Genomic DNA, 115,343 nt, shown 5'->3' with positions numbered 1-115,343 from the left:
CGCCCTTTCGGCACATTCAACGGCACCGAAGCAATTAAACAATTTTGGCAAAACTTAATTGATGAGGGTTTTGCTGAAGTGGAATATGTTAATCCCGCGTTCAACGTCATCGACGAAAAATCGGTCATCGTTGAGTCTCACTGGAAAATGAATAAAGCCAGCGGCGTGATCCATAAGGAGCTTTGGGTAATGCAAGAAGATGGAAACTTTAAATTAGAAGAAGATGATTTTGAGGTGTTGGAGTCTGACGGGTAATCTTGCTTATGAACTTTAGCCTACAGTAGCGCATAATAAATTTCTTATCTAGCCGTCATATCAACTGAAGTGGAAATCATTATTTCAGTTGATATGACATACAAATACTTCAATACTAACCTCCGTAAAACAAGTCACAATACATGACTATAAAAACTCCAGAACCACTTATACGCAAAAGCGCCTACTAGAAAGCATAAATTCAAAAATAAAAATGTGTTTGCACAAAGATTCTCTCCAGATTCTGTTCTGGAAATTGTGGTGGTGCTTCACGCTCTCGATATCCAAACCGAAGTTGAATATTTGAGTAAGGCGTGTATTCGTAGACAACCGAGTTTCTAATTCTGTGATCTTCCTTAAAATCATCATCAGGATCATGGTATTCTGTGGTCACTTTAATATTATGGCCTTTGCTGGTTTCATAATTCAATTCAATCAGACCGATCAATTCCGTAATATCTTCACCATTTCCATTTGCAGTACCATTATTTTGGTTATTTACCGTATCGATTTCTCCCATAATGGTGAAATTATTCCAATGATACCCCGCAAACAAGGCTAATATTTTCTTATCAACCTCATCGCCTTGATTAATTACTGCAGCTCCCCCTATACGAAAGTCACCTAGAAAATACTCAGCGCGAGCCCCAAACTGAAACTTATTGTCGTCATTCGTTACTGAACTTGTTCCATTAGTAATGAAAAAGTTGTAAAAGGAAGAACCGCTGGTTAACCCATACTCAATACCATTATCACTATTGTCAAAATTAAACCCGGTCACTTGTCGAATAAAAGCCCCGTCATCTTCGATTCTCAATCCTAGAGAAGGCATCATTTTACCAACTTTCAAGTAATCACCATTGTCGAACTTTTTGATTAGCAAAGCCTCTCTACTCAAAGCTGTTCCTGGTGAAACTTGCTGATCAAGATAGAGTAATAAATCGTCTCTCCCAGCTTTAATTAAAGTGTAAATTTGCGCAGACTCCACTCCAAAGCCGCTAGCGGTTTTATCGGTAGCGTCGTCTTTTGATGCGTCGAAGTCATACCTTAAATTTCCGCCAAACTGAATAAATTCCGATACTTTAGCGAAGTCAAAATTGTTTGCATCGGAACTTTCTGCTGGCAACTCCATATAACCATAGACGTTTCCATAGCTTGTTCTCATTCCTCCTCCGCTCGGATTAACATGGCAGGCCGAACAAGGCTGGTTTGTCTTGATAGAAATATAGGGTTCCGCTTTAGCTTGATTTGCAGAGAAAACCGAAGCTGCAACAAAAATAAACTTAAGGAATAAATTCTTACTCATTACGCAATTCAAGGTGAAATTCATACCTTCCCCCTTCTTGATTATCATTGTCACCATCAAGAGTTTTATTATTCAAGTCAATTAGAGGAGAACCGTCAGGGTCATTCAAAACCAACGTCAATCCTTCTAACTCTCTGGTGCGTTGTTCAAGCACTATTTTAAATTGAAAACTATTAAGTGGTTTTATTTGATACTCACCTGGCGTTAACAGATATTTGTGCGAACCATTGAACTCGTATAAAAAAATGCTATCGTAAGAAAACGCTGCCGGAACTAACGGAGAACTAAAAGTGACGATATATGAATTTGAAAAACTACCTTTTGATTTCTCTCTAGTAATAGAAATTACTTTAGTCAAATTCGACTCAGGAATTGGCAACGCCCCCTCCCTTATCCATTCTTCTATCAACTGAATACTCTCATCACTAAGAGGCGCTAATCCGAGAGGCATTCTCTGTCCGGCACGAGGATCTCCTCGAACTTTTAACACAAGATAACTATTCTCGGGATCAAATGGTTTTACTAAATCAAAATCAGAGTTCCCGACAGCCGCGACATTGACCAGGGATTGAAAAGCAATTACCTCACTTTCTAGCCTCAATCCTTGCGGCGCTTGCGCGCCAATATGACATTGAATGCAGATGGGCGTAAACACAGTTTGTTGTATCTGGCTTAGCAATTCACTGGTTTGGGGAGGAGGCTCATTTCCAGAGTCGTCCTCAAAAAACTCTCCGGTTCCTGGTTCGCAACCTAAAAGCACTAACAGTAGGCAACCATAAATATATAGTTTCATGATATTTACTCGCTTCATTTGTGAAGCTAAAGAAATATTGGCAATACTGTCTCAAAACAAAGCAATAGCTCTCTGGCTCGTAATTATTACTTAAAAATCAACTTCTAAATTCACCTGATAATTTTTAATCATAGAATACAAATCAATATTGTTACAAAGTTCGCTTCAATTTAATTTGGCTTAACTAACTGCACTAATAAACATTAATTGAAGATATCTTACTTATTTTTTGCTCGTCGGAACTATCGCCAAAATAAACGACTTGATCAGCATTTCGAATGCTCGAATCTCTATGAGCAATAATTATTATCGTTAACTTCCCCTTTAAACGAGCTAGTGCGCTTTGAATTTTCTGTTCGTTAACTTTATCTAGCGCACTTGTCGCTTCATCCAACACAAGTAACTTTGGCTTTTTCAATAGTGCCCTGGCAAGCGCCAGTCTCTGCCGTTCCCCACCCGAAATTCGTACACCTTTATCGCCAATAATACTGTCTAGCCCATCAGGCAATCTCTCGACAAAATCTTTAGCGGACGCTTGCTCTAACGCGAGCCAAATTTCGTGCTCGGTTATTCCTTCACTTACCCAGTTAAGATTATCTCTGATAGATTGGTGAAACAGGTGGTTTTCTTGGGTGACATAAGCCACATTATGCCGCCATGACATTAGTAACTCAGGATTCAAATGCTGATTATTAATAACAACTTTGCCTGCTGTTGGCATTAACAATCCGACTAGTAAATCTGCTGTCGTTGTTTTGCCCGAGCCAGATGGCCCAAAAAATACGGTTGTTTGATTGATTGCAATTTTAAACGACAAATTGTCGATCGCATTTAAAGCTTTCCCTGGATAACGATAAACAACATTTTTAAATTCAATAACACCGTCATGTTCTGAACTATCAAACGCTTTCAGTTTTGAGGCTGAAAAATCAATTTGCTCATTCACCCTAAAGGTTTTTATTGTTTCTCTAACATCCTCAATAGACGGTAGCTCAAATAATAACAAGTGAAGCGTATTAATTAAGGTGGCGATACTCGGCAGCAATCGAGAAAAAATAAACAAAACAAGTAGCAGAGTCGAAACAGCTACTTCTAACCAGACTAAAGAAACATAAAAAATTGCGCTAATAAAAACAACAGAAGCAATAGTAAACATTAACTTGGATAGCGCATTAGCTGAGCTAGCAAGAACGACTTGCTTCTCTAGTTTCTGGTTTGCTACCTTTAGCTTTTTATGAAAAAAATACTCCGCATTAAAAGTTTTAATCGTTTTAATGCTGTCAAGTTGCTCACCAATAATTTGAAAAATATCACTAAAACCAAGTAGCCTTTTTTTTCCTGCTTGATGTATTTTATGGTTAAATGGAATAATCGGAAGAACAAGAGCTGCCGCAAAAAGTACGGCTAACAAGCTTATTTCCCAGGACAAAAGAATAGCCAATGTTACATACACAAAAATCATAAGCATCTGGCTTATCAGCAACAATAACTGCTGAAACACATTTCCCATTGACTGAATCTGCAATGTCAATGTATGCCCAAACTTAGATAATTTATTTTCGGTAATAAACTGCCAATTTGATTTTAAAAGAGCAAAGTGAAGCAGCTCGCGAAAGTAACAAATAATTCTTTGTTGGATTTTTGAAACTTGGACGGTTAACGAATATTGAACGAACGCTACCAATGACAATATCGATACATACACTACCAGAACAGTCATCAAACTCAAGTTAATGCCTAGAAATCCTAAAGCACTTTCAAGCGACTCTGTGAACTGGATATCAGGCATTGTTGAATCTTCCAGGCCAATAAATCCCAACATAGGTATTAGCAACAATATACCAATACCAGCTGTCGCTCCTTGCAACAGCATAAGCACCAGATTAACGATAACTCCCGATGGAGAAAACGAGTACAGGTAACGAAAAGCAGATACTAGAGATTTAATTTGACTAAGCATCGTAGTCATACTCTATTTCTTGCTTTATTTGTGTACTAATGGAAAGCACTACAACACCTCGCACACGCAGGAAATAGTCCTCCTGCCTTATCTAGATCCAACTGCAGCTTCCGCAACACTTGTGACTGCCAAATCGTCAGCAAGTCACTTTGATAAAGATTGCCAAGTTCAAGATTAAAACAGCGACCATGTGCTGGAATCACGCTCCCATCAGATTTGAGCATTATATTTCGATATATATCCAGGCATTTTCTTCCTATAAAAAGTTTCGGTTTATGGTAAAAAACATCCAACATTTCTCGAGTTTCTATTTCTGGAGAAAAACTGACCTTAAAATCAGTAGCCAGACTTTTAATTCGGCAAATATCGCTCCACAACAAGTCGAGGTTCATTTCGTCAATGTTAATCTCTTCAATATTCGAATGCGTAGCATGATAGTAATATCCATGGTGCATATTGTGCTCCTGCGCCATTTCGACTGTGGTAAAATTAGTATGCATAAACCCTAGCTGCTCAATGGGATATTGTGAGAAAAATTCTACAAGCTCACTAAGATTGCCTATATTCCACTCGGTGATCACACAAAAAATGGAAATCTTGGGCCTCTTAGCGTGCTTGATTAATTCTTCAATACCATCCAATGCTTTTTGAAAAGAGTACTTATTTCCGCGGATACTATTATGGATTTCCTCTGTTCCATCTAATGATAAAAAAATATTCTCGACGCCATATTCTAAAATTGCATTCGCTTTTTGTTTAAGCTTTAAACCATTAGTCGTAATCGCAACCTCTAATTCATTAACGCATGCAATCTCCAAACTCTCTTCTAGATACTTATAAATAAGTGGTTCGGTGAAAGCATACCCTAACTTGGCATTAGGAAAGTATGATTTCGCTTGCAGTGAAATCTCTCGAAACAGTTCTAAAGGCATATCAATAGGCCGGGCCCCAATCAAATTTTCAGAAAAATTGGTTTCCTTTGAGCCAGTTCCTACATCGCACATTTTGCAATGCAAGTTGCATATATTATTGACACCTAAAACTAACCATTTCAGTGTGTGCATATTCGGACTCTTGAGTAGATTAATGATATACCCATTTGTTGACTCTAAATGTTCTTCAGTTGTTTCCGAGACAAATTCATAAAACTAAAAGCCTGAAATTTCCGGTCTTTGATAACTCAACTTCTGCTGTAACCAGTTGAGCTCATAGGGCCTGAAATAAAAGTGTCCATGATAGCGAAAACCACTTACCAGTTTTAACAACCAATAACGCCACGAGCCAGGTTTAATATGCCGAGCCGTGGACGTAGGATAATAAGCATTCAGTACCGTTTGAAACTCAGCCAAGAAAATTTGCTCTTTTTCGGTTAACCATGGAACATCAGCGGTTGTTCTCTTCTGGATTTTCCTCCATTTGGGGTCAACCCACTCTTCCAAACTGGTTGGAAAACTAAAGCCCAATTTAGTAACCTGGTCAAACATTTCTCCGCCGACAGGCACGGGGTCATAACGATACATTATGATTTCTGCACTAGGATTTAACTTCTTAATTTTTCTTATAAACTTAATACTTTTTTTCATATCTTTAACTGGGTTTGGCGGATTACCTAAAATAAAACTCAGTTCGGGAATAATATCAAAATCCTTCATTTTCTTAACCAGCTTTAACACGCCGGACGCCGACTGTTTCCCGCCTTTATTCATACGCCTTAAAGTTTCATCATCACCGCTTTCCGCTCCAAGAAAAACCATTTTCAGTCCACAATCTCGCATTAGCCGCCATGTTTCATCTTTATATTTAAGCAATGTATCAGCGCGTCCTTCTCCCCACCAACTTATTTTTAGATTTCGACTGATAAGTTGATTGCAGAATTCTTTTACTCTTTTTTCCGCTGTAAAAAAATTATTATCGTGAAACTCCAATGCATTTATCTGCCACTTGTTCACCATATATTGAGCCAACTCTCCGAGACGCTCTCCAGTCTCACCTATCCATTTTCCGTCGGCCAATGAAACGACAGCACAAAAATTGCAAAAAAAAGGACACCCAAAACTACTATGGTGACTGAGTGTTCTGGACCCTAAAAAAGTGGGTAAGACGTAATCTTCAACGTTAATTCTGTGGTAGGGATATCGAGGCAAGTGGTTCGGATTCATAGGGTGACTGCGGTTAGTCGTAACTAATTCTCCATTTCGCTCAAAGGCGATACCTGAAACTGTTTCAGGTAAACTCCCAGTCTCCAATGCAACAATCAAATCCCGAAAACTTCGCTCTCCAGGCCCAACAATAACATAATCAATATCCCGGTCATTGGCGCAGACTTGATAATGATTTAACGGAAAATAACCACCAACTATTACAGTTAATTCAGGACAATGCTTTTTAATTATTCTCAAATCTTTTAAGGTTGAGACAAGTTGCGGCCCAGGCATAATACTAATCGCTAAATATTTAACACCTTTGTGGTGAACTTTATCGACAATTTGTTGTGCATGACTAACTTCACTACGCAAATTCCCATCGACGATCTCATAACTAAATCGACCTTCAATTAACGATGCGACTTGAAGAATGGCAGCAGGCATTCGCTGATAATTTGGTTTCGCACACTGAGGGTTATAAAATATTATTAATGTTTGTTCATCAACTTGCATAATAACCTTCTTATTTCAATACAGTTCTAACAGCTTCTTCCTATTACTAACACTTCTTAAAAACCAACACATAGTGATCAGATAAATGGCAAGCAATGTTACTCTGACAAACAAAAGTTTCCAGCTTGCTCATACTTCGATAGAATACAGGCCACTTTTCCACATGCTTGTTCGTATACGGTGGTGGCATAAAAGTTCCTAAAGCTTCTTGATAAACTAACTGAAAAGATTCTGCCTCAACTATTTTTTTGAATTCGCTAGCCTTAGGGTAGTAGATATCTTCGCCGCGCCAAGATGATTTTCCTTTAACTCTTCGGAATGCTTCAGCCAAATCTCTCTGCAACAAATACCAAAGCCATTCCCAGGGAACTATCGGTCCCATTATGCAGACAAACAAAATACCACCATCATTCATCAGGTTATAAGCATCTCGTGCGAATTTTCGCCAATTATTAATACAGTTAAGTCCACCGAAATTCGAAACGACTCCATCGAATTTCGACCCAGCCATTTGGTCTAAATCCTGTAAATCCAGTATTCTTGTAGAAACTTTACCTTCCAATTCTTTTCGCGCAACTTTATCATTAATCACATTTAGCATGGACGCAGAAAGATCCGTCGCTAGCACTTGACTTCCGGATTCAGCTAGATAAATCGCATCTTCACCAGTTCCAGAGTTGAGTTCCAAAATCCTCGAATCACCTGAATAATATTTATCAAAAACACGATGAGTTCTACTTCTGTAATAGCCACCTAAAAACGTTCGGCTAAATGTTTTATCATAGTCAACAGCACAGTCATCAAATAGCGATTGAATACTACTCATGGGCAGCTTTCTCCAATAGCTTCCTTGATTTTTCAGCATGTTTTAATTTCATTGATAACTTTGGCGAGCCACTATCTTTCAACCGATGAAACTCTACAGTATTCTTAAGGTAGCGATTCGCATATCGATAGTATCTCGCGCTACGCCTACCTGAGATTTGGTAATCTCTATCACTTCCATCTTCCCACTTGACTTGAATTGATATCTTCTCTTGATTCTCAGCAAAATATTCAGTGCCTTTAATTGGATAAGCAACTGTCGTTAAATAGATGTCAGGGTTTATCTTAGCAACTTGGCGCACCGTTTCGTCGATGTCATCAATATTTTCATCTGCATACCCCCACATGAGGAACATCCCAACTTCAATTCCTCGGCGCTGCGCAGACTTTGTGGCTTGATACACTTGCTCAATCGTCACCTTTCGTTTCATATGGTCAAGCAACCTTTGGCTGCCACTTTCTGCACCGATCCAAACCCGATAACACCCAAGTTCTTTGAGCGTATCTACCACTTTTTCATCCATCATTCGGTCGGCCCTTGAAATCGTTTCGAAAGGCACCTTGAGTTTTCTCTTTTTTAGTTCTTCTGCATATCGGAAAAGCCATCGGTGATTAATAGTGAAGACATCATCCGCATACCATACCTTGGTTGGATTGTAACGGTTAACAATATGTTCCAACTCATCAGCACACTCTGCGGGCTCTCGCCGACGGTGGCTAAAACCAAATACGGCATGAGAACACCATTTGCATTGGTAAGGACACCCTCTAGCGGTAATCATACTGACGCTAGACTCACCATGAAACTCCTGCCAAACGTCAAGGTATTTTTGTATATCGATTGCTTCTCTATCCGGCCATGGGTATTCGCTAATATTTCTCGGCATATTTCGCGCAGCGGTTCTTATCAATTTGCCCTGTTTATCGAAAAAAGCCAAACCAGCGATATTGCCGAGCTCGTTATTGTCTTTTAATGCTTGCACTAACTCCTTAGTCGTTTGTTCTCCCTCTCCTAATACGACAAAATCAGCTCCATTCAATAAATAATTCTCGATGTAGTTAGCCGATTCAGGACCACCTGTAATTACAGTCCAGTTATATTTTTTCGCAGCCTGAATAATTTTTACTACCGAAGGACGAGTCATCAGGTTAGTATAAATTCCAACGATGCCTCCTGGGTTGGCTTGAAAAAGAGCGATTAACTCACTTCGGCTTTTGAAAGTACTGTCAAAAATTTCAACCGAAATTTGATGATGCTTCAAATAGGAAGACAAATATAGCAACCCCAATGGAACGTACGGGCGCATAATCTCTTGTTCTTTTTCATCCTCAAAAAGAAAGTAACCGTGAGTCAGTAGGATATCAGGCATATCGTTAAGCCTCTAAAGTACTTGTAACTTAATTCGTTTGCCGCCCAATTTGCTGCTTCTTACCTTTAACGACTTAGCTACTCTCTTAGCATCTAATGATACCGAAGTTTTTGCAGAGCCAAAATTCGAGGCAAGACAGCCTGGCGCAAGAGTCGACTCTGGAACTTTATTACGATAACTTTCAGCCGTCTCCATTAATTGCCGCCACTGAGTATTCCAATATTTTCTTTCCTCCTCTTCACTTTGCAACTCTTGGTGTAAATGCTCTCTGATTCGACGATAAAATTCTGCGCTAAAAGTTGACTGAAAAACGGTATCGAGATCATTACTTTCTAACCAGTGGCTCTTCTCTGACATCTGGTCTCTAACCTTTTGATAAAATGGTGTACCGGGTAATGGATAACTCACGCTAACCCCAATTTTCTCCGGCTTTAGTTCCAACAGCATTTCTCGGGTACTATCGATATCAAGCAAGTCTTCCCCCAAGTAGCCCAATTGAATAAAAAAGCCAACATCAATGGAGCAGTCAGCCAAAAGTCGCCGTGCATTTTTTACCTGAGACAAGGTTATCCCTTTATCCATATCATCTAAAATTTTCTGACTTCCGCTTTCAACCCCCAACCAAACCTCAGAGCATCCTGCAACTTTCAATGACGCAGCAACGTCCTCGTTAATTAGATCGGCTCTTGATTGAATCATGAAGGGAATTTGAATTTTTAACTCATCAACTTTTTTAGAGAAACGCTCTATCCAACCTTTTTTTAACCCAAATATATCATCAGCAAACCAGATGTGTTCTGGCGCGGCATTTTTCACTAGCCATTCTAATTGCTCAGCGACATATTCGGGACTATGTGAACTGTATTGCTGCCCCCAAATAGGTTTTGCACACCAATTACACTTATATGGGCATCCCCTCGTGGTGACCATATTTATGCTAAAGAAACCATGCTTTTTTTTCCAAGCTTCTCGATATTGGTCAAACTCAACCAAGTCCCACGCTGGCTGTGGCAATTTGTCTAGCGCTCGTAGTGGTTTGCGTTCACTGGTCTTTTTGACTTTATCATTTGATAAATAGTAAATACCTTCAATATATTCCGGTTCCCTTACTTTTTCTTTAGAAAAGTACTCGGTAGCCTCCACTAAAGTTTGTTCACCTTCTCCATAAATAACTAAACGAGCACCTCTTAGCAAATAAATCTCTGGATTATCAGATGCATCCGAGCTATGAATAATAACTGGAATATTTAGCGCTTTCGCTGAATCGATCATACGCAAAGTTGTATCGCGAACATGCGAGAGACACATCTTGGTTAGAAAATTAAAATCGTCCTCGTAAACCACTAACATTGATGGTGGTTCGCTTTCTAAAATAGCAAAAAGTTCTTGAATACCTTCTGATAGGACAGCATCGAACAAATCTACGTCATAGCCACTCTCTCTTAATAGTGAGGCCGCATATAGCGCTGCTAACGGAGGGTAGGGTTTGAATTTATCTGAGTATTGCTTGCTGTCGTTGTTGAGAAAAAAGGCATGTGCAATGAGGATTTTATTATTGGATTGGTTCATCATAGCAATAGCTCCTACTTCCAATCTTGCTTGGGGCTCAGATCATGAGCAGCCATAATACTCCAGACTTCTCTCGGTTTTTTTTGGATTAGTCTATTAATAATCGTAAGCAATCTTGCCCCAGCCCAAGGGATCGAGGAAAGAGATTTCCCTTCCCGAACTTGAGTATTTTTCTTCCTGTTTTTAAAAGCAGCCAAAAGAGCAAAACCATCAACAAAGCTATGAACCCAGATAAATTGAGCAAATGGACTCACTGGCCACGGATTACAGCAAGACATTTCACTTAGCTGTAGATTGTTCACCAAAAGTTTATGTCTCCACCCGACTTCGGCGTAGAGTAATGCTTTCAATTGATGAAAACTGGAAAAATAGTGCTCACACAACGATAAAGAAATTAACAATAAATGTGCTACTCTCCATTCAACGGCTTTCTTTACAATCAATTGATAATCGAGTTTATGTTTTTTCTCGAAAAGATAGATATCGTATAAGTGTAGCCATCGTCCACCTCTGTTCATAAAATGTTTTGCCGCATGAACAAGCAAGTAAATAAAGTGTTCTGTGTCGGCTAGCTTTCCAGATTCTAACCTGGCGCTTTCAAATGCACAGGTCAAATCGCGAAGGGCTAATATCTTAATTTCAAAATGAACGTCAATACCAAACGGAGAGTTTTCATTTTCCCCTGCATACAATTCATTATTAATATCCATATTGGTTGGGTTAAGTCGAAACATATTTTTTTGTTTATCAATCCACTCTCCAGGATAATAGGTAGCGCCCGACTCGGTTATCGCTACGGGCGTAAATCCCCCTTCAGTCAAAATGTCATCAATTAGATCTTTGTCTTTGCTATCAAGATAAAGGTCAATATCAGCCATCGGTCGAGTGGCAGGATCGGGATACACGTTAAATGCAAGCTCAATACCTTTAAACGGAACGAAACGAGTTTTTTTTCTAGAGAGTCCCTGAGTTATTCTTTCATAACATTCGCGAATTTTTTGAATGCGTAACCCATTCTGATGATACTGTTGAATTAAATAGTCTCTAAACTCATCTGGTATTTCCTGACAACCCAAGCCTCGGGAGCATTCTTTTCCCCATAAGGGCCCCATACCATGTACAAAAACGATGGTTTTAGCGACTTCCCATTCTTTATCACTCCAATTTTTAATTTCTTCAGGAAAATAACTAGAATCGCCTCGGAGTAATGTGGCGAGCCAACCAAAAAGCGTTTCAGATATTTCTTTTATTGTGTGACGCATATTAATTCATCATGTACTTTTTCAATACTGTCAAAGAATTGGTTGAAATCGCCCGCAATATTTGCGCTAAAACAAGGACTCTTTTTCAACCATTGGACTGCCGGCAAACGCGCATTAGAAAATAATTCAAACCCCTCTTCTTTGGGGTATAGCAAGTCATTAAAATAACTGTTAGTCGAAATAGGCTCAAACTTCGCTGACTTTTGAGAGCGGTCTGAATTGATAAAGACGACAATCAACTCTGACGCACTGCCATTCGCCTTGCCTGTTGAGAATTGTTTAGAATCATTAGCAATAATATGCTTTAGTTTTCCGTTATGAGTCATTACCGCTTGAGCATTGATGTCATTGTTAAATAAACGATAGCTATCAGGAAAGAGATGAAACTCTCTGCAGTCAGCTCGCAGGCCGACAGACTTACTTACACCGACAAAACAAATATCTTCTGCAAGCACCACTAAATTTCGATGCTTAGCTGCCATCGCAAGTGTTGACTTGCCCGCACCGCTTGAGCCAATGCATAATACTAAAAGTTGGTTGAGCCGAAAGCTTGCAGCATGAACGGGTAAAAAATGATGGTGAGTCAACAGAAAATAGCAAAGGGTGTTTAGCACTTGATGACGTAATACATATTCGTTGTTAAGCATACGCTGACATACAAAAGCTTCGCCAATATTATTGAGTCTATCGGCCTTGAAACAGTTGTTTCCTGACTGACCAACCAATTTGTGCTCATTCAACTCAAATAAAGCAGGAAAATCTAAAGATTTAGAGTCGACCAAACTATGATTAATTGAGATTTGGTAATTAGCACTAACCACCTCTTTATGTTCTAGCGGAAAAATCTGAGAAATAATGCTATGAATTGACCTACTTTCACAAGAAAAGTGAATGGGTACACCTAATACTGTTCGTACACTAGAATAATTCATTGTTCTTTATGCACCTGTATTTTTATACTTTTATATTCAGCCGGATTCGCTTCTACTCTTTCCTACCTTATCACCACTAGTTCAGCATTTATCATTTTCTGTACTTCCGCGCTTTAAAGTCTACATAGTCTTCCAAAAGACCAAGCTTATTTTATTAACACGTTTAAATATTTCACTCGGTGAAGTCTTTAAACTGTTAAACTTCAGTTGTCCTTTATCAATTTGCTTTTCTTAAAATTCTAGTTAAAAAGCCCAGAAATGTAGCGCTTGTCAAAAAATGCTTTGCTTTACAACGCAATCGACTTCACGGTCAAAAAATGCTTACAATACGACATCGCCGCTCCTGCATAACCAACGGCGAAATTTGATTGGTTTTAAAAATCATATGTCAAATAACACAGTTAATACTACAGATTTGCGGTTCTCTTAAACACAGACAAATTCACAATAAGGAATATTTTCATTAATTGTAGTCTATTAAGAATAGAGTACGGGTATAGAACAAATGTTACAGTTTTTAATAAGTAAATATAAAAAATGTTGGACAATAATTATCGAAAGTCTTATCGCTATCAAATGAAGATATTGCTATCGCAAAATTTTACCACCCCAGAATAAGAAAAATAATGATGATAAAAAAGCTACTGAAAATCATACTTACCTATACTCTAAAGCCTTATATTAAGTTCATCTACCTTGCTTCGCCGAGGCAGTATTCCTATGACAATTTATCGCTGCAAGTTGATGTTGACGTGTTTCACCCGGGTTTGTTCTACAGTTCCAGGTTATTTGCCGATTTCATTAATGATTTACCTCTCAAAAATAAGACACTGCTCGATCTAGGATCGGGCTCTGGCATTTTGTCTTTAGTTGGCGCGAAAAAAGGCGCTAAGGTTACTGCAGTTGATATAAGCGAAGTTGCTGTCGTTAATACACGTAAAAACGCACACGAAAACAAGCTGAACATAACAAGCCTTCAATCTGATCTATTCAGCCAGGTTACGCAACGTTATGATTATATTGTGGTTAATCCGCCCTACTATCCTAAAACCCCAAAATCTAGTGCCGAACAAGCCTGGTATTGTGGTGCATCTCATGAATATTTTGAGCGTTTTTTTGGCGAGCTCTCCAATTATTGTGAAGTTAACGGTAAGGTCTACATGATTATGTCCGAGGAATGCGACTTAATCAGGATAAAAAAAATAGCGAGACTCCATGATTTTAGCCTGAATATCGTTTTAAAAAGAAAGTTTCTACTAGAAGACAATTTCATCTTTGAAATTTCAAAGTGTTCAGTCGACTAAACTCCAACTTCCTATGGGAAAATACTGTTATTAAACCGTTAAGCGTGCTCATATCGAGTTAATATTTCGTTGTAACTGTCAATGAATTTTTGTGCAGTTATGGTCACATCGTTCTTTTTTATCCATGACTGAGCTTTTAAAACGCGTTTTTGACGCTCTTCAGGAGCATTGGTTAAATGAACAATCTGGGTCGCGATCTTATCTGCTAGTATTTCTCTGGGAAAGTCTAAACCAAGTTGTAAATCACTTAGCCAACCGACACTGGTGCCTACCGGGCATACTCCCTGGCTACAAGCTTCAGCGAGAGCGATACCTTGAGACTCGTAATAGGAAGTTTGAATCACAAAATGTTGCTCCGCCATCATTTGTTTTAGTTCTTTTTGTTTTACAAAGTCATGAAAACTAATGAACTCCGTTAAGCCCATTTTTTCAGCTAGTTTTTGAATTTCTCCATTTAGCGTGTCCCCTCCAACCCAATTCAAATGGAATGGTAAACCCAATTGCTTTAGATGTTTAACTACCTCAAGCATCAACCAGGGATCTTTAACTCGGTTAATCGATGCCAATTGCAACAAATTCCACCGATTTTCAGCCTTATCTTCACATACTTTGAAAGGCCAAAACTCGCGGTCGATGCCCAGAGGAATTAATGACGCTCTGATGTTAACGGTATCGACTGCTATCGACTGCAAGTAATTAGAACCACAACTGCTAGCCTGCGCCATTTTAATGCTCTTTTTGATTAAGTAACGGCTTAGGAAACTTCTATAACCACCGTATCTAATTTTAGAGATATTCACTAACTCTCCACCAGCAATACTCGCTAAGAGTGGAACTTTTAGCTTCTTACAGAGCATTGCGGCGAATATCGTTGGAGACCCTAACCAAAAGCTATGAGTTACTTCAGGTTTGAATCTGTAATGATTCATGCGAGCGATAGCAATTCTGTAAGCACTAAAGATATTTCTGAATCGGACATTTGGTAAAGAAATCACCAGACAACCATGTAAGTAATATTCGGTTAATTCGCGGTGCTGATTCAGTGCGATGATACAAACCTCGTTCTCCACACTAAGTGTTTTCAATAATGATAACAATGCAGGTATTACCTTCACTTCTCCGCTGGGATGAACACCGCCCGGCACCACAATGAGAATTTTCATTGTGTTATCATTATCCATGGAAAAGGTGAGCATATCTCAGTCTGAACGGCTTTATTCTTTGAAGGTTGGTAAAAAATTTTAGCGTTATAACGTTCAATAAGTGTGCGACTGTGATGATGATAAAACGCAATCATTTTCTCCGTTTCTAACTGCTGATAATAAGCTTCTGTTCTAGATTTCGCCGCGGCTATTTTCTCCTGCTCATAAAATGGAGAATCGATAATATGAATTTCTCCCGAAGGTGCTAATAACGGCAAGCATTGTTCTAGTACCAAATCAGGATCTTGAAAATATTGGAAACTACTATTAAATATAATTAACGAAAACTGCCCTGGCTCAAGAACACCACTAAATAAATCTAAATAAGCAAAATAGAGGTTTTTTCGACTAAAAACCCTGGCGGCTTGCTCTAATTCCAACCTGTTAATGTCAACAGCCAATACATTAGCTTCAATATTCTCTGCTAGTAAATGACTAAACCAGCCATTACCACAACCGATATCCAAAACCCAATCCGAACAACTACAGTCAAATTTACGAAAATACTTCACAACATTTTGAGCTGAATGCTCTCGTATCTGCCATTCACGGTGGTGAGCGTTATCAGGTGAAACTCTCGGTAGTTCAGATACCTGCTCATCAGTTAAAATTCTCTCCTCCTTAATTCGCGTCTCTACATAAGCCTTTTCAAAAACATCGTCTATAGGTTCACTTAAATAGATTATCGCAGAATTTTCATTGACTAGTTTATTTAACTGTTTCATTGCTAAACCCGTTGAGTTATTGTGAAGTGTATTAAAATTCAACTCTATACACATAATAGTTACTATAATTAGCCTAACTTCAAATGTAAATTTAACTTTAATTTCACCTACCTTAATAGTTACACAAAATAAATGAAAGGTTTTGACCTTATTTGCATTTCTGCCATATTCTAATTAAGCTGCAGAGATCATTCGTCAGAAAATAAAGAAAGGAACGATAAATTCGGATGGGGGAATTTTGGCTGAAAGCAAAAAACACTTGATACTCGTTAACTACGCGTATCAGAGCGAAATTAATAACCCGAAAATACTTTTAGAAAATTATTTTATGCTCCCGGCCTGGGCAAACGCTTGTCGCAAAAAAGACGTAAAAGTTTCTGTATTTCAGCGTTTCAAAACAGATGAACAGCTCGAATCTAATGACGTTCAATATTTTTTTGTTAGTGACACCTTGCCGCCCAGACTATCTTTCTATCATTGCGCGTTGAGTTTCAATCGAAGAATTATTAACTATGCTAGACAAGTGTTATTTTCTGATACCCAACCACTTTCCGCACTGGAAGCAACTTCACCTGAGCACCAGGTCGCTATTCACATTAATGGGCTGATATTTCCGATGAGTGTGTTACATCTCACCCACTCACTCAATGAAGGTGTACGTTATTTTGTTCAACACCACGCAGAAAGACCTTTACAAAAACTGCCTCATCTATTTAACAGAACAGCCAACAGAAAGGTCACGCGTTTTTTCTTTACTACTAAGTCACACGCAGAACCCTGGATAAAAGTCAAAGCGATGAGCAGCTCAAAGATAACCGAGCTGATGGAGTGTTCTTCGACTCTAATACCAAGAGACAAAAATAAATCGAAGCATAAACTAGGTTTTGCTGGAAAACCGCTACTTTTATGGACCGGAAACCTCAATCACAATAAAGATCCCTTAACAATACTCGCTGGTTTCGAACAATTTCTAATTGACTTCCCCGATGCACAGCTCATGATGTTATTTCGTAGCAAAGAATTATTAACACAAGTGAAAAAGAAAATGGAAAGCAATTCGAAGCTCGAAAATGCAGTATCTCTAATCGGGCAAGTCCCCTACTCAGAAATTGCAGACTATTATAGTGCGGCAGACATCTTTGTTCAGGGTAGTGCTCGCGAGGGATCGGGGATTGCAGTGTTGGATGCGCTGGTTTGCGGCGCAGTTCCAGTAATAACCCAAATACCAAGCTTCAAAGTTTTGACACGGAATGGCACCGTAGGAACTTTATGGTCAAGAGGCTCTGAGGACGAATTTCTTCAATCCCTAAGGGCAGTAATGAGTAAAAACTTACCAGCCCAACAAATCGATTGCCAAAAATTATTTAAAAATAATTGGTCAATTGATGTTTTGGTCAGGCAGGCACTAGAACATTATTTTGGCACAATCGAAACCTTAAGAGAACAATAATTGGAGACGGGCTCTCCCCGCATAAAGATGCGAGGAGAGTTTCACCGAGAAAAGTTACTGCTGAATAGGTGCGGGGATGATCACTCTCGTTGTTGGTAACTTACGAAATGTTCTATGTTGCGTTAATCCGGCTACCGGAGAAGAAATAACAGTCGGCTCTGCCAAACCATCATTAACAAGTGTCACGGTATAATCTCCGACTTCCTCAGGATTAAATGATGAAACCCCTATCAGGTAATTGATATCGGGATCAGGAAAGAAAATAAGTTCGGCAGTTCCGCCGACAAATGGCGAAAAGAAAAAGTTGAGGACGCCACCGCCGCCATTTGCCTCTCTAACATCGCGATCATAAAGACCGATAAATCCGTCAAACCCCGTAGAGTCGACTCTGATCACAATCGCTTTTTCATTACTCAGATTTGCAATATCGAAATAGTCGATATAAAAAGGCGCAAATGGAAAGTCAGGGTCGGTTTCATCATCTGCAGTCAACTGACCAGTCGCACTCGTTTCAGGCGGCGTACCGACAATGATAGTACTATTCCGCGAAAAATTAGATTCGTTTAGCTCGGCAGTAAGGCTCGGCAAATAAACGCCATCTGTAAGAGGCGGTGCGACAATTTGATTTACCCCAACCACGCAATTCGAAGTAACCGGTCCTAATGGCCCCTGGCCATCAGCATCTGCACCACATTCAAATTCTCTCGCTCGCTTTGACTCATCCAGAATTCGATAATCAAAAATCAGGCCTTGGTCTGGGTCGTTAGTGATAGTTGAATTAACCAATTGCCATCTTGGTTTAATTGATTGAGTTGGCTCATAACGAGTTTCTTGATTGCCGAAAACAGCAATGTAACTTCTTCCATTTCGTACTGTAACTTGATGTACTCTTGACGGTTCAACGGCGACGCTTTTCGCCCAATCAGATAATTCCGAAACTCTTGCCCAAACCCCAGGATTTCCCGGAAGTGCACAACCATTTCCATAGCTGGTGATCCCCGCTAAACTCCATTTTTTCGATTTAAAGTCTCTGACTAAAAGTGGTCCGCCACTGTCGCCCTGACAAGCATCGATGCCACCTTCCGGCGTACCACCACAAATTTGCGTTTCAAAGTTGACCGCATTGAAATAAACATCATGACAACTTTGATCGTCGTAAACAGGTAAGTGCACGTCTTGTAGTAAGTTGCTGCTCAGGTTGCTAGTTCCCCAGCCAACAGCAGTCGCTAGTGTGTCAACTTTGGCAAGTTCTGCGTTTTCAGGTGAAAGCATCGCGATTGATTGTAGGCCACTTTTACGCAAGTCTACTGGCTCAGAAAGCTCCCATAAAGCAATGTCGTATCCAGCAACTGTTCCAAAGGGAGCACCAGGTTCACTTGGAAACGCGGCATAATCCGGGTGAACGTACACTTCTTTAACACTGAGTAATTCCCCGCTACCATCTTGAACATTATTAGTTCCTGCTACAACCGCAAGTTGTGCGGGATTGGCTCCCACAGAACAATGAGCCGCAGTAGCTACCCAACGATCAGTGATAAGCGTTCCGCCGCAAAAATGACGAAAACCCAAGGGACTCATGACCCCAACAGAAATCATAAAGGGATACTCTCCAATTTCTGTTTCGTCACCACCGATAATTCTTGGTGCTATAAGATCTTGTTGTTCGCTATTTACCGGGTTTGCAATCACTGTCGGCGACACTTCATTGCCTCGACCACCGGATACGTTTCGCCAACCAAATGCGACTTCTTGACGAATGTTATGATCGCCTTCTGGCAGATCGCCTAACGTGTATATTCCCAAACGATTGGTCATTGCATAAACTTCATCGGAGTCACGTATACCATTATCATTAGCGTCAACATAAACGATAACATTTTTAAGACCGCGTTCACCAAAATTACGTACGCCATTTCCATTTCGATCATTCCAAACATAGCCTAAAACAGAACCTGCCCAGGGTCTTTTTGGCGCATTAATTGTGCTATTTAACGTTTGCATTTTTGTAACGCTAGTTGCAAAACTTTGAGCAGAAAAAAACATAAGTGTTGTTGCTATAACAGCTAATAAATTATATTTTATTAAACATTTCATTCATTCTCTCCCTTAGTTAGAGATTTCAAAAAAGTGTCGTTCAAACGCTATATCGCGAGTTGAATCTTATGCGATCAATGCAGGCTTTATGAAGAACGTAAAATGCTAAATAACTTCAGTCTTCGTCGAAAAAACAACTTAAAATTAATTGAAGACCACTAGGAGTATATCGATCTTTTTGTTATTGCATTACATAACATATGAGATATTTTTTGAATTAATTGGAAGTGAGATAAACTTGGTAAAACTTTGCAAAAAAGCGTTAAAAAATCACAAAAAAACAGAGAAATAATCACAACAAATCTAAACATTTATCATTATAAAAAAATATTTTCAGCCTATTGAAAAACAGACCTTCCCCCATTGCAAGTCAATAGTACTTTATTACTCAAACACAAGGTTTAAAAAAACATCTTTTTCACGCTAACTTTCGGTGAAATTGATAGAAAATTTGAAAAACCGAATAAACGAACAGCCTCCTGGCGGTAGAAAACTCATTTATTCATTTCATCGCAGAAAATAAATTCGACTGGTTCTTTAAAAATTTCAATTTTGATTTTCAATCACTTGTTCAATTCACTTTTATATAATCAGTCGTATGCTGAAAAATAAGTATTTCAACGTTATCCTGAACTTCCCTTTTCACATGAATAATACCGCTGGGTTCAGCATTACCCGATACCAACAAAAGCTCGCTACGACTTTTATGGTTTGTCTCCAAATTAAAAGCGCCGATATATTTGCATCAGTTTTTAGCAACTCGCAGGCAGGATAGATAGGCATTTGTATTAGTAATACACACTAATATTTATTTCTGCAGGAAGGCTGACAATATACTCAGTCAGACTTCTTGTGCAAAACAGTCGTTGAGGCTTTTTTGGGGCCACAATTTATCCAAATTTGTAGCGTTTTTTCAATAGCGTTTCGAGCCCTGCTACTAATTATTAAGCATAACTTCAAGCAATGAAGTCGTTCCTGAAATACCTGCCTGAAATGCTCCCCCGATAAGATAAATTTGATCGTTAATTGTCACAGCGCCCAATCCATGACGAGTCGATGACATATCACCCGCTTTTTCCCATTTGTCTTTTTGCGGATCATACTGCCAAACGTCTGAATAGGTTATCCACTTAGAGCGACTGGTATTTCGGTTAATCCAACGCTCTCCCCCAAATACATAAATCTTGCCATTCGCGACAGCAGCAGAAATTCCAGCGGTGGCAAGCGGAATAGGGCTAACCTTCTCCCAAGCATCCATTTCAGGATCATACCGTTCCACCAGGGTTTGATTTTGGTGTTGTTTCGCATAAATTCGACCGCCGATGTAATAGATTTTTCCATTCAATGTCACCCCCGCAGCAGAGTTTCGTGCAACACTAATCGGGGCCGCCTCTTCCCAATATTTATCGTCAATGAGTTTCCAATGCCTGCTGCTATCTGTGCTTTTCTGTGTTTTCTTACCCGCTACTTCCCTCCCACCAATGACATGAATTGTGTTGCCAATGGTTGTATAGATCGACTCTGCTTGAGCGACAGGTAAAGAAGGAGCAACTTGCCAATAACTCTTATCTTTTGACAAACGAAAAACGGAATTGCTAAATTTCCAGGCATTTCCTGTTACGGCAGAAAAACCGCCTATTCCATAAAGGTATTTTTCGTTAGCAACCAACCCTAAATGGTGGCGCGCTTCAGGCAATGACGGTCCGATAGACCACTGATTAGTAACTGGATTATAAACGTATACTTTATTAGTTAGCGAAAGCTTTCCCATAACACCTTCTTGATTTGGAACCTCGGCTAATCCGCCACCGACATAAATCTTTCCCTTGAATACTGATGGATAGATCTCTTGTATTTTTACTGGAATTGAAGCAAGAGACTTCCAACACAAGTTCTTTTTGTTTGACCCAAAGAGTTTCGCAAATGACGGTTGAGAAAAAATTACCATTCCACTAGTCGCAGAGTATAAGAAATGTCTTCGATTCATCGTTTCTCCAATTTGGTGATTAACTACATCATGCAGTTAAAAGTCACTGAATGTTCAACTGGTTCTGATTGGCAGCCAGTTTTCGTCGCTCTCTGAAGTGACGAATAAAAGACCAGATAAGATGAAAAATTCTTTCACTAAGCTAAATAACAAAAAGAACTAAAGCCTATATCAGTACATCAATCTTACTTCTCATTCCCCCTTAAACTTTGAGCGACCAACCCCAACATACAGAACGCCTTAGCATCATTATTATTAAATCAGAGCAAATGGCTTAAATTTTCAATTTTGCTAAAAACCAATCTAATCAGGAATTTCCATTGAAAACCCAGCCCAGTTAATTATCAAATTTGACAATTAATAAAAGTGCCGGTATATTAATTATCAACTTTGATAATCTATGGAATCCAAATGGCACGCCCAAGTGTAAAAGAACAACGTCAGGCACAAATATTAGATGCCTATGAAGCTTGTGTTGCCCGCTACGGTATCGAAGGAGCTACGCTCGAACGTATTGCAGAACAGGCGGGACTGGCAAGAGCTTTAATCCGACATAATATAGGCAATAGAGACGAGTTAATTGATGCCCTGGTGGAACGTTTTATTAAACAAACTCGCCAGGAAATAGACGAGATGATGGACGAGCTCCCTAAACGCAACCGTCTAAAAGTATTGACTGAATGGCTTTTCGATCCAGCTCATTCCGATACGCAGTTCGTTCTGGTTTCTGATGCGCTTTTTATGGCCGCAATTAATGATCCCGTTTTGGCGGACAAAATGCGCAAGTGGACCATGGAGTTTATTCTGGCTATCGAAAAATTGATCACCGATGACTACCCTGATACCGATAAAAAACTAGTGTCCGCAGTTGCTGCAGGTATCGTGGGAATTTACTTCAATGTCGAATCCCTGACTCCCTTAGGCAAGCTAGACAAGCTAGCTAAAGATTCTAAACAAGCAGTGCTTCTATTGATTAACTTACTGAAATAAAAATGATGAGAGAAACCAACTCAATTATCGGTAACTCAGCTATCTAACACCCCGAGGGAAATATGACTGACAAATCAATTTCAAATGCCCAGTCGGCATTTGCGAACTCATCTGGCGTAGATAAACCTCGCAAACGCAGCGTTTGGATACTTGTTTCGCTGGGCGTTTTTATCGGTGTACTATTTTTTCTGATGGCAGTCGAAGATACTATCGACGTACAACAGACCAAAACTCCCCCCCTGCCACCATTAGTCTCAATTGAAACAATTCAGGTGAATCCCCAATCCGCAGAAATTAGCGCATTCGCAGAGGTAAAGCCACAATGGTCCGCAGAATTACGCGCTGCAGTTTCAGGCCGTATTACTGAGGTATTACCAAGCGCACTTGCAGGCGAACGCGTCCAGGCAGGCACTACGCTAATCACCATTGAAAATAGCCAATATGCGGCGCAGCTTAGTGCCGCTGAATTAACACTTAAGGAAACCAATCTTAACTTGCTGAAAGCAAAAAACGCTACGCTACTTGCTCGTAAAGAATTTAAACGCACCGGCAAAAAACCACCTAACGATTTGGCACTACACTTACCCCAACTGGAGATCGCAAAGACTTCCGTTGCATCAGCCGAAGCCAGAGTACTGGCAGCAAAACGACAATTAGAAGAAGCGACTATCGTCGCCCCCTTTTCTGCTTTCGTGACGGAGCGCTTTGTTAGTCCAGGGCAAACTGTCAACGTGGGCGATTCTTTAGTAAAGCTTGCTGACAATACCACTTTTGAATTGGTCGTCGAGCTTGGACGCAATGATTGGAGCTTGCTCAAAAAACCAATCATGGGATTAAGCGCGCAAGTGAATGATCAAAATGGCCAACTCATTGCCCAGGCCGAAATTCGCCAGGGTGGTGGCTTTTTAGACGAAACGACGCGTCAATATAAAGTCTACTTGGAAGTCAAAAAGCCAGGTGCCGAGCAATTGCTATCCGGTGATTTTGTGCGCGTACTTCTCCCCGGAGTGACAGTACAAAACGCATTAGATATTCCTGCCTCGTCGCTGACACAGGAAGGACACATCTGGTATCTTGACGCGCAAGATCGTCTGCAGCGATTAACGCCAACAGTCCTGTTTCGCCACGATGATCGAATTGTCATCAAAGCGCCTCAGTCTTCTGAAACGAAGAAAGAAACCTGGCGTGTTGCGACTACGCCCCTGGTGTCTTTTCTTCCGGGCCAAAAAGCTCGCCCGCAAAATGTGGAGGGCTAAGCGATGCATTTTCTAACCGGCTGGTTTATTCGCAATCCTGTCGCCGCAAATCTTTTGATGGGGCTTATTCTTTTTCTTGGCGTCATTACCGCAATGACTATTCGCATCGAAGGATTTCCTCGAGTTCCCCCTGAAAGTATCAGCATCAACACCACCTACCTGAACGCCTCTACAGCACAGGTTGATGAGTTAGTAACGCAAAAAATTGAAAAGGCGCTCGAAGGACTGCAAGGAGTTCGCAGTATCACATCACAATCTAATAATGATTTTTCTAGCGTGGTTGTTCGTCGCGCTGGCGGACAAGATTTACAAAAGCTGCTGGATAAAGTTCGGTTGAGAATTGACGGTGTTTCTGACTTACCATCTAGTGTTCAACGACCCATTATTCAAGACGGTGGTTTCGATTTTCCAGCTCTCTACCTGAACCTTCATGGTCACACCGATCCCGCAACACTACAAAAATTGGCAGAAAGACTCCGAGAAGAACTCTTGTCACAACCAGAATTGTCGCGAATGAATATTTGGGGCTTGCATGAGCGTGAAATGAAGATAGAAGTCGAACCGCAGATATTGCGTCGATTTAATTTGACTGTCGCCGATGTTGTAACTCAAATTCGAGCTAGCTCGTTAAACTTTCAGGCGGGAACCTTAAAAACAACTGGCGGTTTTATTTATTTAAGGGCGGATAACCGCGCGAAATTCTCTACTGAGTACGCACGAATTCCAATTATCGAACGCCCCGATGGCACCTCAGTATTGCTTGGTGAAATTGCTTCAGTAAAAGATACCTTTAAAGAAGGCGACTACCTATTTCGCTTTAATGGAGAGCCCACAACCGGCATGGAAGTTCTCATTGGCCAAAAAGAAAATCTTTTACGCGTATCAGAAGTTGTGCACGAGGTGGTTGCCTCGTTTGAGTCTCAATTACCACCCAACGTGAAAGTGACTATCTGGGGTAATTCAGCAAACTATATCGCAGATCGACTACAGCTATTAAGTAATAACGGCATTCAAGGATTGCTATTAGTCATTTTGGTTTTGTCGATGTTTTTGAATGTTAGACTCGCGTTCTGGGTTGCGATGGGCATACCGATATCAATAATGGGAGCACTCGCAGTTGCAGGATCAAATTGGGTGGACTACTCGCTAAATGACGTGACGACTTTCGGCCTTATCATCGTTCTGGGAATACTCGTTGATGATGCGGTGGTGGTGGGTGAAAGTGTTTTCGAAGAGCGTCGCACCAACCCAGATCCGATTCTGGGTACAGAAGCAGGAACACATAAAGTCGCGGTAGCTACTGTTTTTGGCGTGCTAACGACAATTGCCGCATTTTTTCCTATGCTACTACTTGATAATCCGCTCGGCAAAGTGCTTGCGGGTTTTTCTGGAATTGTAATTTTTGCCCTTATTTTCTCACTGATTGAAAGTAAATTTATTCTGCCTGCTCACCTTGCACACACTAAATTTGAGCAGCGTCCGCGCTTTTTGATTTCACGCTTTTGGGAAAAGGTCCAGCGGGCTTCGCAAAACGGTCTGAAATGGTTCAGAAATAACATTTATGCGCCACTACTTAAAAGCGCAATTCACCATCGCTATGCAACTCTAGTACTTTTTATTGCGGCAGGCACCCTCGGCCTCGGGTTAATTGGGCAAGGCAAAATCAAAACCGTCTTTTTCCCCGATGTACCTGGCCAAATCATCACGGTCAATCTTGAAATGGACGCGCGAGCTCCTTTTCAACTCACTCAAGCCAACGTAGAGCGCATTCGTAGTATTGGCATAAAACTAAATGAGGAAATCAAACAAAATAAATCTCTCGATAAGTCGCCTATTCACTCAATGTTTCTGCAAATTTCTGACGCCAGTTCCGCACAAATCTATGCCGAGTTAACCCCTACTGCTGATCGACCCGATGTTGGAATTCTCGACATAGTTAAACAGTGGCGCGAGCGAACCGGCCAGGTCGAAGGTGCTACTCAACTGCAATTCGTCGGTTCGGAAGAGCTGGCTGGTGGTTTCCAGTTACAACTTTTTTCAAAAGACCTCGAGTTACTCGAATTAGCGAGTAAGGATTTACGCGCATTCCTGGGTAAAATTGAGGGTGTTAACAACATTCGTGACACACTCACTACCGGCCAGCCTCAACTAGAGGTGCGAGTTAAACCAGAAGCGCGTAACCTTGGGTTTGATACAGAAACGCTAGCGGCACAAATCGGCAATTCCTTTGGTGGTGCAGAGGTCCAAAAAATTAGACGGGCAGGAACAGAACTCAGAGTCCTCGTTCAAAATGCAGATTTGGCGCGTGATACTATTGAAGATTTATTACAAACTCAGCTGCGCAGTAAAAGCGGAAAATGGATCCCGCTTCAATCAGTAGCAGAAATAAAAAGCGGTTATGTCTCAGGGACAATGCATCGCCAAAACGGCAAATTGGTGAACACTCTCGCGGCATCCATTGACCGAGCGACAGTTGCGCCTGAAGAAATCGGCCAGGCGGTATACCAACAATTTGTGCCAGACCTGGCAACGAAATATCCCAGTGTCAAAGTAAAACTGGCAGGTGAGCTAGAAGAGATTGGCGAAATTCAGGGTGGTATGAAAAAAGCGTTGCTGTTAGCAGCCGTACTCATTTACGTTTTGATGGCAGTACCGCTAAAATCTTACTGGCAACCATTTGTTATTCTCGCCATAGTTCCCTTCGGTTTTGTCGGTGCTGCTCTCGGTCATTTGATTATGGACTTGCCACTTTCAGTATTGTCATTTTTTGGCATGCTTGCGTTGACCGGCGTGGTAATTAACGACAGCCTGGTCCTGCTCACTCGATATAACCAGGCCAGGGAAGAAGGACTATCAGTTTCAGCAGCACTGCAAGAAGCAGGTGTGGGAAGGTTCCAGGCCATATTCCTAACAACGGCGACCACCGTGATCGGCCTGCTCCCATTACTTACCGAAACGTCTGAGCAAGCTCAGTACCTCATTCCTGCAGCAGTATCACTGGCGTTCGGCGAGCTATTTTCTACTGCACTGATGTTACTGTTAGTACCGGTTTTGATTGCAATTACAGAAGACGTAAAAACATTTTTCAGAAATACAATTTGGGAGACAAAAGTTAATGTTGAAGGATGAACCAATCAGCGTAAAAACACTCCTTAAAAAGTTCGTACGTCCCATCGGTTTGACCTGGGTACTAACGCTTTGCGAAACCGCACTGATGGCGCTAATTCCACTGTTTATTGGTTTCGCAATTGATGGGTTATTAAATGACAACACCGATTCGCTGTTACAGCTCAGCCTGATATTAGGTGGTCTGACTATAATCAGTGTGGTACGGCGAATTTACGATACGCGGGTTTATGGAACTATTCGCGTCGAAACAGGTAAGACGCTGGTTTCTCGCGCAGGCAATACGTCGGTTTCGGTCATCAATGCGAGACTGGGAATGAGCCATGAACTGGTAAGTTTTCTCGAACACGAAGTTCCAGAGCTAATGACCTCTACTGTCCAATTAGTGGTTTCGATTATTGTTCTTTTTTCTTTTCATCCAACCCTTTCTTATGCGGCCTTGGGCGCCGCAATTCTAATGCTTGGTCTTTATAGTTTATCCCACGGTCGTTTTTTCCGGTTGAATGCTAACTACAATCAGCAAAGCGAAAAGCAAGTGAGTGTTTTAGAAACCAGATCGCCCGAAAATATCTTGTCCCATCTAAATTTGTTACGTCGTAGCGAAATAAAAATTTCCGACACCGAAGCTTATGTTTATGGGGCAATATTTATCGTCATGCTCAGTTTTATTATTTTTAACTTATGGTTTTCAGCATCTAATATCGAAACAACTGTCGGCACTATTTTTTCAATCATCAGCTACTCCTGGGAGTTTGTTGAGTCAGCACTGGTACTTCCGACGACACTTCAAGGGTGGTCACGACTTTCGGAGATAACCAAAAGGATTAATTAATATTATCTGTGAATTTGTACCTTGAGTTACAAGGCACAGGGAATTACAATTCACCCTGAAATTTCTGTTAGATAACTTCAACATTATCTTTCGTTGTAGAAGTACCTCTCAGCAAATGTCTCAATATTTAACTCATCAATTTCTCCCCGGAGACAAATTAAATGAAAAATACACTCTGTGCAGTAGCACTTTTAGTAGGCGGAGTTACTTTTAATGCAAGTGCTTTCTCGACCAGTAGCGAAACAGCGCAATCCAAAAATGATAAATCGGTATGGATCTCAATTGGCTCAGATGCGGTCAATTTAATTAATCAAAAACATGCCACGGCTTTTAATTTACATCAGCCGGCAAAGGAGAAAATAAATGACAATGGAGTGACTGTTGTAAGTATTGAGGAATCACAACTAGACGCACTAAGTAAGTTTATGCACCAAAACTTTAAACGGTGCGGAGGCTACTTTTATCATGATAGTCTCGAAGAAGCGATGGCATACGCTAAATCGACTCCAATCGCCAAATCGAATGTGGCTTTTAATTACACCATTGATAATGAAGATACCGTCAATACACTACTCGGTCAGCTAACTCCTTCTAACATGACTGCAACAGTCACTAGTCTCGGAAACTACAACAATCGCTATTTTTCTCAAGCATCTGGCTTCGAAGCAGCCAGCTGGATTAAAAGCCACTGGGAAAGTATTGCTGGCGGTCGTTCGGATATCAAAGTAGAACTATATCAACATACCTGGGTACAACCTTCAGTCATCGTCACTATTCAAGGCACCGAAAATAGCGATGAAATAGTCGTTATCGGAGGTCATTTAGATTCGATCAACAATATTACCGGCCCAACAGGTCGAGCTCCTGGCTTCGATGACAATGCTTCTGGAATAGCAGTCATCACCGAAACGCTTAATACTATAGTTGCAACAGACTACAAGCCTTCACGAACATTACTATTAATGGGATATGCCGCCGAAGAAGTTGGGTTACGCGGTTCTAAAGAAATCGCTCAAGAATATCAAACCAATGGTAAAAACGTAGTCGGCGTCGCCCAGTTTGACATGACCGGTTATCATGGAACCGCCGATAAAAACATCGTGTTCATGAGTGATTTTACTAACAATGCGCAAAATCAATTTATGGCTCAGCTGATTGATAAATACCTGCCAAATGTTACTTACGGATTTGACCCCTGTGGTTATGCTTGCTCCGATCATGCATCGTGGCACAACGCCGGCTTTGCAGCTTCTTTTCCATTTGAGTCTAATTCAAGTGACTATAACTCAACGATTCATACTTCAAACGACAGTTCTTTTGATGTCGATCACGCGACTAACTTCCTTAAGCTTTCGGTAGCCTATGTTGGCGAGCTTGCCAAAGGAAGCACCGGTAACACTCAGCAAGTTGGCTCAATTCAGCTAACGACATCAAATCTTGAGATTGAAGAAGGGCAAACAGCGAGCGTAACAATTAATCGAGTCGCAGGCTCATCTAATGCAGTCACTATCGATTACGCAACTCAAGACGGAAGTGCAGTTGCCGGCACTGACTATGTCGCTGCTACAGGCACACTTAATTGGGCGGATCAAGATTCAAGTAGCAAAACTATTGATATTTCAACTTCGGAAGTGACTGAAGATAAAACCTTTAATCTCGTTTTAACAAATCCTCAAGGTGGTGCCGCACTGGGAACCCCAAGCAATTTGACTATCACGATCAAAAATAAATCAACGGTAGTGACTCCACCAACAGAAACACCTCAAACGAGTAGCGGTGGTGGTGGAACATTTGGATTTTATTGGGTAGCAATTTTTAGTCTGATTGCAATTTTCAGGCGACGTAAACAGTACTAGAAATAAAGTATTGCTAATGTCTGGGAAAAATAAGCAGCCAGAATAGAGGCTGCTTTTTTCCGCACTACCACTCTTCCGAAAACCTGAGCAACTGAATTAATTCATACGAGCTCGAAATTTTTTATCTCGGAACAAAATAGAAATTTGCCTTTCAACACAGTCTAGCTTACATTTTCCCGCGTACCCAACGAAAGCTTCCAGAACTCCAATTTATTCTGTTTCAAACTTCCAAATTATACCGAGTCAACATAAACAAAACGACAGACTCGATATCAAAGCGACTGTTCGACAAAGCAACTTTTTAATTCGTACGCGATAAGTACTCAAAAGAGAGTGAGAATAATGAACCAAGAATTATCGTATGACGCTCTGCGTGATCGTGTCTGCTTATTAGGTGATATGTTGGGAGAAAACATTCAGCCAGATTTAGATGATAATGGGCCAGATAGTTAGCCTATCAGACTCACTGTCGCACCTCGACTGTAGAGTGAACTGTAAAGTAAAAAATAGAACTCGCTATCGCCACTAAAAACAAAGTTATATTTGCTCAGCGTCGGTGAAATATTATTTTCAAACCAGCTGATAAATTTTTTATAGAAGTGGCACTCTTCTAGAATATTAAATGAGAGCACTTCAACCGAGTTATTTTGCTCAACTGAAACATAAACCCGAGAAAATTTCTCGGGCTCACTAAAAAAATATAAACTGACCTCTATTTTGTTCATATTATTCCTTTATAGTTATTTTTATAGTTATTATTCTGTTTCTCACATGGTGATTTAGAAACGCCGCCTGTACAAAAATACGAATACTACCAGTATCCAACCGATACTACCGCCACCAGAAGATGAGTTTTGTTCCTGTTCTTCTTGCAACGCTTCATCATTGTCATGAATAGTCACCGTCGCATCAGCTTCACCGGTAATCATAGTATTAACCGGGTTAGTCAACTCAATACTAAATGACTCGTCAATTTCATCCGCACTGTCGTCAACAATGGCAATTGACAGAGTCTGGGTCGTTTCACCATCAGCAAAATATAACGTACCGTTAGTCGCGTTATAGTCTTCACCATTCACTGCAGTATCGTCAATAACTTGATAGTCCACGTGAATGTCGCCATATATTCCGTCGACTCGCATGATTGTGACTAGCAATTCTGAATCAGATTCATTAACACTGTAACTATTTCCACTCAATCGAATATTGCCACTCGGTGGAACTGGATCATTTTCACCGATTGTAATCACTGCTTCTTTGTTACTTCCAAAGCTAGCGCCGCCGCCAAGGTTAACCAGACTTAAATTAAAGCTTTCATCACCTTCATACTCGCTGTCATCAAGGAGCAGGATAGAGATCGTTTGACTCACTTCACCATCGAAGAAAGTTAATTGACTGGTTGCCAATTGGTAGTCAACGCCATCGGTAGCTGTACCTCCATTAACTGACAAGTCCACTCTAACCTCGCCAAAGCTACCATTTGTGCGGATTACCGTTACCGTCAGGCTGCCACCACCCTCATCCGCGAAATAACTCGGTCCACTAAATTGAATAACGCCTGCAGGTGGTACTGCATCGTCTTCAATAATAGTTACAGTTGATACAGCTTGATTTCCTAATTCGGTACCAACAACATTAGTTAACTGTAAACTAAATGACTCGTTGCCTTCGTAGATAATATCGTCAATCAAACTAACTGTAATTGTTTTTGCGGTTTCACCATCAACAAAGGTTAAAGTTTGATTAACGTTACCAAAGTCCTCAGTCGCTGTCGCGGAATCATTTAGAGAAACAACATCGACACTAACTTCTCCAAAACTACCACCAGATCGAATGACTGTCACTTCAAGTAGTTCACCATTTTCATTCACCTGGTAACTGCCGTTTTCAATTTCTAAAACACCGGCTGCGGGAACTGGTTCATTATCTAAAATAGTTACTGTTGAATTCGAGGTACCTAAAGCTGCGTCTCCAGTTACATTTGACAATGCGATAATGAAACTCTCATCAGTCTCGTAAATATCATCGTCAATCAGTTGTATAGTGACCGACTTTTCCGTTTCACCATCAGCAAAAGTTACAGTTTGACTTAAGGCCGTAAAATCACTAGTCGCGACAGCACTATCATCTTGCGTGGCAACAGATACAGCAACCTCGCCATAACTACCGCTGGTTCGCTCTATGATGATATTTACAGCGCCATCATTTTCGTTAACTAACGCTGTATCTAACTCAAATCCGATTACGCCGGCAGGCGGAATCTCATCATCTTCTTCAATGGTAATTGTCGCCTCTGAAGAAGAACCTAAAGAAGACTCACCCATGCTTTGCAAATTACTTAAACTCACAGTAAAGAACTCATCACCTTCATAACTGCTATCGTCTACAATACTAACACTAACAGTTTGCTCTGTTTCTCCATCAGCAAAAGTTAAAGTTCCGGTAGCAAACTCGTAATCATTTGTCGCAGTGGCGCTACCGTCGCTAAATGAGTAATCAACCGTCAGTTCTCCATAATCACCATTAGTTCGAATAACGATTAGGTCAACACTAGCTTCATTTTCAGCGATAAAATATTCAGTAAACTCAAAGTTTATTTCTCCCGATGATGGATAAGGTGAGTCATCACTATTGTCTCCAATACCATCACCATCAGTATCTAACCATTCATTTTCGTCTAATGGAAAGGCGTCTTCATCATCATTAACACCATCGTTATCATCATCGGTGTCCGCGTTGTTACCTGTACCATCACCATCGGTATCGACCGATTCATTTTCGTCTAATGGAAACGCATCTTCATCGTCATTAACGCCATCGTTATCATCATCGGTGTCGGCATTGTTACCTGTACCATCACCATCGGTATCGACCGATTCATTTTCGTCTAATGGAAACGCATCTTCATCGTCATTAACCCCATCGTTATCATCATCGGTGTCGGCATTATTACCAACTCCATCACCATCGGTATCTAACCATTCACTTTCATCCAGCGGGAATGCGTCTTCGTCGTCGTTGACTCCATCACCATCGTCATCGGTGTCAGCATTGTTTCCAATACCATCTCTATCGGTATCAACTGATTCGTTAGCATCAAATGGCATTTGATCTTCGCTATCTTCAATCCCATCGTTATCATCATCATTATCCAATGCATCAACTAGTCCATCACCATCTGCGTCAGATGAGTTTTTAAATCGATACATAACGCCTGGATTAACCTGATCATCAAGGCTTCGATAACTCATCACAACTACATCATTGTCACTTAACGAATTAGCGGTTCCCCGGTCGTTCCAACCTATAGTTGCGGTCAGCTCATCAGCATTATTAAACCCAGCATCAGGATCGAAAAGCCGCGCAATACCATCATGATTAAAGGTGTTATCACGCTCACCATTTTCATTCAAGCGAACCATCCAAACCTGTTTGTTATTGCTCGTTCCCGAGACAATGATTTTGCCGTCACTTTGCTGATGTAAAGAGTGAATAAAGAGATTGGTATTCTCAAGCAAGGCGATATTGATAGACAGATTGCCATCATAAAAATCCGTATCAACAGAACCATCTTCATTAAGTCGTGTGATATTAAGATTACCTTCACCTGCGTCGTTAGCAGTTAATAATTTTCCATCACTTAGTAATGCTATTTTTTGTGTTGCGTAGTTGACTTCAGCAAAACCATCAATACCAAAACTTTCATCCTTTGTACCATTTGGTTTTAGTTTCACAATTCGGCGATTAAGTTCTGCATGTTTACCCGCAAGAACAAATATATTTCCGCCTGCTTGTTGCTGGATTGACCAAGGGTAAGCGAATTCAGTTTCAATGGTAACTTGTCCGCTATCACCAAATGACTGATCAAGCGAACCATCATTGTTTAAGCGAGTAATATCCAGCCTTTGATCAGCACCGCCAATGTATCCGCGCGTTCCCAACAACCACTGACCATTAATTTGTTGAGTTCCGCTGATAAAAGAATGACCAGAATCAGCGTAATAGATACCTTTATCAGCAAAATTGGTATCCAAGTCTCCCTGGTTATTAAACAAGGCAACCCCATCATATTCGCCAATTAAAACACCATCAGTTTCACGATCTTTTAAAACAAAATCGAGATGATAAATAAAATTAAATAGACCTTCATCATACTTCCAACCAGCATTGCCATTGGAAGTATCTACACTTCCATCAAGGTTTAAACTTACCAGACTTGCTTCACCATCTTCGTTATTAAAGTCAAGAGCCACACCGACTTGTAAGAGGCTACCATCAGATTGTCTCGCGGCAAAAACAGCAGTCGTTTGATCTTTTAGTTCATCGTTATACACATAGCCTGTAGGACTACTATTTGCCGTTGTGGTGACAATTCCCTGAACACCAAATTCCATATTGAGACCACTATCAACACTTTGGCTATCTTGCGGACTAGTATCAGCAACAAATTCATCAATATTAACCACCAGGTCGCCATCGGAATCAATGGTTGCATCGGAACTATCGAACGGATCAAGACCATATAAAATTTCCCAATCATCACTCATACCATCATTATCATCATCGGCATCGGCGTTGTTACCAATACCGTCGTTGTCCGTATCGAATGCTTCATCAGGATCTAGTGGAAATTCGTCTTCATCATCGGCCACGCCATCATTATCGTCATCATCATCAGCATTGTTTCCGATTCCGTCACCGTCGGTATCGACAGAATCTGAATCGTCTAGCGGTAAGTCATCGTCATCATCAGGCACACCATCGTTATCATCATCGTCATCAGCATTGTTTCCAATGCCATCACCATCGGTATCAATAGATTCAGAATTATCTAATGGGAATACATCTTCTGCATCAACAACACCGTCATTGTCATCATCATCGTCAGCATTATTTCCGATACCATCACTATCGGTGTCAATAGACTCAGAATTGTCTAATGGAAAAGCATCTTCAGCATCAACGACACCGTCATTGTCATCATCATTGTCAGCGTTATTTCCAACACCATCAGCGTCAGTATCTATGGATTCAGAATTGTCTAATGGAAAAGCGTCTTCAGCATCAACAACACCATCATTATCGTCATCTTCGTCGGCATTATTTCCAATACCATCACCGTCAGTATCGACAGAATCAGAATCATCTAATGGCAAGTCATCTTCATCATCAATGACACCATCGTTATCATCATCTTCGTCAGCATTGTTGCCGATACCATCTCCATCAGTATCAACAGACTCATTAGCATCAAAAGGAAATGCATCATTAATATCTTCAACGCCATCATTGTCGTCATCAAGATCGCCATTATTACCAATTCCATCACCATCGTTATCTAGCCACTCGTTAGCATCAAATGGAAATGCATCCTGCTGATCTTCGATACCATCATCATCATCATCGTTATCGTTCAGATCAGAAATTTTATCGTTATCATTATCTGCAGGAATGTCATTTATATCGGTTGGAGAAGTGTTGTTATCATTCTCATCTTGATTTGAATAACCATCACCATCAATATCATCATCACAAACATCACCAACTTTATCGAAGTCTAGATCTTCTTGAAAATTGTTTGCGTTGAAAGGACAGTTATCCTGGTTATTGGCGATAGTATCCTGGTCAATATCCGGCTGTGGATATATTTGTGTAGTCCACCAAATAGCAGTAAGAGACGGCCCTTCTTCAGAAAGTACTTCAACTCCACGATCACTTCTTCCACCTAGCCACAGGCGCTGCCCGATTACATTGCTCGCCAATAAATTTTCATTGTAATTCTCAACAAATCGGAACTGAGCACTAGGCCCATAATTAACATTTATGGCACCATTAAAATCAAAACTTCTTATTATTATTGAGCCACCTTTATCTTCAACGGTAACAAAACCTTCATCAAAGAATGCCACTCTGAATAAACCTGAATCAGCAAGAAACCCTATTTCGCCGTCATTAGAAAACTCACTATCTAACGAGCCATTGGGTAAGAAACGCCAAATCATCGGTGCATCTTCTGTTGTCACAACCCAGAAACGACCATCTTCTAAAACGCTTATTTGATTGACAACTTCTCGAAAACCTCGCTCATAATATTCTAATCGGCGAGAACCATTATATTCACTAAAGGTTTCGTCGATATCACCATTAAAATTTATGCGAAGTAGGTAACTGTCTGTAGTATTTTCTCCACCTCTAAATGATGAAATTGCGAGCAGCAAATTATTGTTTTGTTGCGCAATGGCTCTCACTTTATGACTAGTTCCACCTCCTGGACTTTGCAATAACAATTCACCATTGTTACCAAAAGAAGCATCTGCCACCCCTGTATTATCAAACAACCAGACTTTGCCAGTATCACTATCATCGTCCTTGCCAAATAATACAATTCGATTATCAGATAAAAGGGTCATTCCAAATATGTCGCCGCTATTATCAACGCTTAAAGCACCAGCATTAGCAAATCCAGAGTCTATTTTCCCATCTTTGTTATACTTGCTAACCTCATAAGAATTATTACCAACTAGATAGGCAAGATAAATATCACCATTTTCCGAAACTTCGGCATCAACCAATTCGGCGTCTTCAATAATCAAATGCCCCCAATTGGCAAAAGAAGTATCAACATTACCAGTCGCTGACAGTCGCACTACATCTATCGCATCATCAACATCTCCCTCTCTGCGAGTCCCAATTAAAAGCACTTGATCCAATTGAGGCAGGATTAATTGAACCTCACTACCAGATTGTTCCTGACCAAGAAAATCAAAAAGCGCTTCGCCTTGCTGGCGCCAGGACTCTATAAATTCCGATTCAAAATCAAGCCGATCATTAGGCGCTGTGCCTGCAAGATATTCATAATAATTTGGAATGCGATCTTTATCTAAATCAAGCCACCGATCGTCCAATCGATCGTCGAGTCCAAAGTTATTCTCATAATCATTGCCCATGCCATCGCCATCGATATCCGTATCTGAATTATCCCCAACGCCATCGCCATCTAGGTCTTGAGATTCATTGGCATCAAACGGAAATGCATCTTCGTCGTCAGCTACGCCATCATTGTCGTCATCGGAATCGTTTAAATCAGAAATAAAGTCGCCGTCATTATCAGGAGGTGTACTAGCGGCGTTAAATGGATCGCTACCATTGTCGGTCTCATCACTATCTGAGTAACCGTCATTGTCGTCATCTGGATCGTTTAAATCGGAAATGAAGTCACCATCGTTATCAGCCGGGAAACTTCTTTTCTTTAAAACATCAGTACCGTTATCAATTTCATCACTATCGGAAAAACCATCACCATCGAAATCGCCATTGGGATCATACTCAATCGCACCGATATCAACCTTACCGTTTCGAAGTCGAGGATTACCTTCAAAGTCAGTTAATAATGCTGCGTTATTTGTTCCAGCATCAATCACGCCACTTCCCGGGTATGGCCGGAAATCACCGTTATCTGGATTAACCAAACGTAACTCCCCACTATACTGTGCAGAGCAAGACCCATCTTCAACCCAGTTATTGGTTTTCTCAAGAGGCTCCAAGTTGAAACACTCTTCGTCAGGAAAGCCCCCAATAACCAAAACATTATGCATTAATGCTGTCGACTCAGTATTAATAGCATGGCTGACATGCAGCCCCTGGTTTTCATAGAAAGTGCTATTCCAAATAGTCGAACGTGTCGCACTAGCAATACTATGAAAGCCCCCTCCAAGTGAACGAGCTTTATTCTTGCTGAAGATAGAGTTATAGATGGAAATTTCGACATTGTTTGATACCGCACCACCGTGAAACGCCTCATTTTCAATAAACTGACACCGGTCGATAGTCATAATGCCGGAATTTTCAATCGCTCCACCACGTGCCGTTGACCCGGCCCGTCCTTTAGTAAAAGTTAACCCGGAAATATTGACCGTATTACCCGGCGAGTTACTCATTAAGCGGTGATTTCCTACACCATCGCTGTCTTTATCTCCGTTAATCGTAACTCTGCCACCACCATCAATATTGAGTGATTGGCTGATTCTTAGCGTGCCTTGCGTCACTATGGTGTATTCATCATCAAAAGTAATATCACCTCCGGGACATACATCAAGTAATGCTTGCTTTAAAGAACCGACACCAGCATCTTCATCATTCACAACCACAATAGCAGCCGAACAGGCTAAAGCCGGATTAAGGTCAACATCATCATTAAGGCCATCGTTATCAGTATCTTGAGCAAACGGATTAGTATCCTGGGCATATTCAGCTACGTTGACAACACCATCGCCATCAGGGTCGAGATTGCTATCATCTAATAACGGTTCTAACCCATTATCCAGTTCCCATTGGTCGGGCATTGTGTCATTGTCATCATCTTCATCTTCAGCAAAGTCATCACAACCATCACCGTCAAAATCTCTTTCAGCGACACCTAGTCGACCAGTGGGACAAGCATCAACGCCATCAGCCACGCCATCATTATCATCATCATTATCTTCATTGGCATCATTACAGCCGTCAGCGTCAAAATCGTTAGCTGCAACGCCCACTTCTCCAACAGGGCAACTATCAACACCATCTAGAAAACCGTCATTATCATCGTCGGTATCAAAATAATTGCGCAGGCCATCATCATCGGTATCTAGCCCACCGCCAAGTCTCAGTGCTGAATTAGGGATAGTCTGTTTAGCGCCGATAGTCGCTGCGCTATAACTGACAGAGAGTGTCTGATTACCGCTATTGTTAAAATATTTGACTTCAATATAGTGCCACCCTTCACTCAAATTGATTGTGGCAGCCATTTCTCGACCGCCATGTGCACCATCATTGTCGATTAAAAGATTGCCATCAATCCAGAGTCGACTACCGTCATCGGAATTCAAATAGAAAGTGACGTCTTCCGCAGCAGGAATAAAAACATCACCGACAAATTCATCGGCAAAATAATCCTGACATACACTTTTAGGGCGCGCCGTTGCAGAAAAGTCTTCCTTCTCAATCGTCTCGGAAGGTTCCTGGTTGAAATCAATACTATCCAGAGAATCAAGCTCACCAATACATTCTCCTGTTCCCAGGTCAAAGACAATTAGCCGGTTGAACTGGTGATTAATCAGTCCGCTATCTTCTGGAGATGCTGCTACAATTTCATCAGGAAGCAAGGTTATAATTACCACAAGGGTAAGCCAGATAAAGTTAAAAATTCCTAATTTACGATTTTGATACGACATGCGCAGTTGCCCTATAAACTGAATGGACTATCCGTGCGCCAAGTCTAAAAAAAATGTATGGAGAATGTATGGAGAAAACAAGATTAGCACTTACAAATAAGCATGTTTTCTGGAAAATACATGAATAAAATAAATGAACATTGATATGAAGCTATTAACAAGATAAAGTCGGCTAACGACTATGTTTGATACCCTATGATGCTCAAAAAGATACAGCTCGTCGCGACCATTTTTTGTTTTCAACTTCTAGTTTATTCAACTCAGGGAATAGTCAGCGCGTCAGAAAGAACATCAATTTCATCTCCAGCGATAATGCCGTACTTTCACCAAGTGAATGCAGAAAGTAAAGTCTTTGATTTCGTCAATTATAAAATCGTCGAGGACACCAATGGTTTTATCTGGTTCGCAGGATACGGTGGAATAGCGCGATACGACGGCCATAAGATTTATGAACTTGAGCATATTATCGATGAAGAAAACTCTCTGCAAGAGATCGAAACTCGCACTATTACTCCGGACAATCATGGTGGTCTTTGGATTGGGAGTTACTACAAGGGATTAACTCACTACAATTATCAAACTCAGACCTATACCCACTATCCCCACAAACCGAACGATACCAATTCGCCAGCCAGCAATACCATAAGAGATATTATCGTACTCGAAAATGATGATATCTGGGTAGCGAGTTCAGAAGGAGTTTCTTACTATTCTGTGAAGGATAATCGCTTTACTCACTATAGAGGATCATTCACTGCGCCAAGAAGTAATTACGTGATCGATATGGCCTTTGATAACTTCGGTAAATTATGGTTGAGCACTGGTACAGGGCTGAAAATTCTCGATCAGAAAAATCAGACACTCAGAATACCTACACTGGTTGATGAAAATTCACGGCCTATTCCCAACGAAGAAAGTAATATTTTTTTTAGAAAAATGTTTAGAGATTCTTATGGAAAAATCTGGCTAGCCAGCCATTTAAATTACATTCGTGTACTAGACCCTGAAACCGGAGTTATCAGCAAGCTAAATAATGATCCGACCTCAGGAAAATACATTCACATGTCCATTACCCAACCTACTCCAAACGAAATTTGGGTACTGAATCTATCGACAGGTATTGAGGTTTTCAACGCTAAAACAAAAACAAAAGTCAGGACTATCAAACCGGATAAAGAATTACCTTACTCAACTCATAGCCTACGTGCAGATGTATTATTTACCGATAGCAATCAGAATGTTTGGATAAGTTACAATGGCGAAAAACCCAGGTTTCACAGCGTAAAGCAACGGGCGATTCAATCGATTGATTTCGATAAAAAACTATCTTCCCATGAACCTATCCGACTCATTAGCCTGTCAGAAAAAAACTACTTAATTAGCTCGGGAAAAAAGCTTCACCTATTTGACGAGACTTCCAATAAGATATCCAGGTTGAAATTACCCGATGGCATATCAATTAAAAATCTTGATTTTCAGATCAAAAGTCTATTCAGAGAAAACGAACAAACGATTTGGGTGGGGACAGACACTTCAGGAATTGCTCAATTCAATATTCAAACTAATGAAGGTAAGTTTTTTTCATATGAACATCTGGCAACTAAAGGCGCCATTGCTAGTGATTTCGCTAAAATATCTGACGACGAGCTATTGATATCAACCAGTCATGGCCCACTTATTTTCAATAAAAAATCAAGTGAGTTTACTCAAATTCATACCGAAGATGGCAAGCCAGTCAATGTTCGAACCTGGCATGCAAAACAACTAAAGTCGGGGGCTATACTGATCGCTACAGTTAATCAACTGGTAGCACGTTTTTCTCGTGGTTCGTCTTTTAAGAGCATTGCCTCTTCCACCTCAGCCGGTCCCTTTATTCAAATTCTACAAAGTCAAGATGAAACAATTTGGGCGCTTTCCAACCGCTCAATTTATAAGGTAGAAATCCTGGGAGAATCAATTCGTCTAGTTCCAGCTAAACTCAAAAACAAAGAGACATTTGGTAGTATTTATACTGCAGCGATAGATAAAAACGACCATATCTGGATAAACGGTAAGAAAGTTTACAATCCAATCACAGGCGAGTTAAATTCACTACCTAACTACAACAAAGAATATGGCGCTTTTCTGAGAGGTGCTTTTCTAGATGACGATGGGCCCGTTTTCATCGGTCAGCGCGGTATACTCTTTATCAATGTTGATGAACTATCACCGTTTGCCTCAAATGTGCCCATACGCGCGATCAACTTTCACTCAGGCAAACATTCTTTTTCACCATCTGAGTTAGCGAAAGGAGCATATCTCTCAGCTGACAGCCAGGAATTTAGCGTTAAGTTTTCGGCACTTAACTACTCTTTTAGCGATGAGTTCAAGTATGAATACTTACTCCATGGATATGATACGTTTTGGCGCACAAGCAACTCTTCTGAACGGCGAGCGCAATATACTTCTCTACCGCCAGGTCAATACGAGTTAGAAATAAAAGCCCGCCATAAAAGCGGCCTGCTCAACAAGCAATCGTTTAAGCTACCCATTCATGTTGCACCAAAGCTTTACCAAACTATCTGGTTTAAAACCGTTATCGCGGTTTCTCTGCTTTTGCTGACACTATTTCTGCACAAAAGGACTCTGCGAAAAAAAATTGGTCGAGAAAGGGAAAAAGCGAATCATCAGATTGCGTTGGAAAGGGCAAAAATGGCGGAAGAACTTATCGAAAAGAAAAATCAGTTACTCGCTGACGTATCTCACGAATTAGGCACACCATTAACCATATTGAAGCTTCAGGTTGAGGCGTTAAAAGATGATATTGAGGAAGATGTCCATGCGACTTACGATGCGCTAGATATCAAGTTATCAGAGCTAGGTAAATTGGTGTCAAATATACACCAACTCGCGCAGTCTGATGTTGGTATTATTCAATTGGAGTGCGAAGAAATAGAGATCGTTCACTTTCTATCGAAGCTCCAATATGAAATGGAGAAGTTTATAGGCAACAGTGGATTTCACTTCACTTTTAAAAATGAACTTATAGAATCGATCATTTTGGAACTTGATTCCGCATCAATTCGCCAGGTACTTTTTAACCTTTTAGAAAATAGCACTAAGTATACTCAACGACCGGGTCAAATTTCTTTTTCGGCAAAACAGAAAGATGGGTTAATACAATTATCCATTGATGATTCATCGCCAGGAGTCAGTGATAGCGACTTAACAAGAATCTTTGAGCGTCTTTATCGAGTAGAAAAATCACGCAGCCGAAAAACGGGTGGTTCCGGGTTAGGTTTAGCTATCTGTAAAAGCGTCATAGAAGCTCAAGGCGGTTCTATCTACGCAGAACATTCTTCGATGGGTGGATTAAAAGTGATTATCGAATGGCCTGAGCGGTCCTCTTAGTTCGAGAGCAGACTATTCGATATCAGGTTCAGGAGGAATTAGCTGATATCCCGCGCTATAGACACATTCAATTACAACCGTGTCAATGCCCAGGTTTCGTATTTTTTTTCTGATGTTTTTAACGTGAGAATCAACAGCTCGCTCAGTAATATCTCTTTCTTCAACATAGGCAAGATTAATAATTTCCTGGCGGGAAAAAATTCTCCCGGGCTTGTTAAAGAGTAGCCGTATTAAAGCATATTCGAGCCTGGTGAGTTTTTGAGATGAGCCGTTAAATTCCAGTTCTTGCGTTTGTTTATTAAGACGAAAACCCTCTGATTTTGAGCTTTTAAAACCAGCGCGCTTAAGAATAGATTTTACCCTGAGCACTAATTCCTTCGCGTTAAATGGTTTACAAACATAATCATCCGCACCCGCTTCAAGGCCGATAATCCTATCGATATCTGATACCTTTGCTGTTAGCATAATCACAGGAACATCTGAAAAAAGACGTAATTCTTTACAGCAGCTTACCCCATCTTTGACAGGCAACATAAGATCCAGAATAATCAAATCAGGATGTTGAGATTTAACAGTTTCAACGACATGCTCACCTGAGTTTAAAGTAGATACTTCAAATCCACTCTTAGTCAAGTACTTATACAAATACTCTGCAATTTGTCTTTCGTCTTCGACGATTAATATATTCATAGTAACTTTCGACTTAATTAAGAAGTGTAATTGAGGCTCAAATTATTTTGCCAAAGCAATAACCGCTGCACCTTTTTGTATCAACACTTTTGTTTTGAACTCAATTCGATTCCGCTAAACCTAGCTTGCTCGGTTTTTGATTCTCACAAATTTACTTCCACAACCTTACTTCCACAATTTTTACCTCTTACAATAGTAATGCTTATATTATAATAAGTTAAGCCAGAATCTCTTTTCTCCACACTTTCTCCCAACTGTCAGCTTATTATTTAGTCTGACGGCTACGAATAAATAATCAACCTATCTTCTGCAGCAAGAAAAATAAAGACTCGGGCACTAGTCAACTCACTAATAATATTTCAGTATTTGCCTTTCAACACGTCCTGGTTTACATTTTTCTGCGTACCCAGCGGAAGCTTCCAGAACCCAATTATTCTGTTTCAAACTTCCAAATTATACCGAGTCACTATAAAAAAAATGACAGACTCGATATCAACGCGACAGTTCGACAAACAACTTTTAGTTCATACGCAAAGAGAGTGAGAATAATGAACCAAGAATTATCGTATGACGGTCTGCGTGACCGTGTCCGCTTATTAGGTGATATGTTGGGAGAAACCATTCAGTCAGATTTAGGTGATAGCTGGCTGGATACCATCGAAAAAATCCGCTTACTGGGTAAATCGGCAACTCAGGGAGAACAACAGTTTGTTCAACAACAGTTGGAACAATTATTCACTGAGATGACCAACGACGAACTCAACCGAGTCGTTTGCGCTTTCTCGCAATTTTTAAACCTGGCGAATATCGCTGAAGAGCAATATACAGTTTCCTACTATCAGGGAAATCCTGTCGCTGATTTTTTACAACGAGTTAAAAGTGAAGGAGTACAGCAATCACTACTAGCAGAAAAAGTAAAACAGCTAAGTATCGAGTTAGTTCTGACCGCCCACCCCACTGAAGTTACCAGGCGCACATTAATCAATAAATATCGAGAATTAGCCGACCAACTCCAACAACTCGACATAAACCGAGCGTTAGAAAAGGACACCACATCCGTTGAAAAACGTATTGCTGAATTAATTACCCAGGCTTGGCACACGCATAAAATCCGTGAAGAAAGACCGACGCCCGTTGACGAAGCTCGATGGGGCTTCGCGGTTATCGAACACAGTTTATGGGAAGCTTTACCACAGTTCGTTAGAGAGCTAGAAGATTCCCTCAAAAACGAATTCGATATCGATTTGCCCCTGGATGCCCAACCAATAAAAATAGCTTCCTGGATGGGGGGGGACCGGGATGGTAATCCGCGCGTAACGTCCGAAGTCACCGCAGAAGTCCTGCTACTATCTCGTTGGCGTGCAGCCGATCTCTTTGCCCACGATCTCGATCGACTGGTAGATGAGATTTCAGTATCACCAGCCACTGAAGAACTCATTGCATTATCGGGAGGTAATGAGAAAGAACCTTATCGTATTGTATTACGTGAATTGCGAGACCAACTGTGGGCTCTACGTAGTAAAATATCAGATAAACTTAACGGCAAAAATATTTCTCCTGCCAAACTCGTATTTAGCGATCAACAATTACTAGAACCGCTGCTCGCCTGCTACCACAGTTTAAAAGCGAAAGGTTTACATATCATCGCTGATGGGGCTCTTAAGGATACATTACTTCGCGCTTACTGCTTTGGCACTAGCTTGATCAAATTGGATGTTCGTCAAGACAGCGAACGTCATCAGGATGTTATCAGCGAACTCACACGCTACCTGGGACTCGGTGATTATGCACAATGGAATGAAGCCGACAAAATCGCTTTTTTACAAAAGGAACTTAATGAAAAACGACCTCTCTTTCCTCGCCATTGGCAGCCACATGAAGAAGTAAAAGAAGTACTCGACACGCTGAAAGTGATCGCGGAAAATGACAACGCCAGTTTTGGTATTTACATCATCTCAATGGCCCGCACAGCGTCAGATGTTCTGGCGGTACAACTCCTGCTGAAGGAAAGTGGCGTCACCTGGCCCATGCCCGTTGCACCACTCTTCGAAACACTAGACGATCTCAATAATGCGCAATCAGCGACGCGCCAATTATTTTCCATCGATTGGTACCGGAGTTATATCGAAAACCGTCAATACATTATGATCGGCTATTCCGACAGCGCCAAAGATGCCGGCGTTCTGGCGGCAGCCTGGGCACAGTATCGGGCTCAGGAAGAACTGGTCGCGCTAGCAAAAGAGTTTGATATCAAGCTAACATTATTTCATGGACGCGGTGGAACTATCGGTCGCGGTGGTGGCCCGGCGCAAGATGCGATCCTGTCACAGCCACCCGGCAGTGTCGATGGCGGTTTGCGTGTTACCGAACAAGGAGAAACCATTCGCTATAAATTCGGGATGCCTGCACTGGCCGTTCGAAGTTTAAGCCTCTATGCAAGTGCAGTGCTTGAAGCTTTGATTACTCCACCGCCGGCTCCAAAACCCGAGTGGCGTGAATTAATGCATCAGCTCAGTGCACATGCAACCGAAATCTATCGGGGTGTGGTCAGACATAACCCAAGATTTGTTCCCTATTTCAGACAAGCAACGCCTGAACAAGAACTAGGTAATCTTCCATTGGGTAGTCGCCCGGCAAAACGCAAACCAGGCGGTGGTGTAGAAAGTCTGCGCGCGATACCGTGGATTTTCGCCTGGTCACAGAACCGCTTAGTACTTCCTTCATGGTTAGGGGCTATGGAATCAATTGCGAAAACAGCGGACAATGATAGCCGCAAAGTACTAGAACAAATGCGTCAAAACTGGCCATTTTTTAGTAGCCGACTAGCCATGTTGGAAATGGTTTTCAACAAGTCAGATCCGCTTTTATCAGCAGCTTACGATGAGCATTTGGTAGACGCTGATAAACGGACATTTGGTGAGTCTTTACGCGAGCAATTACAAAGTGACAAAATGACCTTATTGCAATTGAGTCAGGCTGAACAACTGATGCAACAAGATCCCTGGAACCGCAATAGCATCAAAATGCGAGACCCGTATCTGATGCCACTCAATATGGTTCAGATCGAATTACTCAAACGAACCCGAGCAAATCCAGAAGATGCTAAATTGCAAAAAACATTGATGATGTCAATTGCTGGTATTGCCGCGGGATTGCGAAATACAGGTTAGTTTGTTGACATATAAACTGAAATTAAAATTTAGTCCTAAGTCAAAATACTTGTTGTTATTTCACAGATAGCGAGCTTTTTGCTTCGGAGTATCGAAGCAAAAAGCTTTCGTTCGTTACCTCAATTTGGTTCTTATTCTTCGATTTTTATGCTAACACTTACTTTTCTGACTACGACGATAACCACCAAGTAAAAGAAGTATTAGCAATCCGAAGCCAAACGCACCGCCACCTGAAGATGAACCTTCTTCAGATTGTTCTCCCGGATCCTCTTGAGAACTTTTATCATTATCATTGATTGTAATTACTGCGCTAGCTTGGTCAACGATAATCGTACCAATTGCATTGACCAATTCGACACTAAAAGACTCATCATTTTCATCTAAACTATCATCGACAATTGTGATCATGATGGTTTGACTCTCTTCGCCATCAGCAAAATACAACGTCCCATTTGTTGCATTAAAATCTCCTCCATTGACAGCGGTACCGTCAACAAACTGATAGTCAACACTGATGTCACCGTAGCTACCGTCAACTCGCATCACGGTCACCAGTAATTCAGAGAATGACTCGCTGATATTAAAACGCTCACCACTCAGTCGAAGGTTACCGCTGGCAGGAGCAGGCTCATTTTCATTAATTGTAATAGTCGCTTTACTAACGCTTCCTAAACTAGCATCGCCGGTCAGATTTCCTAAACTCAGATTAAAGTTTTCATCACCTTCATAATTAATATCATCAAGAATAAGAATTGTCGTCGTTTGACTCACCTCGCCATCGAGGAAAGTCAAACGACTATCAGCTAATCGATAATCGACTCCACTGATCGCCGTACCACTATCAATCAACACATCGACATTCACCTTACCAAAACTACCACTAGTTCGAATGACTGTTACTGTTAAACTACCAGTGTCTTCATTGATAGAGTAAGTCGCGCCGCTGAACTGGATCACACCACCCGGTGGAACGGGGTCATCCTCCACAATGGTTACCGTTGAAGTAGCTTGATTACCCAACTCCGTACCAACAACATTGGTCAACTGTAAACTGAAAGATTCATCGCCTTCATAGAAGCTATCATCTATCAAACTGATCGCAATCGTTTTAGTCGTTTCGCCATCGGCGAAAATTAAGGAACGATTAACAACATTGAAATCCTCAGTAGCGATTGCAGAATCATTTTGAGAAACAATGTCTACGCCAACCTCACCAAAACTACCACCGTTTCGAATAACTGTAACTTCGAATGACGCACCATTTTCACTCAACTGATAACTATCGTTTTCAATTTCCAAAACACCGGCCGGTGGAACAGGGTCGTTATCCAGAATTGTTATTGTCGAAGTAGATGTTCCTAATATCGCATCGCCGGTAACATTCGCTAAATTCACGCTAAATGCTTCGTCGGATTCATAAACTTCATCATCGACTAATTGAATTGTAATTGTTTTTTCTGTTTCACCATCGGCGAAAGAAACTGTCTGACTCAACGCAGTGTAATCATTCGTTGCAACCGAAGTATCATCTTGTGTTGCCACAGAAACGGATACTTCGCCGTAGCTGCCACCAATTCGAACCACTTTGATTTCAACACTTCCATCATTTTCATTGACTAATTCTGTATCAAATTCAAATCCGATTTCACCGGCAGGTGGCGCAGGATCGTCTTCTTGAATAGTAATTGTTGCCGTCGACACTGAACCTAAAGAAGAACTACCTACACTTTGTAAGTTACTTAAACTAATGGTGAAAGACTCGTCGCCTTCATAAGTTGAATCATCAACGATATTAACCCTAATGGTTTGTTCGGTTTCGCCGTTAGCAAAAGTTAAAGTAGCAGCCGCAAATTCATAATCATTGGTTGCAGTAGCAGAGCTATTCGAATTGCTACCGTCTTGTAATGCGTAGTCCACTGTCAGCTCTTCATAGTCACCATTGGTTCGAGTGACTTTAACCTCAACACGTAAACCGTTTTCCGCAACAACATAGTCAGTCGATTCAAAATTAACATCACCGGAATAGGGATAAGGTGTGTCATCGCTATTATCCCCAATACCATCACCATCGGAGTCCTGCCACTCGGTTTCATCTAACGGGAATTCATCTTCGTCATCTGTAACCCCGTCATTATCATCATCTGTGTCCTGGTTATTTCCAATGCCATCACCATCGGTGTCGACAGATTCATTTTCATCGAGTGGAAACGCGTCTTCGCTATCAGCTACGCCGTCATTATCGTCGTCGCTGTCCGCGTTATTACCGATACCATCTCCATCGGTATCTTCCCATTCAGTTTCATCAAAAGGAAACGCATCTTCGTTATCATCAACGCCGTCATTGTCATCATCCGGGTCCGTGGAATCCCCAATACCATCACCGTCCCAATCCGTGTCCAGGATTGCAACTTCCCGAGTAACCGTTGTCGCCGCATTACCTGCCGCGTCACTTACATCGTAATTTAAGAAATAGGTGCCGATGATATTAGCGTTTACTGTTCCGCTAATTACAATATCGGCAGAAAGATCACCATCATTGTTGTCGGTGGCACTCGCGCCCAGTTCAACATAAGCATTACCGATTGTAATTGATAGAGAAGCATCACCATTTAAAGTAATTAACGGCGCGGTTTGATCGGTCACGGTAATAGTTCGAGTCACTGAAGCCGCAGCATTGTTCGCCGCGTCCACAACATCATAGGTGAAGACATAACTGCCAACAGTATTGGTATCAACACTGCCGCTCACAGTTATCGCATTGCTTAAATCACCATCGACATTATCACTCGCGCTAGCGCCTTCATCAATGTAGCTAGCGCCTTGTGCGACTGTAACTTCAGCTTCGCCAATTAGTGTGATAACAGGCGAAGTTTGGTCGGTAACAGTAATGGTTCGTACCATTTCGTCAGCCACATTGTTTGCCGCGTCGCTCACATTGAAAGCCAGTTGATAGCTCCCTAATTGATTGGTGTCCACCGTGCCCGTAATGACAATTTGGGCAGTCACATCACCATCGACGTTATCACTTGCACTGGCGCCATCGTCAATATAATTATCTCCATGGGCAGTAGTGATAGCCGCTTCGCCATTTAAACTAATCACCGGTGCAGTTTGGTCGGTGATAGTCACGGTGGCTTGAGCTACTCCAGTATTACCTGATAAATCCATTGCACTAAAAGTAACCGTCGTGACTCCCAACGGAAAGACGTTAGGCGCATTATGAATAACCGCCAACCCACCATCCACTGCATCATTAGCAGTAGCACTTGTCAGGAAGTCAGCGATGGTGCCTTCTGTTCCCGGGGTGCCACTTGCATCAAGCGCGGCAACGGTAATGTTCGCCGGAACAATCACAACAGGCGCATCATTATCCTGCACTGTTACTTGGCGGGTTAATGCAGTCGCGGCATTGTCTGCAGCATCACTCACCCGGTAAGTGAGAATGTAAATACCAACTGTACTGGTATCAACACTGCCGCTGATAACGATCTGCGCACTAATATCCCCATCCACATTATCGGTTACAGTCGCGCCTTGTTCTACATAGCTATCACCAACCGCTAAAGTGATTGCACTATCACCGTTTAAGCTCATCACCGGTGTCGTTTGATCGCTGACAGACACGGTTGCTTGCGATTGGCCAATGTTACCGGAGCTATCGGTGGCACTGAAAGTCACGGTGGTGATACCCAATGGGAAAACGGTTGGTGCATCATGAGTCGGCGTTATATTCCCATCCACATCATCAGTGGCGTCAGAGCCCGCTAAAAATGCCTGGATGTTGCTGTCTGTTACCGATGTGCCATCAGCATCCACGGCTGCAACCGTTATACTGGTTGGCGCGGTGACGACCGGCGCAAAGGCATCCTGAACACTCACCGAGCGAGTGACTTCCGCAGCAACGTTACCGGCTGCATCACTGACGTTATAGCGTAAGGTGTAAACCCCCAGATTAGTCGTATCAACACTGCCGCTTTCAACTATATCGGCAGTTAAATCACCATCAACATTATCCGATGCGGAAGCGCCCGCATCGGTATAAGTTTCACCAATGTTAATCGTTACCGAAGCATCACCGATTAAATTGATAATAGGCGCTGTCTGATCAGTAACCGTAATGGTTGATTGAGCATTACCGGTATTGTCCGCTGAATCAGTCGCGCTAAAGGTTACTGTCGTCGTTCCTAACGGGAAAATAGTTGGCGCATCATTATCTACCGTGGCAATCACGCCTTCGTTTGCGTCGGAGGCAGTTGCTGATGCCAAAAATATTGCGATATTCGTCTCCGTTTTCGCAGTACCGTCAGCATCGGCAGCGGCGACAGTTAAAGCGGTAGGTGCGGTGATCACAGGCGCGGTTTGATCGTCCACTTGAACAATTCGCGTAACTTCAGCCGCCGCATTTCCAGCAGCATCGACAACATTATAAGAAACGGAGTAGCTACCAACGGTATTAGTATTAACAGAATTAACCGTGACGATAGCGCCGGTAATATTGCCATCGTTGTTATCACTAGCAGTCGCGCCTTGGTCATTGTAAGTAGAACCTTGCGCAATAGTTACTGTGCTATCACCTACCAAGGAAATCACTGGCGCAGTTTGATCAGTAACCGTCACGGTTCGAGTCACTTCGGCAGCGACATTACCGGCCGCATCTGAAACATTATAAGTAATTGTATAACTTCCGACCGTGCTGGTATCAATCGGATTAACAGTGACGATTGAACTCGAAATATCACCATCATTATTGTCACTAGCCGAGGCGCCAGCATCGGTATAAGTTGAGTCTTGTGCGATGGTGACATTAGTGTCTCCAACTAATGATATTACTGGTGCAGTTTGATCAGTCACGGTAACGGTTCGTGTGACTTGGATGGCGGCATTTCCTGCCGCATCGGAAACATTATAATTCAGCGTATACACACCAAGCGTGGCTGTATCCACATTACCGGTCATAACAATACTGGCGGTGAGATCACCATCAACATTATCGGAAGCTGTTGCACCGGCATCATTGTAACTACTATCTTGCGCTATCGTCATTGAAGCATCGCCGCTTAGTACTATCACCGGCGCAGTGACATCCTGAACGCTAAAGGTTCTTGTCACATCACTCGCAGCCAGATAATTAGCATCACCACTCTGTGACGCAGTGATACTGCAAGTCCCTGCAGTCAGTAATGAAATACTAGTGCCCGAGACACTACAGATTGAAGTTGAGTTCGAAGCAAAGCTCACAGTCAAACCCGAACTGCTAGTCGCGCTTAAATCGAAATCAGCATCCCCTAGATTTTTATCGGCTAGTGCCATAAAAGTAATGGTTTGGCTCGCCTGGTTAACCGTAAAGGTCTGGGTCAAATTTGACGCTGCATTGTAACTTGCATCACCTGATTGTGACGCAGTGATCGAACAAGTGCCGACGTTAAGAATAGAAACGCTGCTTCCACTTACAGTACACACCGAGAGCGAGTTAGAACCAAAAGAAACTGGTAAACCTGAAGTGGCCGTCGCCGCAATATTAATACTGCCAACACCGTAAGTTTGATCAGCAGGCGCAGGGAATGTGATTGTCTGATCAGACAGAGCTTTTAAGACAACATCATTTCCGTCACCGCCAGCATAACTAATACTTAAGTTTTTTCCTGATAAAGTTAGAATATCGCCTTCTTCTAAGCTGGTGAAAATTCCTGAGACAAAATCACTCCCATCATTATCGATAATCTGGTAAGTATTCCCGGCTACCGGAACATAAGAATTGTAGGCTGATAAATTAAGTGCTGCACCAAGCGTCACAGTTCCGCTTACTTGTAACTGATCGTAATCACTGCATTCCGTACCACCACCAATTTCTACAATTAAAGTACCGCCACCGGAATAATCTAAATTGTTGAAAGCTAAACATCCCGGACTCTGGCCAGGGTTTAAGCTGCCGCCACTATTAACAACTAAATCGCTAACGATAGTTCCATTGCCTTGAACGACGCCGCCATTTTCAACAGTGATTGTACCGGCACTCGTGATGCCCGAAACAAAAGTTAGAAACGGAAACAAAAGTCCTGCCACCGCAACGGACTTTCGTTTCTGTAATCTATTTGTCTTCAAGAAAATACTCTTTTCAGTCAACTTCATTATTACTTTCCTTTAGTCCCCAGGGCAACTATTTGGCTTCCAGCATTCTTGGCAGTTTTTAGCAGCTTCGATACTCCAGCGGTCATTATTCGAAGCTCCGGTATCCGCAAATAAATCGATTTTCGCGGCATTACCAGATGCAGCATTTACTGATAATTTGTTCGAAAACACATCTTCAAAACGATAATTAGATGTCCCGAGCGCTGTCGTTGAATTAGAGGATGGTTCCCAGCTAACAGTAGACGGGTTTCCAACAGTAAAAATATTATTGTCATGACTCGCCATTCCAAAGCCAATTGTGATTGCGCCGTCGTGACCTCTGTCAGCCCCACTTCCTATTACAATAGAATTAGCGTTGTTATTGACCACCTTGTTTCCAATTGCGATTGAGTCATCACCGAGTACATCGGTAAAATGACCGAAAAATAAAAATACGCTGATTAGTGATTTATTAAATGCTGACTTGGTAACTATCATTTCAAACTTCCCAATACACAAATATCAAAGGTCTCCCCTGTGTTGAGAAGCTTAAGTGCAAAATATGCAGAGAATATGCAGGTGAGATATATCCTCCAATGTATCGAAGGATTTAACACCTCTGAACAAAAATGCCGCTTCTTCACATTAACCTGCAATTTATCGGGTAAATGTGGACTGAATATGGAGAGGCGAAATCCCCCTTTCTTTAAAATGGTTGGGCGAAGTAGCCTTCTTTTGTAAAGGACGCTTATAGGGAAGTAGTCGGTAGAGCAACATAGAAGACCAAGCCACAAGACTATGGATGATCTCGTGCTCCTGGTTGGCCTGCACCCGACTAGCTTAAGCTCGGCCACAATTACTCTGCCTTGGTAAGCTTTGCCAATAATGCCTGTTGAAGCTCAATTTGTTGTTTTAACAGGGCAATTTGTTCTTGTTGATTTTTGGTTTGTTCGCTCAGTTCTTTTACCGCACCAATTAACACCGGGATCATTCCCTGGTAATTGACTGATTTGATACCCTGTTTATCTTCAGAGACTAGTTCCGGTAAAACACTTTCCACTTGTTGAGCAATCAAACCTATTTTCTTCTCTGCACCTCGATTTAGTGCGGGGTTCCAGTGATAGGTTTTCGCCTCCAGTCTTTGTGCTAGTACTAAAGCCCCAACCAGAGGTTGAATATTGTTTTTTAGGCGGCGATCAGAATTTACGGTTAAGTCACCGGCGACAGTTACATTGCCGTTATTGGATGCAGTAAGTACCGCAGTATCTGAGCCGGAAGCTTCTGTGGAAACGGTAAAGTCTCCACCATCTGCGGCGGCTAAATTCCATTTGTCGCTGTTGTCTGCACCGGCATCTGCCCATAGTGCTATTTTTGCCGCGCTATCTGTAGCCGCTGATATTGAGGCGGCTTGAGAATAAAGGTTGGTAAAGCGATAGTTACTGTTACCTAAGGCTGTAACGCCATCGGTTGAAGGATCCCAATTTAGGGTGCTGGCATTGCCAATTACTACTGTATTATCCGCATGACTGACCGCTTGATAGCCGATAGTGATTGCTTGGGAATGTGAACTGGATGCCTCTGCGCCGATGGTAATATCGCTTTGACCATTACCGTTAGCTGAAGAACCGATAGTGACACTACTTACCTCTTGTGATATCGCTTGAAACCCAATCGTAATCGAGTTGTCATCGGTTGCATTTGCAAATGCACCAAACACAACTGTGCCACTCACATCTTCAGATCCATCCGGCGCATTACTCGGGTAAAATAGGTCGTTGAAAGTTGCCCCGACTAGCTCGTCGTCCAATGCAGATTCATGGGAATAAATGGTACTGGAACTACCGGCAAATGAACCAATCCAAACGTTATCTTGCCCATACTGATTAACATAGCCTGCAAATGCGCCCAAGGCTGTGTTTCTAATCGCCGCATCAGCCACAGCAACTCGGTTATTCTGACTACCGGCATACGCCCCGACGAAGGTATTGTAGTCGGTACTTTCGGTAGCGCCGCCCGCACCAGCACCGAGCATAGTATTGGCTATTCCATCGGCGAGATCACTTCCAGCAGCAGCTCCTAAAAAGGTATTTTGGGCGGCATTGCTTTCCAAATCTTTCCCAGCATTATCACCAATTGCAGTATTGTCGATACCGGTAAATGTCGTTGACTGGTTTCCATTTCCTGCGAAATTGCCGATATAAACGTTTCTGTCGCCGTCTGCACTATTTTCTCCTGCGCTTTCGCCGATAAACACATTATCTCCGCCCGTTGTGTTTTCTTCACCCGCTAATTTTCCAATAAAGATATTATCTTTGCCCGTCGTGTTGTTATGTCCCGCTCGATAACCGATAAAAACACCATCCGAAGCTGTAGTGTTTTGTTGACCAGTTTCATATCCAATGAAAACATTGTTTCCCCCGGTAGTGTTTAACTCACCGCTCTTTGAACCGACTAATACGCTGTAACTAGCATTGCTTAATGCACCTGCATTGTATCCAATCATTACCGTATCTGATCTTACAGTTTGAGACTGCCCGGCGTTTTTTCCAAGATTGGTATTTCGATCACCGGTTGTAATCGAAGCCCCCGCATTCTCCCCGACATTGGTATTGTCTTCTGCACTATCAGTTTGTGCAGCTCCGGCATTAGTCCCATAATTGGTATTTTCAAATCCATACACTGATGAGCTAGTTGCTAACGCCAGAAAAATAAAAGGACGAGTCAAATTTCGTTTGAACCTTTGGGTTAATCTATTTGACTGGAACTTGATTAAATTAAACTCTCGATTCATTAACAAAACCTCTCAAAAATCTTTTACTTGAAACGAAGAAAATTACACCTTTCAGCAAAGCGCGTTTAAGTCTCTTATGAACAGAAAAAGTAGAAGAAAACTTACCGGATATTTTCGATTCGACCTGGAAGATAAGAATGTTCTTTTGACTAAGTCGACTCAGCCAACAGCATTCACCATCAAGTTCTAACTACTAAACCTCTGGCATAGTCAGATCATAAAGAAGTAAATGAGTTGAGAGTAATTAAAAGATTTTGGAAGAGTTATTAAAACTTTGCATAACGGCTGCGAGTTCAATTGTCGGAGTAGACATGATGTCGATGCAGCCAGAAGTAAACAAGCAGAAGTTGAGCTCACTAATGCGCCATGTTTCGAACCAACGTGCCGAAAAGTTTCGCGGCAATTCGCCTCGGAATGAATCTCAGTGAAAAAACGGTTATCTTATTCATAAGGCCAGCAATATGAACCGTCTTGCGTCCCAAGCTTTTTAGTGCTCCACCTACTACGTCATCAGATTTCATCACAAATAACTTGGCCAGGAATCCCTCGTAGTTTGCAAACTCAGTGTGAGTAGAACCAGGACAAAGTGCCATAACATCAATATTGTGAGGTTTCAATTCAACCGCTAGAGCTTCAGCGAACAACAGATCATAGCTTTTCGATGCGGCATAAGTTCCCCAGAGAGGGACACTAGTAAAGCCAACAATAGATGCAGTAAAAATAATGGCGCCGCGTTCTCGTTGGCACATCAGTCGACCATAGTGATGCGCCAGCGTTGTAACTGCGCGGCAATTAACGTTTACGAGCCGTTCTTCCGCAGCAAGATCGTTTTTCAGAAACTCGCCTTGATTCGTAAAGCCCGCATTGTTTACAAGGATACCAATCTTTAGATCAGCGGTTTGCTCTGCGACAGACGTAAGAAAATCTTGAGCATTGAGGTCGGCCACAACACTACGACACTGTATGCCATACCGCTTAGCTAATTCACTACCTAATGCATCTAGTCGTTCACTTCGTCGCGCAAGCAACACGAGATTTATACCTTGAGATGCCATCTGCCGAGCAAATTCCTCTCCCATGCCAGAGGAAGCCCCTGTTATTAACGCCCAGTCGCCATAGCGATCTTTAAGTGATTTGTCTTTCATTAGAACTCCTATGTGTTGCGCATTACGAACAAGTTACATTTGCTGCATGTAGGCCATATAACGCCCTAGTGTGCCTTTTTTGTCTGGACAAAATGCCTCCTGAGCCAAAAATACTGGCAGATATAACCTACAATAAATACAAGAAACAGGACTCCATGTACCTTGGCCAGGAATGGATCAGATTGATCAGTTACAAATGGTTTATTCGCAGGAAGTCTTAACAATCCCTCAGTTACAGCTGGAATAATATGAAATAAAACAGTGAGGGAATAACAAAAACTCTTGATATAAGGAGAGTAATGAACCATACGTGGTATAAAACGAATACAATAACCAATTGTCAAAGACAGTAATGTTAATACTGCCAACACATGAGCAGGACCAAATACTCCATGTTGGTATATAAAAAGTGAAGTCGTTGCAGTAATAAAGGTGCCACCCAAGTAAAAAATACCAAGAGCCTTGTTTTCAAGGATATTTTTATAAACTATCAAACAAAAAAATGCTGAGGCTAATGACATCGCACCAATAAAAGTATGTATCCAACCTAAGGTGCTAATTTCTGGCATGGTTTTCTACTCCAATTAAATTATCTAGATTAATTTAAGTGATCGAGGCTCTAAATGATGATCCGGGGACGATCAAATACGCTCACCCTAAAGTCTTTACTGCTTAACCTTTTGGTGTGACTACAGTCTAAAAAATTTATGCTAACTTTAGTAATAATGGATTTTTAGAGGAGGTATAAAGAATTTTCATAGGCTTATACATGCGACCAGAAGCCCTGTTTTATATTAATATTCGAGGCTGAAAAATACATGATATTATTAGCGTAATGTTTTTGAATCCTTCTTTTTGAGGCAAATCATGATAGATATTTCCGACATCCGCATGATCAAAGTGGTTACTGAAGTGGGTAGCATTAATCGCGCAGCAGAAATTCTACATATGTCTCAACCAACATTGAGTAAGAAAATCAGTCGCCTTGAGCACAAAATCAGCATGGAACTATTTATTCGTAATAGTTCCGGAATGGTACCAACAGAAGCCGCTAAAATTTTATTAAACGAAGGCAAAGACATAGAGACCAAACTAACTAATGTCGAAAGACGTTTGGAATTGATGGCGAATTTAGTCGGCGGGCAGATACGAATTGGCGTTGGTCCCATTGTCGAACAACTATTAGTTCCAAAAATATTGCTAGACGTTGTTGAAAACAAATACCAATTCAGAATTTCTTTGTCGACAGATTCTCCAAGTGCATTAATCGAGCAGCTAAAAACCAGCCAGATAGATTTAGCGATCGGCCCATTCCAAGCGAAGGAAGTAGCTGACGAATTTACACCAGTTTTAGAAATGTCGGAAGAACTAGTTGCCGTTGTTCGTGGGGGACATCCACTTGCCAACCAATCTCAAGTTTCATTTGATGAACTTAAAAAACATTCCTTCATCGCCCCTCACCTGCCAAGAAAGATGGGAAATCAAATACTCGACTTTGTTAAAACCGCTGAAATAAAACCTAAAATTAGCTGCGATAACTATGTTTTGGCGAAAACAATTATATCTAACTCTGACTATATCACTATTGGTCCAGCATCTTTGTTTCATTCGGAACTTAAAAACGGCTCTCTCGTAAAAATAAGTTTTCCAACAAAAATAATGTGGCACTGTAACTGTATAGTAAAGCCGGAAATTCTTACAACGCCGGCAGTCAAAGAAGTCGTCAGTATATTCGCTCAGTATATGAGTACTGTTGACTCTTGAGTTGAAATACCGATTTGTCCCTGGAGAACATGCAGAACGGCATTTTATCTGTGACAGCTTTGCCAAATGCCCTACTGTTAATCAGTGTTTTCCTTTAAATTCAAGATAACGTTTCTCAAAATAAGATCAGCATTTTTCTCGTCTAACATTCCCCCGGCATTAATTTGAATACTAAATACACCTCCGTCGATTGTGATATCGCGCGGAATAACCAGAGGTTCGGTCAAATCAATAACATAATCAGCATCGAAAGTAATCGTACCGTTTCCACAAACTTCTAAAATTTGCCGTTGCAAAGAACCGACACCTGTTGCTAATTGATTAGTTACAGTTAGGTTCGAAAGACAGGCCACAAAAGGATCAAGATCGTCGGAATCTTCAATACCATCATTGTCGTCATCAAGATCCGAGTTATCGCCGAGACCGTCATTGTCACTATCAGACGATTCGGTAGGATCATCGGGGAAAACGTCATCGGCATCGAATACGCTATCGCCGTCACTATCTCTTCTGACAACACCACCAATCACTAAAACGGGATATTGGTCGCTGTTACCAAAATTCCACACCGCAGGATCCCAATTCGCATACATATCCGTATTGCTTACCGGATTTTTCAACTCGCTCGACGTATAACCAGTCCCCACATTGCCATTGTTTCGGCCTGTCGCTTCGGTATCCCACACGCTATCGGAAAAGGAAGCCGCAGTGTTGCTCGGAACTAACCCAGCGACATTACCATTTCCACTAACAGCGCCGTAGGCATAATTGTTATAAACATTAGAAGACACGTTAAATGAGGCGATGCCACCGACATAGTTATTACCCGCAACTGACGCAGCAGAAAAAGAGTCGCGCACTGTAGATTTATGATAGGCACTGCTCAATCCGCCGACATAGTCTCCATTGGTGTTCACGCTACCAGCAGTAAAACTCCTGGAAAGGTTTGACTGAGATAAATAGCCAATCAAACCCGCGACAAAACGAGAGCCGCCAGACACCTCAACTTGTGAAAAGCTATCGGAAATAGTCGCATTTTGAGCGTAGCCGATCAGGCCGCCCAAATTTTCAAATTCACCGGTAGAAACCTGACCGTTGAAAGATAAATTAGTGAGAACGCTTCCTGATACAGCGTAACCGATTACACCGCCAACCGACCTGGCATTCGCAGTAACAGAAGTTAACTCGCCTCGAAAATGTAAATTAGAAATAGTGGCGCCGCTGACGTAGCCAAAAAAACCGACGTAATTCGATAACGACGAATTGTTGATAGTTAAATTTAAGATCCTGAAATTATTGCCTTCAAAGGTTGTAGTAAATGGATCGGTGTTATCCCCTATCGGCGTCCAACCTTCACCTTGATTGTAGGTGTCGTTAATTAATCCATCACCGTTTTCATCAAAATCAATATCATTAATTAATTCATAGCCATTACATGCGGTAATCGTATCGCCATCACCACAACTTTCGTTAAATTCACGATAACCTAAACTGTAACTCGTACCTGACAGGTTGTTACGTACGTTGTTTAGCTCTTCGGTTGTCTCGATATCAATTAACCCATCAGCATCGTTATCGATATCACACACATCGCCGTGAGTATCACCATCGCTGTCAAGCTGGTCCAGATTGGCATTTATCGGACAGTTATCATTTTCATCTAGCAGGCTATCGTTATCGGCATCGGGATCAGCATTATCGCCAAGACCATCATTGTCTGCGTCAAATTGCTCAGTTGCGTCTGTGGGATAAACATCATAAGTATCATCAACGCCGTCATTGTCATCGTCAGTATCTGCAATATTGCCGATTCCATCGCCGTCGGTATCTTGCCACTCAGTGTCGTCGTAGGGAAGGTCATCAGAGACATCATCGACGCCATCGTTGTCATCGTCAGGATCATAGTGATCTAGAATACCGTCACCATCGGCATCCCTTTGCGCAATGCCGCTAAAGATTAAAACCGGGTAATGGTCACTCTCACCAAAGTCCCAGTTCGATGTACTCCAATTTTCATAGATGCCCGAGTTATCGGTAGGCGTTTGCAAATCACTCGTTGCATAGCCTGTACCTGCAGCACTATTGGCAATAGAAGAAACCTCATTGTCCCAATAGTTATCGGCATCTGTTGTGCCACCAAACTCACCAACTAATCCACCAACGTTAGAGGTTCCAGTAATAACGCCGGTGGAATAACTTCTTCTAACTGCATTAGCGGTATATCCAATTAATCCGCCGACGGCATTATTGCCACTCACCTCAACAGAAGAATGGCTGTCATAAATTCCGCTGCCTGAATTTCCAACTAGTCCACCAATATCATTTCCTGTACTAGCAATAGTCCCCTGCGTGTAGTTATTTTGAATCCAGTTGCTGGTTCGTTTACCGATGAGTCCACCGACCTGATCACCGTCTGTTGTGATGTTAACAACAGCATAGTTTCTTTCTACTTTAGCGACACTCGATGCGCCTGCAATTCCTCCAATGTACTTACCGCCACCATTGATAGTGACAATTGCATAACTATCGTAAATATCCGATTGACCGGCATTTCCAAAAAGGCCACCGATATAGTTTCGATAGTTTCCTGAAGATATTGAGCCTTCAAAAGAAACGTTAACGGCATCAACAACAATACCGGCTTGCCCTGCTATCCCACCGACAAAAGAAGCATCAGTATTCACCTGCGTGAGCGCACCGCTAAAATGAACGTTTTGCACTTTTGTCGATGTAATATAACCAAAAAAACCCACATGACTGGCAAGCCTTGTGTTGTTGATGGTCATATTTTTGATATGAAAGTTATTGCCTTCAAAAATTGAATCGAAGCGATTATCGCTGTTACCGATCGGTTGCCAACCTTGCCCCTGGTTGTATGTGTCATTCAATTCGCCGTCGCCGTTTTCATCAAAGTCTAAATCATTGATTAACTCATACCCGTTACATGTTGTAACGGTGACCCCGTCGCCACAACTTGTCGCCGTTTCAAAGTAGCCATCATTGTAAGCAGTCCCGGTCAGATTAAAGCGAATGTTATAAAGCTGCGCCAGCGTCGAAATATCGATAAGACCATCGGCATCATTGTCGATATCGCATGAATCACCAACACCATCACCATCCGTATCGAGTTGGTCACTATTCGAAATTAACGGACAGTTATCAACGCCGTCTTCAAGGCCATCATCATCGTCATCTGTTTCAGCATTGTTACCGATTCCGTCGCCGTCACTGTCGGAGTGCTCAGCGGAATCATTTGGAAAGGCATCGCGGTTATCACCGATTCCGTCACCGTCAGAATCTACTGACTCTAAGGGATTATCAGGAAATGCATCTGAAGCATCATCAACGCCATCACCGTCAGCGTCTTCGCTGGCATTAGGATCATCAGGCATTTGATCGGCATTGTCGCCAACACCATCACCGTCGGTATCACTCCACTCGGAAGGATCATCGTCGAATTGATCAGTACGATTGCCAATCCCATCATTGTCGTCATCCCAGCGCCAGATATAGACATCATTACCATCACCACCGAAGTAAGTAACGTGCATGTAGTAGTCATTGTCGACTAACACAGCCCCACCTTCACGAATACCATTGAAGGTTCCCATGATTGGGTTCCCGCCAGTATTATTAATTAATAAAGTTCCATAATTCGTGCTATCAGATCCAGAACGAGTAGTCGCTCCGGCCAATAAATTAATACTTAAAGTCGCGTTGGATAAATTAACATCCCCGCTAACTTCAAACTGGTTGTAGTGATCACAAACTTCTCGTTGATAATAAAGCTCATCAAGGTTTTGATGAACAATCGTACCTGGCTCAAAACTTAAATTCTCCAGAGCAATACACCCCAGATTTTCGGCAGGAAATAATTCGCCATTTGCTTTTGCGTCGATATTACCAACTAACGTTGCCTGACCATTAACTTTCAAAAAGCCACCGCCATTGATTGTCAAAGTGTCAGCAATCGAAGGTGAACCGGCAGAAATGATTAAGCTTGCCGTTAAACTCGACATCAGCACCGACTTGACAGACGGTCGAAAAAGACCTTTTTGTTTATTCATATTCCTTCTCCCAAATTATTGGATTGGTCTACTTGGAAGAAAGTAATTTGAGTAATTGATCGATTTGTTTTTGCTGTTTATCGATTTGTGCTTTTTGTGCTTCTATTTGTTTTTGTTGTTCTTGCGTCGCATTAATCAGTACCGGAATTAACGCCTGGTAGTTCACCGATTTCATTCCTTTTTTATTTTCGTGAACGAGCTGAGGAATCACCGCTTCGACATTTTGCGCAATCAATCCATATTGTTTTTCATCAGAGCGACCTAAATTATCTTTCCAGTGGTAAGTAACACCTTCAATTTGTTTAATTTTATCCATGGCATTTTTGATACTCGCAATGTCCTTTTTAAGACGCTTATCAGAATTTAAAGTTAAGCCACCTGCGATAGTGGCGTTACCATTATTTTCGAGCGTGAATAAATCAGTTTTAACGCGGGTTTCTGAGCGCGAATTGGCCGTTGAATTAATATAGGAAGCGATAGCAAAGCTGCCATTATCAGCCGCAGAAAGCGACCACTGATCGGCAAAGTCGTCACCGTTATCAGCCCAGATGTTGATTTCAACCATTTGTGAATCGGTGGCGACAGCGGAAATTGTCTGGCTAACGACATCAGAAAAACGGTAGAGAGGCTCACAAACCCACTCGTAGGTTCCGCCATGATCATCGTTATCGTAGTAACAATTTTTGTTTCTACCAAGTGAAACATAGGCGTCTTGAGCGGGTTCCCATGAGAGCGTACTCAAATTACCGATGATGGCAGTATTGTCAGTTCGGCTGGTAGCGCCATAGCCAAGGGTAATCGCATTATCATGAGTCGAGCTTGCCTGATAGCCCATAGTTATCGCGTAATCGCCGGTGTTTGTCGCTGAGTCGCCCAAAGTTAAGTCATACTGGCCTTTCCCACTGGCATTGCTACCAATCGTAACGCTATTGGTTTTGTCGGATATTGCTGCGTAACCGATGGAAATTGAATCATTGTCATTGGCACCGGCAAATGCGCCGAGTACAGTGGTACGATTGACATCTAGATTTCCGACAGGGAGGTTCGCAGTGCTGGGTTGACTAGAAATCCCATTGTAGGCTGTCTGCACATCCGTTTCTAATTGAGGATCATAACTGTAGATCGAAGACAGCGAATTCGAAAATGCCCCTAACCAGACATTGTCAGAACCCTCGCGATTGGCATATCCTGCAAAAGATCCCAGCGCAGTGTTTCGATTCGCATCATCCCGGTTGTTAGTCCGATTATTATCCCAACCCGCATAAGCTCCAACAAAAGTGCTGAAATCAGCATGTTCCGTATTAGTACCCGCATCTGCACCTAACATGGTGTTGCCGTAAGCCTCGCCGATGTCTGAACCAGCCCCGGAACCAACCGCCGTGTTTCGCGAAGCAGTCTTTTCTATATCTTCTAATGCGCTCTCGCCCGCACCAGTATTGTTATGACCGGTCAAGTCATAGGCAATCCCGCCAGCCATATTCCCCAAAAGCGTATTTCTATAACCTGTGGTATTGCCTTGCCCGGCGTCTTGCCCGACAAAAGTGTTGTATCGACCTTCAGTATTATCTTCGCCGGCTTCTTCACCAATAAAAGTATTATCCTGGCCAGTGGTGTTTGCTAAACCCGCCTCTGTACCAACAAAAGTATTATCTGTCGATGTGTTAGCTTGACCTGCACGTGTTCCTACAAAAGTATTATCAGTACCAGTCGCATTGGCTTCACCACTGTTTGCACCAATAAAAATATTATCATTAGCTGTGTTCAGCGCGCCTGCGTTGTGGCCTATCATTGTAGTATCAATGCCACTGGTTAACGATTTACCAGCCTCGCTTCCCACGTTGGTATTTCTATCGCCAGAAGTTATCGAAGAACCGGCATTAGCACCTACATTCGTATTATTTTCTGCACCGGATTGCTGACTACTGCCGGCATTGTTCCCATAATTGGTGTTTTCCGCTAGCGCATTTGAAAGGCTCGCAGATACAACAATGGCAACTAAAGAAACTTTTAAAGATCCTTTTAAAGATCCTTTTAAAGATCCTTTTAAAGATCCATTTAAAGATACTTGTAGGACTGGCTTGGCTCCACTCATCACTCATTCTCCGGGATATAAAACTTTTACGGTATTTCCATTTATCGCGAAGCTTAAATCCCAAATTTGGAGAGAATGTGGAGAATGTTGGATTTGTTAGAATTCCCCCTCTCCCTGTGGGAGAGGTCGGGAGGTTAAAGTTTCAATTTCTCTTAGAATAAATAACTGGATACCAATATGGAACACTTATTTAGAATCGTCCTGATAGAATAGTGTCGACTCTCGAGGCACAGTATTAAATTCTATAACATGAAAATCAACAATCCATATTTCCTCCATAATTATTCGATTTAATCAGCATAAAGGTGTTTAACGATGACTTAAGAGAGTCGATGTTCCATGTATAAAGTACTAATCGTAGAAGACAATTTAGAGATCGCGAAACCTCTAATCGCGCTATTGAACAACTGTGGCTTTGAAACCGAACACTGCATGCGAGGCAATTCTGTTTTAGGTGCATTTCAAGATTTTGCGCCCGACTTAATTTTACTTGATCTGGTACTACCTGTTGTTGACGGTCTAGAAGTCTGTCAACAAATTCGCCGGGTAAGTGACCTGCCGATTATTATCATTTCGGCAGAAGCTTCGCCGATAATACGCTTAAAATGTTTTGAATTAGGTGCGAACGATTTTGTGGAAAAACCTTTTGGTATTGCCAAACTGATAACGCTGATTGAAACTAATCTAAAACAACGAAAAACAAAGCGTTGTGCAAATATTAAAATTGACGCTATCAGCGAAAACTTACCCAAATCAATCACTTCTTATCATTAGGTATTGCTCGACTATCCATTACAAAGAAAATTTAAAACTCAGTCTTTTAACATGAAGCTATCATCAACATGAACCGAATATTGGTCGTCGAAGACGACCCTGAAATCTCAGAGCCTCTTCTCCGTTTACTTGAAGCAAACAATTTCCAGGTACTACACTGTTTTAGTGGAGAGCAGGTTTTTCCTGCAATAGCCCAATTTAAACCAAGTTTGATTTTGCTGGATATTGTTCTCCCTGTTATTGATGGCTTACAGATTTGTCAGGATGTGCGCCTCAACTCTGACATTCCCATTATAATCATGTCAGCAAAAGCCAGTTATTCAGATAGACTGGACGGTTTTAAAATGGGTGCAGATGATTTTGTCTGTAAACCTTTTAGTATGTCGGAGTTAGTATTGAGGATAAATTCTGTGATGAAGCGAAGTAAAAGCCGTATTTCGTAAAGCCCGAGAGTGGTTTACGTTGCAGTCGTCTGTATTGTCGGCATTTATGTTATAGTCGCCGGTATTATAATAAGACAGGCCTGTCAAAAACTAACAGACAGAGTCAAAATGAGAATTGTTAAGTCAGAATCATTGAAGAATAACCGTTGAAGAATAACCATTGAAGAATAACCGTTAAAGAATAATTGTTGAAAAATAATCGCTGGAGAATCGATAAGTGAGTAAACCAAACATCATATTACTAATATTCATCAGCCTATCAATCTTCATCAGTCCTCCCGCGCAATCCGGCCAAACAGCCCAAGAACCAAAAACAATCGAAAGTTATGATAAAGAACTGGAGGGACTGGAAGGCAGAGAACTTCTCATAAAAGTGAGGAATATTACTAGTAAGACTAAGCAAAACTCGCCCGATATTGCTCTCCACTATTTTAATGTTGGTCTCAGGTTACTGGAATCACTACCCGACGACAAAATAAAAAGTGATTTCTATCATAATGCAGCCTGGACTTATATTACTAAAAGCGACTTTGATAAAGCCGAAAAGCATGCAAAAATCAGTTTTAACTTAGGCCAAAAAATCAATAATAATGTCAATATGGCCAACGCTTCAACGGCGTTAGGCGGCATTTATTATTATCGTGGAGACACAGGCCAAGCACTCAATTATTTTAAAAAATCAAGAAACTTTTCAAAGCTAGCAAATGACCATACTAATGAAGCGGCCGCTATTCATAACATAGCACTGATCTATCAAACCCTGGGAGATTCAAATACGGCGATAGAATATATGAAACAATCCAGGGATTTAAGTATAAAAATGGAGCAATGGAAAGGCGCAGCTGTAACCGACATGAACATTGCTGAAGTCTACTTAATTTTGGGTAACTTTGATAAAGCACTACCCTACTATGAAAGTTCGCTAAAAACCCATGAAAAACTAGACGACACCTGGAATATTGCCAAGGTAAAGAGTATGTTGGGGCTAGCCTATGTTAAAAATAAAAACCTTACTCTGGCGCAAAAAAACATTCAAGAATCAATCGCTATGTTTACTCAGATCGGCGATAAACTACAGCTGACCGAAGTAATACGTGCCAACGGAAGTATCTACTTAAAACAGGAGCAGCCACTCAAAGCGATTGATGAATTTCATCAAGCACTGAGCATTGCAGAAGAAATAGAAAGCGAGCTTGCTATCCAGAGAGTCACTCATAATTTAGCTAACGCTTATCTCAAATTAAATGACTTAGATAACGCCTTAAAGTATTCAAATATTGCGCTGAAAACAGCAGAAAGTACTGAAAATGAAGTGGCTAAACGAGATGCGGAAAGCATTGCCAGTAAAATTTATGCAAAGAAAAATGACTTTAAAAACGCCTACAAACACCTTAATAATTACAAGACTCTCAATTTAGCAATTGTTGAAAAGGATATCACCGAAAAAAATCAGCTTGCAGAAAATAGATTTCAATCTGCCAAAAAAGAAAAGCAGATCGAATTACTCACCAAAGATAATCAATTAAAAGCGTTAGAAATCGACCGTCAAACTTACGAAAGAAACGCCTGGATTTCCGGATTGGCTCTGCTAGTATTCGTAGCCTTCTTTTTTATCTATCGGCAAACAGAGAAAAGAAAACTGATTGTTGAACGTGCCAACTTAATGGCCGAACTGGTGGAAAGAAAAAATCAATTGCTCGCCGATGTTTCTCACGAACTTCGCACACCGCTGACTGTACTACAACTCAAAGTAGAAGCATTACAACATAATCTTGTCGAAGACGTAAACGCGTCTTATGAAAGTTTGATGGCTAAAATAGACGATATCAATCGACTGATCTCAGACATCTATCAGTTAGCACAATCTGATATCGGTGCTTTGAAACTTGACTTAACTTCCAATAACTGCGAACTCACATTAAGTGACTGGACAGACGAGCTATCCAGTCTGGTTGAAACGAAAGGCTTTGAATGGCATCAAAAAATTCAACTTCCCAATTCAGTGACAGCGAAATTCGATAAAGCTAAAATCAAGCAAGTGGTGAGTAATTTAATCGACAATAGTATCGCTTATACTGATTCTCCGGGAAAGATAGGGTTATCCTCAAATATTGTTAACAATCATCTTGAGATCGTTATCGAAGATAGTTCTCCTGGTGTTGAAAAAAATGAAATGCCTCGTATTTTCGAAAGACTGTATCGTGTAGAATCTTCAAGAAGTCGTGCAACAGGCGGTTCAGGGCTAGGTTTGTCTATCTGCAAGAGTATTGTTGAGGCCCATAAAGGGATTATTTTTCCGTCTGCCAGCGAACTAGGCGGGTTAGCAATAACCATTCAGCTTCCGTTGCAAGCCTGACAATTAACCATGAAAAAACTGTATTTTGAAAAAACAAGCATTTTGAAAACCAGCTTTACCTTGATAACCGACTATAATTTAAAAACTGACTAGTAAAGTGAACTCATGTCTGAACAATCTAACTCCAAACAATCTAGCACAGCGAATATCCTCGTCGTCGAAGATGATTTAGAAATTTCAGAAAATCTGAATCTGTTTCTAAAAGCAAGCAACTTCAATACTCATCACCTGGACAGTGGAGAGCATGTGGTCAAGACTGTAAGAGAAAACCAACCCGATATCATTTTGCTCGATATCATGTTGCCGGTTGTCGACGGTTTAGAGTGTTGCCGTCAAATAAGGGAATTTTCTGATATCCCTATAATCATGATGACTGCTAAAGTTGAGGAAATTGATCGGCTGATTGGCCTCGAAGCTGGAGCAGATGACTATGTTTGCAAGCCATTTAGTGCCGTCGAACTCATTTTACGAATTAAAGCAATTTTACGTCGCACTCAAAAACCTAAGGCCATCAGAAAACTTGAATTAAACCTGGAAACTTTTATTTTAAGCTATCAACAAAGCACCGTAGAACTGACTAATCTTGAGTTCGGTCTGTTTAAATTGCTTTATCAACACCCCGAAAGAATTTACTCTCGCGCACAAATTTTAGACTTAGCTTACCCCGATATGCGGGATATTTCCGACAGAGCAATTGATAGTCACATCAAAAATATTCGGAAAAAAGCAATCGAATTAGGTTTAGAAAAATCCCCGATAGAATCGGTTTACGGCGCAGGCTACCGGTATATTGACCCCGATTAATGATATATAGTTACTTAAGTTTTAAACCGTTTTTTTTACGGTATTTATTAAGAGTCTTTTCAGTGAAATATTTCACCCTGTTATTTATATTAATTTTCTCCACACTTACAGAAGCCAGGGATAAGCCAGAGAGAGTTAAGAACTACGAAGCTCAATTAGCAACTGCAGAAGGCATAGAAAGAATATCGCCACTCGCTGAATTAGCGAAATATTATGCCTATGAAAACCCCGAGAGCTCCATTCGCTATGCTTCAGAAGCATTAGAATTAATAACGGCCCACAAAGATTTTTCCAGAGCAATGTTTACCCACCACTACCTGGTTTTGGCTTACTATAATGCTGGAAAATTTGATCTAATGGAAAAGCAATTAGAAATTTATGCCGAGGTGGCAAAGTCGGTTGCAGAGAAAGATGAACTGGCCATGCTAAATAAAGATTATGCTTATTTGTATAGCCGCCGCGATAGCAATTATACCAAAGCCATTCCTTATTTAATCAAAGCACTAGAACTCTATCGGCAAATGCCTCCCGAAACAGATAACATCAATGCAGCAATAGGAGGAACATTAAATGATATTGGCCTGATGAATTATTACAATGATAATTTCGACAAGGCATTAGAGTATTACACTAAAGCACTCAATACCGTTGGCTATCAAAATACTGTTTATGTCGTTAGAACACTCGGAAATATTGCACTTATTCACAGACAATATCAAAGATATGACGAAGCACTTGACTATTACTTTCGCGCCTTAGCGCTTGCAAGAAAACACAAGAGCTATAACCGAATTGCAGAACAGTTAATTAATATCACGGCAACCCATGTGCAAAAAAAGGACTATGTGAGTGCGTTAACTAGCATAAAGGAAGCAAAAGAACTTAATCAATCAATTGGAGATATGAGAAACAAATTTCAGATCAGTCGATATACCGGTGAAATTTATAAAGGGCAAAAAGACTATGAGTCCGCAGTCGAGCACTTAAACTCAGCACTCAAAATTGCAACAGAAATGAAAACACCTCGTTTTGTCGCGGAGTCAGAAATGGCATTAGGCAATGTTTATATTGAAAAGGAAAATTATCAATCAGCGATAGTGCATTTTCAAAAAGCGCTTAATATAGGTAAGGAATTAGAATTCGAATCGCTTACTATGAATGCTCATTTGGATCTATCTAAAGCCTTTAGAGCAGTAGGAAATACAGACAAAGCCTATGAAAATCTTAAGGACCATTATCGCTTGAAGGAAATTCGACTTGATGAAGGTAGGGTGAAAAAATTAGCGGAACTAGAAGAACAGTTCAAAGCAGAACAACGAGAATCAGAAATCCAGATTTTAACCAAGGAAAATGAGCTCAAATCACTCCAGATTGAAAGGCAAACTTACCAGAGGAACATGTGGATTGCAGGGCTTGTCTTGTTAGCATTTGTTTCATTTTTCTTATTTTATCGGCAAAGCCAAAAAAGAAAAATCACTGCGGAACGAGCGGAAATGATGGCGGAGCTGGTGGAAAAGAAAAACCAGTTGCTCGCTGATGTTTCACATGAATTACGAACACCGTTAACAGTATTGCAATTAAAAGTCGAAGCTTTGCAGCACAACCTGGTTGAAGACGTCAATGCTTCCTATGATGGCTTGATGACAAAGATTGGCGATATCAACCATATGATTAGCGACATCTATCAATTGGCACAATCAGATATTGGTGCATTAAAACTCGACTTGAAAGAGAATAATTGCAAGCAAACTTTCGGCAGCTGGATGGAAGAATTTTCATCTGTGGTAAAAGCAAAAGATTTCAAATGGCAGCAGGAATTAAACATTGCCGAAGAAGTCTGTGCCATTTTTGACGAAGCTCGAATCAAACAAGTCATCAACAATTTAATCAACAATAGCCTTGCGTATACTGATGCACCGGGAAAAATACTGTTTACTGCAAATATCGCAGATAAGTGGTTGGTGATAAAATTAGAAGACTCATCACCAGGTGTGCCTCCCGCACTTCATCAAAAGATTTTTGAAAGGCTGTTCAGAGTTGAATCTTCGCGTAGTAGATCGACCGGCGGCTCGGGATTAGGGTTATCAATCTGTAAAAGTATCGTTGATGCGCATCAGGGAAAAATATTTGCCGCTGATAGCCCGCAGGGAGGACTTTCAATAACCATTCAACTACCTGTTTCAAAAGGCCGCGCGCATTGAAGCTTCGAAGAGTTCAACATTTAGTTGAGAAAGTTGAAACTCAATTTCAAAAGCTTGAAATTAAGTCTCTACAAGATTTAAAAACAACACTCTCACCGAAACGCTTATTCATTGTCTAGCATCTTACCCATTGGACCAATTCTTTAGTTACTAGGTTTTGATTTTATCCAGTTTTTTACTGGTTCTACCCACTCAGAAATTGGCCTATAAAATGCACCATGTTCCAAGCCTGTATTTATCTCTATTTCGGTGAATGATTTTACATTAGTGCTTTTAGCTTTCAGCGCCTTACAAGTATTAGCCCGATCTGATTTTTCGTAAATCGAGAGCACATTACCGTACACCTTAATGTCGGTATGTTTCTTTGAGATTAAGCGGCCACAGCCAGCAAGAATGATGGTATTTATAGACAAGTCAGATAATTTATCTGAAGTAAGACCTGTAATAAATGCACCTCTAGAAAACCCCATGATTGTAATATTTTTTGGAGATACACCTTTTTTAACCAAATCCCTTACTTGATCATTTAGCTCATTAGCATATTTAAATGGATCAGTGTTTTTGGGCCTATGGAATGCGATTAAATTATAGCTATCATCCGATAGCGATTTTTTAATAGCCGGAAAATCATAAAGCCCCCAACCGAACTTTTTATTAATAGGCTTGGGGTTTTCACCTTCAACAATATAACCATGAGAATAAAAAACGTACTTTTCTTTAGGATTTATGTCATCTGGAAATTTATCGTACACACTTCCTGCAATGCCATTGGATGAAAGAAACAAACAAATTATGGTTGATACTATAAGTTTGATAATTTTTTCCTCTTAGTTACTAACGCTCGTGTAATTCGAGCGGCATGCTCTTTGCTGATTCGAAATTCACACTCTGGTCATGCAATTTCTTCAACTTCATTTGACTCCAAGCTTTTTATATAACATTCATGATTAGCTGAAATTTTTTCGAAGACTCGTGGAAAGTAAAACACGATTTCCGAGAAGCTTGGATGATCACTATGCGGCCCGCCATGATAATAACGCATATGTTTGAGCATATCATCTTGTTTATCCGAGCTAAGCGCGACAAAAGGATTAGATTCGCTATAATCGTGAAAGCTTGAGAAGTGGATAATTGAAAACAATCGGCCGACAGTCAAGTGCTAGTCATCCTTTCGCAGATATTAGCGAGTAGTTGCAACAATAAGTCAGAGTTTTCGTCTGACATTGGCAGGGCAAAAAAACTCTCGAAATAATCTGAATAAACTTCACTATTAGCAATCGTTAAAAAAATAATCATCAGCAACAAAATACTTTCTTTGCCTTCGTCCTGTGGATCTTTAGAAGATAAGTTCAGCACCTTTCGATAGGTTTCATTGAGACGCCAGGTACGATTTGTTTTTATAAATTGGGGATCAAGTTGTTGATTGAGCGCGAAACTCATAATAGTTCGCAACGTGGGTAAATGATGACGCACATTATCTCGAATAAGTGACAAAGCTGTAACTGCCGAAAGGGTTCGTTGTTTTTCCAGGTTTTCAGCCAGTTGTGCGTAATCTTCAAGATAAAAATCAAAAAGCCCCAATAACAGTGACTCTTTGTCTTTAAAATAATAATGGACGAGTTTTGGATCAATATTAAGCTCGCTCGCAATCTCAGTAAACCGGAGCTTTTCAAACGGCTTTTTCTCCATCAGGCATTTTGCTACCAACAAAATCTGACGCCGTCTATCTGCTTTACCTGTCAAATTTTGCCTCCTCATTTCTTTTACCTGATCAGTAATTAAAATATAGGCAAATTTTGTATAAATTTGGAGATATTAGCCAACTCAACGACTTTTCCCATATTTTTCAGAAATAGGAATTCCCGCCGCATATGCCCATACTAAAAGCGTATACTGGTCAAAATTCAACCAACAAGTTAACCCGGAGGGGCCATGTCTACAACCCGCGATACTATAATCGCTGCAGCTACCGGCGTTAGCATCGGTATGATTTTACTGTTAATTAGCGCCGGATTAATCTCATTTCACGAACACAAATATCAGTCCCAGATCGTTAATCAAATTACCAAATTCCAATACCAGGTAGTACAAGATGTTGGTGAGGCGCTAACAACTTTAAATGCGCTTAAGGTTAAAACCTGTGACACCAAAACCCTGTCGGCAATGCAACACGCACTTTTTACTTCCCGCTTTCTCAAACAAATCGGCTTTTCGCAAAACAATCAATTAATTTGTACTACTTCGCAAGGATTACTCGCAGAACCAATCTCTTTAAAGACACAACCTACATTTGATACTTTTCGCGGGCCAAAAATATGGGTCGATGAAACGCTTCCATGGATAGATAAAACCGTCCCAGTACTCATTGCACAAATGGGTCACTTTAACGTAGTGGTCGACCGGACTTACACGAGCATTTTCGATATCCCAGAATCAAACTGGCAAGCGGTTCATCGCATTAAAGGCAATGTTTCCCATGTCTATGGCCAGAAAAATATTTTCGAAAATCTCTCCGGCGATAATTTTCAACAGAAAGTCAGTTGGGAACGTCACTACTCACAATATTGTTTAGCCAAACTTGGCTATTGCGGTGCAGTCTCGCGAACGACCAGACAGATACTTTCAGAACACTATCGATTGACTAGCATTTTGCTGCTGTTGGTTTGCGCAATTTCTTATATAACCAGAGGCTGCGCAGCGCGGTTTATTCGGAGCCGACGCCGTTCGATTTCTCGGGTTAAGCAAGGTATTGGCAAAAAAAGCTATTACAATGTTTTCCAACCCATTGTTAATTTATGCAACGAACAAATTATTGGTTGCGAAGTTTTGTCCCGATTTAAGGATAGTAAAGGTGAGATCTACCCCAATGAATTTATTCCTATGATCAAAAAGTTAAATTTGACCTGGCCCTTTACACTCCATATGTATCAAAGCGCCCTCAAACAACTCAGCCGATACGAACTTCCAGCTGGGTTCAAAATTGGTTTCAATATTTTCCCCGAAGATCTCGACCAGGAAAAAATGCACCAACTTTACGCGATTAGCGCACCTTACATTAGTCGCTTTAACATCAACCTGGAGCTTATTGAAGATGAAGTGCTCAATACAGCAGATGCAAAAGCCATACTAACAGATCTCAGAAACCTGGGGTTTAGCGTGTCAATAGACGACTTTGGTACAGGTTATTCGAACTTGTCCCACCTTAACAGACTGAGCAGTGACTTTTTAAAAATCGATCGCAGCTTTATCTATGATATCGAATCGACTTCTTTGGGTTCAATTTTGGTTCCGCAGATTCACACCATGGCTAAAAAGGTCGGCATGCGGTGTATAGCCGAAGGCATTGAAAACCGCGCTCAGCTTGAACAGCTAAAATCAATCGGTGTTGAGTTTGGACAAGGGTGGTATTTTGGTAAACCGGCGATTCTGAATCAATTTATTAAAACGGTCAAAGAAAAACAAAATCAGTGGATTGCTCAGCCGCGGCGAATTTTAAATATTGCTTAAGTTGTCGAAGCTTAATTGTACGGTGTGATTATCAGTTTAACTATTCTAACCTCAAAAGAACTCAGGTGACTCTTATGGATATTAGAAATATCGAATTTTTCGTTACCTGAGAGGACTTTTATATACTCATAACCGTCAAAACGAAAAAGATCACGGCTAGTTCCAACCCAAATTAAGCCACTGTCATCTTACGCTAGTTTTCCAATCAATTTATGCGCTAACCGAAACTACGTCGAATTGCATCTCATTCAGATAACTACGAACAGCAACTTCACAGTAGAAGCAGTAAACCCCCCCTGTCAGCTTGCCCTTTCTAAAAAGGGTTCAGCGTGTAGCCTTCTTGTTGCAATAAAGCATGGGCTGTCATCGCCGATAGCGCCATCTCAACACCGCCAATGAGATCTTGATTATCAATCTGGTAATAGGCAGCTGATTGACCGCACAGAATGACTCTAACATTATGTGCCATTAGTTCTTTGAGCAATTGAGCGTTGGGATTTTCCTGACCAAACTTTTTCTTAAAAGCTTTTTCGTTCAAAAGCCCATTCCCGGCCTTGCTATGAACGACCAATGCAAGTTGTATATTCTCCGCAGCAACTCCCGCTCTAACATGCATATTCAGGAACCTTGCCAAACTATTAAATTTTCGATTGAGCGTAGTTTCATCTTCTACTTCAGCAACATCAAATACGACTTTAAAAGTCTGTTCTTTCGATAATGGATGAGTCAGCTTAACCTTTGCATTAGCGCCAAACTCTTTGAGTAAAGGACCAGTTCCGAAGCTATCACTGGAAAAGGCAAAGTTTGGAAAAGAAGCGATGATCAACAGTATTGCTGGAAAAAGTGATTGTCTTATCATTATTAGATTTTCCTTTGTGTTGCGTTAAGTAGTGCCCCGTCAGGTCAGTCAATTTATTACTATCGACGTCAAATTGTCAATCAGTCTTGGCGATTGTGCCTGATAGATCCCAACCTTTACAAATCTTTAAACTTTGGAGTCAACTTCTTTACAATCGATTGATTACAATTAGCGACATAATGACGTGATAAATCAGTTAATCAAGGAACTCTAATCGTATGAAACATTTTATCAGCCTGGTAATACTTACATTCCTCCTCGCTTTGAGTGAAACATCTCAGAGTATGGAGAATCAATCCCGGCAACTGGTAGATCGCATTAACCAGACAATCGAGCGGTTACAGTTAAGTGATGAACAAGTTAACCAGGTCAAACCAATTCTAGCGCAAAGTATCAAAACTAGAATGAACATTCTGAGTAAATATGGTATTGACCCCCACAACAGAACAAAGTCTGACGATAACCATTCCCCGGTAAAAAAGATCGGTTTTCGAAAAGCGAGACAATTGAGTAATGAACTCAGTAACGCACGAGAAAATACCCTTGCACAACTTTCTGAAATTCTATCGGATGCACAATTATCAGACTATAAAAAAATTCAAATAGAAGCTCGAGAAAACTTTAAGCAGCAGATGAAAAGTGCTCGATAAGCCGTCGGAGCCTTTAGCCCAAAACATCGTTAGCCTAAAACATCGTTAGCCCCAAAAATCATAATGGCGAGACTTTGTAAGCACAACGCCTCGCCCCTTCTACGATATGCTCTTCACGGCTGACCGAAGCAACATCCTCTAGCAATGCCTGAAACAAACTTAATTCTGAACGACAAAAATTCAAACAATGACTCGCCGCGGCACAGATTGGACAATGATCTTCAATCAACCAATAAAAGTCAGCTTCCTGAATGACTGTCGCCATATAGCCTTCTTCACTACGCAGCACCGCTAATACCTCTAGTTTGCTGAGTAAGTCTTTCTTATCTTTCATCGCCTCAAAGTAAAGTTTTTGAGATTCTCGCTCTCGATGTTCAATGAGTTGCTCCAGACCTGAATCGCCAAAAACTGTTTTGACTGAATCGATTAGCTGCAGCGTCAAGCCTTCATGACCATCGGCGAAGTGCACATTACTCTTCTCTGTTAATGACCAATAGCGCGTCGGCCTGCCACGAGGTGCTTTCTTATCTTCAAAAATAACTTCGCCGGATTGCTCAAGCGCCAGCATATGTTGGCGAACTCCCATAGTGGTTAAATCAAGCTCACCGGCCAGGGTTTTCGCCGTCAAGGCGCCTTGTTTTTTAAGTAGTTGGATAATTTTATCGCTCGTTTTCATCGCAGCCTCCCATGGCTATTATCTCTCACCTCACAATTAAGTAAAGTTTTTTATTTATTTAATACTTTACTTCATTAAGTAAATAGTTTACTTTACATAATAATTAGTAAACAAAATACTTTACTTAAATCAACGAAAGGGGGAAACATCACAATGGCAGTTACAATCGAACCATCAAATATGCGGCTACTGATTGTCAGCGGCAGCCAAAGAACACAGTCCCAAAGCGCTAAAGTCGCTCAGTATTTAGTTGAGAAAGCAAAAAATTATAAAGAAATCAATCATCTGGAGCTTTGTCGTTACAACATTCCATTTTGGGATGGAGAACAGGACAGTCAGCTTGATCCAAGCAGTGGTTGGCCGCTAATTAGCCAAAAAGTCAGTCGCGCCGACGCTCTTATTTTGATTACGCCAGAATGGGGTGGCATGGCCAGCCCTCTGTTGAAAAACTTTTTATTGATGTGCGACAAACAGGAAACGGCCCACAAACCGGCGTTGCTCGTCTCGGTAGTCAGCGGCATTAGCGGTGCTTACCCGATTGCAGAGCTACGCATGAATTCGCTCAAAAATAACAAGATTGTCGCGGTTCCCGATCACTTAATTATTCGAAATGTAAAAGAAGTGCTAAACCAGTGTGACAAAGGCGATGCGCAATTAACTCAGCGCGAAATTCATTTACGAGAACGAATCGACTACAGCCTGCACATGCTGCATCAATATAGCGCCGCATTGCAGGCGATTCGAATTCAACACCAATCTCAACCCTATCCGAAACAACAGGAATACAGCTATGGCATGTAGCCACTAACGGCTTGCGACCAAAACCAATAAAACAGGACAACAGACTATGAACTTAAATCAAGTAACACTTCCCGTTAACAACATGCCAGAAGCGACAGAATTTTACCGACGCCTCGGCTTTTTACAAATTGTCGATACACCACATTATGCAAGGTTTGAATGTCCCGGCGGCAGCAGTTTTTCACTTTCGCTAGAGAACGAAAAATTTCACAACGGCGCAATCATCTACTTCGAACACAAAGCACTCGATGAATGGGTAGAAAAACTCAAATCAAAAGGAATTAAATTTACTCAACTTCCCACTGATCAAACTTACCTTTGGCGTGAGGCGACGCTTTACGATCCTTCGGGTAACAAAATTAAACTTTTCTGGGCTGGAGAAAATCGACTTAACCCACCATGGCGTGTTGAAAAAAGCGAATAGAAAGCCGAACAAGTTGAAAACTAATCGAGGAGATTATCATGTTACATTTAGAACACTTAAACTTAGTTGTTAAAAATATTACCGAGTCAATTGCTTTCTATCAGGCTGCATTTCCTCACTGGAAAATACGCGGCGGTGGCGAAAATGACTGGTATGGCAAACCACGCAAATGGGTTCACTTTGGCGACGATTATCAATACCTTTCTTTAAACGACAACGGCGTTGATAAAAATAGAGATTTACAAGGTCATCAAGTTGGATTAGCTCATTTCGCTTATGTCACTAATGATATCGACGGCGTCATAAAGCGATTGCAAAATGCCGGCTTCGAGATCGCAATTGAGGGAGCTGATGATCCCTATCGAAAAAATGTTTATTTTATTGACCCAGATGGATACGAGGTTGAGTTTGTTGAGTATTTGAGTGATGATCCGAAGGAAAGGAATCGGTATTAATTAAGCTTATTTATATTTTACCCTCTCCCAGAGGGAGAGGGGGGCAAGTGCTTTTAGCTATTTTTTTCGCGGATCTTTTTTGTCATTTCTCGTACAATTTTCCAGGCATTTTTTTCTGCTTGTTTAATATTGCCATCATTTGAAGTCACCGCAATAACTACATCTAGCTCAGGAAAAAAAACTACCAACGCGTACCACATAGTATTCGAACCATTATGCCAGATAACAGGACCAGACATATCGCTATTTTGAACCACCCAGCCAAACGCGTAGTCATTAAGTTTAGCCGAGTGCAAATATTGATAAGTTGATTGTTTTAATAGTTTGCCTTTCCCCTTTTCGCCCTGTAGGTGTTCATTAGCATACGCTGCTAACTCTCTCAGCGTCATACGAATAGTTCCGGCAGGCCCCATAACGGGAGAGTTATCAGCTTCGGTCGAAACTGCTTTTGGCGAGCCGAATCCGAATAATCCTTTTTGATGTCCTCTAGGCTGCTCAAGTTCTTTATCGCCATCTTTCGGTGGACCAAAACCAGCCTGACTCAAAGCAAGGGGTTCAAATAAATTTTTTCTAATCAAAGATTCCCAGGATTTTCCTGTTTTCTGTTCGGCAAAGACACCTGCAATAGTAAAGCCTACATTTGAATAGAGAAACTGTTTTCCTGGCGTTAATTCGGGTGCTGACTTTAAAACATCTAACACTTGCGCTTTACGCACATCCATTCGCTCTTTTCCTTCTTCCGGCCAAAGCGTTTGAATGTCCATTGAAAAATTTCCTTTTACGCCCGAAGTATGCGTGAGAAATTGTTCTAAAGTAATATCATGCCATTTTTTGTGAATTTTATTCGCTTTAGTTTCCTTGGGGAAAATATCCTTAACGGATGTTTTCCAATTTAGTTTTCCGGTTTCTACCAATTGTGCAATCATAGTCGCCGTCATCGATTTTGTGATAGAACCAATATGCCATTGATCATCTGTTGTAATTTTTACACCACTATCAACCTTTCTTTCACCCGCGGTTGAAATCGCTAAAGTTTTATTGTCTTGCATAACGATAGCGCCCAAACCAACGAGTTTCGATTTGGCCTGAATTTCCGTCACAAGTTTATCTAGAGATTGTTGAGTGGAAAGATCGATTTCCGGCGAATCTGCTTTCGCACTGGTTGAAGTAACCCAGGAAAAAATCAAAAGTAGTAGTTGATATTTCATCATCAGTTATTAATGCCTTTAGCTAAAATTAAACACACTGGTTATAGATATCCATACAGCGTTATTCGCGACATTCTGTTTCACACTTTCTCATTTCACTATTTTATTTAAGTCGCTCTGCCTATGGCGACTTATTGGTAATGAAAAGTATGATTTGTCGATCTTATTCTGGCATAGACATTGATAGAAATCTCACTGATTCTTTATATTTATGTTGAACGGTCCAAATCCTATATAAGCGCTTTAAATTCCTGACCAATCCAAAAACTGCATTGTTGATTGCCCAGCATTGTTAATTGCCCAGCAATGATGAATTTAAAACGCTTCTCCATTCAACTTTAACTAAACTAACTTCCAAAATACCAATTTGTAAACTTACCGAACAATTGTAGTAGGCAACCATTTAGTAAATACCGCGTTCATTTTTTCCGGCACTGGTTTTGCGTCTTCAAACGCATAGGCTTGCTCTATAGTGTCGAACTGATAACCGCTATGGCCGATATTTTTCCCTTCAACAAAAGTGGCAGTGCCTGGTCGCCAACGATTGACCATATCAACGATTACTTTGTGTCCGTGCGCCGTTTCAAATTGATCGAACTCATTAAATACAACCAACACCGGTGCTTTCACATTCGCCCATGCTTTTAAAAAGTTATGCTGCGCTGCTTGTTGATGCCAGGCAAAAGGACGACCATATTGGTTGGAAGCGGCAAGACCTCGAATACTATTACGCACAACTTTCATGTCCGCCGAGTCCTTAGCGATATCATCGGGCATCCGACCTTTGATCAAATACTCGGTATAAAACAGGGTTCGATTGTATATTTCGTTGTGGATAGACTCAGGTTTTACTTCCGGGCGACGCTCCAGGTAAATCCGCTCAAATGCTAGCATTCGTTCAAGATAGGTCACTCCACCGCCACCTTGCACCATAACCCCGGCAACCGGGATCCCTTCTTTCATCAACTTTTCAGCTAACAGTGGTGCCACCGTCGAGCCAAGGCTAGAACCATAAATAACAATATTTTTGGTATCCACAAGACGATGATGTCTAAGCTGTTTAAAGGCCTGGTAGTAATGCTCTAGCTCTGTGTTGTAATCTAACTCATGGCATTCAGCGCCCTCGCTGTCACCATCGGAGCTTCGCTCTACCCTTATCAGCGTTCGCTTTGCTTCAACAATCAAATGAGAAAAGACGGCATCGCTAACACCTCGTCCACGATATTCCAGCGAACCGCATGAAACCCACTGTACAAAAAATATCGCCGGCCTTTTGCTCTTGACGCCTGCAGGCACCGAAACAATCGTTCTGAGTCTGGCGTCATCAGCAACATTAACGACATCATAATAGCTATCTGCGCCGGGAATGGCTTCCAGCGGGCGAGCTTCTGCGACAAATTTAATCGTTTTAGTTCTATTTCCCCGACTTACTTTTAAATTGAGCTTGCTCCCACCAACAAGATTTCTTAGTAATTTTTTCCCATCAAAAGCGGATGTGACCGCTTTGCCGTTAATATCCAGAATTTGTGAACCTTTTACTAACCCTGCTTTTTCAGCCGCAGACTGTTTACTAACAGACGATACCAATAGTTGGTTATTTTTCACTTGAACCCGAAATCCGGGCGATGCTTTACGCACTAAATCGCCGCTAACAAACGATTCGGCGTAAACACTGGACATTGTCAGGCAAAACAATAAAGCTATAAGGTAAGAATGAATGAAACGCATCAGTTTTTCCCATGTTGTGAAATGTCCACCAACAATAGGAAAAATACGCATCCATCATCCCGAGGAAAAACCGATTTTTTTCTGATGAAATAGAGAGACACATGCTAAACACAGTAGTGACGCTGGATACAGGCGAACATCAAGAATTTGCTATTGGCCCTTGCCGCGTGTCGATAAAAGACCACACAATCATCTACCAAAAGGCTTCGCTCCGATTGGAACCTAAAGTCATTCAGGTACTCTACCTGTTATCTCAAAACGAAAACCAAATTGTCTCGCGTCAGCAACTCATTGAAACAGTATGGCAAGGTCGCGCGGTAACTGATGATGCGGTGACCCGATGTATTTCTATTTTGCGCAAATCATTCTCACAATCGCTTAATGCGCCGCTCTCCATTGAAACTGTCGCTAAGAGCGGTTATCGACTAATTGTCGAAAAACCATCGCCCGAGAAAAATATTTGGAGTCAACTTAAGAACACCTACCTGATTTCAGGCGTAGGTCTAGCCCTTTTTGCCGGCGTAATCGGAATGATTATTTGGCAGTCACGGCCTCAGGTATCCCCCGGCTATCAGCGCGAAGCTTTCGCGGTTAGTGAGCATAAAGAAAGGTACCCCAATTACAGTCGTGATGGAAAAATGATGACCTATTCTGTATCTACGCCGCCAAACGGCATGGCTGTTGTCATCCGGCAACCGGCGACGAATGGTTATCTTCAGCTCACTTCTGGAAAATATTACGATCACCAACCGGTATTTTCTCCCGATCAAAATTACGTCGCATTTGCGCGAATCAATCAGCATCGGCAATGTGAAATACGTAGAATTCCAGTTATCGGTGGCCAGGATAATCTGGTTGGCCGGTGCGGCAACTGGGGCGTTGCCGATCTCGAATGGAGTTTAGACGGAAAACAGCTGATATTCGTGGATAAAACCGAACCTCTGAAGCCAGGCCGTCTAACTCAACTCAACCTTGACAACGGTTCAAAAATCGAATTGTTCGCCAATCATTTTGATATTGCAACCGGTGAAATTACGATTTCTTCTCAGGTTCCCGACAAACAAACCGACCTGGGCATTGACGACTTAGCAATTAGCCGAGATGGCAAAACAATGGCGATTGCCGTCAGTTTCGCCCTGGGCGTTGAAGATATTTTTATTGGTCCCATTTCTGGAGAAGGTCCGTGGAAACGAGTCACCCGCGACAACACAAAAGTTCATGGAATATCCTGGGCAAATGATAATCAAACTTTATTTTATACTTCCAACCGTCTGGGTCCCTTCCAACTTTGGCAAATTGACGTTGATAACCACAAGCCAACGCTGATTTCCGACGCCTGGTTGGGGGGAGATGCACTTTCCGTTCAGGTTGACGGCGCGATCGCAATAGAGCGCTGGACTGAAAATAGCGCTGTTTACAATCAATCACTCAATACCGATGAACAACAAATTCTGATTAGCGACAAGGGAGTCAACTGGGATCTTCAACCTGCGCCGGACGGTAGCGCGCGAGCTTTTGTGTCCGATCGTAGCGGCTCTGCAGAAATCTGGTTTGAGAAACACAATCAGTTAACCCAAATGACTCAGTTTAACGGTCCCTGGGTGATGACGCCACGTTGGTCACCCAACTCGAAATATTTATCATTTATGGCACCAATAGATGGAAAGTTTTCGCTTTATTTGATCGATGTAGAAAAGAACACCGTGAAACAGGTTCAGACTGACAAGTCAGTCTTTTCTCCGCAATGGTCTTCGGATAGTCAAAGTATCATTTTTGGCTATCGTTTTGACAAATCAATCGCGACAAATAAACAAAATCAAAAAGATACACAGACAGATAAAAGCCAATCCGGTCGTTGGCAAATCGCCCGTTACGATATGAAAACCGGGCAACTCTCTCAGTTAACTCATCATGGCGCGAAAACTGCGCAGTTTTCAGATAATGATCAAGTGTTATATTTTACTAAATCAGGAGAAGCAGGATTATGGCGAATAAGAATATCAACGCCAAACATTGAAGAAAAAGTTTTGTCCGACTTAGCGCCGGTTGACTGGAATAACTGGCGACTTACCTCGGAATATATTTACTGGGTTAAAAGAAATCCTGGACAAGCGCCTTTATTGACGAAAACTTCAATACATACTGGAAAACACCAAACACTCACTGAACTCAATAATTTTATTTATTTTTCCGGTTTCTGGATCGACGAGCAAGCCCAATCGATCTGGTATGCAGGCGAAACCCGCGCAGACGCAGATATTGATGTTTTGATCCCATCAAGCTGAACCTATAAAGGGTTAATCAATTGGGCAATGATCTCCAACACAAACTCGATTCCAGAAAAGCGCCCTGATACCAAACGCTGCCCCAACGATACCCAACAAGAGAGAAAGCCATAAAGATGCTGCCTCAGAACCACCAAATGCCCTTACTGCGTTCTCAACACCACCAGCAGGATTTCCCAGATACCACTGATACAACATTAGCGTACTTGCAACAAGACAAATCGCGCCAATAATTTTTGCATAATACTTTTGCATTCTTCTATTCAACTCTCACTCAAACTAACACCTTGATTAGTTTACCTAGTCTTGACCCTACGAAATTTATTACATACAAAATTTCACCGGTTCTTAGCGAGGTGAAAACATACCAGGTAAATTGCTATCCGACTTTTGTTTTTTTTAATTTTTGTCCCTGTTTGATTGCATTCCGAGAAAAAGATCAAAAATAGACACCCAATGAATTTTATATTTAAAATCAACCAGTTAAGTATTAACAATTAAAAATAGCCATTACGACTTAGTCAATTATGCTCGCTGAAAAGCTTATAATGATCATCGATTTTCAGGGTGTCTGGTTTTACTTGAATCAACGAGTCAGGATGACGCGTTATATCCAGCCCCAAGCTAACACTCAATATCCCACTAATCATGTAAATAAGTTCTGATAAGACGGTCAAAAAGTCGGTAGCCACGATCTAGTATCAATAAATTTCAATACTCAATTAAACCTACGTCATAGCCTAACAATTGAAAACGCGCTACCATTCACCTGTGGGCGAGATACACCTGTATACTTCGCCAGGTAAATTTTTTAGATTGATAGATTCACTTTATGAGTAATAGAGAAACAACGCAAAACCAAGAGCCCGATGACTCCATGCCAACCATCGTTCCTGAAAAGGACGATTTGCACTACTATCATCGCCGCCAACAAAGCGCTCCAAATCAAACGGGAACAGCATCGGCTAATACGTCAGGAAAATCGTCTTCCCTCACTCAGTGGCTACTTTTAGTATTGATAATCGCGTGTGGCGGTGCCTGCTACTGGCTGTTTTCGCAATCTCAAGCTCAACACACAACATTGATTGAAGCCCAGAAGCGCATAACCGAACTGGAACAGCGCTTATCTACAACCGGCGAAGAAATGGACCAGTCAGCCGTGGCGTTGCAGGTTAAAGTTTCAGAATTAAGTAAAAAAGCCGACGAGTTATGGGTTCAGATGGATAAACTTTGGGCTTCAGCCTGGCGAAAAAATCAGTCGGAAATCAAAGCGTTAGTTGAACAAACCAGTCAAACCAAGCAAGCGCTCTCAGACAAGACGACCAATATTGAAAAAGAAATGGTGACCACATCAATTAACCTGGAAGTGTTAAAAGAGCAATTGGATATCCAACAAACTTCTGCAACTCAATTAAGTGAATCACTGGCCAAAACTGAAGCATCTTCTATCGAATCACAAAAACAAATTACCAGCTTAGAAAAAAAGCTCAGCTCGGTGCTTAAAGAGAATCAAAAACTAGCGGCGAAAATTAAAATACTTGAAGCTCAACTGAAAGCACAAGTTCAGACCAAAAGTGCGAGTCCTAATCCGTTATAGCTGAAGAATACGACTCTTTTTTATATCAGGAACTTATCCTATAAAATAGCTTGAGTAACTAATTTAATAGTGAAACTAAAGGCAAACTTCTACTAGTTAGCCTGAATGATCACCAGTTTTATCAATACTTGAGAAACTGAATGTTTGCATACTATAAGTTAACATCAGGTCAATATTTATTTTGGTTTGTAATCTGGAGCATACTTGCCGTAATCATGGCGCAAACCGAAATAGCTGACTCATCTCGTGGGGGATTTAGTGGATTTGCATGGGAACCCTGGTGTTGGGCATTCTCAGCAGCTTATGCCTATGCCCTTCTCACGCCGATCATTGTTTACTGGTGTCATCGCTGGCCAATCGAATCAAACGTAATTGTAAAAACAGCAATACGACTTATTTTTCTCTACTTTCCGATCGCATTATTGTTCATCACCTTAATGCTTGGATTTCGACACCTGACATATTGGGTCTTACTCGATAAACCTTACAATACAGGTGATATCGTAACACGTTACATCTACGAATTTCCCAAGAGTCTATCGTTATTTTTTGTTGTCGTATTTATTACTTACACCCGAATCTTTCAACGTAAGGCGCAAGCTGAACAACTGAACGTAACGCGATTGCATGGCCAACTGATGGAGTCAAGGCTCGAATCTCTGCAGAACCAACTCAACCCCCACTTTCTTTTCAATACTTTGAATTTGATATCCAGCACCATGTATCAAAGTGTCGATAAAGCAGATTCGATAATCTCTCGACTTGGGGATATCCTACGTTATTCTCTGACAACACAACATAAAACATTTGTTACTTTACAAGAAGAGTTGGAGGCAATGCAGTCGTTCATTGAAATCGCTGAGTTGCGCTTCGGCGACCGTTTTTCAGCAAGCTTTGACGTAGCCGATGAAGCTCGTAATGCTATGATTCCAGCGATGTTATTACAACCAATACTGGAGAACGCGTTTAAATACGGCATAGAGCCCGCAGATAATGGAGGAACAATTGTTGTTACTGCCAGTATCAAGCAAGGACGCCTGATCCTCTGCATTCTTAATTCTGTGCATGCAACCAATATTACAACAGAGTCCTTTGGTATTGGATTGAATAACACCCGAAAGCGATTGCAGTTTCTTTATGAAGGAAAAGGAGAACTCACGTTAACATCCATTGATCGAAGTCGAGTTGAATTGAAAGTATCCATACCTTTTGAGCGACTTAGTGATGAGTGATAAGTTTAAAGTTATTATCGTTGACGATGAACAACCTGCTCGTGAAAAACTAGCGCTGTTTCTTCAAGGTGAAGACGACTTTCAGCTGGTGGGAGAGGCATGCAACGGTATTGAAGCATTGGACCTGGTTGACCGACTTGATGTCGATTTGATTTTCCTCGATATCCAGATGCCCCAATTGGACGGTATGGCCGTCGCCAGTAACCTGGAAACCCATCCAGACATCCGCATAATATTTATTACTGGTTTTAATGAATTTGCTATTAAAGCTTTCGAACTTAACGCTGTAGACTATTTACTGAAACCTTACGATAAATTACGTTTGCAAAAAACCTTGGAGCGAGTTCGTGAACAAAAATTATCAACACCTTCTTATTCACTCCCCAGGTTAGTGGAAGATTATCGACGTGAGCAAGTTTATCCAGAGCAATTACTATTTAAGACGGAATCGGGTATTCAGGTCGCAAAAGTTGCCGATATTGAGTGGATTGAATCATCAGGTAACTACATTAAAGTATGTTTATCAAATAATGCTTATATCGCTCGTCAAACACTTACCTGTGTTCAAAGTCAGCTAGCGCCTGATAGATTCGTTCGCACTCATCGTTCCTTCGTGGTTAACTTGTCACATATTGCTCGAGTGCGCCCATTGTCAAAAGGTGATCAAATAATTTTTCTTAATAGCGGCGTAGAACTCAAACTCTCGCGTAATTATAAGGAACAATTTTTCCAACTTTTTGCTAATAGCGACTCCCGATAGTTTGACAGACGAAATACTTCATTCGCTAGTTGTCCATCTCATCCTCATCAGAACCCATCTTATCCCACGGCTCTATTCTAAGTTCATTTGTCCACATACTATAACCCCGACTTGAACATGATTTGGAGGTTTATATGAATAAAGACAGACTGCATGAGCTGGACTGGCTAAGAGTATTGGCATTTTTGCTACTGATTTTTTTTCACGCCGGTATGCCATTTGTTACCTTTGGTTGGCATATTAAAAACGCAGAAACCAGCACTTCGCTCAGTTACTTGTGGTCATTTTTTCATAATTGGCGACTGCCCTTGTTGTTTATGGTTTCTGGCGCCGGAATCTGGTTCGCAATGGGAGAGCGTAATGGTTGGGGATTCTTAAAGGAACGTAGCTTGCGCTTGTTGCTCCCTTTAATTTTCGGCGTTCTCGTGATAGTTCCGCCACAGGTTTACCTGGAACGTCTAGCACAGGGAGCAACTTTTGATTCTTACCTCGATTTTTATCCTCACTTTTTTGATGGCCACTTTCTCAACGGCGGCAATTTCACACCAAACCATCTTTGGTTTATTGCCTCATTGTTTTACTACTGTATCGTAGGACTGCCTTTGTTTTTATTCTTTCGCTCACCCCTCGGTATTAAAGTGCTCGATAAGTTAGCCATTCAGCTGAGCAAAAGCTGGGGAATTTATTTAACAACAATTCCTTTGTATTTTGCGCTGACTGTTTTAAAACCTTATGATTTAGAATACGTTTTCGAATTTTATCAGCTAGTATTGGTCATCATTGGGTTTCTTATTGTTTCACGGCGTTCGATCTGGGAAACAATAGAAGCGATTCGCTTTCGCTCACTTTTTATTTCAGTCGTTGGAATTAGCTGCGCTACGTATATTCGATATAGCGAATCGAATTATGCTGACTGGATTTATTTTATTCCTAATGTTATTGGCTATTTTTCATTATTGCTGACTTTCTTCGGGTACGGCCGTTATTATCTGAATAAAAATAATAAATTTCTTCTATATACTAATGAAGCGGTTTACCCGTTTTATATATTGCATCAAACAATTACCGTGATACTGGCGTATTTTATCGTTCAGTGGGACATAAACTTATGGATAAAGTTTACGCTGACGACTACTGGAACTGCAGTATTAACCTTAGGCCTCTACCATTTAGCTATTCGCCCACATAATTGGGTCCGCCCTTTCTTTGGCTTAAAACAAAAGTCGTCAAATAAAAAAGAAATGGAGTCTGTTAGTCAGGTAAATCTATCGCATTAACATAACACCTAAGCGAACTGGACATAGCCAGTTCGCGAAGCAACAAGAAAACTAAAGAAAACAGACACCCCGAATTTAATCATTTAAAAATCAAATAGTTAAATCGAAAAAACTAACAAATAAATAACTTACCTCATCGATAATTTGGCTTAAAACGTGAATAGCGAATCTTAACTTTCAGGGTGTCTGGTTTTATCGCCTTGTCTTATCGTGAGTATTTCTGAATTTACCGTCTCCCAAATTCAAACATAAACTTTTTGTCGCACAGTACCTTGCATAACAAGGTAGCATGTAATATAGTTATTTCCATGGACGCTAAAAATACTATTTCTCAAATGCGCCGTGGCATTCTGGAGTTCTGCATTGTCAGCTTACTTGCTGATCAGGAAATCTATACCGCAGAACTAATCAGTCGCCTGAAGGCTGCCAATCTTATCGTGACGGACGGGACACTTTACCCGTTATTGAATCGCCTACAGAAAACAGAACTACTCCAGTATCGCTGGGAAGAATCTGATTCTGGGCCGCCACGAAAATATTACTCACTCACCGAAGCCGGTGCAGATTACCTGCAAGCGTTGGAAACAGCGTGGCAAGATATCACCGAGTCGGTTCATTCTATTCTTAGAGGCAACAACAGTGAATAAAGTCGTCAGTATAGAAATCGCAAGTCAGGTTTTCTGGATAGATGAAGAAGCCTACGAAATATTAAAGTCATACCTGCAAAAAATAAAACAGCAACTGGTTGATGACGAATGCGCCGATGACATCTACACAGATATTGAGCTGCGTATCGCCGAGCTTTTATTCGAACTCAAATCTGATGAAAAAAAGGCTGTGACATTAGCTCAATTAGACGAAGTCATCGAGCAAGTCGGGTTTATTGATAGTGAATCAAGCGATGAAACGATTCCTCGAAAAAGTTATCGCGATCCGCAAAATAAAATTCTAGGTGGGGTTTGCGCTGGCCTGGCAACTCGTCTGGGTGTACCTGCTTTTATTCTGCGTTTAATTTTTATTTCTCTGACAGCTTTATTTGGTTTAGGCGTTGTTCTTTACCTGATATTCTGGATTTCATTAGATACCAGCAGCAATCGAACCTCAGGACTAGCCGCACAAGGCAAAGCACAAACCGCTAAACAAATTGCAACTTTTGAAGCACCGAAAGAAAGTCCACTAATTCAGCTACAAAGAATTATTTTCTTGCCAATTAGCATCATCGGCACCTTATTAACCGTTATCGGAAGCCACTTGAAACGCCGACGTAAAGGCTATGTTTTTATCATGAAAAACATCATTGGTATTGTATTGCTTCTATTAACTTTATTGTTTAGCGTTGGTTTATTTGAATTTAACCAAAGCCGATTATTCTACCGTACAATATCGTGGCTGCTTAGTGCCGCTGCAATATATTTAGTGATGCTTATTTTGTTCATTTACTTTAAAGATTATTATCTGGCAAAACCTGAATTCAAAACAGTGAAAACAAAAATAGATAAAAGACTAAAAATCGGCGCTGCGATATCCATTGTAATGATAATATCTGCAATCAGTTTTCTTCACTACTCTCACTTAAAACATGAGTCGAAGTTGGTTGAAAAAAGCTTCGTACTAAACAGCGGAGAGTTGGATATCGAATTCAAAGAGCACGATAAATTAGAAAAATTTGTTGAACATGTGAGCTTCGACGTTAAAACCCACGATATGAGCAATAATCGGGTTAACCTGTATATTCAATATTTCAGTTCCGGAAAAAATCATGAAAATGCGGTAGAAAACATCCAGTCAATTAACTATTTTTATACTTATGAGAATGGCACACTAAAGCTGGACGAATTTTGGACGCTCAAAGAAGATCTGCTGTTTCGAGGGCAGCATATCAGTGTAACAATCGAAGTCCCTCAAAATATTATGGTAACCAGCTCTCTACCTTTACAGGTTAGATTGTACAACCATTCATACCAGTATTTCGCAAGGCACTACAAAAAATGGTCAGATAAATCTGAAAATACAACTTACCTTTCCCATGGTCAGTACTTACATGAGTTTGGCGAAGATTTCAGAAACAAGCTAAGCGAAAATGAAAGAGAGATATTAAACGACAAATTTTGCGAAGAGTTTTTTATCAGTGAATCCTGGGGATGCGTCTACAACATCAATTGGCCAGTCTCTGAAAATAGCCGATTTGATCGTGCGTTTCAAAACGATATCGAGCGTATTAATCAAATTCGCGAGTACCTGTTACCGGACAGAAGCCTTTTTGTGAGCAGTCTAACCGATATTAACTCACTGGTTAGCGAACTCAGTATCGAATATCCTGTGAAAAGTAAATTTCAAGAATACGTTGAACACTTACTTAAGGTTAAGTCTACCGCTAGCCCGGTTCTTCCAGCAAAATTGCAAATGAGTGCTGAAATAGAAACATATCGATAACAATCAATTTGTCGATCCCCGTTAACCGCCAATAGCATTTTTAGAGAGACTACTTTTAATAATCTCTTGTTGGCGGTTACTTTTTCAAGTCTGCTGAGATTTCTCTCGCATTATTGCCACAGTCGAAAAAAATACGGCTAACAGCCAGAGTAAAGGACCCATTGCGCCAGGGAAGAGGGGTAAATAACCAGGCAACAAGATGGTGACAATAAAACCAATATCCCCTGCACTGACAACAACTAAATTCATCCAATAACCAACTTTACTATTGTTCCAGTTGTACGCTACCGATACAACCATGCCGAAGAGCGCAAAAAAGAGCAGATTCCATGCGTCCTGAAATACTCGCCCCTGAACCATTCCTTGCTCAAGTGTTTGACCTAGAGCATAAACTTTATATGCGGCAACGATATGCAATAATCCCCACACAAAATAAAGTACCGCACCAATTCGAGCAAAAATCATGTTCTCACCTTTCTACCCATTAGAGACAAACAAATATTATTTTAATTTATCCAAATCAGCAACAATTTGAACTCGCCGGGGAGAGTCTACAACCCGGAGCCCTTCTTCAATTCGGCAATGACTACCAATAACACCTAGCATAACAATTGGAGTTAAAATCGCTACCGGTACAGTAATAAGTTCCACCTACAAATCTAGTCAATCAGGTAAACAATCACAATTTTATACATTTTAGTTATTTGAAATCGAACGTAAATCTGTTGAAATAGCTCACACAATGGAAAGCATAAGGCCGACCTGACAAATATCTATAAGGAGGAATTCACTGATGAAATTGAGCCAATTAGCTTTTGCTCGCTACCTTTCTAATCTACGCATTCAGTCCGCTGTTAACTAACGCGATGAATTTCGGACTGAATGATTAGAAAGATTCTTCAATATTGAAGAAAAACAACAGGTTGCCACCAGTGCGACTGATACCTTCGATCTCAGGAAACTAATAATCAAGAATCGATTTGCTTATTTTCGAATTTATTAGTGAAACCTGCCAATTGCTGAGTATTCATCTGCGTTATTCCATCGGCTTCAGCCGAATTTGAATAACCTGCAGGACCGATTCCTGCCAAAATGAAAAGATGAATACAATGAATGCTTTAATCCAACTAATTAATATTTCTTTTGCCCACGGTGAAAAACAACTTTTTGACCAACTTAGTTTAGTCATTAATGCTAAGCAGAAAATAGGCTTAGTCGGCCATAACGGATGCGGCAAAAGTACCCTATTTTCCTTAATTACCAATAGCCTTCAGGTTGATTCTGGCGAAGTGAGAAAAGCCAGACATGTTAAAATTGGTCATGTCGATCAATTTGTCCCTGAGAAGTTTATGAATTCGAGTGCAGTCGACATGGTCGTTTCTGCTTTGCCAACAGAAGAACAAACGTGTAGCCGCTGGCGAGCCGAAAGCCACTTAATGAGTCTTGGTTTCAACCACACTCAGATGAATCAAACTATTCAGTCAATGAGTGGTGGGCAACAAAATTTAGTACTCATCGCCAGGGCACTAATCAATGAGCCCGATGTATTGCTGATGGATGAACCCGGAAACCACATGGACATCAAAGCGATGTTGACGTTAGAAAGTTATCTTAAAAATGAGTGTAAATGTGCTGTGATGATGATTTCTCACGACGCGCAATTACTTGATAGCATTTGTGACAAAACCGTTTTCATTCGTGATCAAAAAAGCTATGAATTTGAGCTAGCCTATTCTAACGCGAAGGCAGCACTAGAAAAAATGGATCAAGATGCCGAGAAAAGGAGGCTGATTGAAGAGAAGGAAATTGATCGGCTACAAAAGACAGCTAAAAGACTAGCAGTCTGGGGACACCAATATGATAACGAAGACTTGTCGAGAAAATCTAAATCAATTTTAAAGCGTGTTGAAAAACTAGAAGCTGACAAAACCTTCGTAACTCAGGGCTCAGCGTTAAAACTCACTTTAAATGATCAAAGTTTGGCCGCCAAGCAAGTGTTAGCAATCGACGACTTTACGGTAATGATTCCAACTATAAAAAAAGCGCTTTATGAAATTGAAGCTATTTCGATCAAACCTGGTGACCGAGTCGCGCTTTTAGGTGAAAATGGGTGTGGCAAGTCGACTTTGTTGAATATTCTTCAGCAGCAATTTGCCAAAGAACGAAGTCTGGATGAAAAAATACGTTTTAACCCAAGGACCGAACTTGGTTTCTATGAACAAGAGCTTGAACAATTGCAAAGTAAGGAATCTCGCCTCGACTGGCTGAGGCGAAATACTCATGCAAATGAAGAGGAGTTAAAAAGAACACTGATTAACGCGGGCATTAGATTTCGAGAGTTTGATCGCGAAGTAAAGAGCCTGAGTGGCGGAGAAAAAGCGCGATTAATGTTTATGTCTTTCTCACTTAATCAGCCAAACTTATTAATCTTGGATGAGCCAACTAATCATATCGATTTACAAGGCAAAGAAGAATTAACCGAGCAGCTGATGACTTCTGGAGCAACGCTACTAATCACTAGTCACGATCGTCAATTTCTCAACAACATTGCAACGAGATGGTTTTGTATTCAGGATAAAAAGCTCATTGAGCTGCCGGAACCTGATGAGTTTTATGAGCAATTGCTTTTGAGGGCGAATAACCACCTGGACCTGGAGCAACCCAACGAGGTTGAGATAATGGAAGCCGCCAAGAACGAAGATATCTTGATCAGAATTGAGCTATTAGAAAAAAAGCTGGCAGAAGACCAAAAAAGAAAGCCAAAGTTCCAAAAGCCCAAATTGCAACAAGAATGGAAAGTTGAGCTTGAAGAACTCTGGAACCAGATAAAATGAAAATACGCTAACATTGTACCGCAACCTATAGACGAACAACTTTTAACTTAGAGGAAAAATGAAAAAACTAGACAGAGAAAACATCATCGAAACCAGCTGGGAAATTCATGCTCAAGTGGAGTCTCACTATCTTTCGTTAAGTGCAAAAAAAGGCGACGAAGAATGGTTAGAAAAGCAGAGAGTATTATTAGCCGATATGGCTTTGCATTTATTGCAAACGGCATTGAATCCAGAAGAGATAGAATTGGATAAGTTGAGAAATAATATTAACTCGATATTAGTTATATGCGATCAGTTTTTACCTGAGGCCAAGTTAAAAGAGTCAGCTGATAAGCTGTTTTGATCTGATTTGTATCAGTTAATACTCAAACTGACAATGTAAAAGACTTCTACCTCTCCCTAGCCCTCTCCTTCAAAGGAGAGGGGAAAAGACTACCGCTCCAGATAATCAACTCCTCAATACAACTGCCGGAACTCGTTGAACTTAAAGTTCTGGAGTTTCTTTTTTAGTATGATTCAGTGCAAATTGTTAATTATTAGCGTTTTTTCGTTTGTGCTTATTTTTTCGACTTTTATCAATGAACTAAACTAATGGCTAACAATTAAATTAACAGCTCTCACAATCCAGTCAACACCGTTAAATTGCAAATAACTAAATAAGCTTTAAACTGAGGTAGCTTAAAGATACGATATACAACACAAACTGAAGTTTTACAGGTAAAAAATATGAGTTTAACAAATAATTTCAAAATGTTGTCGCTATATAATCAGCGAATTAACAATCAACTATTGGACTGTTGTTTTTCTCTGCCAAATGAATTACTTGTAAAGGAAACTCACTCTTTCTTCTCCAATATTATCAGTTATTGGAATCATATACTCTTTGGCGATCTGATCATATCTGGGCGACTCGCGAAAAACCAAATAGCCGGGCTATCTCTTGAAGATTTAGCTGGTTTCCCAATACCAAAATCGCCGAATGATATTTACTACCATAACCTGGAAGCAATTTCGGAGTTAAGAAAAAAAGTTGATCGCGTGATCATTAATTACTGTGAGAATTTAGTTGATACGGATTGTGAAAGAAAAATAACGTATCAAACCACCGAAGGTAAATCCTTCACAAAGTCAGTTGCCGAGCTAACTCAGCATTTATTTAATCACCAGACTCACCACCGCGGCCAGCTAACCTGCATACTCAGTCAGTTTGGCGCAGATTATGGTTGCATGGATTTGCCGGTAATCGTTCCTGAGGGCAGTCAAGTGTAGTTTAGTATTAAAGTGCAGTATTAAGGTGCAATATTAAACTGTTGAATACTCCTGATGTATTCCTTAAATTCCTTCAACTGGTGTTTATTTAAGCTAACTTGATGCTTTTGCTTAACTGAGATCGGATTAATCGCTTTACCATTTTTATGAATTTCATAGTGCAAATGCCTTCCCGCGGTCAATCCAGTGCTTCCTAAAAAACCAATGACTTCTCCTTGTCGTAAACGAACGCCTTTTTTAATACCTCGACGAATTTTTTTCATATGTGCGTACAATGTCTGATAACCATGTAGATGCTGGATTTTTACAAAGTTTCCGAATGAATTAGACCAACCGGCCTGAATCACTTTCCCCTTTCCAGCAGCAATTATCGGCGTACCTAGCGGCGCGCCGAAGTCCAAGCCTTTATGCATACGCGTATACCCTAAAACCGGATGCTTTCTTTTGCCATAGTGAGATGAAAGTACACCACCTTTCACCGGCGTTTTGATGAGAAAACTCCCGACTAAATAACCCGATTCGTCATAATAATTCGCCTCTCCATCAATTTCATATCGGTAGAGCCGAACAGTTTCATTACGCACCTTAATTTCAGCGTACTCAATAAAGCCGGCCTTTATGGCACCTGGATTCGATTGCAATGATTGCGTGCTATAGACCAGCGCAAAATAGTCTTTAGCTTTCAAATCTCTTTGAAAGTCGACAAAGTGTGACATCAGGGAAACATATTGGTGGAAGATAGAAAGCGGAATTTCTGCTTGCAGAAAACTTTCATACAAACTACTCTCTACTCGACCCTGAGTCGCCGATTGAACGCTGATGGTTGCCAGCCTCTCAACAGATGCCTGCCATTGGTTATTTTTACGCGCAAGATTGAGTTTTTTATCAAAGTCAAAATTCATGGATAACGATAAAATACGGTTCTCGCTAAGTAAAATTTCGAAGCTTTGTCCAACCTGAAGTTTAGCCGGTTGTAAGTAAGGTGTCATCGACTTGGAAATTTGATAAACCTCGCGCTCATCAACACCAAAACTCGATAGTAACTGCGTTAAAGTTTGTTTCGGTTTAAGCTGAAGTCGATGGTGTTTAATTGACTCAACAGTAGACCAAAAAGTCGCGTCAGATTTACTCGAAAAATGTCGCTTCGCACATAGCTCGGTTTCGTGACTATCAGTAGAAAAAACTAAATGCGAATTTTGAATATTAGAACTGTACAATCCGCTAAGCAAATTAACTAAAATTATCAAATTCATGGAATAGCCATTTTTTTAAGGCGCACGCTTTCTCAGCAAAAGGCGCCCTTGTGTAACAGGTAGTTTGATTTTTGGGAGTGTTAGAAAATCACTTGGATAATTCTAAAATGGCAACAAATCAACAGGATTAAGTCTTCTCTCTCCCTGAAGTAATTCGAAGTGAAGGTGAGGACCTGTAGTTTTCCCCGTGATGCCGACAAAACCAATTTTTTGGCCAGCGATAACCCGATCATTTTCATTTACACTAAAACCATCAAGGTGAGCATAAAGACTTTGGTAGCCATTGCTATGTTGTACGACAACGACCTTGCCGTAGTTTTTGCTCAAACTCGTATCGTTAGCAATTTTGACAACACCGGACTTTACCGCATAGACAGACGTTCCAATCGCCGCTTTTAAGTCCACTCCACCATGAGGATGGTTGTTTCGAATCGGATTAACTTCTCCAAAAGAAGAAGTCACTTTGATTGCTTTTAATGGCAGTTGCCAACCTTCGAAATTGTCAGTCAGGCTACCTGAATAATTCGCTGACACTAAATTAAGTGATAACCCCGAAAATACCATCAAAGCTATTGTCAGCGATAGTCTCTTGCGATTAACAGTTATCAGGCGACGACTCATTATTGCTTTTAGTCGAGTCTGATAAAAAGCCAGTCCGGTTTCTGGGTTACTAAAATGAGCAACCAATGCCTGCTCTTTAATACCGATACAATTTTTCAAGCAGGTAAGCATCGCCTGAGCGTATTTTTTGCGTTCATTAATATCAGAGATGTCGCTCAATACATCTTCATCGCAGCGAAGTTCGATTGCATTAATATAATGCTGCTCCAGCTTTTTAAAAAAGGGATTAAAACTTACAAGTCCAGTAATTAACTTGATCAGGATTAACCAGCGGTTGTCGCGTCTTCGAATGTGGTTGAGTTCGTGATCAACCAACAGTTTCAATTGCTCTCGCGGCATTGCAAGTGCAAATTTCGGTAATATCAAATAAGCCTTAAAAAAACCAAAAGAAAAAGGAGAGATATTCTCAGCGGTAACTTTTGTTTTTATTTGGTATCGATGAAGCAACTCTTTCTGTTTTTCAGTAAAAATATCTTCAGCATTCAGTAACTTGCTCTGCCGAATAATTTTTCGCGTCTTTTGCATTCCCTTATAAAATTCTGCGAGACCTTTAAGGCTAAATAACGCGAAAAATCCTATCAACCAATAGTGCAAAGAAACTTCTTCCAACCAGCTGACTTTAGTTGTGCTGTTCTGAACTGATTGAATGACTTGTGATATATCATCACTAAACGACAATGACTGGGGCAACTGGATAGTTTGCTGTAACACAGGCAAAGGAATTAAAGGCAGAAAACAAACGCCAAAACAAACCAGCCAAAATTCAGGACTTACACTAACCGAGAGCTTTTTTCGATACGCCAAATTCGCGAAAAGAAAGACCAAACCACTCCAGAGTAAAAAAATAACTAACTGTACAAAAATTAACATTAACTTTTTCCTTCTCTGGCTAGTTTTTCTAACATTTTTTCCAGCTCTTTGATTTCAGATGAATCAATTAATTTGCTATCGGCAAACATAGCGACAGGTAACGGACTGTCGATCTCCAAAATACGTGAAGCAAAATCAGACGCAAACTGGGCCAGTATTTTGACCTTTTCGAGTTTTGCCGTGTAAGATTTTTTATTACCGACACTTTCAATTAACACAAATCCTTTTTCGCCCATCCTTTCGAGAGTTTTACGAGTAGTCGAATAACTCCAATCAAATTGCTCAGACAATTCATCGTGCAATTCGCGGGCAGTACGAGGCTCCTTCTTCCAGAGGAGCTTTAAAAGCTCAAGTTCGGGGGCTGTTGGCTGGTGCATTGAAATGGCCTTTACTAAACGGTTTTGCCTATCATGCGACAAATGTCGCAGTTTTGCAAGTGATAAATGCGACATCTGTCGCAGATAGTTTATCATCGGGTAACTTTGCATGAAGTTTTTATTTTCATGCCAGGTAAACATTAAGGAGGCTAATGGTGAATTGGGATATTTTGAAGGTCGACTTTTTGCCGTTTAACTATCGTTTTGGTAATAGTTGTATCGACTTAATATCGATTTTTTTGGGGTATTGGATCATATTTTTAGTTTTTAGCTGAAAAGCGTTTCGCATCGCTTTGCTTGCATGCGAGTTACTTTTTTCAAGAGCAAAAAAAGTAACCAAAAATGCCCGTACGCTTGGCCGCTAGGCAACGCGAATACGCTGGCCATAGAATCTATCATTGTTCTTTTGCGCCTGCCCACTCATTTTTAATGAGCTTCCTACCTATGGCGTTTTTTGAGTTAAGATAAAGTTAAAGTAGTAGATGATCCTAGGAAGTTAAAAATTAATAAAAGTCTATCGGCAGTTACGGATAATCTTTTGAAGCTCTTCGCCCAGCGGCTATAACGGGCTTGTGGAATTAATGACTCATTGGATTAAGCGGAAAAATGTTTGAGGGAACCGAGTTTTTTTCCGCCCAATGAGTCGTTTTCAACAAGAAAGGAAAGCAAAGGCTTACCAAGTCTTACAACTCTCAGCAAATTAGTTATCTTCAGCGAAAAAGCCCTTTTGGTTACTTTTGTGGCTTTGGACAAAAGTAACTCGCATGCAAGCAAAGCGATGCGAAACGCCCTTGAAAAAAGCCTCCACCAGGAGGCCAACAGAGCAGGAACTCACTAACTGACAACTTCATCAAAATAACAACAAATCAAAACTTAAACTCCGCTCCAACATAAACCAACCTCCCAATACCTCCCCCATACTCACTATCAGAATTCCCCGCCCCACCACCAGCAGTCTGACCATACCGAGGAATAAATGGACCAAGATCATCAAACACATTATTCGCGCCGCCATAAATACGCAGCTCAGAATCTCGACCTATGTCCATGGTGTATGACACAGATAAATTGTGTTTCGTGTAAGAAGGGAAATAAAGATAAAACGGTGTTTCAGGATTAGTAACACAACTCGCGTCACCATTAGCACAGGCTTGATTATTTTCCGCAATCAGCTCTTCAAACTCATCAACTCGCTCGTGACTATCAACGATCGAACCAAGATAGCGCGTACTCCAACGAACTCTCCAACCACTTTTATACCAGGATAAAGAAGCGGAAGCTCGGTCTTCAAAAATACCTGAAGCTAATTCACCTTTTAATTGAACAGTTTCAAGACCATCATTGCCTTCGAATGTATTCGAATGCTCAATTACATGAGTAGTATCAGCCCTAAATTTAAGTCGACCATAATCGCCAAGATCATGCTTATACTCCAGCGCAAGATCATAGCCACGAGCCCGAGTTTCTGACAAGTTGATTACTCGTTGCAAAATCTCAATAATGTTACCGTCAGTATCGCGGGTAATATCATTACAAAATGAATTACTATCGCCAAAAGGTAATGAAGAATCGTAACACTGTCTCAATATATCAGCGTTGCTCACCTGATCAATGGCGTCTCTAATTTCGATATCATAATAATCCACTGCAATTTTGAAATCTTCTAAAAAGTCAGGAGCCATGGTAAAACCAAAAGTAAAAGTGTCTGCTGTTTCTTCTTTAAGATTTTCATTACCGGCATTGGGCGAATAACCATTGTTATCGTCCTCAAAAGTGCCCCCACCAGCAATGACTGCAGCGATACTCGGTTCTAACCGACAATTATCGTGCCCTGCCCCGGTCGAAGTTTCGGTAACGCCATCACAAATGTCGGAAAAGCCATCAAAATCACCGCGAGCCGGTGACAATAATTCGGTAATGTTAGGCGCGCGTTGTGCTCTGGCGTAGTTGGCTCTTAGCAAATAGCCTTCAACCGGCTCCCACACAAGTCCCACTTTATGGCTACCAACAGTGCCAATTCCCTTCGGGCTATAATCTGCCATACGTACTGAAAATTCCGCGGAAAGATTTTTTGCAAAACTTGCATCGCGAACCAGTGGAACACCAAATTCCGCGAAAGTTTCCCAAACGTCGATTTCGCCGTCGAATGTTGGTACGACATTAAAGGTAATACCGCCATTTCGATGACCTTCGCTGGTAACAACACCTTGTCTGTCGCGTCGGTATTCCGCCCCAAAAACGGCCGATACATTGCCCGCTGGCATTTCAAATAAATCACCAGTAATGTAGCCTAGGGCTGTAAACTGGGAAATATCCGTGGTAATCGTTGGATTTGCTCTGATCCAATCTGCCATTTCAGGCGTGATTGAACCTACCCCAAAAATATTGAGCGGAACACAGCCTCTGGCTCGCGCATCGGCATCCGCGCACTGGATGGTTACGCCATCTGCCGCATATTCAGAATCGAGTGCTTCAGCAACACGAAAAATATTTAACTCATTTAAGCGCTTTTGTTTTTGTTGGAATTTTCCATAACCAATTGAAGCATCCCAATCCCACGCACCATCGAACATATCTCCTTGCAACCCGGCCCAGGTTCTGAGGGTTTTACGAGTGTTATCTGTCATGATTTGACCAACCTCGTGAAACCGCCGATCCCAACTGATGCTACTGCCCGCATTGTTAGCGATTTCAGCCGGCGCGAAGGGATTATTGATAGAAATAGTACCTGGTCTGATACGCCCTGGCGCACCAGTAACTGGGTCAAGCGTTAAAACGTAAGCACTTTCGTAATCATCTTCCGGTGATTTTCGGTTGAGTGAATCTGTTTGTGCATACTGGGTCTGGAAATAAGAGGATACATCCTCAAATTCATGGGTTAATTTAAACGCAGTAGAAAACCGGTCATTTGGAATTTTCAGCTGAACCCATTGAGCCGAGTTAACGCCATCTCTTTCTTCCAACCAACCTGTCTGTAAACCTTCTTCAGTATAATAGTAGCCGCCGACCCCGCCACGTCCCTCTTCAAAAACACCACCTGCAGTGCCGTCGCTTCTTGCTCGCCAATCTGCGGGCGTAATATCCCGCATACATTGATCGCCGGTTTCAGTCGCCATCTGATTACAGAAAAGCTCATCGTCGTAACGATAGTCTGCTTCTAACGCTGCGCGATCACGATCTTCCCAGCTAACACCAAATTGTCTGTCCCAACTGGTGCCAACAAAAAAATACGTTTTGCCATTATTGAAAAGATTTCCATAATCAAAATCGACTGAAAACTCGCGACCGCCACCCGCAGGTGTATGACCACCACGAACTTGAAATTCGAATCCTTCCTTATCTTTCTGGGTAATAATATTGACCACTCCGGCAATCGCATCCGATCCGTAAACCGCCGACGCGCCACCGCTAATAATTTCTATTCGGTCAACCATGCCACTCGGTATGCTACTCAGGCTCACATAGTTTCCACTATAGCTATTCGATACAACCCGTCGACCGTCGATTAATGTCAATGTTCTGTCCACACCGAGGTCACGAAGATTCACCGTCGACAAACCGGTATTTTGAACACTTGATTGTGTATTAGTATTACTGGAACCTTCACTAATGGCAGGCACGCCATCTACAAGAATTTCAGAAAGCAATCCAAGCCCGGTATCGGAAATCGCTTCTTTGTCCATGGTCACCAGCGGCGTAGCAACAGAAAAGCTATCTCGCCTGAGTCTCGAACCTGTGATAACAACTTTATTTTCCTTTTCCTCTGTCTTAGAAATCCCATCCTCTTCGCCAATGTTGTCGCTTTCATTATTCTCACTTTCACTATTGGCTTTTTCGCTAGCATCTGCAGAGATTGCCTCCACAGTAGAATTTTCGGTGCTCGTCTTGCGATTTTCCGCTTTCTCTTTTTCAAGTTCGGATTCTGAGCCCAGAACATTGCCCGAAATTGTTATTGCTAAAGAAACAGCGACTACTATCGCTCGCCGCTTAAAAATTGAATTCATACTATCCCCCATAATATTATTCTTAAGTGTCGATTCCATGCTTGGAAAGCGATCTTGCTAAATTTGATAAATTGAAATTAATTGTTCTTAAATCAGCCAATAAAAAATCAGTTAGCTCACTTTCAATGACGCTAAAACGATCGAGTAATAAATCATCAGAACTTAAATAAATCCAGCAATGAATTCTCCTTTCCAAGTTCGATTTCAGTATCTGGCTAACGACTCTATTATCTCAATACGTGACAGCTCTATTTTGCCCCGCTTTTTAATCGATTTAATATCGATTCTTTTAAAAACAATAAGATAGCGAGACACTCAAAGATTTCAGTTGGCGCTCTCTTTGGCTAGATTGGATCTTGTTTTTGTTGCTTTTGTCGCTTTACCCAGCGGGAATTTTTTACCCGCCAGAGTGCCCCGAGTAAACTCTCCCCCATCCCACAATAATAGCTCCCCGTAGCTGCCGTATTTCATACCGGCATCAATCGCAATCACTCGACCATCGTGCACCGATTTGATCGCTTCTTGTGTTGTGTGGCCAACAACTATGTGGGTGGCACCAAAATGATTCAGTAATTGATTAAGCTCATCGCTAGAAATTTCATCTTCTCGGAAGTAACCGCGGTACCAGATTGGCCCTTTGCTTTTATGTAAATATTGACCCATACCGTAACGGGGTTTTGCTAATTCTTTTTCTACCAGGTTTTGTTTAAATAAATCATTAACATCCTTAGCCGACATTTCGATTTCCGCAAGATCAGGGTGGAAACCGCCGTGAGCAAACAAAATGCCATTAACCTTAACTAAGACAGGGCGGCTCCGAAGCCAATCGCCCAAAACACTATTCTTAGCATAAAGATCTTCATATGCCGTGTTCGTTATCTCGGCAGTCTCCAAATATTTTTCATTTAAGTAACGTAGATCTCCATTTAATGTCATCACCTCATGGTTACCGAGTAGCAGGTGAAGCTTACCGCCCGCTCGCTCAGCTTGTTTCTCTAAATCATATAGAAACCAGAGTGCCTCTGTGACTTTGGGTCCACGGTCAAAAACATCTCCAGTGATCACGAAGTGACCATTTGAAAAGTTCCACTTGTCATTTTTATCTAAAATATTATTGTTTTTTAATAGCTGGAGAAATAAGTCAAACTGGCCGTGAATATCACTCGCCGCGGCAACCCGGTATTCACCGGCATATTCTAATTGCTCGTCTTCGCTCGGCGCAGGTGACCATAATTTCACATTTCCGCTACAACCATTGAGGGTTTGTGGAACAATTAAATCGACCTTAAAAACTTGTTTTTTCCCATCACAAACCCAAACTACCTCACGTTGTTTTCCCTTCTCGAAAACATAGGGACCATCACTGATTTCCGAACTAAAAACCGTAGAAATACTAGCAACGCCTAAAAAAATAACACTCAAAAGTACGAGTTGTTGTCTCATTTTGTTATCCTGATAATTGAACTAAAGCAGCAGGAATTCCTTGTATGTAATTTCAGGGTTAAACTCAATCATCATAGAATCGTTTTTATCACGATTATTTATCGATTGAATATTTTCTTAAATAAAAATGAAGCAAAAACCAATTAGAATCATATACATAGAAGAGCTGTGCAAAATTAACACAAACCAGTTCATAATCACTAAGTTATGCTAGAACTTTGTTTTTGTTATTTGCCAAATGATTAATAAAGCTTTAAATTCTAGGTAACTTGCGAGGCTGAAATAATGATAGCTACAAAATCATACCTGACAAAAAATACGCAATGAATAGCATTACTCACTTAAAAATTGGCTGTTGTAATATTTATCCGCAAGAATATGCAATACAGTTTGATGATCAGGAAAAAATTAACTTACAACCGAAATTTATTGAAGTCATTGTTTACCTCGCCAATCATTATCCCGGTGTTATTTCACGTAACGAACTCATTGACAATATCTGGAATGGGAATTACTACGTTGGAGAAAAATCGCTCACTAATGCTGTATGGCAACTGCGTAAAAACCTGAATGGAACTTGTGGAAAAACAGAAGTTATCGAAACCATTCGAAAAATGGGCTATCGCCTACTAATCGAGCCGGAGATTCTAGCCAGTCAGAATCCTCAAATTAAAGAAGCAGCCTCGTCAGTTAAGCCGAAATCTCTTTGGCGTTATTTGCCCTATGTTGCGCTTATCATAATCAGTTGTGGATTGGGTTGGTACTATGGTACTTCTCAAGATGTAGAAGTTGAGCCGACTATCGTTACAATAACCACAGAACCAGGCAGAGAGCTTTTGGCAGCCCCCTCTCCAGACGGACGGTATCTGGCATACAAATGGAAAAATGCAGATCACAATAAAAATCTGTACATGAGGGATCTAAACCAACCTGATATGCCACCAAAACAACTCACCTTTGATAATGCGACCGTGGGCCACTCTGTGTGGAGCAATAGTGGTGAATACTTATTCTTTTCACGAGCAGACTACGCCAAAGATTTATGTCACATCATTAAAATGAATGTCTTCACCCAGCAAGAAGAAGTTGTGGCCCATTGTGCCGGCGACGGCGGCTATCGTTATTTAAGTATTTCTCCTGACGACAAAACCCTCGCTTACCGTGGTGATCATGACAAGAATCTGGATACTGGTATTTACTTTGTTGATTTGCGCGAAGAGAGCTCTACTCCGGTGCGATTTTCCTGCGGTAGAGATTGCGGGTATCGTGACAGGGATATGGCGTTTTCTCCTGATGGAAAAAAGCTACTTGTTTCACGTCGGAAAAACTCCCTTAGCGAAAATATTTACCTGGTAGATCTTCAAACAAAAGAAGCAGAGCAGTTAACTGAAGGCGAAGAAAATATCGTTGGTTTCAGCTGGCATCCGGATGGTGATCGAATTGTTTTTAGTGCGGAGCGATCTGACGTGTACAACGGATACCTGCTGAATCTAGAAACCGGAAAAAAACAGTCACTTAATATTGAAGGGTTCAGCTTTCCTGTTTTTACTCGGCATGAAAAGCCGACGCTATTTTACCTTGAACGTAGCGAGAGAAAATTCATATCAGCGCTCAACTTGAATGACGAGATAGCCAGCAGCCCCTTCCCTATTTTGAAGTCTAGCTTTAGTCACCATACACCCGATTATTCCCATGTTGCGAAAAAAATTGCTTATGTATCCAACGAGAGTGGATATTATGAGTTGTGGGTATCTAATAATAATGGAGAAGAAAGACAAAAACTCACTAATCTCAAATCAACAGTTAAATATCCAAGGTGGTCACACGACGGAAAACGAATTGCATTTCTAGCGCACGTTGAAAAAAAATCGGGGGACAAACTTTATATTATTGATGTGCAATCGAAACAGCTAAAAGTACTTTCGACATCTTTTGACGATCACAATAGACCAAGTTGGAGCTTTAATGATCAATCCATAATTTCATCAGTTTACGCCGGAGATGGTTTTGATCTCTACAGTTTCAATATTACGAGTAGCGAATCTATTCGACTCACTCACGACGGCGGCCGATTTGGCATTATGGCTTCACCGGAAAAAATGCTCTATACCAAGCGAGGCAAAAATGGATTGTGGCAGCTAGATTTATCCCAACCAACAGACAGCCCCGATCGTATTACTGAAATTATTAACGGTCGTGACTTCATTCCACGCTACACCTGGGGTTATTCACTCGATGGAATATACTTTCGCCGAAATGTTAAAAAACACCAGCGAATTATTTTTTATCGATTTGCCGATAGCTCACTAACACCCTTAGTAAAATTACCAGGGATCTCAATCGAGTCTTTTGGTTCATTATCGTTAATTGAAGACACGCATCAGTTAGTTTTTACACAGCGGGGCGATGTTCAGGGAAATATCAAGCAGCTGACGCATCCGATGTTTTATTGAGTGAATACTCGCCTTAAGATCAAGGCGAGACCCCGCAGCTGAATTTCTTCTCGCTTTTACAGCGAGTTAATTGCTAAATTCTGTAACGTGCCAAAGCTCTCCTGACGGCCCCCACAAATAAACAACTTTCCCCCAGAGCTCCTTTTTAATTGGTTCATATTTTATGTCGAAACCATCCAGATTAGAAATAACGTCAAAAGCCTCATTGATATCTAAGACAGAAAGTTGAAACATCAAATTTTTAGCCAGCTCCGGGTTATAAAACCTTTGCAGGAAAAATGTACATTCGCCGTTTTCAAATAACGATAAGTCATTAGTGACATAACTCATTTCAAAACCTAATGCTTGATAGAAGGACTGAGAAATTTCGTAATCCTTACTAGGAATGAAAACTCTAATATCATCAACTTTCACCAGGTTCTCCTTTTGGCAACTAAGTCTTAATCAAAGGTGTGCACTTTTTGAGCTTTTCGTTCTTTCTGCTGACTTAGCGTGTAACGGCCTAATGCACAAAAAATAAGTCCATGCAATCAGGATAAGCAGCAAAGGACCACGAATTAATAGATAAACAGGCCCCCATTGATGCCCACCAAGACCTGTCGCATTTATGGCAGCATAAATATTAGCTGGAAAAAACACAATAAATACAAGAAGAATAAAAACAGACACCCCGAAATAAGTATTTTTAAACCAAGCAGGTAAACTTTCTCAGCTAATAATAAATTGTTGCCCCACCGATTAGTTTGCTCGAAAATCTTACAATGCGCCTTGGTTTCCAAGGGTTCTATTTTTTTGTGTATTTTTTCTACGGCCTTACTGAATAACGCGTTTTTTCCTCTCAAACAAATCCCCTAAAATTCGAATAGCCTTGAGCCGATCTCCAATCGCTGGATGAGCAAAACTTAGCCTTAAATAATTGCTAAACCGATCATCCGCAGAAAACAACGCGCCCGGCGTTAATACAATCTCTTGTTTCAGTGCTATTTGATAGACTGTTTTTGTATCAACAGATTCCTCCATTTCAATCCAGAGAGACAGTCCACCATCAGGAATACTAAAACGCGTCGAGTCAGGCCAATAGCTTCTTAAGGCCAATACCAATTGGTCACGTTGGCGCTTAAGAACTTGACGATACTGGTAAAGATGGCGTCTGTAATTGCCCTCAGCAATGAAGCTCGTTAATCCCTCTTGAATGGATTGATTACTCGCTAATTGATTGACCAGTTTTAGCCGGGTAATTTCATTTTGCCAGCGCCCCCCGACAATCCAGCCAACTCTTAGATCACGAGACAGAGATTTCGAAAATGAACTGCATAAAATAACCCGTTCTTCGGTATCAAACGCTTTTAACGGAGGTGGACGCTCGCCAAAACATAAATCGCCATAAATATCGTCCTCAATAACGGTAATATCATGTTGATTGGCCAGGTTGATAATTTGCTTTTTGTGCTCCTCAGGCATGCTTGCCCCTGTCGGTGTTGCGTACGCAGGCGTGACAACACAGGCATTTATTTTCCATTTTTCAGTCGCTTCAGTGAGCGATTCAACGCTGATCCCTTTTGACGGCGATGCGGGAATTTCAATAACATTTAGCCGAAGCTGCTGTAACAGTTGTAAAACACCATAAAAGGCTGGGCTTTCAACTGCGACATTATCACCGGGCTGGCAACTCACCAAAAGGGCTAAAAATAGTGCATGCTGACAGCCCGATGTGATGCAAAATTCCGAGGTTGCCAAATTTAAGCCTATCGTGCGGTAGTGCTCCTTAATTTGAAACCTCAAGGCTTCCAAACCAAGTGGAGCATCATAATACATTGCCTTATTTTGAGGTTTATGACGTAGTGCTCTGCCGAGATGGCGGTTTAAAGTGATAAGCTGAAGAGATGGTTCTGTCTCTGGACCTCCTGGCAAGACATCAAAAGCCGCACTTCGCATCATAATCTCCTGAAAAAGGTCAGGAACTTCGACTGCAGTTGGTTTTAACTCAGTATCTTTCGGTTTTCGTGGCATCGATTGCAAGTGCTGGGCTTTCACGAAATAACCGGTTTTAGGGCGAGCCTCTACAACCCCCGCGGCCTCAAGCGTGTGTAATGCCTTTATGACAGTATTTTTGGAAAGCTCACTAGACTTTGACAACTGCCTCACCGATGGCAACCTTTCCCCGGGCATCAGGCGTCGTTCATCAATTTGCTGCTGGAGCTGCTTTGCCAGTTGTGCATATCGATATTGTTTCAATATCTTCGCCTCTAAGTCACTCAATCTCTAGCTTAATCTGTACCCATAATAATTTATTTTTTTGTCCCTGCAACCTATTTAGCTTTTCGTATACAATTTGGCTTACTCGGTAAACCCATTGGCGAGTGATTGAGAGAGAACTGAAATAGTAGAGACTCCCATGCAAAAACTTAACAAATCAACCAATTCCGACGCTGGTGAAAAACTGGGCATATTGACGGTTATTCAAAGTGTAATCGCTGCGATGTTTGGCGTAAGAAATAGCGACAAGCATAAAAAGGATTTTGAGCAGGGAGACGCTGCCCAATTTATTGTTGTCGGTATCATTTTTGTGTTTGCTTTTGTACTAACAATCCAATGGATTGTTAGTATGATTTTAGAAGGCCAGCCATAACCAAGGTGGCAAAAAATCAATGACGTTGGTATTCCAGGATTTTAAACATTGATACCACTGATGCATGATTTGATAATGGGGCTCGCAAAGCTCACCCCAACCTGCGGTTTTAGTATTGGTGTTGTTTTAACCAATCTTTAATTGCGTCCGCCTTGCTTGAAGTCAACGTCATGTGCATTTCGTTAGTTGCTGGATATTCAGCAACTAGCGTAAAAGGCGTATTGTTCGGGCTTCCTGCCAATGCTGAGTTGGTTGACACAAACGAATGGTTTTGCCCCGATGCTACGAATACAGTCAATGGAGTCCCGTTAGCTTCTTCAACTAACTTGTCAGAGGCCAACTGATAACTATTCAGATAGCCGCCCGCAACATTATCTTTATAAGGTGTCGTATAAATTTTGAAGGTTTTGCTGCCACCCAGATACCAGGGACGATGTAATTTGAAGTCTGTGGTCATTTTGGTCGTTGGATATCCCTGAGTGGTATGGTTGTGCGAACCATTAGTCAACGCTAATGAAGGAACCGACGGAAAGTTCCCCATATTAGCAAGCGAGCTTTGCCAGGCCAGTCGATCAGAAGAACCTGACGGTGCATCAATGATTAAATCTTTAAATGTTTGCGTATCAAACCGTTTCAATATTGCTCGCAAATCATTTCTAGGATTTTGGCACGTGTTAGTCAACCCACATCCGAAAACATCGATTTTACTCTCTAGCCGCTTCAAATTATCCATAATGCTCTTAGGAAAATTTGCCCCCAGGTGAGGAGCATCAAATGAAATATAAGTGGAAACATTATTTGGCGTACCGGTGTATTCCATTTTGGTCAGAGCATAGCGCGCAACAACTCCCCCCATTGATAAACCAACAACAGAAGTTGAACTGATACTACTAATCGTATTGAGTTTTTCGAGTAAGACTTGTAAGCCATTGGCATTTGCTACGATACCGTTTTCAACATTAGCATAGCGAAACAGGATGACATCATAGCCGTCTCTAATCATGTCGTCAGCTAAACCGCTCGTGTTAATTTGGCTATAAAATTGGTAGGCTGAATATTCTACCGGAGAATCATCAACCGAGAATTGATAGGGCTGCACCACAACCACCGGTTTGTCCAATATGCCGTCACTACTTTTAAAGACGTCAGCAGTTCCATAGTTAGTGTAATAGTAGTAAGTTTCCCACTCAACACATTCTCCCTGCGGCGCTCTTGCCAAATCATTTAAAGCGTTAGTTTTTGCGGTTGAATTGACACTAAGGGATTTGGCCGTCGAATTCATATTAGGGGCTCGAAAGTCTTCCCACCTAACACACCTCTCTCTAGAATTCTTTTTCTGAACCGGCCAGACTTCGTGAGAACCACTGTATGACTTTGTAATTTTGCTACTATTGCTTGCATTAAGGCTACTAACGGATTTTGTGTCTTTCGCTGAGACGAAAAAGGGAATTGTATTATTTTTATTTGCCTCAACACGCAACTCATTGGTTTGAACTGCACTCGCCGAGAGTGATGCAAATATTGAAAAAGATAAAGCAGTAATAGACTGTTTCTTAAATAAAGAAATTTTCATTTAGTTGTCCATATTTCCTATTGAAAGTTATTTTGAAAGCGTCAGTTAAACGCTTGAATCAAACTGAAGTGTTACTTAACTATCGGGTAACGGTGGAAAATATTAGTGCGACATGGCGAAAATATGGTAGTAACATTGGGACTAAAAATAGTAAAAATGGAACTGACTCGCTGAGTAGTAAATGAAATCAATCTCTTATATTTAACCTGCTTAAAATTAAATGGTTAATCTAAATCAACACAATTTGTATCGGTTCATACGCAGACTGACAGATTCAATTATTCTGTAGTTTCCCTGTCCATAAAAAGTTATATTCTCAATTAACTCTTTGAAATAAAATAGAAAAGTGGCATTATCTACGAATTCAATTATTTTTGATAATCGGACCTTATGGTCCATTTATTACAATGTTATGTTCTTTGGAGAAGTTGATGAGTATCATCTGCCTGGAAGGAGCGAGCGCTGTAGGTAAGACGACGGTTAGTAAAATATTGGAGAGTGAATATGGGTTTGTAAGAATCGCAGAAGTTAATGAACTTTTTGAAAGGCCCAGGTACGAATCAAGCACTTGGTACTTTGAACGTCAGGTTAATAGATCGCAATTAGCTCGTGAAATTTCAGCAAATGGTGGTAAAGCAGTCTTAGATGGAGATCCGTTTCAACCCGTTTGGTATAACTGGATTTATGCAAAAGAGGGCCTACAGCCGATTATTGAAGTCTTCGACTTTTATAAAAGTAGCGTTTTGAGCGGTGATATTGAATTTCCAAAAAAATATATTTTACTGAATGCCTCTATCTCCGACTTAAAAACAAGAAAGGAATCAGACAAAACTCGTTCAAGGAGGAACTTTAATAAACATTTGAAACTCATCGAACCTCAGCGAGCTTACTTTGAAGGTATGAATAGTATCATTGAAAATTATGTTGATTTTGTTGAATCTGACAAACCACATAATGTGGTGGTTAAAATAAGTAATTTGAGCAACCCCACACAAGAAATAACAAATTCTCAGTTAATTGATGCTATGTGTCAGTTTGTCGCAAACAGAACATGACAAAGGCACTCGCTCACTATTTTTTCACAATTAGCCAATTCTTAATTCGTATAACTCTCAATCAATTTCCGCAACCCTTTTTGCAAATTGGCAACATTTTTACTGCCCAGTAAATCTTCAAATTCTTTTTCAATAATCACTTTGATGTCATAAGCAGCATGGAGCGCTTTCTCTCCAAGCTTGGTAAATCGAATAATATATGCTCTCTTATCATTGGGATCTTTAATCTTGTTAATATACCCCTTCGCTTCTAAATCATTCGCAAGTTGCCCCATTGCCTGCTTGGTCATTCCAGCACGTTCTGCAATAACGGTTATTTGAGTTCCTTCTAAATCGAGGTTGGCGAACAATGCAGAGTGGGAAAGTTTAACATCCGAAAAACCTCGCTCGTGCAGTAAGCTAAGTGCACGAACACTATAGGCTCTGCCGGCTCTTTGGAAGAGTCGCCCCAAATTATTGTCTCTTAATTCTATGGATTTTTGCTGGAGTTTTTTCATCAATTGTTATTCTTAAATTTCTCTTGAAAATATAGTAAGGTTACTTTACTATATTTTGGTAAACATACTTTACTATATCATAGCACAGTAAAATCATAGCAGAGCAAATTGAACTGTGACCAATAGTTGCCAAGGTAACCAACAACTGCTCAGTAGGCTAATATAGGAGAAAGCCAATGATTCGCCCAGCAACAGACAATGACTTTGATGATATTTATCAAATCATCAATGACGCCTCAATTGCCTACAAAGGAATCATTCCTGCTGACAGGTGGCACGAACCCTATATGTCAAAACAAGAGCTGGAAACACAAATTCAAGAAGGCGTTTCTTTTATATGCTACGAAATTGAAGGGCTGGTTCAGGGCGTTATGGGTTTTCAGAATATGGTAGATGTCAATTTAGTACGCCATGCTTACGTCAGAACAGTAACGAGAAATAAGGGTATTGGCTCTATTTTAATCAATGCGCTTATCGAAAAATCAAATAAACCTATTCTGGTAGGAACCTGGAAAGCAGCCAGTTGGGCAATTAGATTTTATGAAAAACATGGTTTTTCTCTCGTGAGTGAAGAAGAGAAAAACAGGCTACTAAAAAAGTACTGGAATATTCCCGAACGACAAATAGAAACATCTGTGGTATTAGCTGATGGCAGCTATACCTAATGGCTATAATTTTAATGCCCGGTTGAATTATTCATTGTTCAGTTAGAATTTTACCTTCTCAAACCAGGCAGCCATCGATACCAATATTCCATAAAGCAGCTTAACAACCATTAGATTACAAAGCTGTGCTCCTTTATAAATTAGCGCGAAATTTCTCAACTTAATTAAAATAGCGGACGTCCGGAAAGTGCCAGCATAAATAAAGCAATACATGCAGCAACTAGAACAATTGTCGACCCAACGACCACCCTCCTTCCCTGCCATTTCATCCGATCTGCAACGATCCCAATGATTGGAATAATCTGCATTAAATGGGTTGCCAGAAAGTGAGCAATACGCAAATCGCCAACTTGCTTCGACCAACCAACTACTGCCACACCATCAGCATCGGAAACATTTCCACCGACAAAATGCGAACCATTGCTGGACAAATATCCAGCAAACAATAGAGTCAACACAGAGCCAACTGTTAAACCGAGAACCGCGCCTAATCGATACCCAGGATGATTGTGCGAAGCATATTTTTTGATCATTATTCCCAACACAAAAGTAATTAACACCAAGAACAATGCTCCAACCCCCATTAGCATGTACATCTGTTGGGTAAACTCAGAACTAAAGTTAAAATGTGATTTCACACCACGGCCAGCTTGCACTGAAATGTAAATCTGCTCAAATAACATTGATGCTACAGCGGCATAGCCAAGCAAAGTGAGGGTTAAACCTGTACGCCTTTTTTCATCAATAAGCTGAGCTAAGATCGCCAGGGTAAAAAAGTGCATGCTAAGAGACACGCTAAACTTGATAGGTTTTGACCAGACGGAAACGCCATCCAACAAGCGAGAATCGAAATAATAAGCAGGTAAAAGAATGACCAATATGCCAACTAAAAACAATCCACTAAAAAACCAGGCACGGGTGATGTAATCATCAGGTAGCTTAAATGGCAGGCTAGAATATACTCGAGTGGCTGGAGACAATAAATTTCCCTTCATCTGATTAAGCATGCTGCACCTCCTTGATTTCTACTCTTGGTAAACTAAAAAAACCAGCCTTGATACAAAAAAAGATAACCAACCCCACCGGTCCAAACATAAATGTGGCAACTAATATTGGGGCTTGTAACAGTCGAGAGATGCCAAGCTGATCGGCTTGTTTGGCAATCCAGGCGCCAATAAAAAGGTCAAAAGCCAGGTAATGAATCCAACCTGCCAGCAACATAAAATCGTCTTGAAAAAGCAACTTTACTTGCTCTAGTGAGCTGTATCCTCCCTCGATCGCAAAATAGCGAGAAAGCGCTAAACCTGAGTAAACGATACCCAGCCCGACAGGAATCAAATATTGTGGAATAGCGAAAATCAGTTTAATTCTACGTGGTAAAAAAATAAGCACTAGCCAACCAATGAGCGCAGCTTGTCCCGCCCATCCGAATATTTGTTGCGCTGATAACCCACCGCCAATTAGCTCTTCTACTTGCATCAATATCCCCTTCAGATTAAATACTGTGTCAGGGCTTATTTCAGCAAAGTAGATCGCTGAACTCGTCTTATTCGAACGGTTTGGACGTACGAATCGGACGATTCGTACTCTTGAAAAGCTATGTCGCCATTAATTGTTTACGATATTCGCTAGGTGTCATTTCCTTCAATTGTTTAAACACCGCGTTGAAAGTGCTCTTAGACGAAAATCCAGCTTCCATCGCCAACTCTATGATTTTTGCCGATTGATCTTGTTTCAGTTTTTCGCAAACAAAATCGATTCGATAGCCATTCACAAATCGATAGAAGTTTTTGCCATCTTGCTGATTAAGTACCTCGGAAAGATGGTGGGTACTCACCTCTACCGCTTCAGCCAAACGATTGAGTGTCAACTGATTATCCTTAAACCCTTGACGTTCGGTCATGTAACGCTGAACGACTTCAAGTATATTTTTTCGAGTTTCACTTTCTAATGCTCCGCTATCGGGTTTACTTCCGTTAACATCATTCTGTTGTTCAGCAATACGCTCAGACTTTGAAGAGCTGACGGGTTCATCGTTTACATCTTTTTTTGCAGGTTCTAGTACAAACTGCTTAATTAAAAACAAATCAGGATTGCGCCACTGAGCCAGAGCGATAGTGTAAATTAGCAGGATGATCAATATATCTCCCAACAAAGACAGGACATAGTGATAACCGGGAAGATAACTCGAGATTTTCAAGGTCCAGATAATGAAATCCAGGATTAAGACTTTCCACAACCAGTGAAAAATATCTGGATTAAAACTCGCCAGAGTATTCCCCGCCTGACGCTGATACTTTTGAATCAGCGACGCGCTAAACCCGATATAAATATAGGATTGTAAAAACAGGATGTATTCACTAATTCTGAAATTCAGCGATTGAGTCAAGTCTTGATAAGACATATTAAACTTAGCTTCGGGCGAGGCTAACAATGTATCAAGATTCAGCAAGTAGCAACTTAACACAGGCAAAAGGTGCCATAAGTCTTTGTAACTCAACGGTCGCTCAATAATGGCATGTCGACAATAAAGATAAAGCAAAGCACCATAACTAGCAGGCAAATAGTTACGCCAGCCGATGAGAAAAGTGAATGGCGTAACGCCTTCCCCCATTTGGCTAAAGGCCATCAAAAAACTGAGCGCCAGCAACAAACACCATAAACCGAGTATGCGACTGGCTGTTGTGCTTCTACCATCAAACAATAATAGACAAGCAAGAAGCAATCCTTGAAAAGAACCAATGACAAAAAGGTATTGTTGTAATATTGGCAAAGCAGTACCTACCCACTGAATAAAAATTACTCAAAAATCCCCGGCAATATTCTCGACATAAGGGAAAATTATCATTTGTCTGCTTTGATCATTCGCGTAAAAACGCAGCGCAAAAAACAAACAGTATTTTGGTGTAGATTTTAGGGCAACCAATTGCATACTACAAATTTCATGAATACAATTGTTTGCTAACACAATGGTTCGCTAACACCATCATTCTTACCACTAATTTTGTCACACTCCACCAATAAGGAGAATGTCATTACCGATGACAAAGTGATAATGGGTATTTTTTCATCTACTTAAGGAAGCCGATATGCCTCACTGTATCATTGAGTTTGCAACAGAGCTTGAGGAACGAATAAACATCACCACTT

The 115,343-nt window shown here is 41.1% G+C and carries 80 protein-coding genes (2 of these 80 running past the window's edge); 36 read left to right on the top strand and 44 right to left on the bottom strand.

Translation table 11 applies throughout. The annotated features are described in order from the left end of the window. Positions 1 to 255, top strand: the 3' portion of a protein-coding gene (locus FLL46_RS01110) for a nuclear transport factor 2 family protein (RefSeq protein ID WP_142891576.1). 132 nt of this gene lie to the left of the window's left edge; the window shows 255 of its 387 coding nt (coding positions 133-387); its start codon lies beyond the left edge, outside the window; it ends in the stop codon at positions 253 to 255. Positions 256 to 457: 202 nt separating this feature from the next. On the opposite strand, the gene FLL46_RS01105 is transcribed toward FLL46_RS01110, so the two are convergent. The 10 genes from FLL46_RS01105 to FLL46_RS01060 form a co-directional block, all read right to left on the bottom strand. After that, entirely contained in the window at positions 458 to 1,561 is a 1,104-nt protein-coding gene (locus tag FLL46_RS01105; RefSeq protein WP_142891575.1) for a hypothetical protein, read from the bottom strand. Beyond that, on the bottom strand, positions 1,554 to 2,354 hold the full coding sequence (locus FLL46_RS01100; RefSeq protein WP_168203990.1) for a hypothetical protein: 801 nt from the start codon (positions 2,352 to 2,354) through the stop codon (positions 1,554 to 1,556). The genes FLL46_RS01105 and FLL46_RS01100 overlap by 8 nt, the downstream gene beginning before the upstream one ends. Positions 2,355 to 2,547: 193 nt before the next feature. Further along, positions 2,548 to 4,323 carry an ABC transporter ATP-binding protein gene (locus FLL46_RS01095; RefSeq protein ID WP_142891573.1) on the bottom strand — a complete coding sequence of 592 codons (1,776 nt, stop codon included), beginning with the start codon at positions 4,321 to 4,323 and terminating at the stop codon, positions 2,548 to 2,550. Positions 4,324 to 4,349: 26 nt separating this feature from the next. Then, on the bottom strand, positions 4,350 to 5,378 hold the full coding sequence (locus FLL46_RS01090; RefSeq protein ID WP_142891572.1) for a radical SAM protein: 1,029 nt from the start codon (positions 5,376 to 5,378) through the stop codon (positions 4,350 to 4,352). A gap of 84 nt (positions 5,379 to 5,462) precedes the next feature. Continuing rightward, entirely contained in the window at positions 5,463 to 6,971 is a 1,509-nt protein-coding gene (locus FLL46_RS01085) for a B12-binding domain-containing radical SAM protein (protein ID WP_142891571.1), read from the bottom strand. 46 nt (positions 6,972 to 7,017) lie between these two features. Beyond that, positions 7,018 to 7,797: a class I SAM-dependent methyltransferase gene (locus FLL46_RS01080; RefSeq protein ID WP_168203989.1), complete on the bottom strand. Its 780-nt coding sequence runs from the start codon at positions 7,795 to 7,797 to the stop codon at positions 7,018 to 7,020. Then, on the bottom strand, positions 7,790 to 9,166 hold the full coding sequence (locus FLL46_RS01075) for a B12-binding domain-containing radical SAM protein (protein ID WP_142891569.1): 1,377 nt from the start codon (positions 9,164 to 9,166) through the stop codon (positions 7,790 to 7,792). Before FLL46_RS01075 ends, FLL46_RS01080 begins: the two co-directional genes overlap by 8 nt. 12 nt (positions 9,167 to 9,178) lie before the next feature. Then, positions 9,179 to 10,738, bottom strand: coding sequence for a B12-binding domain-containing radical SAM protein (locus tag FLL46_RS01070; protein WP_142891568.1), 1,560 nt, complete (start codon positions 10,736 to 10,738; stop codon positions 9,179 to 9,181). Between the two features lie 11 nt (positions 10,739 to 10,749). Beyond that, positions 10,750 to 11,997 carry a nucleotidyltransferase family protein gene (locus FLL46_RS01065; RefSeq protein ID WP_142891567.1) on the bottom strand — a complete coding sequence of 416 codons (1,248 nt, stop codon included), beginning with the start codon at positions 11,995 to 11,997 and terminating at the stop codon, positions 10,750 to 10,752. After that, complete coding sequence (locus tag FLL46_RS01060) at positions 11,982 to 12,929, bottom strand: phosphoenolpyruvate carboxykinase (ATP) (RefSeq protein WP_142891566.1); 948 nt, start codon at positions 12,927 to 12,929, stop codon at positions 11,982 to 11,984. Before FLL46_RS01060 ends, FLL46_RS01065 begins: the two co-directional genes overlap by 16 nt. Before the next feature lie 626 nt (positions 12,930 to 13,555). Between FLL46_RS01060 and FLL46_RS01055 the strand changes: the two genes are divergently transcribed. Continuing rightward, entirely contained in the window at positions 13,556 to 14,233 is a 678-nt protein-coding gene (locus FLL46_RS01055) for a methyltransferase (RefSeq protein ID WP_142891565.1), read from the top strand. Positions 14,234 to 14,271: 38 nt separating this feature from the next. Here FLL46_RS01055 and FLL46_RS01050 read toward each other — a convergent pair whose 3' ends face one another. Next, positions 14,272 to 15,396, bottom strand: coding sequence for a glycosyltransferase family 4 protein (locus FLL46_RS01050; protein WP_168203988.1), 1,125 nt, complete (start codon positions 15,394 to 15,396; stop codon positions 14,272 to 14,274). Continuing rightward, positions 15,393 to 16,160, bottom strand: coding sequence for a class I SAM-dependent methyltransferase (locus FLL46_RS01045; protein ID WP_168203987.1), 768 nt, complete (start codon positions 16,158 to 16,160; stop codon positions 15,393 to 15,395). Before FLL46_RS01045 ends, FLL46_RS01050 begins: the two co-directional genes overlap by 4 nt. Positions 16,161 to 16,398: 238 nt before the next feature. On the opposite strand from FLL46_RS01045, the gene FLL46_RS01040 reads away from it, so the two are divergent. Next, positions 16,399 to 17,610 (top strand): glycosyltransferase family 4 protein, encoded by a 1,212-nt coding sequence (locus tag FLL46_RS01040; protein WP_142891562.1) that lies wholly within the window; start codon positions 16,399 to 16,401, stop codon positions 17,608 to 17,610. 54 nt (positions 17,611 to 17,664) lie between these two features. On the opposite strand, the gene FLL46_RS01035 is transcribed toward FLL46_RS01040, so the two are convergent. Both FLL46_RS01035 and FLL46_RS01030 read right to left on the bottom strand, forming a co-directional pair. Beyond that, complete coding sequence (locus tag FLL46_RS01035; protein WP_142891561.1) at positions 17,665 to 19,704, bottom strand: trypsin-like serine protease; 2,040 nt, start codon at positions 19,702 to 19,704, stop codon at positions 17,665 to 17,667. A gap of 937 nt (positions 19,705 to 20,641) precedes the next feature. Then, entirely contained in the window at positions 20,642 to 21,691 is a 1,050-nt protein-coding gene (locus FLL46_RS01030; RefSeq protein WP_142891560.1) for a Kelch repeat-containing protein, read from the bottom strand. Between the two features lie 411 nt (positions 21,692 to 22,102). Between FLL46_RS01030 and FLL46_RS01025 the strand changes: the two genes are divergently transcribed. The 5 genes from FLL46_RS01025 (at position 22,103) to FLL46_RS01005 (ending at position 29,751) form a co-directional block, all read left to right on the top strand. Next, positions 22,103 to 22,681: a TetR/AcrR family transcriptional regulator gene (locus FLL46_RS01025; protein ID WP_142891559.1), complete on the top strand. Its 579-nt coding sequence runs from the start codon at positions 22,103 to 22,105 to the stop codon at positions 22,679 to 22,681. A 62-nt stretch (positions 22,682 to 22,743) separates the two neighbouring features. Next, positions 22,744 to 23,937, top strand: a complete 1,194-nt coding sequence (locus tag FLL46_RS01020; RefSeq protein WP_142891558.1) for an efflux RND transporter periplasmic adaptor subunit — start codon at positions 22,744 to 22,746, stop codon at positions 23,935 to 23,937. Positions 23,938 to 23,940: 3 nt separating this feature from the next. Further along, the gene (locus tag FLL46_RS01015; RefSeq protein WP_142891557.1) at positions 23,941 to 27,066 is read left to right on the top strand and encodes an efflux RND transporter permease subunit; all 3,126 of its coding nucleotides are present in this window, start codon (positions 23,941 to 23,943) and stop codon (positions 27,064 to 27,066) included. After that, complete coding sequence (locus tag FLL46_RS01010) at positions 27,053 to 27,895, top strand: ABC transporter six-transmembrane domain-containing protein (RefSeq protein WP_142891556.1); 843 nt, start codon at positions 27,053 to 27,055, stop codon at positions 27,893 to 27,895. The genes FLL46_RS01015 and FLL46_RS01010 overlap by 14 nt, the downstream gene beginning before the upstream one ends. A 161-nt stretch (positions 27,896 to 28,056) precedes the next feature. Continuing rightward, entirely contained in the window at positions 28,057 to 29,751 is a 1,695-nt protein-coding gene (locus FLL46_RS01005; protein ID WP_142891555.1) for a M20/M25/M40 family metallo-hydrolase, read from the top strand. Positions 29,752 to 30,200: 449 nt separating this feature from the next. Here the strand turns inward: FLL46_RS01005 and FLL46_RS01000 are convergent, their stop codons facing one another. Both FLL46_RS01000 and FLL46_RS00995 read right to left on the bottom strand, forming a co-directional pair. Beyond that, on the bottom strand, positions 30,201 to 30,476 hold the full coding sequence (locus FLL46_RS01000) for a hypothetical protein (RefSeq protein WP_142891554.1): 276 nt from the start codon (positions 30,474 to 30,476) through the stop codon (positions 30,201 to 30,203). A 54-nt stretch (positions 30,477 to 30,530) separates the two neighbouring features. Further along, the gene (locus FLL46_RS00995; RefSeq protein WP_142891553.1) at positions 30,531 to 38,963 is read right to left on the bottom strand and encodes a Calx-beta domain-containing protein; all 8,433 of its coding nucleotides are present in this window, start codon (positions 38,961 to 38,963) and stop codon (positions 30,531 to 30,533) included. Positions 38,964 to 39,275: 312 nt separating this feature from the next. Here FLL46_RS00995 and FLL46_RS00990 point away from each other — a divergent pair, with 312 nt between their 5' ends. Beyond that, positions 39,276 to 42,353 carry an ATP-binding protein gene (locus FLL46_RS00990; RefSeq protein WP_168203986.1) on the top strand — a complete coding sequence of 1,026 codons (3,078 nt, stop codon included), beginning with the start codon at positions 39,276 to 39,278 and terminating at the stop codon, positions 42,351 to 42,353. A gap of 12 nt (positions 42,354 to 42,365) precedes the next feature. Here the strand turns inward: FLL46_RS00990 and FLL46_RS00985 are convergent, their stop codons facing one another. Continuing rightward, positions 42,366 to 43,043, bottom strand: a complete 678-nt coding sequence (locus FLL46_RS00985) for a response regulator transcription factor (protein ID WP_142891551.1) — start codon at positions 43,041 to 43,043, stop codon at positions 42,366 to 42,368. A 548-nt stretch (positions 43,044 to 43,591) separates the two neighbouring features. Here FLL46_RS00985 and ppc point away from each other — a divergent pair. Further along, the gene (ppc, locus tag FLL46_RS00980; RefSeq protein WP_142891550.1) at positions 43,592 to 46,213 is read left to right on the top strand and encodes a phosphoenolpyruvate carboxylase; all 2,622 of its coding nucleotides are present in this window, start codon (positions 43,592 to 43,594) and stop codon (positions 46,211 to 46,213) included. A 150-nt stretch (positions 46,214 to 46,363) separates the two neighbouring features. Here ppc and FLL46_RS00975 read toward each other — a convergent pair whose 3' ends face one another. From FLL46_RS00975 to FLL46_RS00955, 5 genes are all read right to left on the bottom strand, one after another. Then, on the bottom strand, positions 46,364 to 52,342 hold the full coding sequence (locus tag FLL46_RS00975; RefSeq protein WP_142891549.1) for an immunoglobulin-like domain-containing protein: 5,979 nt from the start codon (positions 52,340 to 52,342) through the stop codon (positions 46,364 to 46,366). A 12-nt stretch (positions 52,343 to 52,354) separates the two neighbouring features. Further along, entirely contained in the window at positions 52,355 to 52,819 is a 465-nt protein-coding gene (locus tag FLL46_RS00970; RefSeq protein WP_142891548.1) for a hypothetical protein, read from the bottom strand. A gap of 358 nt (positions 52,820 to 53,177) precedes the next feature. Beyond that, the gene (locus FLL46_RS00965) at positions 53,178 to 55,112 is read right to left on the bottom strand and encodes a tail fiber domain-containing protein (RefSeq protein ID WP_142891547.1); all 1,935 of its coding nucleotides are present in this window, start codon (positions 55,110 to 55,112) and stop codon (positions 53,178 to 53,180) included. A 356-nt stretch (positions 55,113 to 55,468) separates the two neighbouring features. Then, positions 55,469 to 56,257 (bottom strand): SDR family NAD(P)-dependent oxidoreductase, encoded by a 789-nt coding sequence (locus tag FLL46_RS00960; protein ID WP_142891546.1) that lies wholly within the window; start codon positions 56,255 to 56,257, stop codon positions 55,469 to 55,471. A 65-nt stretch (positions 56,258 to 56,322) separates the two neighbouring features. Continuing rightward, positions 56,323 to 56,826, bottom strand: coding sequence for a hypothetical protein (locus tag FLL46_RS00955; protein ID WP_142891545.1), 504 nt, complete (start codon positions 56,824 to 56,826; stop codon positions 56,323 to 56,325). Positions 56,827 to 57,124: 298 nt separating this feature from the next. Here FLL46_RS00955 and FLL46_RS00950 point away from each other — a divergent pair, with 298 nt between their 5' ends. After that, positions 57,125 to 58,021 (top strand): LysR family transcriptional regulator, encoded by an 897-nt coding sequence (locus FLL46_RS00950; protein ID WP_142891544.1) that lies wholly within the window; start codon positions 57,125 to 57,127, stop codon positions 58,019 to 58,021. Positions 58,022 to 58,098: 77 nt separating this feature from the next. On the opposite strand, the gene FLL46_RS00945 is transcribed toward FLL46_RS00950, so the two are convergent. Together FLL46_RS00945 and FLL46_RS00940 are read right to left on the bottom strand one after the other, a co-directional pair. Further along, on the bottom strand, positions 58,099 to 62,088 hold the full coding sequence (locus tag FLL46_RS00945; RefSeq protein WP_142891543.1) for a thrombospondin type 3 repeat-containing protein: 3,990 nt from the start codon (positions 62,086 to 62,088) through the stop codon (positions 58,099 to 58,101). A 28-nt stretch (positions 62,089 to 62,116) separates the two neighbouring features. After that, the gene (locus FLL46_RS00940) at positions 62,117 to 64,180 is read right to left on the bottom strand and encodes a tail fiber domain-containing protein (protein ID WP_142891542.1); all 2,064 of its coding nucleotides are present in this window, start codon (positions 64,178 to 64,180) and stop codon (positions 62,117 to 62,119) included. Between the two features lie 339 nt (positions 64,181 to 64,519). On the opposite strand from FLL46_RS00940, the gene FLL46_RS00935 reads away from it, so the two are divergent. The 5 genes from FLL46_RS00935 (at position 64,520) to FLL46_RS00915 (ending at position 70,758) form a co-directional block, all read left to right on the top strand. After that, the gene (locus FLL46_RS00935; RefSeq protein WP_142891541.1) at positions 64,520 to 64,954 is read left to right on the top strand and encodes a response regulator transcription factor; all 435 of its coding nucleotides are present in this window, start codon (positions 64,520 to 64,522) and stop codon (positions 64,952 to 64,954) included. Between the two features lie 68 nt (positions 64,955 to 65,022). Further along, positions 65,023 to 65,397 (top strand): response regulator transcription factor, encoded by a 375-nt coding sequence (locus FLL46_RS00930; RefSeq protein WP_142891540.1) that lies wholly within the window; start codon positions 65,023 to 65,025, stop codon positions 65,395 to 65,397. A 217-nt stretch (positions 65,398 to 65,614) separates the two neighbouring features. Next, on the top strand, positions 65,615 to 67,753 hold the full coding sequence (locus FLL46_RS00925) for a tetratricopeptide repeat protein (protein WP_142891539.1): 2,139 nt from the start codon (positions 65,615 to 65,617) through the stop codon (positions 67,751 to 67,753). 105 nt (positions 67,754 to 67,858) lie between these two features. Continuing rightward, positions 67,859 to 68,557 (top strand): response regulator, encoded by a 699-nt coding sequence (locus tag FLL46_RS00920; protein ID WP_142891538.1) that lies wholly within the window; start codon positions 67,859 to 67,861, stop codon positions 68,555 to 68,557. Between the two features lie 62 nt (positions 68,558 to 68,619). Continuing rightward, positions 68,620 to 70,758, top strand: coding sequence for a tetratricopeptide repeat protein (locus FLL46_RS00915; protein WP_168203985.1), 2,139 nt, complete (start codon positions 68,620 to 68,622; stop codon positions 70,756 to 70,758). 143 nt (positions 70,759 to 70,901) lie between these two features. Here the strand turns inward: FLL46_RS00915 and FLL46_RS00910 are convergent, their stop codons facing one another. Together FLL46_RS00910 and FLL46_RS00905 are read right to left on the bottom strand one after the other, a co-directional pair. After that, positions 70,902 to 71,510 carry an alpha/beta hydrolase family protein gene (locus tag FLL46_RS00910; RefSeq protein ID WP_210418560.1) on the bottom strand — a complete coding sequence of 203 codons (609 nt, stop codon included), beginning with the start codon at positions 71,508 to 71,510 and terminating at the stop codon, positions 70,902 to 70,904. A 400-nt stretch (positions 71,511 to 71,910) separates the two neighbouring features. Further along, a complete protein-coding gene (locus FLL46_RS00905) occupies positions 71,911 to 72,501 on the bottom strand; it encodes a TetR/AcrR family transcriptional regulator (protein ID WP_168203984.1) in 591 nt (196 codons plus the stop codon). A gap of 189 nt (positions 72,502 to 72,690) precedes the next feature. Here FLL46_RS00905 and FLL46_RS00900 point away from each other — a divergent pair, with 189 nt between their 5' ends. Next, complete coding sequence (locus FLL46_RS00900) at positions 72,691 to 74,265, top strand: EAL domain-containing protein (protein WP_142891534.1); 1,575 nt, start codon at positions 72,691 to 72,693, stop codon at positions 74,263 to 74,265. A gap of 313 nt (positions 74,266 to 74,578) precedes the next feature. Here FLL46_RS00900 and FLL46_RS00895 read toward each other — a convergent pair whose 3' ends face one another. Continuing rightward, entirely contained in the window at positions 74,579 to 75,124 is a 546-nt protein-coding gene (locus FLL46_RS00895; protein WP_142891533.1) for a DsrE family protein, read from the bottom strand. 218 nt (positions 75,125 to 75,342) lie between these two features. Here FLL46_RS00895 and FLL46_RS00890 point away from each other — a divergent pair, with 218 nt between their 5' ends. After that, positions 75,343 to 75,774 (top strand): hypothetical protein, encoded by a 432-nt coding sequence (locus tag FLL46_RS00890; RefSeq protein WP_142891532.1) that lies wholly within the window; start codon positions 75,343 to 75,345, stop codon positions 75,772 to 75,774. A 58-nt stretch (positions 75,775 to 75,832) separates the two neighbouring features. Here the strand turns inward: FLL46_RS00890 and FLL46_RS00885 are convergent, their stop codons facing one another. Then, positions 75,833 to 76,450, bottom strand: a complete 618-nt coding sequence (locus FLL46_RS00885; protein WP_142891531.1) for a helix-turn-helix transcriptional regulator — start codon at positions 76,448 to 76,450, stop codon at positions 75,833 to 75,835. 153 nt (positions 76,451 to 76,603) lie between these two features. Between FLL46_RS00885 and FLL46_RS00880 the strand changes: the two genes are divergently transcribed. Genes FLL46_RS00880 through FLL46_RS00870 form a run of 3 tightly spaced genes read left to right on the top strand, consistent with a single transcriptional unit; the run spans position 76,604 to position 78,130 of the window. Continuing rightward, positions 76,604 to 77,251 carry an NAD(P)H-dependent oxidoreductase gene (locus FLL46_RS00880; RefSeq protein ID WP_210418559.1) on the top strand — a complete coding sequence of 216 codons (648 nt, stop codon included), beginning with the start codon at positions 76,604 to 76,606 and terminating at the stop codon, positions 77,249 to 77,251. A gap of 46 nt (positions 77,252 to 77,297) precedes the next feature. Further along, on the top strand, positions 77,298 to 77,675 hold the full coding sequence (locus FLL46_RS00875) for a VOC family protein (RefSeq protein ID WP_142891530.1): 378 nt from the start codon (positions 77,298 to 77,300) through the stop codon (positions 77,673 to 77,675). Between the two features lie 38 nt (positions 77,676 to 77,713). Continuing rightward, complete coding sequence (locus FLL46_RS00870) at positions 77,714 to 78,130, top strand: VOC family protein (RefSeq protein ID WP_142891529.1); 417 nt, start codon at positions 77,714 to 77,716, stop codon at positions 78,128 to 78,130. Between the two features lie 53 nt (positions 78,131 to 78,183). Here FLL46_RS00870 and FLL46_RS00865 read toward each other — a convergent pair whose 3' ends face one another. Both FLL46_RS00865 and FLL46_RS00860 read right to left on the bottom strand, forming a co-directional pair. After that, positions 78,184 to 79,341, bottom strand: coding sequence for a serine hydrolase domain-containing protein (locus FLL46_RS00865; protein ID WP_142891528.1), 1,158 nt, complete (start codon positions 79,339 to 79,341; stop codon positions 78,184 to 78,186). A gap of 372 nt (positions 79,342 to 79,713) precedes the next feature. Next, complete coding sequence (locus tag FLL46_RS00860; protein ID WP_142891527.1) at positions 79,714 to 81,117, bottom strand: PDZ domain-containing protein; 1,404 nt, start codon at positions 81,115 to 81,117, stop codon at positions 79,714 to 79,716. A 50-nt stretch (positions 81,118 to 81,167) separates the two neighbouring features. Here FLL46_RS00860 and FLL46_RS00855 point away from each other — a divergent pair, with 50 nt between their 5' ends. Then, the gene (locus tag FLL46_RS00855; protein WP_142891526.1) at positions 81,168 to 83,351 is read left to right on the top strand and encodes a winged helix-turn-helix domain-containing protein; all 2,184 of its coding nucleotides are present in this window, start codon (positions 81,168 to 81,170) and stop codon (positions 83,349 to 83,351) included. 12 nt (positions 83,352 to 83,363) lie between these two features. Here FLL46_RS00855 and FLL46_RS00850 read toward each other — a convergent pair whose 3' ends face one another. After that, the gene (locus FLL46_RS00850; RefSeq protein ID WP_142891525.1) at positions 83,364 to 83,606 is read right to left on the bottom strand and encodes a hypothetical protein; all 243 of its coding nucleotides are present in this window, start codon (positions 83,604 to 83,606) and stop codon (positions 83,364 to 83,366) included. A 577-nt stretch (positions 83,607 to 84,183) separates the two neighbouring features. On the opposite strand from FLL46_RS00850, the gene FLL46_RS00845 reads away from it, so the two are divergent. The 6 genes from FLL46_RS00845 to FLL46_RS00820 all read left to right on the top strand — a co-directional run bounded on the left by FLL46_RS00845 (position 84,184) and on the right by FLL46_RS00820 (position 90,650). Next, on the top strand, positions 84,184 to 84,948 hold the full coding sequence (locus tag FLL46_RS00845; RefSeq protein ID WP_142891524.1) for a hypothetical protein: 765 nt from the start codon (positions 84,184 to 84,186) through the stop codon (positions 84,946 to 84,948). 140 nt (positions 84,949 to 85,088) lie between these two features. After that, positions 85,089 to 86,180, top strand: coding sequence for a sensor histidine kinase (locus tag FLL46_RS00840; protein WP_142891523.1), 1,092 nt, complete (start codon positions 85,089 to 85,091; stop codon positions 86,178 to 86,180). Next, the gene (locus FLL46_RS00835) at positions 86,173 to 86,940 is read left to right on the top strand and encodes a LytR/AlgR family response regulator transcription factor (protein ID WP_210418558.1); all 768 of its coding nucleotides are present in this window, start codon (positions 86,173 to 86,175) and stop codon (positions 86,938 to 86,940) included. The genes FLL46_RS00840 and FLL46_RS00835 overlap by 8 nt, the downstream gene beginning before the upstream one ends. A 134-nt stretch (positions 86,941 to 87,074) precedes the next feature. Beyond that, a complete protein-coding gene (locus FLL46_RS00830; RefSeq protein ID WP_142891521.1) occupies positions 87,075 to 88,217 on the top strand; it encodes an acyltransferase family protein in 1,143 nt (380 codons plus the stop codon). A gap of 308 nt (positions 88,218 to 88,525) precedes the next feature. Next, a complete protein-coding gene (locus FLL46_RS00825; protein ID WP_142891520.1) occupies positions 88,526 to 88,864 on the top strand; it encodes a PadR family transcriptional regulator in 339 nt (112 codons plus the stop codon). Then, positions 88,857 to 90,650: a PspC domain-containing protein gene (locus FLL46_RS00820; protein ID WP_168203983.1), complete on the top strand. Its 1,794-nt coding sequence runs from the start codon at positions 88,857 to 88,859 to the stop codon at positions 90,648 to 90,650. Before FLL46_RS00825 ends, FLL46_RS00820 begins: the two co-directional genes overlap by 8 nt. Before the next feature lie 84 nt (positions 90,651 to 90,734). Here the strand turns inward: FLL46_RS00820 and FLL46_RS00815 are convergent, their stop codons facing one another. Further along, positions 90,735 to 91,115 carry a hypothetical protein gene (locus tag FLL46_RS00815; protein ID WP_142891518.1) on the bottom strand — a complete coding sequence of 127 codons (381 nt, stop codon included), beginning with the start codon at positions 91,113 to 91,115 and terminating at the stop codon, positions 90,735 to 90,737. A gap of 644 nt (positions 91,116 to 91,759) precedes the next feature. Between FLL46_RS00815 and FLL46_RS00810 the strand changes: the two genes are divergently transcribed. The 3 genes from FLL46_RS00810 (at position 91,760) to FLL46_RS00800 (ending at position 94,753) form a co-directional block, all read left to right on the top strand. Beyond that, positions 91,760 to 93,484 carry an ABC-F family ATP-binding cassette domain-containing protein gene (locus FLL46_RS00810; protein WP_142891517.1) on the top strand — a complete coding sequence of 575 codons (1,725 nt, stop codon included), beginning with the start codon at positions 91,760 to 91,762 and terminating at the stop codon, positions 93,482 to 93,484. Between the two features lie 58 nt (positions 93,485 to 93,542). Continuing rightward, on the top strand, positions 93,543 to 93,827 hold the full coding sequence (locus FLL46_RS00805) for a hypothetical protein (protein ID WP_142891516.1): 285 nt from the start codon (positions 93,543 to 93,545) through the stop codon (positions 93,825 to 93,827). A 383-nt stretch (positions 93,828 to 94,210) separates the two neighbouring features. Further along, positions 94,211 to 94,753, top strand: coding sequence for a DinB family protein (locus FLL46_RS00800; protein WP_142891515.1), 543 nt, complete (start codon positions 94,211 to 94,213; stop codon positions 94,751 to 94,753). A gap of 20 nt (positions 94,754 to 94,773) precedes the next feature. Here the strand turns inward: FLL46_RS00800 and FLL46_RS00795 are convergent, their stop codons facing one another. From FLL46_RS00795 to FLL46_RS00775, 5 genes are all read right to left on the bottom strand, one after another. Next, positions 94,774 to 96,006, bottom strand: coding sequence for a M23 family metallopeptidase (locus FLL46_RS00795; protein ID WP_142891514.1), 1,233 nt, complete (start codon positions 96,004 to 96,006; stop codon positions 94,774 to 94,776). Positions 96,007 to 96,108: 102 nt separating this feature from the next. Beyond that, complete coding sequence (locus tag FLL46_RS00790) at positions 96,109 to 97,497, bottom strand: M23/M56 family metallopeptidase (RefSeq protein WP_142891513.1); 1,389 nt, start codon at positions 97,495 to 97,497, stop codon at positions 96,109 to 96,111. Further along, the gene (locus FLL46_RS00785) at positions 97,497 to 97,874 is read right to left on the bottom strand and encodes a BlaI/MecI/CopY family transcriptional regulator (protein WP_142891512.1); all 378 of its coding nucleotides are present in this window, start codon (positions 97,872 to 97,874) and stop codon (positions 97,497 to 97,499) included. The genes FLL46_RS00790 and FLL46_RS00785 overlap by 1 nt, the downstream gene beginning before the upstream one ends. A gap of 866 nt (positions 97,875 to 98,740) precedes the next feature. Then, positions 98,741 to 101,878: a TonB-dependent receptor domain-containing protein gene (locus FLL46_RS00780; protein ID WP_142891511.1), complete on the bottom strand. Its 3,138-nt coding sequence runs from the start codon at positions 101,876 to 101,878 to the stop codon at positions 98,741 to 98,743. A 324-nt stretch (positions 101,879 to 102,202) separates the two neighbouring features. Next, positions 102,203 to 103,321 (bottom strand): metallophosphoesterase, encoded by a 1,119-nt coding sequence (locus tag FLL46_RS00775; RefSeq protein WP_142891510.1) that lies wholly within the window; start codon positions 103,319 to 103,321, stop codon positions 102,203 to 102,205. A gap of 323 nt (positions 103,322 to 103,644) precedes the next feature. Between FLL46_RS00775 and FLL46_RS00770 the strand changes: the two genes are divergently transcribed. Further along, a complete protein-coding gene (locus FLL46_RS00770) occupies positions 103,645 to 105,774 on the top strand; it encodes a winged helix-turn-helix domain-containing protein (RefSeq protein ID WP_142891509.1) in 2,130 nt (709 codons plus the stop codon). Between the two features lie 66 nt (positions 105,775 to 105,840). Here the strand turns inward: FLL46_RS00770 and FLL46_RS00765 are convergent, their stop codons facing one another. Together FLL46_RS00765 and FLL46_RS00755 are read right to left on the bottom strand one after the other, a co-directional pair. Then, entirely contained in the window at positions 105,841 to 106,188 is a 348-nt protein-coding gene (locus FLL46_RS00765) for a VOC family protein (RefSeq protein WP_142891508.1), read from the bottom strand. A 399-nt stretch (positions 106,189 to 106,587) separates the two neighbouring features. After that, complete coding sequence (locus FLL46_RS00755) at positions 106,588 to 108,009, bottom strand: aminotransferase-like domain-containing protein (RefSeq protein ID WP_246119245.1); 1,422 nt, start codon at positions 108,007 to 108,009, stop codon at positions 106,588 to 106,590. 160 nt (positions 108,010 to 108,169) lie between these two features. On the opposite strand from FLL46_RS00755, the gene FLL46_RS00750 reads away from it, so the two are divergent. Beyond that, complete coding sequence (locus tag FLL46_RS00750; protein WP_142891507.1) at positions 108,170 to 108,403, top strand: DUF2970 domain-containing protein; 234 nt, start codon at positions 108,170 to 108,172, stop codon at positions 108,401 to 108,403. 109 nt (positions 108,404 to 108,512) lie between these two features. On the opposite strand, the gene FLL46_RS00745 is transcribed toward FLL46_RS00750, so the two are convergent. Then, positions 108,513 to 109,976, bottom strand: coding sequence for an esterase/lipase family protein (locus FLL46_RS00745; RefSeq protein ID WP_142891506.1), 1,464 nt, complete (start codon positions 109,974 to 109,976; stop codon positions 108,513 to 108,515). Between the two features lie 431 nt (positions 109,977 to 110,407). Between FLL46_RS00745 and FLL46_RS00740 the strand changes: the two genes are divergently transcribed. Beyond that, a complete protein-coding gene (locus tag FLL46_RS00740) occupies positions 110,408 to 111,031 on the top strand; it encodes a P-loop nucleotide/nucleoside kinase family protein (protein ID WP_142891505.1) in 624 nt (207 codons plus the stop codon). Positions 111,032 to 111,072: 41 nt separating this feature from the next. On the opposite strand, the gene FLL46_RS00735 is transcribed toward FLL46_RS00740, so the two are convergent. Beyond that, positions 111,073 to 111,528, bottom strand: a complete 456-nt coding sequence (locus tag FLL46_RS00735) for a MarR family winged helix-turn-helix transcriptional regulator (protein ID WP_142891504.1) — start codon at positions 111,526 to 111,528, stop codon at positions 111,073 to 111,075. A gap of 176 nt (positions 111,529 to 111,704) precedes the next feature. Between FLL46_RS00735 and FLL46_RS00730 the strand changes: the two genes are divergently transcribed. Next, on the top strand, positions 111,705 to 112,193 hold the full coding sequence (locus tag FLL46_RS00730) for a GNAT family N-acetyltransferase (protein ID WP_142891503.1): 489 nt from the start codon (positions 111,705 to 111,707) through the stop codon (positions 112,191 to 112,193). 164 nt (positions 112,194 to 112,357) lie between these two features. Here FLL46_RS00730 and FLL46_RS00725 read toward each other — a convergent pair whose 3' ends face one another. The 3 genes from FLL46_RS00725 to FLL46_RS00715 form a co-directional block, all read right to left on the bottom strand. Continuing rightward, on the bottom strand, positions 112,358 to 113,200 hold the full coding sequence (locus FLL46_RS00725) for a hypothetical protein (RefSeq protein ID WP_142891502.1): 843 nt from the start codon (positions 113,198 to 113,200) through the stop codon (positions 112,358 to 112,360). Next, positions 113,193 to 113,672: an ABA4-like family protein gene (locus tag FLL46_RS00720; protein WP_168203982.1), complete on the bottom strand. Its 480-nt coding sequence runs from the start codon at positions 113,670 to 113,672 to the stop codon at positions 113,193 to 113,195. Before FLL46_RS00720 ends, FLL46_RS00725 begins: the two co-directional genes overlap by 8 nt. A gap of 118 nt (positions 113,673 to 113,790) precedes the next feature. Beyond that, positions 113,791 to 114,966 (bottom strand): helix-turn-helix domain-containing protein, encoded by a 1,176-nt coding sequence (locus FLL46_RS00715; RefSeq protein ID WP_142891501.1) that lies wholly within the window; start codon positions 114,964 to 114,966, stop codon positions 113,791 to 113,793. Positions 114,967 to 115,282: 316 nt separating this feature from the next. On the opposite strand from FLL46_RS00715, the gene FLL46_RS00710 reads away from it, so the two are divergent. Then, positions 115,283 to 115,343, top strand: partial view of a 5-carboxymethyl-2-hydroxymuconate Delta-isomerase gene (locus FLL46_RS00710; RefSeq protein ID WP_142891500.1) — the beginning only. It continues 287 nt past the right edge of the window; the window shows 61 of its 348 coding nt (coding positions 1-61); its start codon is at positions 115,283 to 115,285; its stop codon lies beyond the right edge, outside the window.

It is taken from the genome of Aliikangiella coralliicola (assembly GCF_007004725.1).
Lineage (GTDB): Bacteria > Pseudomonadota > Gammaproteobacteria > Enterobacterales > Kangiellaceae > Aliikangiella > Aliikangiella coralliicola.
The sequence above is the reverse complement of the archived record's forward strand: the minus strand, read 5'-3'. Positions and strand labels throughout refer to the sequence as shown.

Coding starts and splice junctions, on each gene's coding strand:
- FLL46_RS01015 (WP_142891557.1), top strand. CDS start 23,941: ATGCATTTTCTAACCGGCTGGTTTATTCGCAATCCTGTCGCCGCAAAT.
- FLL46_RS00880 (WP_210418559.1), top strand. CDS start 76,604: ATGGCAGTTACAATCGAACCATCAAATATGCGGCTACTGATTGTCAGC.
- FLL46_RS01000 (WP_142891554.1), bottom strand. CDS start 30,476: ATGAACAAAATAGAGGTCAGTTTATATTTTTTTAGTGAGCCCGAGAAA.
- FLL46_RS01035 (WP_142891561.1), bottom strand. CDS start 19,704: ATGAAATGTTTAATAAAATATAATTTATTAGCTGTTATAGCAACAACA.
- FLL46_RS00975 (WP_142891549.1), bottom strand. CDS start 52,342: ATGAAGTTGACTGAAAAGAGTATTTTCTTGAAGACAAATAGATTACAG.
- FLL46_RS00860 (WP_142891527.1), bottom strand. CDS start 81,117: ATGCGTATTTTTCCTATTGTTGGTGGACATTTCACAACATGGGAAAAA.
- FLL46_RS01010 (WP_142891556.1), top strand. CDS start 27,053: ATGTTGAAGGATGAACCAATCAGCGTAAAAACACTCCTTAAAAAGTTC.
- FLL46_RS00720 (WP_168203982.1), bottom strand. CDS start 113,672: ATGCAAGTAGAAGAGCTAATTGGCGGTGGGTTATCAGCGCAACAAATA.
- FLL46_RS00800 (WP_142891515.1), top strand. CDS start 94,211: ATGAGTTTAACAAATAATTTCAAAATGTTGTCGCTATATAATCAGCGA.
- FLL46_RS00825 (WP_142891520.1), top strand. CDS start 88,526: ATGGACGCTAAAAATACTATTTCTCAAATGCGCCGTGGCATTCTGGAG.
- FLL46_RS00725 (WP_142891502.1), bottom strand. CDS start 113,200: ATGCTTAATCAGATGAAGGGAAATTTATTGTCTCCAGCCACTCGAGTA.
- FLL46_RS01065 (WP_142891567.1), bottom strand. CDS start 11,997: ATGCGTCACACAATAAAAGAAATATCTGAAACGCTTTTTGGTTGGCTC.
- FLL46_RS00940 (WP_142891542.1), bottom strand. CDS start 64,180: ATGAGTGGAGCCAAGCCAGTCCTACAAGTATCTTTAAATGGATCTTTA.
- FLL46_RS00965 (WP_142891547.1), bottom strand. CDS start 55,112: ATGAATCGAGAGTTTAATTTAATCAAGTTCCAGTCAAATAGATTAACC.
- FLL46_RS00770 (WP_142891509.1), top strand. CDS start 103,645: ATGAATAGCATTACTCACTTAAAAATTGGCTGTTGTAATATTTATCCG.
- FLL46_RS00805 (WP_142891516.1), top strand. CDS start 93,543: ATGAAAAAACTAGACAGAGAAAACATCATCGAAACCAGCTGGGAAATT.
- FLL46_RS00960 (WP_142891546.1), bottom strand. CDS start 56,257: ATGAAAGACAAATCACTTAAAGATCGCTATGGCGACTGGGCGTTAATA.
- FLL46_RS00830 (WP_142891521.1), top strand. CDS start 87,075: ATGAATAAAGACAGACTGCATGAGCTGGACTGGCTAAGAGTATTGGCA.
- FLL46_RS01095 (WP_142891573.1), bottom strand. CDS start 4,323: ATGACTACGATGCTTAGTCAAATTAAATCTCTAGTATCTGCTTTTCGT.
- FLL46_RS00845 (WP_142891524.1), top strand. CDS start 84,184: ATGAGTAATAGAGAAACAACGCAAAACCAAGAGCCCGATGACTCCATG.
- ppc (WP_142891550.1), top strand. CDS start 43,592: ATGAACCAAGAATTATCGTATGACGGTCTGCGTGACCGTGTCCGCTTA.
- FLL46_RS00935 (WP_142891541.1), top strand. CDS start 64,520: ATGTATAAAGTACTAATCGTAGAAGACAATTTAGAGATCGCGAAACCT.
- FLL46_RS01080 (WP_168203989.1), bottom strand. CDS start 7,797: ATGAGTAGTATTCAATCGCTATTTGATGACTGTGCTGTTGACTATGAT.
- FLL46_RS00835 (WP_210418558.1), top strand. CDS start 86,173: ATGAGTGATAAGTTTAAAGTTATTATCGTTGACGATGAACAACCTGCT.
- FLL46_RS00870 (WP_142891529.1), top strand. CDS start 77,714: ATGTTACATTTAGAACACTTAAACTTAGTTGTTAAAAATATTACCGAG.
- FLL46_RS01050 (WP_168203988.1), bottom strand. CDS start 15,396: ATGAAAATTCTCATTGTGGTGCCGGGCGGTGTTCATCCCAGCGGAGAA.
- FLL46_RS00810 (WP_142891517.1), top strand. CDS start 91,760: ATGAATGCTTTAATCCAACTAATTAATATTTCTTTTGCCCACGGTGAA.
- FLL46_RS00730 (WP_142891503.1), top strand. CDS start 111,705: ATGATTCGCCCAGCAACAGACAATGACTTTGATGATATTTATCAAATC.
- FLL46_RS00865 (WP_142891528.1), bottom strand. CDS start 79,341: ATGATGAAATATCAACTACTACTTTTGATTTTTTCCTGGGTTACTTCA.
- FLL46_RS00855 (WP_142891526.1), top strand. CDS start 81,168: ATGCTAAACACAGTAGTGACGCTGGATACAGGCGAACATCAAGAATTT.
- FLL46_RS00885 (WP_142891531.1), bottom strand. CDS start 76,450: ATGAAAACGAGCGATAAAATTATCCAACTACTTAAAAAACAAGGCGCC.
- FLL46_RS00750 (WP_142891507.1), top strand. CDS start 108,170: ATGCAAAAACTTAACAAATCAACCAATTCCGACGCTGGTGAAAAACTG.
- FLL46_RS01025 (WP_142891559.1), top strand. CDS start 22,103: ATGGCACGCCCAAGTGTAAAAGAACAACGTCAGGCACAAATATTAGAT.
- FLL46_RS01085 (WP_142891571.1), bottom strand. CDS start 6,971: ATGCAAGTTGATGAACAAACATTAATAATATTTTATAACCCTCAGTGT.
- FLL46_RS00990 (WP_168203986.1), top strand. CDS start 39,276: ATGCCGTACTTTCACCAAGTGAATGCAGAAAGTAAAGTCTTTGATTTC.
- FLL46_RS00850 (WP_142891525.1), bottom strand. CDS start 83,606: ATGCAAAAGTATTATGCAAAAATTATTGGCGCGATTTGTCTTGTTGCA.
- FLL46_RS00775 (WP_142891510.1), bottom strand. CDS start 103,321: ATGAGACAACAACTCGTACTTTTGAGTGTTATTTTTTTAGGCGTTGCT.
- FLL46_RS00930 (WP_142891540.1), top strand. CDS start 65,023: ATGAACCGAATATTGGTCGTCGAAGACGACCCTGAAATCTCAGAGCCT.
- FLL46_RS00945 (WP_142891543.1), bottom strand. CDS start 62,088: ATGAATAAACAAAAAGGTCTTTTTCGACCGTCTGTCAAGTCGGTGCTG.
- FLL46_RS00875 (WP_142891530.1), top strand. CDS start 77,298: ATGAACTTAAATCAAGTAACACTTCCCGTTAACAACATGCCAGAAGCG.
- FLL46_RS01105 (WP_142891575.1), bottom strand. CDS start 1,561: ATGAGTAAGAATTTATTCCTTAAGTTTATTTTTGTTGCAGCTTCGGTT.
- FLL46_RS00920 (WP_142891538.1), top strand. CDS start 67,859: ATGTCTGAACAATCTAACTCCAAACAATCTAGCACAGCGAATATCCTC.
- FLL46_RS01055 (WP_142891565.1), top strand. CDS start 13,556: ATGATGATAAAAAAGCTACTGAAAATCATACTTACCTATACTCTAAAG.
- FLL46_RS01090 (WP_142891572.1), bottom strand. CDS start 5,378: ATGCACACACTGAAATGGTTAGTTTTAGGTGTCAATAATATATGCAAC.
- FLL46_RS00795 (WP_142891514.1), bottom strand. CDS start 96,006: ATGAATTTGATAATTTTAGTTAATTTGCTTAGCGGATTGTACAGTTCT.
- FLL46_RS00950 (WP_142891544.1), top strand. CDS start 57,125: ATGATAGATATTTCCGACATCCGCATGATCAAAGTGGTTACTGAAGTG.
- FLL46_RS01070 (WP_142891568.1), bottom strand. CDS start 10,738: ATGATGAACCAATCCAATAATAAAATCCTCATTGCACATGCCTTTTTT.
- FLL46_RS00745 (WP_142891506.1), bottom strand. CDS start 109,976: ATGAAAATTTCTTTATTTAAGAAACAGTCTATTACTGCTTTATCTTTT.
- FLL46_RS00895 (WP_142891533.1), bottom strand. CDS start 75,124: ATGATAAGACAATCACTTTTTCCAGCAATACTGTTGATCATCGCTTCT.
- FLL46_RS00900 (WP_142891534.1), top strand. CDS start 72,691: ATGTCTACAACCCGCGATACTATAATCGCTGCAGCTACCGGCGTTAGC.
- FLL46_RS01045 (WP_168203987.1), bottom strand. CDS start 16,160: ATGAAACAGTTAAATAAACTAGTCAATGAAAATTCTGCGATAATCTAT.
- FLL46_RS00985 (WP_142891551.1), bottom strand. CDS start 43,043: ATGAATATATTAATCGTCGAAGACGAAAGACAAATTGCAGAGTATTTG.
- FLL46_RS00815 (WP_142891518.1), bottom strand. CDS start 91,115: ATGATTTTTGCTCGAATTGGTGCGGTACTTTATTTTGTGTGGGGATTA.
- FLL46_RS00840 (WP_142891523.1), top strand. CDS start 85,089: ATGTTTGCATACTATAAGTTAACATCAGGTCAATATTTATTTTGGTTT.
- FLL46_RS00995 (WP_142891553.1), bottom strand. CDS start 38,963: ATGTCGTATCAAAATCGTAAATTAGGAATTTTTAACTTTATCTGGCTT.
- FLL46_RS00890 (WP_142891532.1), top strand. CDS start 75,343: ATGAAACATTTTATCAGCCTGGTAATACTTACATTCCTCCTCGCTTTG.
- FLL46_RS00955 (WP_142891545.1), bottom strand. CDS start 56,826: ATGCCAGAAATTAGCACCTTAGGTTGGATACATACTTTTATTGGTGCG.
- FLL46_RS00970 (WP_142891548.1), bottom strand. CDS start 52,819: ATGATAGTTACCAAGTCAGCATTTAATAAATCACTAATCAGCGTATTT.
- FLL46_RS01100 (WP_168203990.1), bottom strand. CDS start 2,354: ATGAAACTATATATTTATGGTTGCCTACTGTTAGTGCTTTTAGGTTGC.
- FLL46_RS00780 (WP_142891511.1), bottom strand. CDS start 101,878: ATGAATTCAATTTTTAAGCGGCGAGCGATAGTAGTCGCTGTTTCTTTA.
- FLL46_RS01075 (WP_142891569.1), bottom strand. CDS start 9,166: ATGCCTGATATCCTACTGACTCACGGTTACTTTCTTTTTGAGGATGAA.
- FLL46_RS00735 (WP_142891504.1), bottom strand. CDS start 111,528: ATGAAAAAACTCCAGCAAAAATCCATAGAATTAAGAGACAATAATTTG.
- FLL46_RS00740 (WP_142891505.1), top strand. CDS start 110,408: ATGAGTATCATCTGCCTGGAAGGAGCGAGCGCTGTAGGTAAGACGACG.
- FLL46_RS00790 (WP_142891513.1), bottom strand. CDS start 97,497: ATGTTAATTTTTGTACAGTTAGTTATTTTTTTACTCTGGAGTGGTTTG.
- FLL46_RS01020 (WP_142891558.1), top strand. CDS start 22,744: ATGACTGACAAATCAATTTCAAATGCCCAGTCGGCATTTGCGAACTCA.
- FLL46_RS01005 (WP_142891555.1), top strand. CDS start 28,057: ATGAAAAATACACTCTGTGCAGTAGCACTTTTAGTAGGCGGAGTTACT.
- FLL46_RS01030 (WP_142891560.1), bottom strand. CDS start 21,691: ATGAATCGAAGACATTTCTTATACTCTGCGACTAGTGGAATGGTAATT.
- FLL46_RS01060 (WP_142891566.1), bottom strand. CDS start 12,929: ATGAATTATTCTAGTGTACGAACAGTATTAGGTGTACCCATTCACTTT.
- FLL46_RS00785 (WP_142891512.1), bottom strand. CDS start 97,874: ATGCACCAGCCAACAGCCCCCGAACTTGAGCTTTTAAAGCTCCTCTGG.